The sequence below is a fragment of the Peribacillus sp. NPDC076916 genome, from assembly GCF_050269675.1.
GTDB lineage: Bacteria > Bacillota > Bacilli > Bacillales > DSM-1321 > Peribacillus > Peribacillus aracenensis.
This window is the reverse complement of record NZ_JBNNIU010000001.1, coordinates 460,639-575,981: the sequence shown is the minus strand read 5'-3', so window position 1 is coordinate 575,981 and position 115,343 is coordinate 460,639. Positions and strand designations below refer to the sequence as shown.

The following is a 115,343-nucleotide window of genomic DNA, read 5'->3' as shown; positions in this document are numbered from 1 at the left end:
CGCCATATGAATGGCTGCTGTATTTCTTCATTTTATTATTCGGTTTTTCAAAAGCATTTGAAAAGTCTTCAATGGCAGTCTCGAGGTGGAAAGCGGTCAGAACGGGCATCTACTTATTCTGGCTTTCCGTTATTTCTTACCTGGCACTGTTTCCGATCAGTTTCATTGGATACCGGATGAGCAGGAGTTACCATATAAGTACACAAAGTTTCACCTCGTGGATGAAGGATGGAGTCATCGAATTCTGGGTGAATTTCGGGATGATGTTCATCATCGTGTCCGTTTTGTATTGGTTAATGAAGAAAAGTGTGAAGAAGTGGTGGCTCTATGCTTGGATGTTGTCCATTCCATTTACCTTGTTCCTGATGTTTGTACAGCCTGTATTGATTGATCCGCTATATAATGAATTCTATCCGCTTAAAAATAAAGAGCTGGAAACGGAGATATTGGCACTTGCCTCACAGGCTGAAATTCCTGCTGAACACGTGTATGAAGTAAATATGGCGGAAAAGACAAATGCCTTGAATGCATACGTGACCGGAATAGGTTCCAACTCAAGAATAGTCCTTTGGGATACGACCCTGATTAAACTGAAGGAAGATGAAATCCTTTTTATCATGGCACATGAAATGGCTCATTATGTGGAAAAGCATATTTATATAGGGATTGCAGGTTATTTAGGACTGACTTTAATCGGTTTGTGGCTGACATCGAAAATCATGAATTTTATCATTAGACGCTGGGGCCACCTGTTAAGGGTTCGTTCTATTGACAGCATTTCTTCTCTTCCTTTATTTCTTTTAATAACGTCTGTGCTGCTCTTTGCTTCGAGTCCGCTGTCCAATTATGTTTCAAGATATCAAGAAACAAGGGCTGATCGTTATGCAATAGAAATGACCGGGGATAAAGAATCAGCAATCACGACGTTTCAGGAACTCACGAGGTCGGGTTTAAGTCAAGTCAACCCACCATTCCTGGTTAAATGGCTGCGGTATTCCCATCCAACCATGCTCGAGCGGATTTCAACGGTTGAAAATACAGATACAAAAGGTGATTGAAAGCCAGCTGAAAACCAGCTGGCTTTTTTCTTCTATATCGGAATAAATTAAGTTTGTATGTTGTTTTCAGAAAAAACTATTATTTTTTAAAATCTAAGGTTCTCTACTATAATAAATTAAATTCCCAGTTCGTTTTAAGGAGATCGGATATGTATAATGTACTTTTGATCACTATGGGCTCAGTCCTTGTTGCAGTAGCCTATAACTTATTTTTGATACCTCATTTAATTTTAAGCAGCGGACTTAGTGGACTTGCGATTATGTTCGGAATCATCACCCCGGTCAACACAGGGATATTGAATTTTCTGTTGAACTTGCCATTGCTGATTCTTGGATACTTGAAATTAGGGAGACGTTTTATCACTTATACGATATTATCAGTTGTCGTGATATCCGTCAGTTTATACCTCATTCCGGTTCACGGAATATCCACTGATCCGATTTTGTCTTCTTTATTTGGCGGAATCATATCGGGATTTGGTATAGGCATCATCTTTCGCGCTTCAGGTTCTTCAGGCGGTTTTGATATCATTGCCATGCTATTGGCAAAGAAGAGCGACTTTCCACTTGGTACATTGCTTTCGGTGATGAACGCAGTTGTGGTGGTTATCTCAGGCTTCATCTTTGGTTGGGATGCCGCATTATATACGCTGATTTCCATTTATGCAGCAGGAAAGGTGATCGATACGATCCATTCCAATCACATTAAATTAACTTTGATGATCGTTACCAAAAAGAGTGACGAAATGAAAACCAAGCTCCTGACCAACCTTTATCGTGGGATTACAGTCATGGATGGTGAAGGTGCATATTCAGGAGAAAAGAGTAAAGTAATGATGACAGTCATAACACGTTATCAGTTAACCGATGTAAAAACGATGATAAAAGAAGTGGATCCGAATGCTTTTGTCAATATAACCGAAACAGCCGAGGTCATGGGGATGTTTCATAAAGAGTGATGATAATTAAATTAGAAAAGCCTCCCGATATGGGAGGCTTTTTTGATCATTAGGCTTTTTTTATTCATGCATTTTAATTGCCAAACTGTTTTAGTAAAACGTTCATTTCAGAACTTAGTTTTAAGAATAAAGGTTTGTTTTTCGTATCCAAGGCTTCATCGATCTTTTTTGCAAGGATATTCTTTTTGGTAGTAAGGACGGCTTCCTGAATAATCATATCAATTAACATTTCCTGAACCACGGCATCGTTTTTCATTTCGCTCATTGATAAGGACTTTACTGACTCTGAATAAGATTTTTCATTTTTCAAAGTTACCACCCCTGACCCTTTTTATTATTATATGGATTTGAGTGGATAAAATCAACTGAAAATTTTAAAAATTTAAACATTAATAGAGAATGTGTCGTTTAGATGACGAAAAAGCCACTATATAAAAGAATTCTTAATTTTTTGTGAACTTCCTTTTTATGTTTAAAGGTTGTGCTATTATAGTGAGGAATTTAACATACATTTACTATCCCCCTTCACTCTTCTTGGACAATGGGGAATGGAAGGGTACAAGCAATCAAGGGTATAAGCTTCGAAAAAGTAAAAGCGGTGTTTAGCAATGAGGAAGAGGTGGATTAAAATGAAGGAAAATAATCAGGGAATTATTGAGGAATTTGAAATTACGCCACATACACTAATGGTTTCACCAATCAATTACGGCAGTAAAATATATTCCCGTATCATTGAAATGGAGGACGAGTTCATCTCCCCGTTTAAACCCATGGAAATAATAAAGAAAAGCTGTGAGTTCTTCGGTTCAAGTTATGAAGGACGCAAGAAAGGCACGAAACAGCTCATAAACATCACACATAAAGCACCGATCGCGATTGATCCGACCAGTTCGATTTTCTTCTTTCCGACTACATCTCCGTTGCGTCCTCAATGCATCTGGCTATCACATGAGCATGTGGCAACCTATGATCGCCTGGATTCCAAACATACAACCATCACATTCAGGAATAGACAAACCATCGATATAGCAGTATCATGCAGCTCTTTCGAAAACCAGCTGCACCGGACATCTTTTTTAAAAACGAAATTGATCCAGAGAATTGAGGAGACAAAGAGGAAATCCTTCTATCTGTTTTCCGATCCAAATGGGGCAAAGCCTTCAGAGGTTATGTCAAAGTATGTACCGCGTTAGAGGGGGGGGTTCATGCAAACGGGATTCATTCAAAATTAAAGCAAGCCCTTCTTATTAAAGAAGGGCCCCTGAATTAATCCTCAAATAATTCATCCATTAAATCGTCAATCTCTTTTCTTAACTGCTTAGTGCCTTCTTTGGAAATGGTGATCGTATTACCATCGATAATCAGCATATCTCCTACTTTTGCTCCTTTGGGAAGAGCGCTTTTAGGAAAATCCTTCATGTCGCCGCCATCGATTTCAACGACAGCGATCTTTCCCTCGAAGCGATCGATAATTCCTTGTATCATTTATTTCACCGTCTTTACAGTAATTTTCTGACCTGTAGAAGTAAAAATAATGTTACCTGATTTATCTGTGCGATAAGTTTTGGCTTTCACTGAATTCAACCGTTTTACAACAGTAGAAGTAGGGTGCCCATATCCATTTTTCCCTACACTGATTACAGCGTATTTCGGTTTTGATTTGTTAATGAAAGCTGAACTTGTTGATGTTTTTGCACCATGATGGCCGACTTTGAGTACATCCACACTTGGTACCAGTTTTTTAGCCAGCATATCTGACTCTGCTTTTACTTCAGCATCACCTGTAAACAAGAACGTTTTTTTGCCGTGTTTAAGTAAAAGGACTGCACTCCAATTATTTAAGTCAGACTTAGCATATTCTTTAACAGGTGCAATGAATTTAAGGGAATTATCCTTAGCTTTAGTGTTGATTTCCACGCCAGTCTGCGCCTTTTTTATTGTAAGCTTCTGCTGCTTAACAGCTGTTAAAAAGTCTTTGTATGCTTGGGTAGTATGAGAAACTTTAGGGGCATACACAGATTTAACATTAAGCGATTTAATCACATAAGCCAGACCGCCCACATGATCCGCATCTGGGTGAGTGGATACTACTGCATTAAGTGTTTTTACCTTTTGTTTTTTTAGGTAGGCTACAACTTCGTCGCCCTTTCCTTTACCGCCGCCATCGATTAAAACGTTTTCGTTACCTGTTTGAATAAGGATTGAATCCCCTTGTCCTACGTTGATGAAATGTACCTTCACATTTGAGGCTGCCTCGGTTGTTTTAAGTCCAGTGAATAAAGACAAAACAAGAACAGCGACCAGTAGAATATTTATTTTCTTCATTTTTTCCCCTCCAAATAATAATTTACCATGTTTAACCGGAAAAATGGGGATTTGGGCATAATTTTCTTGGTGATAAAAAAAGGGAGATGGGCGTCTGGATCATGGTTAGGTGAAATGGAACTAGGTATTTATATCTAAGTGATAAAGCTATTAATTCACAGGTGAAAATCATTGGAAAATCTATTACTCCCAGAATTTTATAAGAAGAATGTTGAAAGTAATATAGAAAGTTAGGATTACCAACAAAAAATTTTATTACAGAGAATGTTGCTGAGTTTGTCTACTGTTTTTTAAGGTTTGTACAATTTAAATGTTGATTTCCCCTCCAGGCACTCGCTTTCCACGGGCGGTCCGGGAGCCTCCTCTGCGTTTTTTGCGTTTGCGGGGTTTCCCTGGGACACGCTTTTCCCGCAGGAGTCTCGTACCTTTCGTTCCAATCAACTTTGTTTTAAAATTTAGATACAAACCCTTTTGGATACAAATTAAACCATGCAAATAAAACATTGCATGGTTTTTATGAGAAATAAGGGATTGGGGAAATTTTTTTACGATTAAACAATGGGGGTATAAGTTTGTGGATGATTATTTCTTAATACAAAATATAATAGACATCCACGATGCAACAACAATTTTGTTCAATATTTCACAAACTATTCGCGAAAGGTTCTTATTTTTTTCTGAAAGTTCTTTTTTGATTTATACGTTTTATATCAAGAGATCGTTACTAGTAGATATAGGTATGGATATGCAATTAACAATCTTTTGCAAAAAACGTTATACGGACTCTAAAATGATAGTGTTGGCGAATGGTTATAATAGGCGTATAGGTGATTAAAATGACTAATTATGAACAGACGAGCCCGACCGGCCTATTATTCGTTAAGGAATGTGACCTTAGAAATCGTTCAGTGCAAATCGTGAGTGATGTGATACACGGCGGGTAATGAAATTGGTTACTTTAGCATTGATTTTGTCCAAGCACCTCTTTCAATATAACTGTTTTCCTAACTTTCTCATCAATATGGGGAATGCTCTTGGTTTGATGAGGGTGGAAATACCACTCCTACCTTTGCCAAGGAACATGTAAATAACTTTGATTTAAAGGTTCTCAAAACTAAAATGTTAAGGATATATGCACTTTGATTACATAGGTTATGCCTTGATAGAAAAATGATATTTCAAGGCGCTAATGTTTGAACTAGCCAATTATATTTTGATTATGGAATATTCATACAGGTGAATGTTACTTACAACGAAGGGCATCTGTATCCTTCACGAAATGCTCCAAACACCCATATTTCACAAACATATAGTGGCGATGCCTGTAACTTGCTAATTCCTTGAACGGTGTTTTTTTTCGAAAAAGTAAGAACATAACAACTCTTCGGTTTTGTTGCGCAGGCGGGGATTGAAATAATTATGATGTTCCTCGTATCCTTTATATAAAAAACAATACATCGTGAAGGATTCATCGCGTTTGATTTCACTAACCTTAATATTCTCCTTGCGCAAATATCGCCTTACCTCGGCAAGTTCGTCTTGAACCACTTTTAAAATATGTTCGACTAGCTCCGAATAGGGCCTTTTTAATTTAAATGGACTAATTTCGATGACCTTGAGATCCCGGTTTAAGACTGTTATAACCATAGGGAGGTAGATGGCTCTTTCAATCATATTACGGTCATCTTCTGGAATGCGGGTCATCATGACCGCTCCTTTCTAATAGCACGGCTTTTAATATTAGTATGTATACCATGCAGAAAAAAGAACATTTGTTCTGTTTTTTTATCCTAATGTATTTTCAGTGTATATGCAAGTGGTTTTGATAAATCTAGAAATATTCGTTAACAAGATTATGTTTTCCGGAGTTAGGGAAAGTATGAAGGTATATGGGTAATAATTCTTGCAATTTCAGGGGAAAGTGATATATCTAAAATAAACAGTTTTTAATAAGTTTATGCTGCTTTGATAGCAGCATGTCGAGGGAGATAATTATGGATTTGGTTACTATACGCGAGTGGTTTACACTTGATCATATATCTGCACTTATTCAGCAATATCGCTCATTCGGTCCAATTCCTGGGATCTTACTGCCGATGCTGGAAGCTTTTTTGCCCTTTTTGCCTTTAGTGGTGTTCGTGCTAGCTAACGCAACGGCTTTTGGTCTCTGGTGGGGGTTTTTATTTTCTTGGATTGGGGCGGTAGCGGGCTCTTATTTGATCTTTTGGATTATTAGAAGATATGGTCAAATGAGATTTTTCCGATTTTTGCAAAAGCATAAACAGGTGCAGAGGTTGATGGTTTGGGTGGAAAGCCATGGATTCGGTCCTTTGTTCATATTGCTCTGCTTCCCTTTTACACCTTCAGCCATCGTTAATATCGTGGCAGGACTTTCAAAAGTCAGTCCCTTGCAATATGGACTTGCAGTAGTGGGAGGGAAAGCGGTGATGATCTTTACGATCAGCTTCGTAGGTTACGATCTAGTATCCTTAATTCATAAACCTGTGCGTACGATCATTATCGGGATCGTCATCTTTATCCTATGGTATGTGGGGAAAAGACTTGAAGTCCGATTAAATAAAAGCATGAAGAGGGAAGAAGGACAATAAATTAGTATATAAATGCAGTAGGGGTTGAACTAGATGGAAAAAACAAACAAGAATTCTTTATCCGATTGGATAAAACCAGCGATGATAGCTTTTGTTATTTACATCTTGATCCGTACATTTCTCTTTTCAAGCTATGATGTTGAAGGGAAGTCGATGCAGCCGACCCTAGAAGATGGAAATAAACTTGTCGTGAATAAAATCAATTACCATATTCATGATATCAACCGTTTTGACATTATTGTTTTTCATGCGAACTCACAAGAAGATTATGTTAAGCGAGTTATAGGGATTGCAGGTGACCAAATTCGTTATAAAGATGATTGGCTATACGTAAATGGTGAGAAAGTGGATGAGCCTTATCTTCAGAAATTCAAGGAAGGTTTCCCGGGACAGGATTTTACGGGTGATTTTACATTAAAAGAATTGACGGATGTTACCAAAGTTCCCGAGGGCAAGCTTTTTGTCATGGGTGATAATCGTCTTGAAAGTGCTGACAGCCGTCACTTTGGTTATATACCGGTTGAAAATGTTGTCGGTAAAGTGGATGTTCGATATTGGCCGGTGAAAGAATTCAATTATAAATTTACAGGTGAATGATCGTGGAAGCCCAAAAATTATGTGGGCTTTTTCTTTTGGGGAAAAACGCGAACGTACGATTGGTGTTTTTTCAGGGGAAACGTTAAAATAATAGAAAGTAAATCTAATTGGAAACAGAAACCTAGTCATGTTTACTAAAGTATTTCTGGTATGATGGATCTAGATATTATGTTGTAAGGGGGAAAAAGAGATGTCACTCCGTTTTTTACTGGGAAGATCGGGTGCAGGGAAAACTTCGAATATATTGGACGAAATTCGCTCCAAATTGGCAGAAGATCCCGAAGGAAATCCAATTATCTACCTCGTTCCTGATCAGATGACGTTTCTATCTGAATATAAATTAATTAAAACACCAGGCCTTGCCGGAATGATCCGGACACAGGTTTTTAGTTTTAGCAGGCTTGCTTGGCGCGTTCTTCAGGAGACCGGGGGGATGAGCCGGCTGCATTTGGACAGCGTTGGCGTTAATATGTTGATACGGAAGATCATGGATGATAAAAAGGAAGAATTAAAGATGTTTCGTCGTTCTGCTGATAAGCAGGGGTTCATTGCACAGATGGAGCTAATGCTGGCTGAGTTCAAGCAGTATTGCATCCAACCTGATGACATTCAAAACTATTTGGCCGAAACCTCACAGGCCGGCAGCGGCATTCAGGATAAACTGCATGATCTTGAATTGGTCTATCAGGCTTTTGAGGATGAAATGGTTAACAAATATTTAGATTCTGAAGACTACTTCACTTTGCTGATCGAGAAAATGGCGGATTCTTCCTATATAAGGGATGCGGATATATATATCGATGGTTTTTATAGTTTGACTCCCCAGGAATTATTGATTGTGGAAGAAATGATCAAGCTGTGCAGGAGTGTAACGATCTCGCTGACGTTAGATCAGCCCTATAGACATTACGCTCCGGATGATTTGCAGTTGTTCAGGCAAACGGGAAATCTATATCATCACCTTTATCAGGCTGGGTTGAGGAATGGCATACCGATTTCAGAAGATCGGATCTTAGAAGGAACTGAAAGATTTGGAAAGAGCCAGGGACTGAATCATCTGGAAACTTATTTTGCCATTAGACCTGCCAAAGCGTTAGATCAGCCGCCTGATGTAACGATCGCCCAGGCAGTTAACCGCAGAGCCGAGATTGAAGGAGTTGCCCGGGACATCTTGTCGCTGGTCAGACAGAAACAGCACCGTTTCAGTGATATTGCGATTTTAGTCCGGAATGGAGAAGCGTACGCAGATATTTTACAGACCGTTTTTCGGGATTATCAAATTCCCTTGTTCGTCGATTCCAAACGGACGATGCTGAATCATCCTCTGATTGAGCTGATTCGTTCCACTTTGGAGATCATCAATGGCTATTGGCGTTATGAGCCGGTATTTCGTGCGATCAAGACGGAGCTTCTATTTCCGCTGCAAAATAACCACGATAGAATGCGCGAACAGGTAGATAAGCTGGAAAACTATGTGCTGGCCCGTGGCATTAAAGGAAGCAGGTGGACGTCCAAAGAACGTTGGACCTACCGGCGCTTCCGCGGACTGGAACTCGAGGACCGGAATCAAACAGATAAGGAAATGCAGCTTGAACAAGAGTTGAATGAGCTGAAGCAATTATTTACCGAGCCCATCTTGAAGCTCTCTAAACGTGTTAAAAAGGCTGTTAATGGCAGGGAGTTGTGTGAAGCCCTTTATCTATATCTTGAAGAATTGCATGTATCGGAAAAATTGGAAAAGCTGAAACAAGAGGCAGAAGAAGCAGGTGATTTGGTATCGGCAAGAGAGCATGAGCAAACATGGAATGCAGTTGTCGACCTATTGGACCAATTCGTTGAACTGCTGAGCGGGGAAGAGCTTTCCCTGAAACAATTTGCAGTTATCATTGAAGCTGGTCTGGAGTCTCTTGAATTTTCTTTGGTACCGCCGGCAATTGACCAAGTATTGGTCGCTAATCTAGATTTATCCCGCCTGGATGATGTGAAGACAGCTTTTGTTATCGGCCTGAACGAAGGGGTTCTGCCAGGAAAAGCTGTATCTGATGGGATATTTTCAGATAGTGATCGTGAGGTGCTGCTGGCTGGTGGACTTGATGTTGCCCCAAGTTCAAAAGTGCGCCTGCTTGATGAGGAGTTTACAGCGTACAAAGCATTTACTACGCCTGCAGAGACCCTTTATTTATCATATCCGCTTGCCGATGAGGAAGGGAAGGCACTTTTACCCTCATCCTATTTGAAACGGGTAAGGGACGTATTGCCCAACGTGTCCGATGTGTATTATATGAACGATCCGTCCGATCTCCCTGCTGAGGAACAGGTGAAATATGCTGCAAATCATGATGTGGCCCTATCGTACCTGGCTGCCCAATTGCAGCTGAAAAAAAGGAACTATCCAATCCATTCACTATGGTGGGATGTATATAATGCCATTATGGATGATGAAACGGCCGGTCCTTCAGCAACTAAGGTTTTATCGAGCCTTTTTTATCAAAATAGAACAAAGAAATTATCTGGGGAAACAAGTAAGCAATTATACGGTGAGAGCATTCTTACAAGTGTATCCCGGATGGAAATGTTCAATAGCTGCCCGTTTTCCCATTATGCCGCTCATGGCTTGAAATTGCGGGAACGGCAAATTTTCCGTTTGGATGCTCCGGATATAGGCGAAATGTTCCATGGCGCGTTGAAAATGATTTCCGATTATTTAAAGGAACATGATATTCCTTGGTCTGCATTGACCCAGGAACAATGCTTGGAGCTGGCCAGAATTGCTGTGGAGAGACTTGCTCCTAAACTCCAAAATCAGATTTTGTTAAGTACGAACCGCCATCACTATCTACGCAGGAAACTGGAACATGTGATTGGACGGGCCTCTATCGTATTAAGTGAACATGCAAAGGTGAGCGGTTTTGCCCCAGTCGGATTAGAACTTGGATTCGGAAAAAATGGCGAGCTTCCCCCACTTTCTTTCACGTTGAAAAACGGTACGAAGATGGAATTGATCGGGCGGATCGACCGCGTGGATAAAGCGGAAGAAGATGAGGGTGTCTATTTGCGTGTGCTCGATTATAAGTCGAGTGAAAAGGAACTGAACATGAGTGAAGTGTATTATGGACTCGCACTGCAAATGTTGACATACCTAGATATCGTCGTCACCCATTCCAAGTCGCTAATAGGAAAAGAAGCGATTCCAGCCGGCGTTTTGTATTTTCATGTGCATAATCCCGTTGTTAAATCAAAGGGAATGCTCAGTTTGGATAAAATTGAAGAAGAAATTTATAAAAGTTTTAAAATGAATGGACTTGTACTAGATCATTCAAATGTCATTCAGATGATGGATACCTCGCTTGATATTGAAAATTCGGGTAAGTCGGATATCATTCCAGCCGGATTTAAAAAGGACGGATCCCTCCTTGCGGCTTCCAAAGTTGCCAGCAGGGAAGAGTTTTCGCTTCTGAATCATCATGTGCGCCGTATTTATCAGGAAGCCGGTGATCGAATGGTCGATGGTGATGTGGATATAACGCCATATAAATTAAAGGAAAAAACGCCGTGTACCTTCTGTTCCTTTAAATCTGTATGCCAATTCGACCAGTCACTGGAGGAAAACCAATTCAGGAATTTGGCACAGAAGAAACAAAATGACGTTCTTGAGCTATTAAGGGGGGAGGGAGAGAACGATGAGTAAAACGAAAATTCCTGCTCTGCCAGGAGATGTGACTTGGACGGAAGATCAATGGAAGGCGATATGGGCTAAAGATCAGGACATTCTGGTTGCGGCTGCTGCAGGTTCAGGGAAAACAGCGGTGCTGGTCAATCGGATTATTCAAAAAGTCATTTCCGAAGAAGATCCAATCGATGTTGATGAACTGCTCGTCGTTACATTCACCAATGCCTCGGCTGCCGAAATGCGCCATCGGGTAAGTGAGGCATTGGAAAAAGCGATCAATGATAATCCGCATTCACAGCATTTGCGTAAGCAGTTGAGCTTGATTAATCGTGCTTCGATTTCCACACTTCATTCCTTTTGTTTAGAGGTGATCAGGAAGTATTATTATCTGACTGATATCGACCCGGGCTTCCGGATTGCAGATTCTACTGAGATACAGCTGCTCCGTGATGAAGTGATGGAAGAGCTTTTCGAGGAGCAGTATGGCCAAAGTGACAATGAAGAGTTCTTTAATTTGGTTGATGCCTTCACAAGCGATCGAAACGATGATGCGCTTCAGAATATCGTTCGATCGCTGCATGATTTTTCGCAATCGAATCCAGATCCGGCCCGCTGGCTCGATGGTGCTGCTAGCATGTATGAGTTGGCAGATGATGATGGGATTGATGATCTTTCGTTTATCGATTCATTGAAGTTCGATATTGGCTTGCAATTGGACACTGCCAGGGACTTGTTGGAACGCTCGCTTGCGTTGACAAAAATCCCTGGAGGTCCGGCACCAAGGGCTGAGAACTATCTAGCTGATCTTGCCCTGGTTGCTAAACTTTCGGAAGTGAAGGACCAATCCTGGAACGCTCTTTATGAAGAAATCCAAAATGTGAAATTTGGTACGGCAAAACGCCTTACTGGTGGAGATTTTATCAAAGAAGTTACGGATGAGGCTACCAAGTATCGAGATAAGGCGAAGAAGATCATCAAATCGTTACAGGAAGAGTTATTTTCCCGTAAACCGGAAAGCTATCTGCGGGATATAAGGGAACTCAAGAGCTATGTCGATACACTTGTAATGCTTGTTAAACAGTTTGACGATCGTTTTTTTGCTGAAAAAGCAGAAAAGAACTTGGTGGATTTCGCCGATTTGGAACATTATTGTCTTCAAATTTTGACAGGGGAAACTGTGGATGGTGAACGAAAACCTTCAGCCGCAGCCGTAGAATACAGGAACCAGTTCAAAGAAGTACTCGTAGATGAGTATCAGGATACGAACCTTGTCCAGGAATCCATCTTAAAGCTGGTGACGGCTGATGGCGAATATAATGGGAATCTTTTCATGGTTGGCGATGTCAAGCAGTCCATTTACCGGTTCAGGCTTGCGGAACCGAATCTCTTCCTTGGAAAATACACACGTTTTACCCATGATGGTGTCGATTCCGGACTGAAAATTGATTTAAACCGCAATTTCCGGAGCCGTAAGGAAGTTCTCGATGGGACCAATTTTCTGTTTCAACAGTTGATGGGCATTACAGTCGGCGAGATTGATTATGATGAAGATGCCCAATTGAAAAAAGGTGCCCCATATCCCGAAGACGATCCAAATCCGATTGAACTTCATTTAATCGATGGAACAGCCGATCCGGAAGCTCATTCGGAAACGGAAGGATCGGATGGCGGGTTTGAAGCCGAGGAGCTTGAAAAAGCACAACTTGAAGCAAGGCAGATGGCCAAGCTCATCAAAAAGGCTATAAGCGAAAAGCATCGGATATATGATACGAAAACCAAAAGGTACCGATCTGCCACATATCGAGACATGGTCATTCTTCTTCGTTCGATGCCATGGGCACCGCAAATCATGGAGGAATTTAAAAAGCAGGGCATTCCGGTATATGCCAATTTATCGACAGGGTATTTTGAAGCGACCGAAGTGGCCATCATGATTTCCTTATTGAAGGTGATAGATAACCCGCAACAGGATATCCCATTGGCATCCGTTCTCCGTTCACCTATCGTCGGGCTGGATGAAGAAGAGATGTCACAGGTGCGTTTATTCCATACAGGAAGTTATTACGAAGCGCTAGCTGATTTTTACAGGAAGAGTGACCCGGAAGAACATCCGGGGCTTTATGAAAAAGCCTCTGCTTTTTATAAAAAACTAGTGAAGTGGAGGAAGCTTGCCAGGCAGGAAGCATTATCGGATTTGATCTGGCTACTATACCGCGAAACGCAGTTTTATGATTTTGCAGGTGGGATGCCGGGTGGCAAACAGCGTCAGGCCAATTTAAGAGCGCTCTATGACAGGGCAAGGCAATATGAAGCAAGTTCTTTCCGCGGTCTGTTCCGTTTCTTGCGTTTTATAGAAAGGATGCAAGAACGTGGGGATGATTTAGGCGCAGCTCGGGCTTTAGGGGAACAGGAAGATGTGGTCCGACTGATGACGATTCACTCCTCAAAGGGGCTTGAGTTCCCGATTGTGTTCATTGCCGGCCTTTCCAAGCAATTCAATATGATGGATTTACGCAAGGCCTATTTACTGGATAAGGATTATGGCTTTGCGGCAAAGTATGTGAATTCCGAATTACGGATCACTTTTCCATCCCTCCCTCAATTGGCTTTCAAGAAAAAAAAGCAGCTTGAATTAATTGCCGAGGAAATGCGTGTCCTCTACGTGGCGCTTACAAGGGCTAAGGAAAAGCTATATTTGATTGCCAGTATCAATGATGCTGAAAAAACGCAGCAGAACTGGGAAAGCAATGCGGCACATGGAGAGTGGCTATTGAAGGACTATGTCCGGGCAGGTGCAAAAAGTTATCTTGATTGGATTGGTCCATCCCTTGTCCGACATCGGGATTCTCTTGGTGCTGCAGGTCTTGGCTTGGAAATGGAGTCGCATCCATCGAATTGGTCCATTTCCGTCATACCAAGTGAAGAGCTTGCTGTTCTGGACGAGGAAGAGGCACTGGTTCAAGAGCAAATGCTTGATCATGTCCAGAAATCGGAGAAGGTCGGTATTACTTCCGAGTTTTATGATGATATCAAGGAACAGCTGGAATGGGAGTACCCCGGACATGATGCAACGGTGTATCGTTCCAAGCAATCCGTTTCAGAACTAAAACGGCAATATGAACTCAAGGACGAGCAAAGCTCCACAGAGTTGTTGCGTAAATTTAAACGACCTATCACGAAGCGGCCGACTTTCATGCAAGAAAAGTCACTGACCCCTGCTGAAAGGGGTACGATTACACATTTAGTCATGCAGCATATCGATCTATCTAAAGAGATTACCATTCATTCGATTCAGGAATTGATCGTTGATTTGATTCAACGTGAGTTGTTGACGGAGGAACAGAAAGAAGCTGTGGACCCTGAGACGATCGTCGATTTCTTTGACACTGAAATCGGGCAAAGAATGCAGAGGGCCGGGAACATTCGCCGTGAAGTGCCATTTACGATGTCGTTGCCTGCAAAGGAAGCTTACAGCGATTGGGCAGCTGGAGATGAAGAGATCCTTATTCAAGGTGTAATTGATTGTATCTTTGAGGATGAACAAGGTCTTGTGCTCCTCGATTATAAAACAGATACCATCACTGGCCGTTTTGCTAGCGGGTATGAAGGGGCTAAAGAGATTCTTGCCGATAGATACCGGATGCAGCTTCAGCTTTATACGCGGGCTGTTGAAGGGATAATGAATAAGAAGGTAACCGGCCGTTACTTGTTTTTCTTTGATGGCTCGCATATATTGGAAGTATAAGAGAGAAGGAGTGTCCCATTGATGTGGGACGCTTCTTTTTGGATGAATAAACAGAATAGTTTGAAAAGGCATAAATGCTTACTATATACTAGTGGAGAAAAATACCTTTTTAAAGGAGTAGAGATGAGTATGACGAGTGAGATCAAGAGCAAGGGATACTTTGGTGAGTTCGGTGGAAGCTTCGTACCGGGTGAGCTTCAGGAAGTTATGGATATTTTGGAAACGGAATTCCTGAACTATAAGGATGACCCGGAATTCATTGAAGAGTTTCAATATTATCTGAAAGAATATGTCGGACGTGAAAACCCGTTAACACTTGCAAAGAATTTAACGAAAAAGGTTGGCGGGGCAAAAATATATTTGAAGCGTGAGGATCTGAATCATACAGGTGCTCACAAAATTAATAATGCGATTGGACAAATCCTGCTCGCCAAACGGATGGGTGCTAAACGAATCATCGCAGAAACGGGCGCTGGTCAGCATGGTGTGGCGACTGCTACAGTATGTGCGATGTTTGGCATGGAGTGTGTGATCTATATGGGTAAGCTGGATACGGAGAGGCAGGCATTGAATGTTTTTCGGATGGAATTGCTGGGGGCAAAGGTAGTAGCGGTCGAAAAGGGACAGGGTCGATTGAAGGATGCCGTTGATGAGGCATTGAATGATTTGGTGCAAAACTATGAGAATACTTTTTACTTGCTTGGTTCAGCAGTGGGCCCACACCCATATCCAACGATCGTTAAGCACTTTCAATCAATCATAAGTGAAGAATCAAAGCGCCAGATCCTTGAAAAGGAAGGAAAGCTGCCAACTGCCATCATTGCTTGTGCAGGAGGGGGAAGTAATGCAATTGGTGCTTTTGCTCATTATATCGATGAAGAAAACGTCCGTTTAATTGGTGTAGAGCCAAGTGAAGCACCAAGTATTTCGCAAGGTGTCCCGGCAGTATTGCACGGATTCAAAAGTTTGACGTTAGTGGACGAACAAGGGGAACCAAAACCGACATTTTCCATTGCAGCCGGATTGGATTACCCAAGCGTAGGACCCGAGCACAGTTTTTTGAAAGATAGCGGACGGGCGGAGTATGTAACGGTTAAAGGGGAAGAAGCTCTTGAGGCTTTTCAGGTAGTATCCAAAGCAGAGGGAATCATTCCAGCTCTCGAAAGTTCACATGCTCTGGCCCACGCCATGAAGCTTTCAAAAGAGTTAACAAGAGATGATATACTGATAGTCAATTTATCAGGCAGGGGAGACAAAGATGTCGAGCAAGTATTTAACATGTTAGAAAAATAGGCCGAATTTAAAAGCCTCCCTGGAAAGGGGAGGCTTTTTCTTTGACTAATTATTCCCTGCAATGGGTTGGTCAACCCCATTGACATCAAGGACATTGCTTCCATTCAGCCCATTGGCCGTAAAGACGATTGCACCTGTGTTAGATGAACCAGATCCGGTGACAGTTTTGCTGGAAGATTTCGGCGAAATGACGGCTGCATCCCCGAATAACAGGTTTCCTTCCGCGATATTGAATATTTGCACTGGACCGACAATAGCTGGCATATGAATTCCTCCTTTTAAAATTTAAGTGGTGTTGGTTGAACCCTCAATTGGTGTCTCTTCGGGTTTTTTAGGAATCTCCCGAATGTGTTTCACTCTTGATTCCATACGTGCATGGCCTACGTTCCCCACACCAATTACAGATGAGGTTGATATCCCGATTATATTGATATTGCCGACCCGTATGAAGGGATTCGGATTTGAAAAACTTGATATGATGGGTTCATTCGATTTAGGGATATAAATTGGTTTCTTAAAAATGTCATAGTCTTCGAAATGAACATCCACTGAATCGAAAGTTTCGCTTTTCTTCTGGATTGCCAAGGCAAATGATTTTCCGTCAATATAAGAACAGTCTCCAATCTGCATGGTGGAGCTAAAAAGAATTGTCTTGGTAGATATAGACTTTACTTTGGACATTCTTGAAAACATCTCTTTTATCCTTTTGGAGCAAATGGGACGACTGGTCCGATGATAAGGGATTCCGGAGGTGTATCGAATGCGGAAGATAGTTGGACCGTTTGCACATCCCCTATTAGAAATAAAGCAGAGCTTGCTATCCCGATAATTTTAATATCACCCACGCAAAGCTGGTGATTGATTACATTAAACTCCATTTTGATTTCCTCCTGTCTCGGCTTGTGAATGGGTTATGAATTGAAATAGTGCGGTTTGAATATCGGATTTCACCTTTTCCCTGATCATTTCCTTGATATTATCCCTTTGCTCCGGTGCACGTTCTGCGTACGAAAGATTATCGAAATACATATTGATTCGTTGATGCAGCTGGCGTTCGACGTCCTGCTTAATAAAGTCATGATAAGAGGGTTCCAATGATATTTTCAGCTGGTTTTCCGCATCGTGAATCATATTTTCCAAGTCTGAAAGTATATCGTTGTGAATTTCCTCGACGACGATCTCCCTGCCTGGAAATAGGTTAGGGGCAGGTTGAACAGGTTGGTTGTTAACGGCAAATTCATCAATGTTGTTAAGATCAGTTGGATTTAAACCGATATTCAATGTTCCATCTAGAGATTCGACCTTTAACTGATCGAATTTATATTCAATTCTATCTACATGGATTGGCGGTTTATTTTTCACCTCTGCTAGTTCATCTTTCAGGAGTTTGAGTTCGTGTTCAAGTTTCATGATCCGTTTATCCTGGGCTTCAAGAAATCGCTGCATTTGTATGGAATATGAATATAGATCCTGATTCACGATTCAACACCCCACCTTCACAATAAGTTAATTTTATATAAGACAGTATATGAAAAAGTTGGATGTAGGTGAATGCCTATGAATTAGGACGATTAAATGGGACGAAACTAGTTACTGGGGTTACATCAGCTGCAACTCCGGGAGCAGGCTCAGTGAATCCACCGGTATTGGCTAATGTGGAATATGGTTTAATCACCCCGGCACTTCCTATTTGAAAAACGGATGAATTGGCGATGCTTTGAATTTTTATCATATTGATTTGTATGGTCTGGTGAATATTAAAGATCATGTTTACTCCTTTCTTAAAAACATTAGAGATTTAAGACCAGTGGCTGATCAATACCATCTGTATCATTTGTATTTGTGGTGCTATAGGCATTATATAGGGATATGGATTCACCTGTATTAAACGAGCCAGCACCCGAAAAAGTTTTTGCAATGGAATATGGACTAATTTTAAAGACGTCACCAATATGGACAATTCCACTGTTACTGGCATTGATGACTTGAACGACTCCTACGATGGCCGGCAAGAAAATCATCCTTTTTTTATTCTGGTTTTTCCCTTGAATCTCAGGCCATGAGCCTATCACTGAAGGGAGTTTCAATGTATTGTATGTTGACTCATGATTGATGTGATTCATCTGCCTATCAATATATTGTTATATAACAATGGTAAATGTTATTGAAATCCCGATAACAGATATGGTAATATAACACTAATTCAGAATATTCAAATAAAATTCGAGGTGAGGAAATGAATGTACCATTAGTTTTATCGCATTTCTTGGATCGAGCAGCCTTACTATATGGCGATAAGAAAGCCATCATTGGAGATGACAAGGTTTTAACATACTTAGAGCTGAACGGCCGTGTAAACCAGCTTTCTAATGGTTTAAGGGACCTTGGAGTCAAAAAGGGTGATAAGGTGGCATATTTGGCACCTAACTCAATTGAAATGCTTGAAGGCTTTTATGGTGTCTTTCAGCTTGGGGCAGTAATCGTTCCATTGAATATCCGTTTGAGGCCTGCCGATTATGTATTCATTTTGAACCATAGCGAGTCAAAGGTCCTTTTCGTAGATCAGGAATTGTATCATCTAATTTCCCCTGTCAAGGATGAACTTGAATCGGTGGAGCACATAATCGTTCATTATAAAAATGAAGAGATCAATGAAACCGATTACAACCATTGGCTGGAAGGTTATGATAACAAGTGCTTCAACCGGGAGTCCGTGGATGAAAATGATGTTTCGAGCCTCCTTTATACTAGCGGGACCACAGGAAATCCCAAAGGGGTGATGCTGACTCATCGCAATAACTATTTACATGCCCTGGGTGCGATGCATCATTTCAGGGTCAATGACCGCGATACATATTTGCATGTACTGCCGATGTTCCATGTGAATGGGTGGGGTGCCCCATTTTATTATACGGCAAATGGTGCCACTCAAGTTTGTTTGAGGAAAACCAGCCCCGAAATGATATTTGAGGCATTGCAAAAACATAAGGTTTCCATAATGCATATGGCACCAACTGTTCTGAATTCCCTGTTTCAATATTATGAACGGAATGTTCCGAATATCGAGCAGGATATCCGAATCGTCGTTGCGGGTTCCGCACCGCCTCCTGCATTTGTTACAAGGGTGGAAAAAGAGTTAGGCTGGGAATTCATTCAAATTTACGGAATGACTGAATCAACACCGGTTAGTCTGATATCGCTGATTCGTTCTGAATTCGATGATCTTTCGGAAAAAGAAAAATACAGAATGAAGGCGAAAGCCGGTTATCCCATCATAGGCAGTGAGGTAAAGGTCATTCGTGACAATGGTGAGGAAGTGGCCCATGATGGCGTGGATATCGGGGAGCTCATCGTCCGCAGTCATGGAGTGATGTTAGGTTATTGGAAAAATGAAGAAGCGACAAGACAGACACTGATAAATGGATGGCTGCATACAGGGGATATGGCCACAATCGATGAAAATGGCAATGTTGATATCGTTGACCGCAAAAAGGATATCATCATTAGTGGCGGAGAAAATATCTCTTCCATAGAGGTGGAAGGAATACTCTACGAACATCCTGACATTCTTGAGGCGGCAGTCATTGCCGTTCCGCATGAAAAGTGGGGAGAGACGCCGCATGCCTTCATTGTGCCAAAAACGGGCGTGAAATTAACGGAGGATGATATAAGGACCTTTACACGAGAAAAACTAGCTCATTTCAAATCAGTTACCAGTGTGTCGTTCGTCGATGAACTCCCAAAAACGGCATCAGGGAAAATACAAAAAATCCATCTCCGTAATGATTACTGGGAATCTAAGGGGAAAATTGGCAGATTCGTTAATTGAAGCTCGCTAACGCTGTTCAGAAATGATCAGCGTTTTTTTCTGTTGCCCTTTAACTTTCGTTTTTCATATTAAGCTAGGAAAAGTAACGCATGCCATTGTAGGATAAGGACGGCCAATTTAGGAGCACTGGAATTGGAATTTGTTTCGATAAAAAGCTTCCTGTTTAACGATAAAGTGTTACTATTATAAAATATTTCAAATTATTTTGATTTTTATTTTTCATCATGTTGATTTTAAGAGTTTTTGATTGTGGGGGAGAGCATTGAAACGTATTCATTATAGCTGGGTTATTTTAATCATAACCTTCTTCTCGATTATTGTAGCGGGAATCGTTAGGTCATCATCGGGAGTATTCATCGTACCATTTGAAAGTGAGTTCGGGTGGGACCGGTCCGTCATTTCTTTAGCTTTCGCCATAAGTCTTTTTCTTTATGGATTATCGGGTCCATTCATGGCCGCTCTAATTGAAGTGCTTGGATTGAAGAAAATGATGGTATTGGCCATGTCCACTTTATTGGCAGGGATTTTCCTCACTTTTTTCATGGAGCAAGAGTGGCAGCTCATTTTAATCTGGGGAATCATCATTGGCTTGGGTTCTGGAGTGTTTTTAACGGTCTTGAGCCCATATGTGGCAAATCGTTGGTTCGAGAAGAGGCGTGGGCTGGCGGTCGGGATACTGACGGCAAGTACAGCCACAGGCCAGCTCATTTTACTTCCGGTTTTAGCCATCATCATTGAGAATTATTCATGGAGGTGGGCGATCGGATTAATATTGATCCTTAGCTTGATCATGCTGGCAATCATCCTTTTATTCATGAAAAACAATCCGATGGAAGTTGGCACTCTTCCATATGGATTAGAAGAGGAAAGTCAGGAGGCAGTTATAGTCCGAAAGAAGAACCCCATTGCCATGGCTTTTCAGTCATTGATTGAAGCAGTGAGAGTGAAGGAATTCTGGTTATTGGCAGGGAGCTTTTTTATATGCGGACTTTCAACGAGCGGGTTGATCGGCACACATTTCATTTCTTACTGCATTAGTTTTGGTTTACCTGTTGTTACGGCAGCATCAATGCTATCTTTCATGGGAATTTTTGATTTAATTGGTACGACTGTATCCGGGTGGTTATCAGATCGTTTTGATAACCGTTGGCTGTTGTTTTGGTATTATGCTCTAAGGGGTGCTTCCCTCGTATTACTTCCATTTGCGCTAAATGAAGGCTCAATCGGTCTATTGATCATCTTCTCCGTTTTTTATGGCTTGGATTGGATCGCCACCGTTCCTCCGACCATAAGCATTTCACGACAAGTCTTTGGCGTGGAGAAAAGCGGGATTGTATACGGTTGGATATTCGCGGCCCATCAGGTGGGGGCAGCAGTGGCGGCGTACGGTGGAGGGCTTATCTTCAAAATATTCAATTCCTATACATGGGCATTCTTCCTTGCAGGAATCTTTTGCTTATTGGGCAGCTTGTTTGTCATACTGATAAAAAAGCAAAAAGCGGTCACGAAAGTTAAAGATAGTGCAATGGAGTTATAGAAAAGATGTTAAATCCGTATGGATGAAAGGGGATGTACCCTATGAGGGGCACAATGGTGCCATTGCAGGAAAATAAACGGATCGTAAGCATCGATGTTTTACGTGGATTAGCCATTTTAGGTATTTTTTTAGTGAATATGCCTTCTTTCCACTCTCCGCTTCTGTACATAGATGGTGAAGAGCGGTGGTCAGGGGGATGGGACAGGATTTTGTACAGATTCAGTGATATTGTCGCACAGGCCAGCTTTTATCCGTTATTCGCCTTTCTGTTCGGTTTCGGGGCAATCATACTAGCTGTAAGGACTGAAGAAAAGGGCATTTCATTTCCTTTACTATATATGAAAAGGCTAAGTTTCCTGCTGATACTTGGATGCATTCATGCCTTTTTCATTTGGCATGGGGACATCCTCATTAATTATGCTGTATTTGGGTTTGCCTTTTTATTTTTTTATAAAATGAAGGGCAGGAATTTAATTCTACTAGGCTCGGTTTGTTATGTCCTGCCTTTTGCGATATTGGGTTCACTATTTCTTATATTGGGCATTTTTGATAGGGAAGGGATGGCAATAACGACTGATTCGGCGATGATGAAACAGTCTTTGGAAGTTTATCAATCTGGTACATTTACGGACATAATGAGTCAAAGGGCACTGGATTGGTATATGGTGAACAACCCTTATAATGCCATTATCCTTTTTTTATCGATTTTTCCGTTTTTTTTAATTGGTGCAGGCGTTGCAAAACAAGGCATTCTCCAAAATCCAACCCAATATAAACGAAAATTGAAAATGATTTCGATTGTAAGCTTGCTATTGGGCATGTCAATTAAGATTCTGCCATATGTGACGGTTTACCATTTTGGTACGATATTCGTGCAAGATTATTTGGGAGGACCATTACTTACGATTTTTTATATCACGGCAATTGCGCTTTTGGCGGAACAGGCAGGGGCTTTCCGCCTCTTACACCCGCTTTCGTATATCGGAAGGATGTCGATGAGCAATTACTTGTTCCAATCGATGGTAAGTACGGCCATTTTTTATTCATATGGACTTGGTTTATATGGATCCGTCTCTTATACGACAGGATTTGTTTTCTTAATAGCCCTGTTTTGCCTGCAAATTCTGCTTTCCTTAATGTGGATGGGGCTGTTTAAATACGGACCGGTTGAATATATATGGCGTTTGGTTACATATGGTAAAAAACCGGTTATGCGCAGGTAGGGACCTATTAAGAATATAAGTAAATAATGTTCATTAAATTGTTGGTTTTTACCCATTCAAGTAGATCCTTAGTTTTGTTTTTTTGTAAAAGCCTATGATATGATGAAATGGAAACTGAACGAGGGGGCAAAACAATGACACATATGCATATTACGGCTTGGGTTATCGGAATCATTCTTTTCTTTGTCACATATTCGATGCTTAAAGGTGGAAATCCGAAAGCGAAAATGCTACATATGATAACACGGTTGTTCTATCTATTGATTTTCCTGACTGGCGGTATGCTGATCACTGATTTTGGTGCTTACGCAGTAAAAATGATTGTTGGAATCATCGTGATTGCGGCGATGGAGATGGTGCTGGTCCGTACGAAAAAAGGGAAAAGCACAAGCGCCATGTGGATATTGTTCATCGTAGCGTTTGTATTCGTCCTTTATTTAGGACTTTCGCTGCCACAAGGAATGGACTTTTTCTAATGTAGAATTGAAGACGGGTAAATGAGGATATCTCATTTACCCGTTTTCTTTTACCCATTATTGTGAATTCACTTTCTCAATGACGATCCTTTTTCCAGTGTTCAGGGTGAATTCAAAACGATCGTGATCCTTTTTCCCATAAGAAAAGTGGTGTTGGACGAGGCATATTTGACTCTCGTTATCAAAGGTGAAGAAATTAACGCCGGACTGGTTAGGGACTGCCCTTAAAAAGGTGAGCTGGTTATAACTATATATACAATCATAAATAGAAAAATCAAGTGAATTCAATGTCGTTACAAATTGGAAAAAGGAATCATCGTTCAATTCTTCCAATAAGCGTTCAAAAGAGTAGAGTAGTTTTTTGCGTATCCGAATGGGCTCATTTTCCCTTAAGAAGGTAATTTCCCGGTGAAGCAGGATTTTCCCCTCTTCTTCAACTACTCCTTGCTGCCAGCGCCCACCCCTGTACACTTCAATGATGCTATCAACGTGGTCTTCAATGGAGCAGGCCTCATCTGTTTCATCATCGAAAAAAATCCATTGTTGATTGATATTTTCCACTGTTCCTTCGGTAAAAGCTCTTGTTTGCCTGTTCATTAACTTGATTCGTTGTTGCTGACTCATACATATACCTCCAATAGTGGAATCCTCACCTACTTTTTAGTCAAAATCCAATGAAAATATAACTGTATATTTTAAAATATTATGGACAAATAACCATCTTTCCGTCTTTGCATAGGCTATGTTTAAACAAGGGATGCTTTGCTCAACAATTCATTAACAACGCCGGGCGATGTGGGCAGGGTAGTCCTACGGAATAGCTGATCGATACTTAGGGACTGTAAATCTTTTTTAAGACAGGGAGCCAATATATTTTTGTTGGTTCGGATAGAAAGGATGAAGTGTAAAATGTGTGGGATAACAGGCTGGGTGCATTTTCAAAAAGATTTACGGACAAAAACGAAAACACTGGAAAACATGACAAAAACGTTGGCAAAGCGGGGGCCAGACGAAGAAAATGTTTGGAGCGAAGCCCATGCAGCCTTTGGTCATAAACGGTTAACGGTTGTCGATGCGGAAGGCGGAAAACAGCCGATGACGAAAAATCACGAAAACGGCAGATATACACTTTGTTATAATGGTGAGCTATATAACACCGAGGATATTCGTAAACAGCTATTATTAAAAGGATATTCCTTTAACGGTCATTCTGATACAGAAGTTTTACTAACTTCTTATATGGAATGGAAAGAAAAATGCATTGACTTGTTCAATGGGATTTTTGCATTTGCGATTTGGGATGAAAAGGAACAGAAATTATTCGTTGGAAGAGATCGCATGGGGGTAAAACCATTCTTTTACGCGGAAAGGGACGGCGGGTTCATTTTCGGATCGGAGCTTAAGGCCATCCTGGCCCATCCGGATGTTAAAACGGAGATTGACCGCGAAGGGTTGTCAGAAGTTTTTGGTGTTGGCCCATCCCGAAAGCCAGGTTCAGGTGTATTTCATAATATCCAGGAATTAAGGCCTGCCCATGCGCTTACCTTATCAAGTAAAGGCCTCCGGATTTGGAGATATTGGAATGTGAAAAGCGAAGAACATCGGGATACTCTTGATGAGACGACCGATAAGGTTCGCTTCCTTGTCGAAGATGCAGTCACACGGCAACTTGTATCAGATGTTCCTCTTTGTACCTTCTTATCGGGAGGGCTTGACTCAAGCGCGATAACAGCCATTGCGGCTAACGCCTATCAAAAAGAAGGAAAAGGCCAGCTTCATACGTATTCCATCGATTATGAAGATAATGAGCGCTATTTTAAGGCAAATGATTTTCAGCCTAACTCTGATGGCTATTGGATTAAAAAGATGTCGGAGACCTTTAACACGGTTCACCATTCATCGATCATCACCCAAGAGCAGTTGACGGATTATTTAACGGAAGCTGTCCTTGTAAAGGACCTCCCGGGCATGGCGGATGTCGATTCTTCTTTACTTTGGTTTTGTAAGGAAATCAAACGGGATTTTGTCGTAGGCCTATCCGGCGAATGTGCGGACGAAATTTTTGGAGGTTATCCTTGGTTTCATCGTGAGGATGATTTGAATCGTGCTGGTTTTCCATGGATGAGATCGACCGGGGAGCGGGCATCTTTATTAAAAACGGAATGGCGTGAGAAATTGAAGCTGGAGGAATATGCGCAGGAAGCTTATTTGACCACCCTTGCCGAAACTCCTAAATTGGAAGGGGAAAGCGGTGTGGCAGCAAAACGGAGAGAGCTTTTCTATATGAACTTATTATGGTTCATGACTACGCTCCTTGACCGGAAGGACCGGATGAGTATGGGTGCAAGTTTAGAGGTGCGCGTGCCATTTGCCGACCATCGCCTTGTTGAATATGCATGGAACATTCCTTGGGAAATGAAAATGGAAGGCAACCGTGAAAAGGGTATTCTAAGGAAAGCGTTGGAGGGGCTGTTACCTGATGAGGTATTGTATCGTAAAAAAAGTCCATATCCAAAAACCCACAACCCTATATATACAGACCGTGTGCAGGCGTGGTTGAAAGACTTACTTACGGATAAAAATTCGGTCCTGCATGAGTTTTTCGATAAAAAGAAGCTAACCGATATAGTAGATTCCAAGGGTGCCGCTTTTAAAGTGCCGTGGTTCGGGCAATTGATGTCAGGTCCACAGTTGCTCGCTCACTTGGCACAAACCCATGTATGGTTCAAAGAATATGATATCCAAATAATCGATTGAAAAAAACGGGGCGGATGATTTTCATTTGCCCCGTTTTCATTGCCTCAATAATTGAATGAGAGAATTTTATATTGATAACAACCCAATTCAAATTTACCTTCCTGTGTGGTTTCTTTTGTTCTTAAATCGGTTAGTGTACGTCCTTTCAAATCAAAAGGAAGGGTAAAGGATTGCTGGACATCCGTCGGATTAATGAGGATCACGACAGAACGTTCTCCATTATACTTTTGGTAGGCCACGATATTTTCGTTGCCGGCTGTATTAAGGAATTGGAACTTTCCATCATTGGCAAGTAATCTTTCTTCTTTTCGCAAGAGAATCAATGTCTTAATTTCATTGAAAAGCTCGGTATTTTGTTTTTCTTCTTCCCAGACCATGCATTTTCGGCACCCTGGATCCATGCCTCCGGTTAAGCCGATTTCATCTCCATAGTATATACAAGGGCTGCCATTGAATGTCAAAAGAATTGCGTGGATGAGCTTGGCACGAGCTAGATTTTCACCGCAATCCGTGAAAATCCGCGGTGTATCATGGCTTCCAAGAAGATTGAATGTCACGTCAAAAACATTGGTAGGATAACTGTGATAGATGGCTGTCATTTCTTCCGTGAACTCCCGTGCATTGATGGTTTGTGAAGCGACCAAGCGAAAAACTTGGTTGGTAAACGGGTAATTCATGACAGCATCGAACTGATCGCCGCGAAGCCATGGCATCGAGTCATGCCAAATTTCCCCAAGAATATAAAGGTCAGGCTTTATATTTTTCACCGTTGTTCGAAATTCACGCCAGAATGGCTGATCGACTTCATTTGCCACATCGAGCCTCCAGGCGTCTATATCGAACTCCTTAATCCAATAAGCCGAGACTTCGAGCAGATATTCTTTCACCTCCGGATTCGCAGTATTCAATTTTGGCATCGATTCAAAAAAACCGAATGTTTCGTAATTGGGCCTTTCCCCTCCCTTAAGAGGAAAGCTGTGCGGGTGGAACCAATCCTTATATTTCGATTTCTCCCCTTTTTCGAGTAAATCCTGAAAAGGGGGGAAGTAGTAGCCGCTATGGTTAAAAACGGCATCAAGCATGACACGGATATTCCGTTTGTGGCATTCGGTTATTAGTGTTTTCAATGTTTCCTTCGTTCCAAATTGCGGATCGATACTCCGGTAATCAATTGTATCGTATTTATGATTGGAGTAGGCATGGAAGATTGGCGTGAAATAAATTCCGTTGATGCCGAGATTCTCAAGGTAATCCAAATGTTCAATGATTCCTTCGAAGTCCCCGCCAAAAAAATTATCCACGGCCGGTTCTTCACTTCCCCAAGGTATCACACCTTCCGGATCATTGTCGGGATTTCCGTTCGCGAATCGTTCAGGAAAAATTTGATACCAAATTGTATCTTTGACCCATTCCGGTGCCCCGAAAACTTCATTTTGATGTAGATAGGGAATCGCGAAATAGCTTCCCGGATCTCGGGGGGGTTCTTTAAAGAAACCTTTTTCCGTGTAAATGGCACTTTCATCTTCCGAGGATACTTTGAACCCATATCGAATTCTTCGGTAGGGAGGCTTCACATAGATATGCCAATAATCATAACGGTTATCGCTGCCTGATAAACTCATGGGAAGTTCTTGGTACTGCCACTGGCCATCATTATCTGAAATGTATGGATCCCCAAAAATCAATCCAGCTGAGGAGATATCTTGTTTTTTCGTACGTAGGCGGATATGTAGGGTTTCAATGTTGATGGTATAGCCGTAATTGTCATTAGGTCTATGGTGCATGGATGAGAATTCCATTACAAAACCACTCCAATTCTATATGTATTTGGGGATGTGAAAAAGGAAATTTTCCGGCTGTTTATGAGGGGGGGGGGCACCATGAAGTTGCACTGAGCCAGGCTAAGAGTTTTTCAATATGGTTATATACCCGATTTCAATTGAAAGAAGCACTTATTAACTAAAAAATAACAAAAAGTGTTCATCACTACAAGAAATAAATACAACGAGGAAAATGTTGTAAAAACCAAAGGCGTTCATATAATGATAATAATAGCTTTGGCACCGCTTTCATTAAGTGGCTTTGTTTGAATGAATGAACTGAAAAACAGTATTATTTGGTGCTTTTGGACATGATAGAATAAACATTTTAAAAAGGAGAATGAAAGTGAAGAAGCTGATTTTTCATTTGTTCATGTCCATGTTTTTGATCGTTAGTGTAAGTGCTTGTGGTACCAGTTCAGATTTGGAAAATGAAGTAGTGAAAGAAAATAAGAAAAAAGAAGACGAAGCAGCCAGCAATGAAGCGAAGCCGGAAAAATTGATCATTTGGGAGGAAAAAGGTAAAGCAGAGGCCCTAGTGCCGGTTATTGAAGCTTTTGAAAAGGAATATGGAATCAAAGTTGAGCATGAAGAGCTTGAAATAGATTCCGAGATGTATGAGCGGCTTCGAAGTGATGGGCCAATCGGAAACGGCAAGGCCCCGGATGTCGTAACTTTTTCTCATGAAAAAGTCGGGCAAATCGTGAAGGAAGGCTTAATTCAGGAAATGAAGGTGAAAGATGAGGTATTGAACGCCTTCATTGAACCTTCAATTAGTGGGGAGATGTACCAAGATAAGGTATTTGGATTGCCTAAATCGGTAAACACATCCGTATTCATTTATAACAAAAAATTGATGGCTAAGGCTCCTGAAACGATGAATGCCCTTTATAAAATGGCGAAGGAATTAAGAAAGGATAACGTGCATGGTTACTATGCCAAATGGAATGATTTCAATGATTCTTATGGAGTGATCGCTGGAATGGGAGGTTATATTTTTAAAGATAAGAATGGAAAACTGGACCCTTCCGACATTGGTTTGAATAATAAGGGTGCCATAAAAGGGGCTGCTTACATCCAAAAATGGTATAGGGCGGGTTTGATTCCTAAAGGCGACAAGGCAGCGAGCGAGAAGTTGTTCGTACAAGGGAATTTGGCTTCTATCATGAGTGACGGTGACTCATTTACCGGGCGAAAGGATACAGGGATTGCCCCCATGCCCAAATTGCCAAATGGCCAGCCAATGAAAACGTTGATGGGAATCAAAGGCTGGCATGTAACAGCATTCACAAAACATCCTTATTGGTCTACTAAGTTAGTTGAATATTTGACAAATGATGATAATGCAATGCAGCGTTATGACTTAACAGGAGAAATCCCTCCTAATAAATCAATCAAACACAATGCCGCCAACAATGAAAATGAAAGGGCACAAGCCATAAGCATACAATTACAATACGCTGAACCAGTGCCGAATATACCAGAAATGAATAGGGTATGGGGACCGATGAATGCCGCCATGGATGAAATAAGCACTCAAAAAGCAAAACCGAAAAGGGTCTTGGATAAAGCGGTTAAGACGATAAAAAAAGAACGTTGATCGTGTTCTGATTTTCCTGATTAGGTAACCATGACCAGTACCCGCAATTTGTCCCTTTAGTGTAAAGTTTTTTATAAATTGGATTTGACGTTAAGGGGTCAAAAGGCTAATCTTAAAGGCGTAAAGAGATAGCTAGGAGGAGAGCGGATATGAGAAAAAGAGTGTTATCACTCGCTTTAATTCCGTTGCTTCTTTTTTACGCCATTCCAGTAGGAGCAGCTGAAAAAGAACAACGAACTTGGAAGGATGAAATCGTATATTCATTATTGGTCGACAGATTTTTCGATGGGAATACTCAAAATAACGGAGACGCGAACGTGAATGACCCTTCCACGTTTAATGGTGGGGATTTCGAGGGTGTCACGAAGAAACTGAATTATTTAAAAGATATGGGTTATACCGCTATCATCCTTTCACCGATTTTCGCTAATGATAAAAATGGCTATCATGGCGATTGGGTGGCAGATTTCTATAAGACGGATAAACATTATGGGACATTGAAAGAGTTTAAAAAACTCGTGAATGAGGCACATAAACGCAATATGAAGGTGATCATTGATTTTCAAGCAAATAATGTGGGTCCTGACTCCACGTGGCTGACCGATCCAAAAAAACAAGATTGGTTCCATGAAGAAAAAAAGATTTCCCAGGACAGTAGCCAAAAGGATTTGGAAACAGGCTGGGTCGATGATCTTCCAGATTTGAATCAAGATAATGAGGAAACAAGGAAATATTTACTTGATGCTGCCAAATGGTGGATAACGGAAACTGATATTGATGGTTACCGTATAAATAAAGTCCAATACGTAGCAAAAGATTTTTGGAAGGAATTTGTGGATGCAGTCAAATCTGAAAAATCAAATTTCTATACAATCGGCGATGTACAAGGTGATGCCGATTTGATATTAAGCTACAAGAAGACGGGTATCGATGCTTTTATGGCTTATCCACAAAATGCTGAGCTACGGGAAGCATTTGCTGCACCCGATAAAGAATTGAAGCCTGTTTTTAATGCGTTTGAGAAAAGCGAAGATGAATTAGGGGGCAATGCCCAGCAGGCATTATTCATGGATACACAGGGAATGCCCCGTTTTACAAAGGATGCAGCGGACCATAACGAAAATCCAGGTTCCAGATGGAGAATGGCGCTGTCGTATCTATATACGATGCCAGGGGTGCCAATCGTATTTTATGGATCGGAAATTGCCTTGAATGGGGATATTGCCCCGGATAATCACAAGTTGATGAATTTTAAGACCGAACAGGAATTGGTGGAATATATAACAAAGCTTTCTGAGCTCAGAGACATGTACCCAGCGTTGGTCAAGGGGGATATGGAGCTTTTATATGAAAAAGGTGGAACTTCGGTATTCAAGCGTGTATATGGTGATGAAACGATTGTCGTTGCCATGAACAATACGACTGAAACTCAAATGATAAACCTTACTGATAAGGAACTTGAAAGAAATAAAGAGTTGAGAGGTATGCTGAATGGGGATCTGGTCCGCAGTAAGGACAACAGTTACTCTATCGTAATCGACCGGGAGACGACGGAAGTCTACACACTGTCACCTAAATCGATTATTAATATTCCTTACCTGTTAGTCATAGGATTGGTTCTTCTTATTTTTGGTATATTCATTGCATTGGTTATTAAGCGTTCAAAACGGAACCAACCAAAATAATCATATACCTCTCGATTGTCGGTAGCCGCCAAACATTGTCCCTAAGGCTTTGTGGAAAACAGGATCGGGAGGTTACAGCATGAATAAGACCTGGTGGAAAGAAGCGGTTTGCTATCAAATATACCCGCGCAGTTTCATGGATAGTAATGGTGATGGAGTCGGTGATATAAAAGGGCTGATTTCAAAGCTTGACTATTTGCAGGAATTAGGGATTGATGTTATTTGGATTTGTCCGTTTTATAAATCGCCCAATGCGGATAATGGCTATGATATTAGTGATTATCAAGCAGTTTCCAATGAATTCGGTTCAATCGAAGATATTGATCTGTTATTGAAAGATGTTCATGGACGTGGGATGAAGGTGATACTCGATCTTGTTTTGAATCATACAAGCGATGAGCACCCCTGGTTCGTAGAGTCACGTTCGTCCCGCGATAATCCGAAACGGGATTGGTATATATGGAGGGATGGGCAGGACGGTCGTGAGCCAAATAATTGGGAAAGCATCTTTTCCGGAAGTGCCTGGAAATTCGATGAAAGGACCAATCAATACTATTTACATTTATTTGCCGAAAAGCAGCCAGACTTAAACTGGAAAAATACTGATGTACGAAAGGCATTATATGAAATGGTCAATTGGTGGCTAGATAAGGGAATCGATGGCTTCCGGATTGATGCGATCACGCATATTCATAAGCGTGATGGCCTTCCCGATATGCACAATCCTTATTGGCATCAGTACGTACCAGCGTTTGAAATGCACACCAATCAGGACGGGATTCTGGATTACCTTCAGGAGTTGAAAGAAGAGACTTTCTCTAAGTATGATATCATGACGGTCGGTGAGGCCAATGGCGTCAGGATTGAGCAGGCGGAAGAATGGGTCGGGGAATCGAATGGGAAGTTCAATATGATCTTTCAATTTGAACATCTTGGGCTTTGGAATAGGGGTCAGAATCACGACGTTGATGTTCAGGGGTTAAAGCGCACACTGACCAAATGGCAAAAGGGGCTGAAAAACAAAGGATGGAATGCTTTGTTTTTTGAAAATCATGACCAGCCAAGAAGTGTATCAACTTGGGGAAATGATCATCAATACTGGTTGGAAAGCGCAAAGATGATTGGGGCTCTATACTTTTTCATGCAAGGCACACCTTTTATTTATCAAGGCCAGGAAATTGGCATGACGAATGTCCAATTTGATTCGATTGATGATTATGATGATGTAGGAATGAAAAATTTTTACCGGATAGAGACCTCCAAAGGTCGTCCGCATGATGAAATCATGAACATTATCTGGCATAGCGGCCGGGATAATTCACGAACACCGATGCAATGGAATGATATCGAAAATGGCGGTTTCACGAAAGGAACACCTTGGATGAGGGTTAATTCCAATTATCGAGCCATTAATGTAGAACAGCAGAAAAATGACCCCTCATCCATTTATCATTTTTATAAAAAGATGATTGATCTTCGAAAAAAACATCAGGTCCTTGTTTATGGCGAATATGAATTATTATGGGAAGACCACCCTGAACTTTATATTTATACAAGAAACATGAATGATAATTCAGTTATGGTAGTATGTAATTTTAGTATGAATCACCACCAAGTCGACCTCTCTTACTGGGGGGAAATGGAACTTTTGCTAGCTAATTATGAGGATTGTCCTGAGGTGCCCCTTATTGATTTACGTCCATATGAAACGAGGGTTTATCGTTATTAATTGGTAAATCACTTCTATGGTCTTGATTGGAAATCAGCTTAAAACCTATGTAGTTAGTCGTCTGACTTCTTGGTCTTCAATAGACACGCCATTTTTTTAGAAGCTGATCATACATCAGCTTCTTTTTGAATTTTAAAACAGAAATGAAAAAAACGTAAAAGTAAGTATTTTCTGAAAAATTAAACAAACATTTAAAAAAGTATGGATATAACTATCGAACTGAGTGTATTATGAATACATACAAAATGTATAAATATAAAACAAATATTAGCGAAGTGTTTATTGGTATTCACCTTGTATTAAATGAAGTCAAAAAGGGCTAAGAGGGGAGAGGGGAAATGCATGGCCATAACAATAAAAGATGTGGCACAGTTAGCGAATGTTGCACCTTCAACAGTTTCTCGAGTGATTGCAAACAATCCTCGGATAAGTGAAAAAACAAAGGTACGGGTACGTAAGGCGATGAGTAAATTAGGATACCATCCAAACTTCATTGCACGCAGTCTTGCCAATCAATCTACCAGGATCATTGGCTTGGTATTGCCAAGTTCGTCAAATGATTATTATCAAAATCCGTTTTTTCCGACGATCCTTCAGGGTCTAAGTGAAGGAGCTCAGGAAAATCATTATTCCCTGTTGCTAAACACGGGAAAAACAGAAGATGAAATCTACGAAGGAGTAGTGAATATGGTGCAGGGGGGGATGGTTGATGGAATTATCCTGATGTATTCAAGGATGAACGATCACATTCTGACCTATTTGAGAGCAAGGGCTTTTCCATTTGTGATCATTGGGAAACCCTATGATTTTCTCGAGGAGATAACATATGTTGATAATGATAATGTCTTGGCTGCCGAACAGGCAACGGATTACCTCATACAGCTAGGGCATGAGAGGATTGGATTCATCGGAGGTGACATAACCCTTGTGATGACCCTTGATCGTTTGTCAGGATATGAACGGGCATTGAAGAGGGCTGGAATCGATCGAAGGGGGGAATATACCCAGCATGAAGATTTTTTGCATGATGGGGGACAAACAGCTGCAAAAAGGTTACTATCCATCGATGAACCGCCAACCGCTTTGGTGGTCAGTGATGATCTTATGGCACTTGGCATCGTGCATTCACTTCGCGAGATGGGCGTGCGCACTCCTGAAGAAATTTCAATCGTCAGCTTCAATAACGTTCTTTTCTCTGAACTGTCATTACCAGCCCTGACTTCCGTAGATATCAATATTTTTGATTTGGGATATCAGGCCGCTAAGGGCATCATTCAAATGCTGCAGACTGGAGATGCTCCCGCTGGGACCATCATTCCACATCATTTCGTGGAAAGGCATTCCTGCAGATCGATTAAGCAAGGTGCAATGGCCATGACTTATTGAACGAAAAGGCATTGCATAAAAGCAATGCCTTTTTTCCCTAGAAATGCACACTGAAACTTTTGAATGCATGTACACCCGTTCCGTGTCTAACCAAATTATTCTCTTTAAGGTATTGAATGGCTTCAAGGACTTTCACAAAGATCCCTGGTTCGAGGCCGAGTTGGTTGTGTCCGCCATATATTTTGGATACTGCCTTGATTTTTGCGATTTTTTCTAATGAATTCACAAGGTCTTCAGGGCTTGTAGAGGGATAAAATGCATAAACTGGAGTATCTGAATAAAGCAGGTCGCCAGTAAATAAATAACCTGTTTCATTATCCAAAATTGAGATGTGGCCAGGTGAATGCCCAGGTGTGTGATAAATCCCTAAACTGCGGTTCCCAAGTTCAATCGTGTCCCCATCCGATAAGAGCCTATCAGGGGACCCCTGGTATGGCTTGTATGTAGAAGGATCGAATGATTCGGGTATGGGGACAGTGATATCCCGGGCCATGTTCTTTCTTATTTGTTCCAAGGACAAACCTTCAATGCCGTTGATCAGCCAGTTGGCATCATCACCATGAACATAAATTGTCTCATAATCCCCATGACTGCCAATATGATCCGCATGAACGTGTGTCGTCAGGACGATAATCGGAAGATCGGTTAGCTGGTCTGTAATCCGCTTAATCGAACATATGCCTAATCCTGTGTCGATTAACGCAGCTCGGGTCTCCCCAAGTAATAAAAAGGAATGAACCTTCTCCCAATGACCATATTCACTGATTGCAAACGTTCCTGAGTCCAATTCCTGAACGGTGAACCATGGATCTACAATATTTTTCAAAAATGAATCCACTCCTTCCCATTCATATATTCCGCATTAACCGGAAATATCCTGCTTGAAAGATAAAAGCAGTGGATTTGTGATATCCACTGCTTTTGAAAGGGGAAAACTTATCCGTTTACCACGCTCCCGCCGTTTACGTGGATGACTTGTCCGCTGACATAGGATGAATCATCACTTGCCAAATATACATAAGCTGGTGCTAATTCCTCTGGCTGCCCTGCACGGCCCATTGGAGTATCCTGGCCGAATTTGGCAACATCCTCTTCCCCGAATGAGGCAGGAATCAGCGGTGTCCAGATCGGTCCTGGCGCAACACCGTTCACTCTGATGCCATCTTTTGAAATGGAGTTCGACAGGGCCCTTGTAAATGCCAATATTGCACCTTTTGTTGAAGAGTAATCGATTAGTTTTGGGTTGCCTTGATAGGCTGTGATAGAGGTTGTATTAATGATGCTGCTTCCTTTTTTAAGATGCTTCAATGCAGCTTTAGTTAAGTGGAACATCGAGAAAATATTCGTGCGGAACGTTTTTTCCAATTGTTCAGCTGAAATGTCAAGGATACTTGTTTGCACATGCTGTTCACCGGCGTTATTGACTAAAATGTCCAAACCGCCAAATTCATCAACCGTTTTTTTGACGACATCCTGGCAGAAGGCTTCATCACCGATATCTCCGGAAATGAGTAAACATTTCTGACCTTCTTTTTCAATCAATTCTTTTGTCGCTTTGGCATCCTCGTGTTCATCCAAGTATGCAACTGTCACATTCGCTCCTTCCTTGGCGTAATAAATGGCAACCGATTTACCGATTCCGCTGTCTCCTCCTGTTATGATTGCCGTTTTACCTTTTAGTTTGCCGCTTCCTTTGTAGGCAGCTTTAACAGAATCAGGGTTCGGTTCCATTTTTGTTTCCAATCCAGGTTGATGCTGTTGATGTTGAGGTGGAAATCCTTGTTTGTTCTGATTTTGGTTTTGGTTAGTCAAGATTAAAACGCCTCCTGTTTAATTATCTATGCTTTTTCTATTCCTTTTTTAGAAAAAAGAAAACATGGGAAAAATGACCAAATGATTAGGGGTAATTATTTATATAACTAAGGGAACATGACTAGTCTTTCCATGTTACATGAAGGAGATTCATTTGAAGAATAAGGGGGAAGACGGCTATTGGGGCAATGCAAATAAAAAAAGACCCACCCAAAGGTGAGGCCTTCATACTTAGCGGTAATTTAAGAATTGTACATCAATGGACAGATCAGCGCCCCGGATTGCGGAAATGATTCCTTGCAAATCGTCCCGGTTCTTACCTGTAACACGGATTTGATCATCTTGGATTTGGCTTTTCACTTTCAGACCGCTGTTTTTAATGATGGTATTGATTTTTTTTGCTTGTTCCTTATCGATGCCTTGAATCAACTTAGCACGTTGGCGAACGGTTCCGCCAGAAGCTCCTTCTAATTTGCCATAGTCCAGGTTCTTGACTGGTACGTCACGTTTAATGAGTTTACTAATGAGAACATCCTTCAGCTGTTCAAGCTTATATTCATCGTCGGACACTAAAACAAGATCTTCTTTTTCAATGGTGATGCTGCTTATACTCCCTTTAAAATCATAGCGTGTTTGTATTTCCTTCATAGCCATGGTAACTGCATTCGTTACTTCTGAAAAGTCTACTTTCGAAACAATATCAAATGAATTTTCCTTTGCCATCACTTACCTCCAGCAGGTTTTATTTCCTTTATTATAGAGAAAGTGTGATAGGAAGACAACTATCTAAACCATATTAAAAAAGCGAGGGGACAAGCCCCTCGCGTCATTTATGGTCTGTTTTCTTCGAATAGGAGTGCTTACCCGCAACAAGATTTTCCTGATAGGCGACATTTTTTTCAGCATTTCTCGCCTGGTTATCTTTTGGCCTTTTGTTGTCATCGGTTGTTTTTGACATAGAGAAAACTCCCTTCCATTATCTGATCAATATATATTGTTCACAATAATGGAAGGGAGTATGTATGTTTATGATTTCTCAGGGGTATCGTTTAAGAAGAAGAGGGCAATTGTACCAGGACCGGCATGTGCACCGATGACGGAGCCGATTGTATGGATCATGAAATTGGTTGTCCCGAATTCATTTTGAATGGCTTCCTTCCATTCCATGGCCGTCGCTTCATCATCACCATGACTGATGGCAATCGTTTGGTTTTTTAAATTTTTTCCTCTTTCGTGCATTAATTCGATTACACGTTTAATCAATTTCTTTTTGCCGCGTAACTTTTCCAGCGGAACAAGCTTCCCATCTTCTACATGCAATAACGGTTTAATGTTTAATAAACCGCCAACAAGGGCAGATGTTTTGGAGATGCGGCCGCCACGGGCCAAATATTCAAGGTTATCTACAGTGAATAGATGCTCCATATGCCGGGTTTGGAATTCTATGTCAGCTAGGATTTCTTCTTTAGTGGCACCGTTTGCTGCTAGATCGGCTGCTTTCTTCACAATTAAACCGACGCCCATCGAAGCGCATTTTGTATTGACGATTTCAATGTCAAGGTCAGGGTACTCTTCCTTCACCTGATTAAGAATCATCACTGCCGTTTGATATGTTCCTGATAACTCAGAGGAAAAGGCTATATATATCCCTTGTTTTTTCTCTTTGGCAAACTGTGTGAAAAGTTCTATTAAGCATTCCGGGGAAGCTTGCGATGTTTTCGGGGATTTTCCCTCAATCATCGCCTGATAGACTTCGTGAGAATTAATGGTAAGTAAATCTTCATAATTTTTCCCGTCAAGATGGACTTGTAAAGGAATTAATGAAACATTGTTTTCCTTATAGAAAGACAACGGCAAATCACATGCACTATCTGCAAGAATTGTGATAGCCATAATACACCTGCTTTCCTTTTTACAATTTTTAGAAAATGAGTGGACACTCTACAATTTAGTGTAGCACGTAACGGTAAAAATTCAATCTCTACGTAAATAGAATAAATAATTAAGGGTAAAAAGATAATAGAATAAGGGTGAAATGGAGGTTTTTAGGATGTACAGTGGTGAAATGAAGAAAATTATCATAGTTGTGGTCGGAGCATTACTGAATGCCATCGCAATGAACTTTTTTCTAATACCGGCAAACGTATATGCAAGCGGCTTTACAGGAGTGGCCCAACTTCTATCGAGGATGATTGGTTCTTTTGCTCCTTTTAATTTATCGACAGGTATTCTATTGTTTTTATTAAACATTCCAGTAACGATCATTGCTTGGCGAAAGGTTGGAAAGTCTTTCACTTTTTATAGTTTCCTCAGCGTTGTCTTGATGTCCTTCTTTATGGAAATCATTCCGATTACACGCTGGTCACCTGACATATTATTAAATGCGGTATTTGGCGGCGTCATAGCTGCAGTAGGTGTGGGGATCACCTTAAAATACGGTGCATCGACTGGCGGAATGGATATTATCGCCATGCTTCTGTCACGGAAGAAAGACAAACCCGTGGGTACTTATTTATTTCTGCTGAATGGCGTGATCATTGTAACGGCAGGTGCTGTATATGGACCGGAAAAAGCTTTGTACACACTTGTTACCCTTTACACATCGACCCGGGTCGTTGACGCGATTCATACACGGCATGAAAAGCTTACTGCCATGATCATTACAAAGAAAAGTGAAGAACTTAAACAGGCAATCCATGCTAAATTAGTTCGCGGAATCACAAGAGTTCCTGCAAAAGGGGCGTTCACCAACGAAACTAAGGAAATGTTATTGATTGTCATTACAAGGTATGAATTGTATGACCTTGAAAAGATCATCAAGGAAGTGGATCCACACGCTTTCACAAACATCATAGAAACTTCAGGCATTGTTGGAACTTTCCGCAGGGAATGATATGAACAAAAAATTAAGGCCATTACACTTCTATTACAAAAGGCAATATTTAGGCGTTTTAAGTTTAATGCCTGTATCAAACGGCTAATTCTTATATTGTAGCGCCAATTTAAAGTCTTATGAAGGAGTGATAAAAATGGCTAACGACGAAAAAATGAGCAGACAGGAAGCAGGTCGTAAAGGCGGGGAAGCCACTTCTAAAAATCACGACAAGGATTTTTACCGGGAAATTGGACAAAAGGGTGGAGAAGCCACGTCGGATAATCATGAGAAGGAATTTTATCAAGAAATTGGACAAAAGGGCGGAGAAGCCACCGCAGATTCCCATGGTAAAGACTTTTATAAAGAAATTGGTGAAAAAGGCGGTAAAGCACGAAATAACAATTAACAAAGCGAAAGCCTCCAGGAATCCTGGAGGCTTTCACGTTATTTAGAGTGGTTTTCCAGCTCTTCCTGGAGTTCTCGCAGTTGTGCTTTTTCGGCCTCGCTCGTATTGGCAAAGGCTGATGAAAGAGCGTTTTTAGCGATTTCCTCTGTCTTGCGCTGGTCACCGTCATGCTCAGAATGGAGAGCATTTTTAGCGATTTCCTCTGTCTTATGCTGGTCACCGTCATGCTCAGAGTGGAGAGCTTCTTCAACAAATTCCCTTGCCTTCTGGAATAAATTGTTTCCCATTAGAAGCCACCATAGCTTTGTTCTGACATAATTCTTAACCTGTCTTTTTCAGCCTCTTCAAACGTAGTGTGATAAGGGATTTTTTCGGCATGCCTGGCAACACTTTCTTTGCCTTGCTGTACAAATCGTTTAGATTTACTGCTTTTACCCATTCTTATCTCCTCCGATTCTGAGCGTTGTCGACAACGGAATGGAAGCTGTTGTCCATTTTAGTTTGGCTTGAAAGAGAGATATTATGAAGGTAAAAAATGACGTATTAGGAATTAGGCTTTTATATTGAATTTTTCTTCGAGGAAGACCGCTATACCATCCTCTTCATTCGTTAATGTAGTCGTATTTGCTACCGTTTTTACAGGTGAAATCGCATTTCCCATGGCCACCCCGGTTCCCGCAAAATCAAGCATTTCCAAATCATTATCTTCATCACCGAAAGCGATTATCCTGTTTTGAGGAATTTCCAGATAGTTGGATACACGTTTTAAACCTACGGCTTTACTTAACCCGCTTTTTATTATTTCGATGATATGAAAAGGCTCTGCCCAGCGGCGGTGATCGACCAATTCTGCATGGACATCGGATAAATGCTGGCGAATCTGCCCAACGAATTCACTATCTGTGTGAATTAGCATCGAAGTTGGGGAATCCTGAAGGTAATTGCGCAAGTCACCTGTCTTCATGGTCGGATTTCCTACATTGAACATGTTCATCAACTTTTCATCATGATAATGAACATAAACATCATCTCGGACTTCTGCGATGATGTTGTGGTATTTAAACTGATCACACGCTTCAACAATATCTTTGGCAACACTTATATCCAATGGAGAGTGATATACCCCCCAGCTTGTATGCAATGGGTGATGGACGAAAGCGCCATTGAAATTAACGATGGGTGTAGTCAACCCCAATTCCCGGTAATAAAGTTCACTTGAGCGAAAAGGACGCCCGGTAGCGATCATAACTTCGTGTCCATCTTCTTTTAGTTTTAAGAGTGTTTTTTTAGTCCTTGAAGAAATGGTTTTGTTATCTGTAAGTAAAGTACCATCAAGATCCAATACGATTAAATGTTTCTCAGCCATGTACACACCTTCTGTTCTTTTTGATTTCATTATATGCAAATATTGTTAAGCCCATTTTAAAGTAAATGTAAATCTTTTTCATTCTTTATGCATTCCTGTATGATATTACTATATCCAAAATCATGATGATTAAAGCGAAGCTCAGGTTTAAGGAGCGGAATGATGAATGCCAATGCCATTTTGATAATGGTATTGAAAAGACCGGAACAAATTATTCGGAGGGGTTAATTTGATAATTATTGAAAAAGAACTAATTGGACATATTCCTGTATTGCACATAGGTGAAGGAACCACTTTCAATCAGGAATTGCCGGTTATTATTTTTATACATGGTTTCCAAAGTGCAAAAGAACACAATCTTCACTATGCTTATTTATTGGCCGAAAAGGGTTTTCGTGTGCTTCTTCCCGATGTGATCCATCATGGGGAAAGGGGAGCTGGTTTGAGTGATTCTCAAATGATGCCCCGTTTTTGGGAAATGGTATTACAGACAATCCAGGATTTATCTTTGTTGAAGGATGATTTATTATCCCGAAAATTAATTGATCCTGACAGAATCGGCGTAGCTGGTACCTCTATGGGGGGAATAGTGACTAATGGGGCCCTGGCTGCCTATGAGTGGATATCCGCCGGAGTCAGTTTAATGGGAAACCCATCATATGTCGCGTATGCAGAGCTCCAAATTACGGAGATTAAGAAAAGGAAAGTTAATTTCCCAGCTACTGATGAGGAAGTTTCCAAGGTGATTGAACAGCTCAAGCCATTTGATTTGAGTCTGAATCAGGATAAGCTTTCAAACCGTCCGCTTCTTTTTTGGCATGGTGCCAAAGATCCGATTGTGCCTTATCAACATGCATATCGTTTTTATGAAGCTGTCAAAGCAGGGTATAATGAGGCAGATGAAAAAATTGATTTCATCCTTGATTCTAAGGCTGGGCATAAAGTGAGTAGGGAAGGCGTACTTATGACTGCAGACTGGTTTGCGAAACATTTACTGTCAACTGTGCAAAATGCTTAAGTACTCACTCAAAATCTGTTATGATTCTAATACGGACATAAAATATAGTCTAAAATGGACATAATGATGAAAACAGACTATCTAAAACGAAGAGATTTTCCATAAAAGGAGTGATTGAAGTGGATCAAGATACAAAAGATATTATATTTGGAGCTTTGGAGCAGGTCATTGACCCTGAGCTTGGCATAGATATCGTTAATTTAGGCTTGGTATATGATGTGGATATGGATGAGGAAGGTCTGACTACCGTGACGATGACATTGACTGCCATGGGCTGTCCGCTAGCTGGCACGATCGTCGATCAAGTCAAATTGGTTCTGGAAGATATCCCAGAGGTAAAGGAAACGGATGTGAAGATTGTCTGGAGTCCGCCATGGACTAAAGACAAAATGTCCAGGTATGCTAAAATTGCATTAGGCATCAAATAATAATTCTATATAGAAATGAAAAGCCAGTCAAAAAACAGTGAATCCATTCAATTGAGTCACTTTTTATGGTCTGGTTTTTTCTAATACTTTCGGCTAGGAGTGGTTAATTGAACAGTCAAATTAAAGATTCATTGGACAGGCCACTAAGGGATTTAAGGATTTCAGTCATAGATCGCTGTAACTTTCGCTGCCAGTATTGCATGCCTGCTGAAATTTTTCATGAGAACTTTCAGTTCCTGCCTAAAAGTGAGCTATTATCTTATGAGGAAATTGTAAGGCTTTCTAAAATATTCGCAAGCTTAGGGGTAAAAAAACTAAGGTTGACAGGCGGGGAACCATTACTCCGGAGAGATCTCACCACTCTGATTACAAATCTCGTCAAAATCGAAGGTATTGAAGATATTGGACTGACTACGAATGGTGTCTTCTTGAAAAAATATGCCGTGAATTTGAGGGAAGCTGGTTTGCAAAGGGTGAATATCAGCTTAGACAGCCTCGATGATGAACTTTTCAAGAAGATGAACGGCAGGAATATCGGCATAAAGCCTGTTATTGAAGGCATCGCAGCTGCCAAAGAAGCTGGGCTTGGCGTTAAAGTGAATATGGTAGTGAAAAAAGAAACCAATGAATCTCAAATCCTGCCGATGGCCCGATTTTGTAAAGAAGAGGGCATTCAATTACGCTATATAGAATTCATGGATGTCGGACATACAAATGGCTGGCAGTTGAAGAATGTCATTACGAAAAAAGAACTTCTTGAAATGCTCCAAACCGAATTTGATTTAGAACCGGTTGAAGAAGATTATTTTGGAGAGGTGGCAAAACGCTACCGTTATAAAGGCACTACTGCAGAAGTGGGCTTCATAACCTCGGTATCCGAGTCTTTTTGTTCAAGTTGTACACGTGCACGTCTCTCTGCTAATGGAAGTTTATATACATGCCTGTTTAATGGAAAGGGACATGACTTGAAGTCATTGCTCCGTTCCGGCATGACAGATGAAGAATTAACCGGGTTCATCATTTCGCTTTGGAATCTTAGAGACGACCGCTATTCGGATGAGCGGGCAGCGGGAACGGCCAAGAAACAGGAAAAAATCGAAATGTCATTCATTGGCGGGTAATATACAAATACTCCTTCCGAATGAATAAAAAATGAAGGGATGGCAATTACGCCATCCCTTCATTTTTTTATAGTTAATTAGGAACTTCTGATGCCAGTCAATGGACGAAATCGATTTTTATGCTTTTTTTATGCATATTTATATTTTTTTATAGGAATCCATGGAAATGAAAATAATTAAATGGTCCTAGGGAAAATTCAGCCCTGAAATAAACGCCGATCATTTTCAGTCAGTACGGCATTATTTATTTATTTACTGCTTTTTATGTGGGATTTAATCGATGGTACAGATTTCTATTGGACAGTTTTCACAGTCGATTTCCTGTTTCAAAAAATCAAAGTCAAGAATCGTAATGCGCCCCTTTTTAATGGAGATGACATTGTTTTTCCTTAATTGAGATAGCATTCGATTGACTACCTCGCGGGATGTGCCGCAAAAATTGGCGAGTTCTTGGTTTGTAAAAGGAAGATTGATAACTTTTCCGTCTTCTGCTTCAGTGCCATAACTATTTGATAAACGGATAAGGGTGGAGTAAAAGGCACCTTTCTTGCCGTGCAGGAGCATATCGCGGAATTTAGCCTGATTTTTACGGTTCTGAGCCGATAACCATGTCATCATCTCGACTGCAAGATGGCTATCTGAGGCGATTTTCTTTTCTAATGCTTCTTTGGAGATTACCGCAACAGATCCATCTTCCATCATCTTTGCGTTCATCATATATTTAGGGTTTGGAGAAAATAAGACTGTTTCCCCAACCAAATCATTCTCCGAACTAATGCGTATAGTTAATTCCCGACCGTCAGGAACAACCTTACTCACTTCTACTGTACCTTTTAAAATGTAATACAAATCACTTGCTGGGGTGCTCTCGTGAAAAAGGTAGCTCCCTTTTTCCATATGTTTAACTTGCTGTTTATTATCTAAAATGGAATGCATCCGATTAGATAACGATAATTCATTCATGCAAATGACCACCTTTCCAAATGCCGTTAAAACTCACTCACTATTTGATTTAAACGGAAAAAACACTAACAGTCAACAACTTTGGATAATTCTAGGAATTTAGATGGATAAATTTTCATTTTAAATATTAGTTTATAATTTTATAAAAATACATTTGATTTTATTTTTATTCAGTCTTATAATAATAGAATCAAAGAATGACAGGGACCTGAAATTATAGGAGATGGTTTTATGAACGTATCAATAGTAGGTGCAACGGGTTATGGAGGAATGGAACTAATAAGATTCTTGAATAATCATCCGCAATTTAAAATAAAATCATTGCATACTTCTTCCCAATTTGGCCGAAGTTTATCTGAAGAAAATGCACATTTCATGCATATGAAAGACAAATTAGAAGTAATTGACCCGGAAGCGATTGCAAAAAAATCCGATATTGTATTTCTTGCAACTCCTTCTGGTGTTTCCTCGCAACTGATTTCGGAATTTTCTGACCTTGATATTAAAGTAATCGACCTATCAGGAGACCTCAGGCTTCAAGCTCCAGGTGAATATGAACACTGGTATAAAAAACCAGCAGCGCCTCAGCGCATTATTGAGGAAGCCGTATACGGATTGACTGAATGGAATGCCGAAGCAATAAAAAAAGCAACGATTATTGCAAATCCAGGGTGCTACCCAACCGCATCACTCTTAGGTCTTGCCCCTTTATTCATTGAAGGATTGGCCGGAGCAGCTACCGATGTGATTATTGATGCAAAATCCGGGGTTTCCGGGGCGGGTAAATCACCTTCGGCAGTCACCCATTATAGTGAAATGAATGAGAACTTTAAGATATATAAGGTAAATCAACATCAACACATACCGGAAATCGAACAACAGCTTGGGAGATGGTCAACAGGTCTACAGCCTATTACCTTCAATACCCATCTTGTTCCAATGACAAGAGGGATTATGGCGACGATGTATATAAAGGTAAATCGGGAAACCTCAAATGTTGAATTAAAGGATTTATACGAAACTGTTTACGAGAACCACCCATTTGTCCGAATACAGCCCCTTGATCGCTTTCCATCCACAAAACAAGTATATGGATCGAACTTTTGCGACATTGGCGTTGATTATGATGAAAGAACAGGTAAGGTAACGGTGGTTTCAGTTATTGATAATTTAGTGAAGGGTGCTGCAGGGCAGGCTATTCAAAATGCAAATATATTAATGGGACTAGAAGAAACGGCAGGACTATGGAGCAGTCCGCTGTATCCGTAAACTTTGGAGGAAAAAAAATGAAAACATTACAGCCAGTTGAAGAAATCAAACAAATTCAAGAAGGAAACATTTTAATGCCCCAAGGGTTCAAAGCGGCAGGTGTACATGCAGGATTACGCTATTCCAAAAAGGACGTTGGCATCATTTTTACTGATGTCCCAGCATCAGCCGCGGCGGTTTATACACAAAATGTTGTTCAAGCCGCTCCAATCAATGTAACGAAAGACAGCATAGCCGTTAATGGAAAACTTCACGGCATTGTAGTGAATAGTGCTTGTGCGAATGCTTGTACAGGTGAACAGGGGTTAAAAGATGCAAATGAAATGAGGAAGCTTGCGGCTCAAAAGTTCGGTTTGAAGGACCATTCATTTGCAGTGGCTTCAACGGGAGTCATAGGGGAATTCATGGAAATGGAAAAAGTAAAAAAAGGCATAGAGTCATTGCAGCCAGAAAATACACCTGAAGCTGCTGAAGCTTTTGGTACAGCCATTTTAACAACGGATATTGTAACGAAGAGCTGTGGCTATGAAACGATTATTGACGGAAAAACCGTGAAAATGGGCGGTGCTGCGAAGGGGTCGGGAATGATTCATCCAAACATGGCCACAATGCTTGGTTTCATTACGACGGATGCTGTAATTGAACCGGATGATCTACAGCAAGCACTTTCCTCCATTACAAATGATACATTCAATCAAATCACGGTTGATGGTGATTGTTCAACGAACGACATGGTGTTAGTGCTCGCGAATGGAGAAGCAAACAATGAACCTTTGACACCTGACCATCCTGAATGGTCCATTTTCCTGGAATTATTAAAACAAACTTCCGAAAATCTCGCCAAACAAATAGCGAAAGACGGAGAAGGTGCCACAAAACTGATAGAAGTGAATGTTCATGGCATGCCTGCGAAGCAAGATTCACAGATGATGGCGAAGACGATCGTTGGGTCAAATCTAGTGAAAACGGCAGCTTTTGGAGCGGATGCAAACTGGGGACGAATCATCGCTGCAATGGGTAGAAGCGGAGTGGAATTCAATCCGGATCAAACAACGATCGTTTTTGGGGATATCGTCGTACTTAATGATGGTGAGCCGGTAATGTTTTCTGAGGAAGAAGCCAAAGTATACTTGGAAAATGAAAGTATCATCATTAATGTTTATTTGAAAGATGGTAATGAATCAGGAACGGCTTGGGGCTGCGATTTAACCTATGATTATGTGAAAATAAACGGGAGCTATCGTTCGTAAGAGGTGAAAAGTATGGACATATTAGTTATAAAGTGCGGCGGAAGCATCATTAATGAGTTATCGGAGTCTTTTTTCAATAGTGTTAAAGAGTTACAAAACTGCGGGTACCATATTGTCTTTGTGCATGGAGGCGGCCCTGATATAAATTCAATGCTTGAAAAATTTGAAATTGAACCAGTATTTGAAGATGGTTTAAGAAAAACGACCACAGAAGTGCTGGAAATTGTGGAACTTATGCTGGCAGGCAAATCGAACCGCAGCCTTGTTCATAAATTGGAATCCCATGGCATCAAGGCAATCGGTTTAAATGGCTCTGACGGTGGAATTCTTACAGGTGATTATATCAATGAACAGAAACTTGGAGCTGTTGGTGAGATACAACAAGTCAATACGGAATTATTCGGACTATTATTCGAAAAAGGTTATTGTCCGGTATTGACGCCCATTTCAACAACCGAAGAAGGCACTATATTAAATGTGAATGCCGATATGGCTGCAGGGTCTGTAGCAAAGGCACTATCGGCTGATATGTGTTTATTTGTGACCGATGTTAAAGGGGTCTTGAAAAATGGGCAGATCATTGACAGATTGAATGAAACGGAAACGAATAATTTAATAAATGATGGTAGCATCCATGGGGGAATGATCCCGAAAGTCACTACAGCGCTGTCGGTGCTGAATAAAGGGATTGAAGAAGTGATGATCGTTAGTGGGAAAGATCATTTTTATCAAGACGGACAATTCATCGGTACGAAATTTCTTCAGGAAGAAGGGGTATTTCAATGAGTAATATATTTCCAACATATGCAAGGTGGAACATTGAGCCAACAACAGCGTCAGGATTGAAGATTACGAGTACAGCAGGTAAAGAGTATCTGGATTTCACATCCGGAATCGGGGTTTTGAATCTTGGACATTGTCATGAGTTGGTAAAATCGGCCATCACGGAACAGCTTAATAAATATTGGCATGTATCGAACATGTTTCAAAGTTCCCTACAGGAACGGACGGCAAAAATGCTGGCTGATGCCTCTGGTTTAAGTCAGGTGTTCTTTGCCAACAGCGGTGCCGAGGCGAATGAGGCAGCTATCAAACTAGCACGTAAAGCTACCGGGAAAAGCAAAATTGTCACATGTCAGCAGTCTTTCCATGGCCGTACGTTTGCAACGATGGCTGCAACGGGGCAGGAAAAAATCAAGACTGGTTTCGGACCGATGCTAGCTTCGTTCGACTATGTTCCATTTAATGATAATGATGCCATGACTGCAGCCATCGATGAAAATACGGCAGCTGTTATGATTGAAATTGTTCAAGGAGAAGGCGGCATCCATGTTGTACAGCAATCATATCTGGACACGATTCAAAAACAATGCCAAAAACACGGAGCTCTCCTTATCATAGATGAAATTCAGACTGGAATAGGACGTACAGGGAAACCATTTGCATTCCAGCATTTCAATATCCAACCGGACATCATCACTACAGCAAAGGGGCTGGGAAATGGCTTGCCAATCGGGGCGATGATTGGGAAGGAAGCACTGTCTGAGTACTTTAACCCTGGAAGTCATGGATCCACTTTTGGAGGTAATCCCGTTAGTGTCTCGGCTGCCGAAGCCGTGTTAAAGGAAATTTTCCAATCAGGGTTTTTAAAAGAAACCGTTAAAAAGGCTGAATACCTTGAGAGCGAATTGGCAAAAGCATTAGAGGACATGGAAGAAGTGAAAGAGATTCGGGGTCTGGGAATGATGGTCGGAATTGAATGTAAACAAGATGTTCAGGTGTTTTTAATGGAACTGCAAGAAGAGGGCTTACTTGTATTGAGTGCAGGTCCTAAAGTGCTTCGTTTACTCCCATCCCTGACAGTTACCGAATCGGAGATCGATATGGCGATAAATAAAATAAAAAAAGTATTGGCAATAAAACAAACTATCTAAATTTATTGAATTTTTATGGAACAAAATGAATAATTATGCTATCGTATATATAAATATACATCATCTAAAGAGGTGAAGATCATGAAAAGCTATCTATATTTAGAGAATGGTTCCGTCTTTGAAGGGGAACTGCTGACTAAATCGACTGAAAAAACAATCACTGGAGAGATTGTCTTTTTCACAGGAATGACCGGATATCAAGAAGTGTTGACAGATCCTTCATATAAGGACCAGATTGTCATCTTCACATACCCGCTAATCGGAAATTATGGAATCAATGAACATGATTTTGAAAGTAAGAAGCCGCATGTTGCCGGTGTGATTGTATATGAAGGGAATATGAGCCATTCCCATTATCAAGCTAAATATTCACTTGGTGAATATTTAGACAAGTGGAACATTCCTCTTTTAAGCCATGTTGACACAAGAGCGGTCGTTAAGAATATAAGACAGGAAGGTTCCATGCAGGCAGTCATCACAGCGGAAGAAGAATACACTGTCGTACCTGGCCTGGTTGGTTTATCAGCCCACGTTTCTGAGGTATCCACAAAGGTTGTCGAGAGTTTTGGGGAAGGCGACAAGCACGTGGTAATGATGGATTTCGGCTATAAAAAATCCATATTGGATTCATTGGTAGAGCAAGGCTGCCGAGTCTCTGTCGTACCATTCGATACTGAATTCGAACAAATCAAGGACTTGAAGCCAGATGGAATTTTGCTTTCAAATGGGCCTGGGGATCCAAAACAGCTTGAATACCTTTTAGGAAACATTAAAAAGATCATTACGAATTTTCCAACGATGGGCATTTGCCTAGGTCATCAATTAACGGCCCTTGCCTTAGGTGGAAATACAAAGAAAATGCTGTTTGGACATCGCGGTGCGAATCAGCCCGTGGTCGATTTGAAAACGAAAAAGGTGTATATGAGTTCGCAGAATCATAGTTATGAGGTTGATGAACCGAGCTTACAAGGAACATCGTTGCAAGTGAGATTCAGAAACGTGAATGATAACACGGTTGAGGGGCTCATGCATAAAGACTTGCCAATCTTCACTACCCAATACCACCCAGAGGCAAATCCAGGACCTATCGAGAGTTCATTACTATTCAATGACTTTTTACAAATGATAAATGATTATAGCGGGAGAGAAAAAGCTTATGCCTAAGGACGACACGATACAGACTATTTTAGTGATTGGTTCGGGGCCGATTGTCATCGGGCAGGCCGCCGAATTCGATTATGCAGGTACACAGGCCTGCCTTGCTTTAAAGGAAGAAGGATATAAAGTCATACTGGTCAACAACAATCCTGCAACGATCATGACTGATGATATGAATGCGGATGCTGTTTATTTCGAACCTTTAACAGTTGATGTACTGGAAAAGATCATTTCCAAAGAAAAGCCGGATGGCCTGCTCGCTACATTAGGCGGTCAAACAGGATTGAATCTTGCTTATCAATTGGATGATGCCGGGATACTTGAAAAATATAAAGTCAAATTACTGGGAACTCCGATCGACTCCATCAAAAAAGGGGAGGATCGTGAACTGTTCCGTGAGCTGATGTTTGAAATAGGTGAACCCGTTCCCGACAGTACAATTGTTCATACACTTGAAGAAGCGTTGGCATTTGCTGACAAAATCGGTTTCCCCATCATCGTTCGTCCCGCTTATACACTTGGCGGAACTGGCGGTGGGATTGCTGATTCACTGGATGCCTTTAAGGAACTTGTACGGGGCGGACTGCAAGAAAGCCCGATAACACAATGCTTGATTGAAAGAAGCATAGCTGGTTATAAGGAAGTAGAATATGAAGTTATGCGAGATGGCAACAATACGTGCATCACCATCTGTAATATGGAAAATATCGATCCGGTAGGGATTCATACAGGTGATTCGATCGTCGTGGCACCATCACAGACTTTATCGGACGATGAGTTTCAGATGCTGCGTGCCGCTTCCATTAAAATCATTTCTGCTTTAGGTATCATTGGTGGCTGTAACATTCAATTTGCACTTGATCCGAATAGCAAGCAATATTATTTAATAGAAGTAAACCCGCGTGTCAGCCGTTCATCGGCACTAGCTTCCAAAGCAACAGGTTATCCCATAGCCCGCATAGCTGCCAAGCTCGCTGTCGGCTACAATTTATCGGAGCTCATCAATCCAGTAACGAAAAGCACTTATTCAAGCTTCGAACCTGCTCTTGACTATGTAGCTGTGAAGTTCCCGAGGTGGCCATTCGATAAATTCACGAGCGCCAACCGCAAATTGGGAACACAGATGAAGGCGACTGGTGAGGTGATGGCTTTACACCGCAGCTTTGAGGGAGGAGTCCAAAAGGCCGTCGATTCTTTGGAATTGAAAACGATTGGGCTGCAGCTATCATCGCTAAGAAATAAAACGGTTCCTGAACTTTGGGGAAAGCTTGCCGAAAAATCTGATGAACGAATCTTTGTCATTTTTGAAATGCTTAGAAAAGGCGTGACGATTGAAGAAATCCATGAAGCGACAGCCATAGATTATTTCTTTCTTAAATCCTTTGCTTCATTGATCCAAAACGAAATGGAAATTGAAGCTAAGGAAATCGATCAGGTAACAAGGGAAGAACTTCAATCTTACAAGGAAAAGGGCTTTTCTGATCGCTATCTTGCATCCGTATGGAAAGTAAATGAAATGGAAGTGAGAGCGCACCGGAAATCACTGGGCGTAACTGCTGTCTACAAAACGGTTGATACATGTGCAGCCGAGTTCGAATCACATACGAACTATCATTATTCAACATATTTTGGTGAGAACGAACAGAAAAAAACGGCTAAAAAGAAAGTGTTGATGATTGGCAGCGGTCCGATCCGCATCGGACAGGGAATTGAATTTGATTACTGTTCGGTTCACGGTGTTTATGCACTCCAGGATGAAAATGTCGAAACGATCATGATCAATAATAATCCGGAAACGGTAAGCACGGATTTTGCGACGGCAGACCGCCTATATTTCGAACCTTTAACTCTTGAATATGTTCTGAATGTAATAGAAGCGGAAGATATTGAAGATGTTATCGTCCAATTCGGTGGGCAGACTGCGATAAACTTGGCAAAAGGCCTGGAAGAATACGGTGTCAATTTGTTGGGGACTACATTCGATACACTTGATCAATTGGAAGACCGTGATCGTTTTTATCAGCTCCTTCAAAAACTGGATATCCCCCATGTACCGGGTTCAATGGCTAATGGTGAAGAACAATTAATTGCCAGTGCAGAGGCAATCGGTTTTCCAGTGCTCTTACGCCCATCCTATGTAATTGGCGGCCAGGGAATGGAAATCATCCGCTCCAAGGAAAGCTTATTGAATAGAATCGCAAATGGATCGGCACTTGTATATCCCGTGTTGATCGATTCCTATATTCCAGGGAAGGAAGCCGAAATCGATTTGATTGCGGATGGAAACGATGTATTCATTCCCATCATTGCAGAACATATAGAGAAAGCAGGCGTCCATTCAGGGGATAGCATGGCGTTATTGCCAGCTCAATCCTTAACGGATGATATCAAAGATAAAATGACCCTTTATGCTAAAAAACTAGTTAGGGAACTTGGTTATAAAGGACTCATGAACATCCAATTCGTAATTGAGGGAAATAGTGTATATGTATTGGAAGTGAATCCTCGCGCCAGCCGGACAATTCCAATCATCAGTAAAGTGACTGATGTATCCTTGGTGCAAATAGCGACAAAAATATTGCTCGGGAAATATTCATTGTCGAATGTGTTCGAAAAAACGGGCTTAATGGAAGAAATTCCATATGCTGTCGTCAAATATCCGGTATTCTCTACATTTGCACTAAGCGGACTTGATTCGAAGGTAGGTCCGGAAATGAAATCAACAGGTGAAGGAATTGCCATCGGAGAAACGGTAAATGAAGCGTTGTCAAAAGTATTCCATGCTCAAAAAGCTAAACATACTTCAGGTGTTTATCAATCCGGATCAGTCCAATTAAATGAAGATTTGGTAATGCAAATCAAAGAAGCCGGTTTGACATTGGGGAATTCAGACTTTGATAAATGGTTAAATGAAGGAAACGGCGCAGTCGTTTTGGCATATGGAACAACGGTAGAAGATAAGAAGCTAAGGTTACTTGCAGCGAAATACAGACTGCTTGCATTTACGGAAGAAGAGACTTTCAAGGCCTATCTACAATCGTTAGAAAATGCTAATCCAGGGGTTACCTCGCTTCAGGAATGGCTTGTACCATATTCGAAAGGAGTGTCACACGTATGAGTTCAATGACGGCACCGACACAAGCGAAGATATTAAATGGAAAAGATTTTTTAACCATGAAGGAGTCTGCACCAACGGCAATTGCAGATTTGTTAAAGCTAGCGCAGACCATTAAAGCCAAATTGCATGCTGGTGAAGAATATACTCCTTTAAAAGGGAAAACGCTGGGGATGATCTTTGAAAAATCGTCTACCCGTACCCGTGTATCTTTTGAAGTAGGCATGATGCAGCTTGGCGGACACGCTTTGTTCTTAAGCGGCAATGACTTGCAAATTGGGCGTGGTGAAACTATTTCCGATACTGCAAAAGTCCTTTCTGAATATATTGATGGCATCATGATTCGTACCTTCGAGCATGAAAAAATCCTGGAATTGTCAGAAAATGCATCTATCCCAGTTATCAATGGGTTAACAGATCTTGCGCATCCTTGTCAGGTGCTTGCAGACTTCTTGACGATCATCGAGATAAAAGGGCAGCTAAAAGGCTTGAAGATGAGTTATATCGGTGATGGCAATAATGTTGCCAATTCATTGATGGTAGGCTGTGCAAAAATGGGAATGGATTTTTCCATCGGGTGTCCTGAGGCCTACAAACCTGATGAAAAGGTCGTAGCCTATGCCCAAAAAGTGGCAGAAGAGACTGGCAGTGAAATTGTGGTGACAACCTCAGCATCGGAAGCCATAAAAGATGCGGATATCGTCTATTCCGATGTATGGACCTCCATGGGGCAGGAAATCGAGAATAGTATCCGCTTAGAAGCTTTTAAAGATTACCAAATCAATGGTGAACTTGTAAAATTTGCCAAAGAAGATTATTTATTCATGCATTGCCTGCCTGCGCACAGGGAAGAAGAGGTAACGGCTGAAGTCATCGATGGACCTAATTCCGTCGTATTCCACCAAGCCGGAAATCGTCTGCATGCCCAAAAGGCGGTTCTGGTGGATTTAATGTCATAACAAAAAAACGTCTGCTCCCTGAGCAGGCGCTTTTTGATTCAAGCCGCTTTCCTGTATGTTCTTAATTTTTCTGACATGAATGTAAGGATACTGGTAATAATAACGGGGAAAGCATGTAAAAGGGGTGAAATCTATGGGGCAAAATCGCCAATTTAAGCCAGGTCAGAAGGCACCTAATAATGGGACCTACGTAGAAATCGGTGAAACGGGCAGCACGGTAGTGAATCCGAAAATGGTAAAGCTTGATGCAGGGGATTCTTTTCCTGAAACATCCAATCATAACCGGATTTGGACATATAAGCGGAAGCCATGAAACATCTAAAAGCAGGAAAAAGGAATGATCGCCATCCTTTTTCCTGCTTTTTCCTATTCAGGAATAACCGAATATTTTCGAGATTTCCAAACAGCTCTTTCTTAAATAATCGCTTAAGGGATCTTCATGATGATCTGGAATGCTTTCGGTGAACCCGACGGCAGTGATCGCTCCCAACAATTCTGAATTATAATTAAAAACCGGAATGGACATGGAGGAAACAGAAGGTACAAGAGGCTCTTTGGCAAAAGCTATTTTGTATTTCCGAATTTCATGATATTCATCCGTTTCTTTAAGGAACGAGCCTGTAACATTACGATCTTTTTCAATCCATTCGGCTGTCAAGGAAGGATCCTGAAAAACAGTGAATACCTTTCCGGATGAGGATGAAGGGGGAAGACGCGTACCTAACTGTGCCCCGATGTTTAAGTTTTGGTTTGAATTCCAAATTTTCGCCGTGATTGGTCCATCGTATGTCCAAACGGAAAAAAGGACTGTGCAAGAAGTATGGTGACTGATTTCCTGTAAGTAAGGAGTTATTCTGCTCGTGACATCCTCATTTCCTATTGCTGCCATGCCGTATTGAATCAGTTTGCTCCCAAGGTGATACATACCGGTTGTCTTATCGCGATATAGCAACTCAAGCTGAGTCAAAGTATTCAAATACTTATAGAGGTTACTTTTCGTTATTTCCGTTAATTCTTGAATATCAGAGAATCTTAAAGGAGTCCTTTGGGAAGCAAGTAAATCTATGATGCTCATCCCTATTTGTAATGATTGAATCGTCGAACCGGATTTTACGATTTCCATAAGTCAATCTCCCTAATCTGTTTTAATTTAGGTCTAGTATATCAGAATCTGTAAAATATAAATGGAATTTAGCACGAAAAACCGCCGTCTGCTTGAAGCTATCAATAACCTTTCCTGTTAAATAAAAAAATTCAGATGATCCCGAAGTACTCATAATGGTGTAGATGATAACATTTGCACAAAAATTCGCAATACTTTCTTGACAATATTCCGAAAATTAAGTTACTATTTATATAAATAGTGAACAAAGTTATCTATAAGTGAACGAGATGAGGTGTATAGCCATCCAAATGCTGGTTTGTAAAGTGAATCCAGCAGAATTAGGATAGTGGCATCAAAGATTGGTTTTTAAAAAAATCAAGATGAATAAAGGAGAATGAAATATGAAACTAGTAACTTTCAGCAGTCAAGGATTTAAACGTATTGGTGCAATTTACCCGAATAATGTAATAGTTGACTTGAACTATGCCTATCAAGCGCTACTTGAAAGCGAAGGGAAACTTCGCAGTGCACAAATCGCTGAAGCGTATGTCCCTGCAACAATGGAGGCGTTTTTACAGGGAGGGAATGAAAGCCTTTCCATCGCGAAAAAGGCTGCGGACTACGCTATTAACAATCGTGATTCCTTCAGACATAAATTGGTGCATGAAATTGAAAATATCAAGCTTGAGGCACCTGTCCAAAAGCCAGGCAAAATTATTTGTGTAGGACATAACTACCGTGAGCACATTGCTGAAATGGGTCGTGAACTGCCGCCATTCCCTGTGGTATTCGCAAAGTTCGCCAATACAGTAATCGGTCCCCAGGATGATATACCGTTTTTCCCAATCTCCGAACAACTAGATTATGAAGCGGAATTCGCTTTTGTAGTCGGACAAAGAGCACGTAATGTATCCAAAGAGGATGCTCTTGATTATGTGGCTGGTTATACAATTGCGAATGATGTAACGTACCGTGATATCCAACGGCGTACACTTGAGTGGCTTCAAGGGAAAACGGTTGAAGGAAGTGCTCCGATGGGGCCTTGGTTAGTCACTTCCGATGAACTATCCGATCCATCTGGCTTAAATGTCCGATTAACGGTAAATGGTGAAGAACGCCAAAAAACGAATACAGCCAACTTCGTATTCGATGTGAAGTATTTAGTTGAATTTTTATCGAATTTAATGACTCTTGAACCAGGTGACATCGTACTCACAGGAACACCTGGTGGGGTAGGAGTAGCCCGTGACCCACAAGTGTTCTTAAAAGATGGTGACGTTGTCAAAATCGAAATCGACAAAATAGGTTATCTTGAAAACCGTGTGCGACGTGTCGGGGAGGGAAAATAAAATGGCTTATCAGGAAATCGGGACATCAATCCAATCGGTTCAACAATCAATCGACCACATTCTTGAAACAGTGACAAACCTACCGGAAGAAACGATCAGATTTAAGCCGACAGATGATGAATGGTCAATCATGCAGATACTTTCCCATTTAGCTGAGGCCATTCCATATTGGTTAGGTGAAGTGGAAACTGTAATAGCGATGCCTGGAGCCAAATGGGGGCGTGGATTGCAAGATCCAGCCCGATTGGCAGCAGTTACCGATACTGACAAAATCGCTGTTGATGATGTCATGAAGCAAGTGGAGGAGCTTAAATATAAAGTGGAGAGCAGTCTCGGAAATCTTGATGAAGAAACACTATCCAAAGAATCGCCACACCGGAATTTCGCTAAATTCGGAAACAAACCAGTTTCTTATATTGTCGATCACTTCATCGATGAGCATGTTTCAGGACACTATGATCAAATTAAGCGAAATCTTTCTAAAATCCAGTGAGGAAAGATAAAAAAGAAAGCAGGGATAAATATGGCTGAAAAATCGGAATACATGGACAGTTCAATCGTAAAAGATTTTACAAAGGATATTCAGCAGTATAACCTTGGGCCACTGTGGGAAGCCATTCCCGCTTTGATGGACCATGAACCTAAACCTCATGCACATGCTTATTTATGGAAAGAAGAGCTTTTGACAAAAAAATTGATGGAAGCGGCTGAAATCTTCACACCTGACCGGGGAGGGGAGCGCAGGGCCATTTATTTTCAAAACCCTGGCCTCACTTATCGCCAGCCTTGGGGATGGGCTTCGACGACACAAACGCTTTATGCAGCAGTTCAGCTATTATTGCCAGGTGAAGTGGCCCCTTCTCACCGTCACTCCCAAAGTGCACTTCGTTTCATTACGAATGGTGAAGGTGCCTACTCCATCGTGCAAGGAGAAAGGATATTCATGGAAGAAGGAGATTTCTTGATCACGCCTAAAAACCTATGGCATGGTCATGGACATGTTGGCGAAAAACCAATGATTTGGATGGATGCCCTTGATATCCCGACCATCTATTCCATAGGTGGCACTTTCTTTGAACCATATCCAGATCGGATTGAAACGCCTAAACGTCCGGATAATTTTTCAGAGCTCCGTTATCAAGGCGGAATGGTTCGTCCAGTATCCGACCGTTATTCACAAGTGGCACCGCTTGCCAATTACAAATGGAATGGCACAAAAGCAGCGATAGAAGGATTAATGAATTTCGAGCCGGACCCATATGAAGGTTTTGCCGTGGAATATATCAATCCATCAAATGGCCAAACGGCCAATCCGACGATGGGGGCATGGATGCAGAAACTTCCTAAAGGTTTCCATACGAAAGCACATCGCCATACCCATTCCACAATTTATCAAGTGCACCAAGGATCAGGCTATACAGTTATTAATGGAGTGCGTTTTGACTGGTCCAAGGGAGATTATTTCGTCGTTCCGAATTGGGCATGGCATGAGCACGTTGCAGAAGCGGATTCTTACTTATTCTCGGTAAACGACCTACCAATAATGGAGAGATTCGATTTGGAACAGCAACAGTCATTAGACACAAACAATGGTTACCAAAAGATTGAAAGTGAATTCAAGCCTGTTTTGGTTTAAAAGTAATCTGTTTTGGACTTTCAGCTTGATCCTGATGAATATATGGAGGGCCAGCCGAATGAAAACGCTTACTGTGGCATTGGTCCGCAACTTTGGCTAAAAGCAACTAACAGGGGGAATTGATGATGAGCACAGAAAAAAAACCATTCATAGTTATCGGTGGGGGAATTGGCGGTTTGGCAACTGCTTTAGGAATTGCAGAAACTAAACAGTATGTAAAGGTCCTTGAACAAGCTCCTGAATTTGGGGAAATTGGTGCAGGGATTCAGCTTGCAGCAAATGCCACCAATGTATTGCAGCGTTTAGGCGTCATGGATAAAATCAATGAAATTGCAGTATTTCCAAAAAGGTTGGTGCTGATGGATGCCTTTTCCGGCAAGGAGCTTTCCGCTTTGGATTTAGGTGATGTTTATAAAGAAAGATATGGAGCGCCGTATGTTGTCTTGCATCGTTCCGATTTGCATAAAGTACTGGCTGAAGCCTGTGAAAATAACCCGTATATTGAACTGGTTACGAACCAAACCATTATTGAAACAGTAGAAAATGAAGGTGAAGTTACTGTTACTGCTGCTAACGGGTCTAAACATTCAGGAACTGCTGTCATTGGAGCCGATGGATTATGGTCCAAGGCACGAAAACTTTTTGTGGAAGATCAACCGATCTGCTCTCAATATGTTGCATACAGGGGAGCGATTCCGATGGAAGAGGTTACGAGCCATGGAGATTTAGATGATGTATATATGTGGATTGGGCCAAACCTTCATCTTGTTCAATACCCAGTTAGAAGGGGGGAACTTTACAACCAAGTAGTGGTGTTCAAAAGTTCTCAATACACGGAAGAAAATGAAAAAACTGATCAATGGGGAACCCCGGAAGAAATGGACAGTGTATTTGCCGGAACATGTGAGCTTGTTCAGAATGCGATTTCATTCATTCAAAGGCAACGCCGCTGGCCGATGTATGACCGGTTACCAATTGATAATTGGACTAAAGGAAGGGTTACGCTTACGGGCGATGCGGCACATCCAATGCTTCAATACTTGGCTCAAGGGGCTTGCCAGGCTTTAGAAGATGCAGCTTATTTGTCGGATATGCTTCATAAGCATGGAAATGACATTGAACAGGCATTTTTGGAATATCAAGAGGAACGCATTCCGCGTACAGCTAATGTTCAAACGAGTGCAAGAATGTGGGGGGAAATCATCCACAATACGACCGATGCAGGTATTCTGCTCAGGGATACGATCCTTGCAGGTCGCACGGATAAAGATTTCCAATTCGTCGATGAATTTCATGGTTATAATAAAACGGCCGTAAAAGCATAAGCCGTTTTGTTTCATCCAAATCAGGGATTTTATACATTTTACAAATGGGTCTGCCTTTCTTCTATCGCTTGTGTTTTATAAGCTGCATTTGCGGCTCGTGGAATGAATAGGCAAACTGTTTTGTACGATCTTGATTTATTTCAACTTGAAGGCGTCATTGATACGCTCGTGTTCCCTATGAACGATTTTCTTTTCAAATCTCTGCTTATTCGCACTGGCTTTCACATGTGTGGAAATGAAAGAGAAGTCAATGGCAGCCGCCATTAAACGAACCAAATGGTTTGCGGGCACAAGTTAATCTCGCTCATAGATTTATGTTTAGAAAACACCCTCATCACCTCAAGTTTTATTAATTCTAAGTTAAAAACAATGAAGACTTTTGGCAAAAGGGTTCTATATAAAAGTTAAAACAAAGTTAATTGGAACGGAAGGTACGAGACTCCTGCGGGAAAAGCGAGTCCTGGGGAGACCCCGCAGGCGCAAAGGCGCCGAGGAGGCTCCCGGACCGCCCGCGGAAAGCGAGTGCCTGGAGTGGAAATCAACGTTTAAATGTAAAAACCCTAAAACAAACTGTAGACAAACTCGATTTCCATCGAGTTTGTCTACAGTTTGTGCCTTTCTTCTATTTGAAGAAAGGTTTTTTTCCGTTTATCCTCCATACCTACTGCATTTTTTATAACTTTCCTTTACATGGGGAAAATTAGAAGTATAATGAAATTATAAAGGTCAAAGTTGGTCAAACCGGATGGTGATTCGTTCATGATGTAGATGAATGGGAGGTTTTAAGATGGATATTAATAAAATGACGGAGAGAACCCAACAGGCGTTCATTGGCGGCCAGGAACTAGCCAAAGATAGAGGGAATCCCGAGTTGACGGAGCTGCATTTATTAAAGGTCTTAATGGAACAGGATGAAAGTTTATTAATCAGGATTTTATCGGAATCTGGTAAACCGATGAATCTATTTGATATAGAGCTAAATAAGGAACTGGATCGATTACCGGAAGTGAGCGGGAGTGTTTCCCAGGTTTACATGTCAACCTCCTTACAGCAAATTTTGTCGGCTGCCGAAAAGGAAATGCAAATGTGGGAGGATGAATATTTATCTGTCGAACATATACTGCTTGCGTCGTTGCAGGTCAATAAAACAAATGTAAACAGGCTTTTTTCAACATATGGAATTGATTATGATAAAGCAAAACGGGTTATAAACGATATAAGGGGGAATCAGCGAGTGACTAGTCAAAATCCTGAAAGCACTTATGAAGTACTGAAAAAATACGGCAGAGATCTCGTTGCTGAGGTTAAGTCGGGGAAGGTCGATCCAGTAATTGGCCGAGATACGGAAATCCGTAACGTCATCCGAATCCTTTCACGTAAAACGAAAAATAATCCTGTATTAATTGGAGAACCTGGAGTAGGTAAAACAGCGATTGTAGAGGGGTTGGCACAAAGGATCGTCAGGAAGGATGTACCGGAAGGTTTAAAGGATAAGACCGTTTTTTCGCTAGATATGAGCGCACTTGTCGCAGGGGCCAAATTCCGCGGTGAATTTGAGGAACGCCTAAAAGCGGTGTTGAGTGAGATCAAGAAGAGTGACGGTAAAATTCTTTTATTCATTGATGAATTACACACAATTGTCGGTGCAGGAAGAACGGATGGCGCACTTGATGCCGGAAATATGTTAAAGCCGATGCTTGCGCGCGGTGAGCTGCATTGTATCGGTGCAACTACCCTTGATGAATATCGGCAATATATTGAAAAGGATCCGGCTCTTGAGCGCCGTTTCCAACAGGTTCTGGTTCCCGAACCGGATGTGGAAGATACGATTTCAATTCTGCGGGGATTAAAGGAACGGTTTGAAATTCACCATGGCGTCAGGATACATGATCGGGCAATCGTTGCGGCCTCCGTCCTTTCGAACCGTTATATAACGGAGCGGTTTTTACCGGATAAAGCGATAGATCTTGTGGATGAAGCATGTGCGATGATCCGTATGGAAATCGACTCAATGCCATCCGAGCTGGATGAAATCACGAGAAAAGTCATGCAACTTGAAATTGAAGAAGCGGCCTTGAAAAATGAGGAGGACCCACAAAGCAAGGCAAGGCTGGAAGTGCTTCAAAAAGAACTATCAGAACTTCAGGATCAAGCGAATAGCATGAAATCCAAGTGGCAAATGGAGAAATCAGCACTTCAAAAGGTGCAGGACAAACGTGAAGAGCTTGAGAAACTGCGTCATGAACTGGAACAGGCTGAGAATGACTATGACCTTAACCGGGCAGCCGAACTTCGGCATGGAAGGATTCCGCAGCTTCAAAAAGAATTGGAAACAATGGAAGACGAATTGGAAAAGGAAAAAAAGGAATCACGATTGCTTCGCCAGGAAGTGACGGAGGAGGAAATTGCCTCGATTGTTGCAAGGTGGACCGGAATACCGATAAGCAAGCTGGTGGAAAGTGAAAGGGAGAAACTGCTTCGCCTATCTGATATCCTGCATGAACGCGTAATAGGTCAAGGAGAAGCGGTGGAACTCGTATCCGATGCCGTTTTAAGAGCAAGGGCGGGAATTAAAGATCCAAATAGACCAATCGGTTCATTCATTTTTCTTGGGCCGACTGGTGTTGGTAAAACCGAATTGGTAAAAGCTTTGGCAGAAACGTTATTCGATAGTGAGGAACATATGATTCGAATCGATATGTCGGAATATATGGAGAAACATTCAGTGTCCCGTCTTGTTGGTGCACCTCCTGGATATGTTGGATTTGAGGAAGGAGGCCAACTTACGGAGGCTGTTAGGAGAAACCCATACTCAGTCATATTATTAGACGAAATTGAAAAGGCACATCCGGAAGTTTTCAATATTTTGCTGCAAATGCTAGATGATGGGAGGATAACGGACTCCCAAGGCAGAACAATCAACTGTAAAAATACGGTGATCATCATGACTTCCAATATCGGTTCCCATTTCTTATTGCAGTCGAACCGGGAGGATGGTGGCATTGAAGAAGAAATAAAAGATCAGGTCTTTAAGGAATTAAGAGGCCATTTCCGTCCCGAATTTTTAAATCGCGTTGATGACATTGTTTTATTCAAACCTCTGACGAAACAAGAAATCGTTGAAATCGTGGATAAAATGGTTCATCAATTACAGGTAAGGTTAACTGAACAAAATATAGTTTTGAACGTCACCGAAGCGGCTAAGGAATTCATTGCGGACCAGGGATATGACCCGGTATATGGAGCAAGACCGCTGAAGCGGTTCATCCAAAAGCATCTGGAAACGAAAATCGCCCGTAAAATCATAGCTGGGAATGTGGAGCTTAAAGAAGGAATCACGATTGATCATGCTCATGATGAATTGGTCCTCATATAAAAACGATGAAATGTAGTTTACACATAAGCAAAGTACGGTATAACAAAAAGGACATCCTAAAAAGGATGTCCTCTTTTGCTTCTTAATGTTGATGAGAGTCTTTAGCTGGCCCGGCAGGCAAGATAGCAGGGATGATACAAATCAGGATAGCAGCAGCTAATCCTAAAATCGTTCCCTGCGCAGCATCGTATGAAACTCCGATCATGGAAGAAACAACATATACAGTCATATGCACTAATAAGAATGTCCAAAAAATTGCCCAAGCATAACGCATCGAATTTCACCCCATTCCACTACATTCATTTTTATCTTACCATAATTAATATACAGTTAAAACGTGTTTTTAATAATAACCGTTAAATAATCCAATACATTAAATCATAAGAGAACTTTTTCCGGCAGACAAGTTGGTTCCAAACTTCAAAGGGGAACTCAAAGGGGAAAATAAAAACAAAAATCGTCCACGCTTGGTTAATTTAGGATGAAAAGTTAGGCATTTCCACTGACCCTTTCTATATTTCTTCATAAATTAATATAGTAGTAGTAATATTCCTTAAAGGAGTTTGAACGATGGAACAGCGAACTTTTCAAATTGATGACCAATGGAATATCATCTATTATCCAGAGCGGCCCAGTGGTTTTTCCGTAATGGTAATTGGAGACCGTAGTCATTTTGTCGAAAAAGACAGCAGCTTTTGGCTGCAGCATCCTGGCAGGCTGCAAATATTGGAATATTTAAAGGAATACGGATACACGCTATTTTCATCCAATTTTTACGGAGCCAACTGGGGCAGTCCTAAAGCACTGGACCTTTCCCTTAACCTATATATTCTTTTCATGAAAAAAGAAATAGTCAATCAAAGGGTTCATATATTGGCAGAGGGGACAGGCGCACTACTTGCCCTAAAGCTAATGAATGAACTTGGAAATAAAATTCGGTCTGTTGTATTGATTGATCCGGTTTTTTCTTTGAAAGCACAACTTGAGAAAGAAAAGGAAAACAAGTTCTTCTATAAAAAGTGGCTGTCAGAGGTTGCTGCTGCATATGAGCTCGATCCGGCAGAATGTGAACAGCATATCCTGGAGACTGAGGATTCAGTTATCGCAGAGAATATCCCCATGAAAGTGATTCAGGTTTTTGGAAGCTTACGGAAAGAGCAAGCCTCCCTTTATCGGCAAATCCAGCTGGCTAGGAAAGCAGATTTGCAACTGACGTATATATTGCCCGAAAAACGTTATAAAATCCCCTATCAAATACAAAAGTTTTTCAATGAGAATGAAGAGATTTTATGAGAAGTGATATATTTTTACAATAGTTTGCATACGATACAGCATCTAAAAAAACTAGACGTGCCGGGTAAAGTGGGTTTGATGGCATAAGAGGAGGCTGTATTTATGCAAACGAACATTGTCATTGGCACTTATCAATTTGTGGGATTCTATGTGACTCAATATTTTTTGAACCAAGGTAAAGAAGTAATCGGAATCGATTGGGCTGATTCCGAAGCAAGTCAGTATATTATGGAAGAAAAGGAACTTGAAATAGGCAGGAATTCAAATTATATATACTTCCCGATTAATAAACTTAAATTATTGGATATTTCACAGCAGGACACGGTGTTCATATCTCTTTACGATATTCAAAGCGGAAAATTGGACAAAATCGATTTTCTGATAGGCGAAATCGTTTCCTTCATTGAGAAATTCAAAAATGGCAAGGATGAAATGCCAAATTTCGTTCTTTTCATGCCCATTGAAAAAGATGACAGTATATTTCAGTCCATATTAAGCTCGATTCGTGAAATAGATTCTGCGAAAATCATATTCTTACCGACGATTTTTGGACCTTGGCAATCGGAAAACATGAGCTTTGAATCTGGAATCAATCAGCTTGGACAGTCAGATATCAATGCGGCAATTGCTGCCGAATATACCGGAGATGCTCTCTATATCACAGACTTTGTTAACGCTTTGGAAGCAGTGCTTACCTCCTCTTCCGATAGGGACATCCAATTGTGCAGCAGTATAGATGATCATTGGAATAAATGTGCCAAGTTGATATTTGGTGAAAGTATGGATTCATCCACTTCCCAATCAACAACTAAAATCAATAAAGGAACAATATTTGAAGTGCAATGCAAAATGGAACCAGCAGAAGGCATTGCTTTACAAAGAAAACATAATAAACGATTAAACTTACTTAAAAAGTGGAGAAAGCGAGACTGACCTGGAGAGCGATAACCAAACATGAAATCGATAGCTTTCGATATTAGGGAAGGGCAAAACTGTATATTTGCCTCTAATCTATATGTCTTGTACTATAATGTTCAAGGATAGGAATTTTCCTCAAAAGATATTCATGTTTTTATATGTGCGCCCTTTACGAAAGGGTGTTGTGGAATTATGATAATATTGAGCTTTATATGGCATCACAATGATCAATTGGATGAATATTCAAAAGATAGGGGGGAAACGCGAATGAGTTCAGATAAAACTCTTGAATTTATGGGAATCGCCATGAAATACTTCCCAGAGGCTAAAGCGAAGCTTGAAGCAAGCGGGATTCCATTCTCAATGGAGATGGCAGAGCCATTCATGGAGCTCTTTAAAAGCGTAATGCAAGAAGCTTATGAGCTTGGCAAACAAGATGCCCAGCGTTAATTAAAGGCAGGCTGTCCGGTTAAAGGGCAGCCTTGATTCTTTATTCTTTTTTCAAGAACTTGTCGATCAATGGGTTCAGATTGATTTTATCGATGGTCGGTTTGTATTGACTGTATAAGCCCATCAATGTTTCAACGCTCTCCATCAATTGCATGTAATCAACCTTTGATTCCTCTTCTTGTTCCGGTTCAGCTTTCCTGCCAAACATCAAATTCGAAAAATGATCATCCGGGTTTCTTTCGCGGTTGCGATTGAAGATGTCCACAATGAATACCTCCTATACTCCCTTTATTTATAATGTATGTCCTAAAATTCCCTTGGCATAGGCGCTCGTCCGACTTCTGAAAGAGATTTCTTTAGCTTTTCAAACTGTTAACTCTTGCAAGGAAGTCTTTTTTTATATAAAATTAGTACCAGGTAATAATAGATGATTATAATAACTCATTAAAATATAAGGGGATGGCAAGATGAATGCTGGAATACTAGGGCTTGGCCGCTACTTACCCGAAAAAATCGTTACAAATGCGGATTTAGAAAAAATTATGGACACTTCCGACGAGTGGATCCGGACTAGGACGGGTATTGAGGAAAGAAGAATTGCAAATGATGATATTGATACATCAGATATGGCCTATGAAGCCGCAAAAGCTGCATTGAAAAATGCGGAAATTTCTGCTGAAAAGATAGATTTAATTCTTGTAGCAACTGTTACACCTGATCAGCCGTTTCCTTCTGTCGCTTGCATGATTCAAGAGAAATTGGGAGCTATGAAGGCAGCTGCAATGGATGTAAGTGCTGCATGTGCTGGTTTTATGTATGGAATGATCACGGCACAGCAATTTATTAAGACAGGTGCATATAAGCATGTGTTGATTGTCGGTGTTGAAAAACTTTCGAAAGTAACCAATTGGGAAGACCGTAACACCGCTGTACTTTTTGGTGACGGAGCGGGTGCAGTTGTACTTGGACCTGTATCTGATGGCAAAGGAGTCCTTTCCTTTGAATTAGGCGCAGATGGAACAGGTGGGAAGCACTTATTACAGGAAGGAGATTTCATTCAAATGAATGGACGTGAAGTATTTAAATTTGCTGTCCGTCAGATGGGGGAATCCAGCCTGGGTGTATTGGACAAAGCTGGTTTGACAAAAGAAGATGTGGATCTGCTTGTCCCGCATCAAGCAAACATACGCATCATGGAAGCGTCAAGGGAACGATTGAATCTCCCGCTTGAAAAAATGACAAAAACGATTCATAAATATGGAAATACTTCATCAGCGTCCATTCCGATTGCCCTTGTGGAAGAAATGGAAGCGGGGAGAATCAAGGAAAATGACTTAATCGTCATGGTCGGTTTTGGTGGTGGCCTTACATGGGGAGCAATCGCTCTTAGGTGGGGTAAATAAAAGAAGAAGCAAAACGTAAGTGCTTTAAAAATAGGAAGGAGCCATTTTTAATGACTAAACGCCGTGTAGTTGTAACAGGTATTGGAGCAATCTCTCCAGTTGGTAATGATGCAGAAACTGGATGGAAGAATATAATCGAGGGGAAATCGGGAATAGGACCTTTAACTCGTTTGAATGCTGAAGAATTCCCCGTAAAAGTGGCTGCTGAAATCAAGGAATTTGATATAGAGACATATATAAATCGTAAAGAAGCGCGCAAAATGGACCGTTTTACCCACTATGCAATCGCCGCTTCCGTTATGGCATATAATGATAGCAAGCTGGAAATAACCGATGAAAATGCTGCACGTGTCGGGGTCTGGATCGGTTCGGGTATCGGCGGGCTGGAGACACTTGAAACACAGCATGAAAACTTTTTAAACAGAGGATATAAACGGGTGAGCCCATTTTTCGTTCCAATGATGATTCCGGACATGGCAGCCGGCCAGGTTTCTATTTTACTGGGTGCAAAAGGCATCAATTCATGTACGGTAACAGCCTGTGCAACAGGAACAAATTCAATTGGCGATGCGTTTAAAGCCATTCAACGGGGTGATGCCGATGTCATGATCACAGGCGGGGCAGAAGCGCCAATCACGAAAATGTCTGTTGCAGGTTTCTGTGCAAATACGGCTTTATCGACCAACCCTGATCCACAAACGGCTAGCCGTCCTTTTGATCTTAATCGTGATGGTTTCGTAATTGGGGAAGGATCGGGAATTATCGTTCTGGAAGATCTTGAACATGCATTGAATAGAGGAGCCAAGATTTATGCTGAAATAGCTGGTTATGGCTCAACTGGAGATGCCTTCCATATTACCGCTCCGGCACCAGGTGGAGAAGGCGGGGCAAGAGCAATGAAAATTGCAATTGAGGATGCAGGTTTGAATCCGGAAGACATCCAATATGTGAATGCCCACGGAACGAGTACGCCATACAATGACAAATACGAAACGATGGCAGTCAAAGAAGTCTTTGGCGACCATGCTAATAAACTTGCAATAAGTTCCACTAAATCGATGACAGGCCATATGTTAGGGGCAGCTGGCGGTGTGGAAGCAATATTCACGATTCAGGCAATAAGGGACAGCATTTTGCCTCCAACCATCAATATTGAAACACCAGACCCTGAGTGTGATTTGGACTATGTTCCGAATCAAGCAAGGAAGGGTGAAATCAATGTAGCCATAAGCAATTCACTTGGATTTGGTGGACATAACGCAACCATTCTTTTCAAGAAGTATAAATAAGTTATGAAGGAAGGGCAGATCTTTTGGGATCTGCTCTTTTTATTTTTAAGGGAAAATGAACATGCAAGGGATATAAAATGTGTCAACCGCCTTCTTGAAATCATACGATAGTCAAAAGAAGCGGAGGTGTATGGGAAATGGGAGTCATTTCAACCGATGAATGGATGATGAAGGATTTCAACCGCCCGGTCAAGATGATGGAAAGACTTAAAAGTACATTCAACAATATCCTTGATGCTGACATGATTTATCATCATTTATTAAAGCATGGCATGTATTCGCCGAATCAAAAAACAAAACTCATATGGGAAGATTTAAAAGAAAATAATGCATGGGAAAAAACAGAAAGCTTGTTTACAGCTTATAAGAAGCTTTGGGGAGGGCCTGATGTTCCCATATATATTTTTCCGCTTATGTCTTCAGGGATATGGAATAAAAAAGTTGAAACGAAGTCAGGGTTGGCATTTAGAGATAAACTATTCCTTTTTTACGGCAAGGGGATGGCCGAAAAGGAAATGGAGGCCCTGTTGATTCATGAATATCATCATGTTTGCCGTCTGCATCATTTGAAAAAGGACCAAAAAGACTACACTCTCCTGGATACGATGATCATGGAAGGACTGGCGGAAAGAACGGTGGAAAAATATTTAGGAGCAAAATTTTTAGCGAAATGGACTAAATTATATCAGGAAGATAAACTACGGGAATTTTGGGTCAGGCATTTAGAGGAAAAGCACAAGATAAAACGTACAGACCCTCTTCATGATGCACTTCTGCTTGGGACGAAAGGATATCCATATATGCTTGGATACTGTACTGGTTATTACCTGGTTAAAAATTTTGAACTCTCTGTGAAGAGATCATTCATTATCCAATCTGAAAAATTCTTATCAAAAAAGAGTTAATATATACGTTCTTTTTTTCTTAATCTGTTTTCTAGAATAGGAATAAATTGTATGGTTCCTGCCTATACTGATTGACAAACAGAAATTTGTTTAAGTGAGGGATGAATGATGCTATATCTTCATGATGTATGGGTTAACTGGTTTGAAGGAGAAGAAAACGGCTATAATATTTGTCATTTTCATGAATGGAGGAAGGATGACGGGATTGAACTATTAGATCAAGTTCCTTTGTTGAAAGTGTCTTCAACATTGTTCCACTACATAGAGAACGACTTGTCAGAATTACCTAAGCCATTGCTCAATGATGTTTATCAAAAAGCATATGCAAGGAAAAATCATGAAAGAATTCAGCTTGACTATTGTTTTATCGTGACTGATGGAAATGGAATTTTAGCTGTTGATACGATAGGTTATCATATTCCGATCAGGAAAAGCAGAATAATTCCCCGGCAGGAACAAATTGTTTATGACATGATAGAAAACCATGATGAGATGGATTACACCTTTACTGAAAAACCTACATCTGAGAAAGAATATCATATTTTGTCGCCGTCTCCCTTATTCATGAACGGTTTGACAAGAAAAGAAAGACAGCTTAAGCAATTGTTATTCATGGCCATGGACCAATTATTCACTGCGAAAAACACTGCTGAAATCCGTTATTGGTATACAGAATGGGCCCCTGAGAAATATGAAAACATTCAAGAAATGGATTTTCAGATAGCTTGGCTTGAGTTATATGAAGAAATGAAGGAAGGCTGGTCAGAGAAGCACCTTCAACTTTGTGAAAACCTTGTGAAGGGGCAGCCTTTTTTTGAAAAGCTTTGGCAAGTGGAGGCTGGCGATAGCCCATCGATATTATGAACAAAAAAGACGATCCGATGAGGATCGTCTTTTTTTAGGCTGTTTTCGCATATTTACCAAGAAAAAAGCGGTGTGGTTGATTTCCCCTCCAGATGCTCGCTTTCCGCGGGGCGGGCGGTGAGCCTCCTTGGCGTAAACGCCAGTGGGGTCTCACCTGTCTCGCTGCTCCCGCAGGAGTCTCGCACTTGCGCTACAATCAACCTTAAATCGTTTAGTTTTTAAAAACAACAATCTTTACGAAAAGAGCCTTTTTTTTATCTCTTTCTGCCTAGTCCCATGCCATTATACATTTTTCTGATCATTTTATTGGCTTCAATATTCGCCTTTTCTGCACCGCGGTCCAGAATTTCATCCAATTCAGGCGAATCGATCAATTCATTGAAGCGTTCCTGGATTGGTAGGATTTCCCCAAGAACCACCTCAGCCAAATCACTTTTAAAGTCACCATAACCTTTACCTTCATACATCTCTTCAATTTCTGAATAGGATTTTCCACTGAAGATGGAGTATATGGACATCAGGTTGGAAACACCCGCTTTGTTTTCCTTATCATAACGGACAATACCTTCCGAATCGGTAACTGCGCTTTTGATGTTTTTTTCGATTTGCTTCGGATCATCCAATAAGGCAATCGTTGCCTTTTTATTAGGATCAGATTTGCTCATTTTCTTGGTTGGTTCCTGAAGGGACATGATACGGGCCCCTTCTGTAGGGAGGCTGATTTCCGGAATTTTAAAAATGTCATTATGCTTTTTATTGAACCGTTCAGCCAAATCGCGTGTCAATTCAAGATGCTGTCTTTGATCTTCCCCGACAGGAACCACATCTGTACTATAAAGGAGAATATCGGCAGCCATTAGCGGCGGGTATGTAAGCAGTGCTGCGGATACCCCTTCTTTGCCAGCGGATTTGTCCTTAAATTGCGTCATTCTCTCAAGTTCCCCTATATAGGATATACTTTGTAAAATCCAGCCTGCCTGAGCATGCGCAGGTACTTCTGATTGAATGAAGATGGTATTCTTTTCAGGATCCAAACCAATGGCCAAATATAAAGCGGCCAATGTTTTAATGTTTTTCCTTAACTTAATGCGATCTTGTGGAACTGTAATTGCATGCTGGTCAACAATACAAAAGAAACATTCATATTCATTTTGTAAGTTAACGAATTGTTTCATGGCTCCAATGTAATTTCCTAAAGTAACGGAACCGGATGGCTGAATGCCGGAGAAAATCCTTTTCAACTGCTAGTCACTCCTCTAAATGCGTTTATTGATAAATGGATATTCGTTCTTCATTATTGTAAGGATAAATAGAAAATGAATCCACTTTCTTTGAAAGAAATGTACGTGCTCCCGTGATGGGGAAAAACGCTCATTTAAATCTTGTGGAGGGCCGTTTTGTCCTGTATCGATGCCATTCTGAGAATACGAAATGTCCACTATACTGTATTTTAGCATTTATTCATATTAAATGTATAATCGAAACGGCAATCAAGCCGTTAGATTGGATTTTCCGTTTCTTTTTTTTGACATGGAAGAAATGAAGGGTTCGAGGAAAATCAAACCGTTTAACATATAGCACAATGAGCAGAGCATTTTAGGGAAGGATACTAACAAGGGAATACAGGATTGTGAACGTATTCTTAACTTTATAAAGCAGTTTTTCAAATTATTTTTAATATATAGGAGTAAAGTTAATTGTTTGTGGTATTAAAGAAAGGGGTTTATTATATTTGTTGAATATTGATGACTGATGGCGAATGAGGTGGAGAAAATGAAACCAATGTGTAAATGGTTGATGACAGGTATGTGCATATTCCTGATTCAACAGCCAGTTCATGCGCAAGGCATGAATGAAACCAGGCAGGTGGCATTAGAAAATAAAGAATTGCCTGTGAGCGTACCGCGTTTTGTTTTTGATTCGGGGTTGAAATTCGACTACCCGGATGCTGTGCGCGGAATATATGTGACAGGGCCTGCAGCTGGCAGCAATAAATTGAATGAACTTATTAAATATGTAGATGAAACCGATTTGAATGCGATGGTCATTGACATTAAGGATGACAGGGGGAACGTGACGTATAAACCCGAAGATCCCGATTCTCCATATGCTGGGATCGGTAAAGACTACATAAAAAACCCAAGGTCAATGCTGAAAAAATTTGAGGATAAACAGATTTATCCAATTGCAAGGGTGGTCGTCTTTAAAGACTCCCATTTGGCCAAAGAGAAGCCTGAATTGTCTTTTTTAGATGGAGAAAAGGTATGGAAGAATGGTCGGGGGGAAGCCTTCGTTAACCCATTCTTAAAAGAGGTGTGGGATTATAATGTCGGTATTGCCATTGAAGCGGCAAAGTTGGGTTTTAAAGAAATTCAATTTGACTATGTCCGTTTTCCCGAAGGATTCGAAAATAAAGAAGATGATTTGAAATATGATGTAGGTGAATATGATGAAGCGAAAGTGAGTAATACAGCTAAAAGGGTTCAGGCAGTGACTGATTTCGTAAGTTATGCGAGGGAAAAACTGGAGCCATATGGTGTGGAAGTATCAGTGGATATTTTTGGATATGCAGCTACATTGCCTGAAGCTCCCGGGATTGGTCAAAACTTCACAAAAATCTCTGAGAATGTTGATGTAATTTCCTCGATGATCTATCCGAGTCACTGGACATCTTATTTTGGTATCGATAAGCCGGATTTGGAGCCTTATAATCTCGTTAAGGAATATGCAAAATTAGAGAACGGAAAGCTGAAGGAATTAAAAACACCACCTACCTCAAGACCTTGGTTACAAGATTTTACTGCCTCATATTTAGGAGAGGGGAATTACCAAAGGTATGGTAAGGAAGAAGTGGAAGCCCAAATAAAAGCATTGAAAGACAATGGTATTGATGAATACTTATTATGGAATGCAGCTAATCGATATACAAAGGGAGTAGACTATACCCCATGAAAAAAAGGATGACCTAGGAAGTTTCTTCAGGTCATCCATATTCTCTCTGAATTACCGCTTTTTATTCCCGCCAACTTGACTCCATCCTGACTGAATTCGTTTCGAATGATCGAAAATATGAGAGTGACGTTTCCCGCCAAACCATTTTTCGCCGATGCCATTCGTCACAACGCCATTCACGGCTGTAATGCCAATAACGCAAGCAGCGACTAAAAAAAAGTCCAAAAAGTAACTGATCATCAAAACCCTCCTAATATTTTCAAGCTATTCAAGTTCCATTGTAGTGGATAAGAAATAATCTGGAAAGTATAAACTAGCAAATGAGGAGATTAAATTATGAATTGGTACGAAAAGCTAAACCAGTATTTCCCTATTGAAGAGATGAAGTCCAAAGAACATATAGAAGTCCTTTTAGAAGATAAGCAGGAAATATATAAAAAAGATGAAGGTCCCGACCATGTTTTATTGTATGTGGAAGGGGACGAGTTTATATTCGTTGATTACCTTTTTGTATCAAAGAAATCAAGGGGGCAGGGACTAGGGAGGAAATTGATTCAAAAATTGCAAAAAAAGCAGAAAACGGTCTTGCTGGAAGTAGAACCAGTACAAGAAAATGATGATGACACATTTAAAAGGCTGAAATTTTATAAAAGGGAAGGATTCCGGCATGCCTCTTCGATCTCCTACAGCAGAAAATCGCTTGCCACCAAGGAGGATACGCCTATGGAAATCTTATATTGGCCCGCAAATCCATCTGTTGATGAAGAGGACGTATTTGATTTCATGAAAGAGATTTATTCTGAAATCCATACTTACAAAGATGATGATCTTTATGGGAAATCTTATCAAGATGTAGAGGATGTACTAAGCTTGAATGCAGGTCAGGAAACCGATATTTTTAAAGAGGTGCAAATTTGAGTAAAAGGGCCGGTTGTTTCACCGGCCCTTTTTAATTTGTCGAAAAGTGTCCCAGCAAAAAACAACCGGAACGTTTGCAAACTGTCTTTTCTTATTGTGCATATTTTGCATTAATTGAATATCTATAACTTCTTGGAACTAGCTGATTTTTGAATTGTTTTTACTTTTGGAAATATATGTGCTAAAAGAATGGTTTTTAATGTAAAAGGAGGAATTTGCATTTGATTAAAGAAAATATATTAACATGATCTTGTTTATTGACAAAGATTGGGGGTAAATAAAAGTAAAGAGTTATTTAAAGAATCATGAGGGCCGTATTGAGAGTTAAATGAGAATGGTAGGTAGGTATTTTCAATTAGAAAAAGCAGTAGTAATGTATTACATAAAAAACGGAAAAAGTTATAGTACAGGCTAAACTAGAAGTTTAAAAGGATTTTTCCAAATATCAAAAAGGGTATTCATTTTAAATAAATTAGTGTATAATAAAGAAAATGAAATACTTAATTAAAATTATTTCAAATTAGAGTGGTACTTATGAATACTAATAGTAGATTTCCCCTCATAGATCACCGATTCTATATTTAGGGAGTGTGAGTAAACATGGTAACATTATATACATCACCTAGTTGTACTTCATGCAGAAAAGCAAAAGCATGGTTAGAGGAACATGAGATTGGATATAAAGAAAGAAACATTTTTTCAGAACCGTTAACGATTGATGAGATTAAAGAAATTCTTCGCATGACAGAAGATGGAACCGATGAAATCATTTCAACACGGTCAAAAACTTTCCAAAAGTTAAACGTAAATTTAGAGAGCCTGCCTCTTCAAGAATTATATAAATTGATCAAGGAGAATCCAGGTCTGTTAAGACGTCCAATTATCCTTGACGAGAAACGGCTTCAAGTTGGTTATAATGAAGATGAGATAAGACGCTTTTTACCACGTAAAGTCCGTACCTTCCAGTTACGGGAAGCACAACGTATGGTCAACTAATAAGGTCTTTCAAGCTCTGCCAGGAAATGTGCAGGGCTTTTTCTTTATACATAACGTTCACTGATTTTTTTAACTTAATGAAGGGGAACATAAAAGAATCCTTAGGCGGCAGCAGACGTTTTGGATTTGCAGCAGGTCCCTTGAACCGGACATCATTTAAAGAAAAAATTAAGAATGCAGCTCATCATGCTGTGTATATAATAAGGCATTAATGGCAGTAAGATCAAAATTGAATAAAGCATTATGATAGTTGCATCAGGATGAATTATTTTATAGAATGAATGGAATATTAGGCAAACAATTGTTTTTTAGATAAGTAATGTTTTTTATTTCCCTTCTTCAAGGTTTTGTCATAAAATGATGTAAAATAGTCCGTTTTAATGACTATCATGATTTACAGTATTCACTTACGGGTAAAGAGCTTTTAAGAGCAATTTTCGCTTGGGGGTTATTATCCCTTCAAAATGAGAAAGGAAGGGAGAGGGGAATCATGGAAATCGAACGCATTAATGACGATACAGTAAAATTTTATATTTCCTATATAGATATTGAGGAAAGAGGCTTTGATCGCGAAGAAATTTGGTACAGCCGCGAGCGAAGTGAGGAGCTTTTTTGGGAAATGATGGATGAAGTGCATCAAGAAGAAGAATTCATGATTGAAGGACCCTTATGGATTCAAGTTCAAGCCCTTGAAAAAGGCTTGGAAGTTTTGGTCACAAAAGCCCAGCTTGCCAAAGATGGTCAGAAACTCGAGCTGCCTCTTTCAGATGATAAGTTAAGGGATTTGAATGTATCAGACAAGATGGATACGCTTCTTGATCAACATTTTCATGGTAAAGATGAAGAAAGCGGTATGACATTCGAAGATGGTATGATTGAATTCATCACGACTTTCGAGGATTTTGAAGATGTCATTTCATTAAGCAAGCGTCATGGCTTGGATGAATGGACGACAAAACTTTATGTTTATCAGAATAAATATTATCTTTATATCGAATTTTCCGAGGCGGAGATTGATGAGGAAGAAATCGATAATGTTTTAAGTCTTTTATTGGAATATAGTCAGGAGTCACCTATAACGGTGCACATGCTTGAAGAGTACGGGAAGATAGTTATCGAAAATGATGTATTCACAACGGTCGATAAATATTTCGCATAGACTGTTGAGGCCGATTTCAGTAGAAATCGGCCTTTTCGTCCAAGAATAAATGTTTTTGCCTTAGCATGGAGGTTTTATAAATATGCCTGTGTTTGTTAATTGGAGGTAGTCTAGGTGAAGAATATAGTTGGCGTCGGTCTGCTTATTCTCTTGTTGGTCAGTACATGGCATTTTCTAATAAATGGCGTCGATGGCGGGCTGATTTTTTATTCTAGTCTTATATTGACCCTTTTCTTGGTGATAATTGGATTCAACATTTTCATGGAAAACCGAGATCCCATCCAGACCATAACATGGCTTGTTATTTTTTGCGCTTTCCCATTCATCGGTTTCATTTTTTACTTTTTGTTTGGCCGTAATTTTCGGAAAGAGAGGATATTTCGCAAGAAGTACTTTTTGGACAAACAGAGTTTCGTGAAAATAAGCGGCGAAGCGGATTATAATGAACGAATTAAGGAAATGGGCGAGAACCCTCAGCAGTTAATCACTCTTGCAAATAGGCTGGGGAATAGCCCTATTTCATTTCAGACTGAAACCCGGGTTCTAAGGAATGGTGATGAAACATTTTCCAATATCATCGAAGAATTAAAAAAAGCCAGACATCATATTCATTTAGAATATTATATTGTTAGGGATGACCGCATTGGCAGACTGTTAAAAGACATCTTGATACAAAAAGCAAAAGAGGGGGTAGTGGTCCGATTTCTATATGATGCGGTTGGTTCTTGGAAGTTAGCACGTTCTTATATCGATGAACTGAAGAATGCAGGAGCTGAAATGGTGGCCTTTGGTCCGCTGCATCTCCCTTTATTAAATAATAAATTCAACTTTCGTAACCATCGTAAAATAATTGTGATAGATGGTTCTGTCGGTTTCATCGGCGGTCTCAATATTGGGGATGAATATTTGGGACAAGATCGGAAATTCGGTTCTTGGCGGGATACGCACCTTATCATAAAGGGGGAAGCTGTCAGGACTTTACAGCTCATATTTCTCCAGGATTGGTATTATAGCACCAATAATAGTTTTTTAAGTGATGAATATCTCATGGCCGGACTGCCGAACCATCACGGACATGGCGGAATTCAATTGATTGGCGGCGGGCCTGATAGTGAGTGGACAATCATAAAAAGCATTTTCTTTAAAATGATCACTTCAGCAGAAAAGTCCGTCTGGATAGCTTCCCCGTATTTCGTTCCTGATGACGATATCTTACAAGCATTGAAGGTGGCCGCTTTAAGTGGCTTGGATGTCAGGCTGCTCGTCCCGAAGAACCCCGATAAACGTATCGTATTTCATGCTTCGAGAACTTATTTTCCCGAATTGCTTGCTTCCGGAGCTCGTATATTCCAATATAATGAAGGCTTCATGCATAGTAAAATCATCATCGTGGATGATCAACTGGCATCAATTGGGACAACCAATATGGATATGAGGAGCTTTCACCTGAATTTCGAAGTCAATGCTTTTCTCTACCGGACGGAAAGTACTCAGCAACTGGTGAATGATTTTTTGGAAGATATAAAGGTATCCCAAGAAGTGGAGATTGGTGCGTTTTCCAAACGGAATTTCGGTTTGAAGGTTTTGGAGTCCACTTGCCGATTGCTTTCACCCCTTCTTTAGATACTTTCGCTTATGCCGATAAGGCATTTTTTTTTTGCGGATTAAAAGGAATCCTAAGCAAAGCAGGCGAATGTAGTGGATGAGGAGGAGATGTATGCTAACTGCGATAAAGAAAGATGGGACATGGGTTACCCTTCCTGAAAAGATACCGGCAAACGTGATTGATGAATGGAGAAAGTCAGCAGATTATTACTGTCCATGCTGTAAGATGGAAATGACCATCAAAGCGGGAAAAGTCAGGATCCCGCATTTCGCCCATAAAAATAGTTCGTCATGCCGCGCTTCTTCAGAACCGGAATCCGCCTATCATTTATTGGGAAAAAGAAAATTATTTCAGTGGTTCTTATCACATGGTTATCAAGTGGTTTTAGAAGCCTACCTTCCCGAAATTAAGAAAAGGGCTGATATGTTGGTTGTGATAGGAGGTAATCGCTATGCAATAGAATTTCAATGCTCAGTTATCCCCGAGGTTGAATTCATTGAAAGGACAAAAGCCTATCAAAGCATAGGCATCAAGCCAATTTGGATCCTTGCTGCAAAACGCTTAAAAAGGAAAAGCTTGTATGAATTCAGTTTATCCCGCTTCCACTGGCTCTTCGTCACCGGCAGCTTCCATCACCCTTTTCTTTGGATGTATTGCCCGGAAACGGATCATTTATCAGTATTGAAGAACCTCACTCCTTTTACCCCCAGAACCGTCTTTGCCGAATTGACAACAGCTTCATTAAGGTTCCTTCCCCCAAGTCGTGCATTGCCCCAAAACTGCTTTAGATTCCCTTTTCTGCCCGCATGGAGATATAAACGAAATCGCTGGTCCCTCCATCGAGTGAAAACAGCACGGAGATGCGATCCTTTTTTCGAAGGGCTATATTTACATCATATTTCACCTGCGACACTTCCAATTGAAGTGGGCGTTCCGGTCAGAGGGATGCTGTTGATCGAAACTGCCTCGATCGAATGGCAGGCATGGTTATACATGGATGTGTTTCATGAGAAAAGAACAGGGGAAAAGATTTCTATGGCTGATATTATCCATAATTTTAGAAAGCGTTCAAAAAAAGGTGGAATAAAGTTCAGACCGTTGCCTTTGCTTCATGAAAAACCCATCGAGTATCCTGTAGGTCAATATATCATGCTTTTGATGAAATTTGGTTATTTATCAAAACTGAATGAAGGGGTTTTTAAAGTTGAAAAGGAAATTACCCCTCCCTTTACCAGTGATCAAGCTCAAATTTTGGAAAAAAATTTCTATGATAAGCATAAATTGATGATGGAAAAGGGGAATATCCAGTATAATCAGTGATAACATCTCTATTTATCTTGAATTCAGATGAATGGGCAGGATTATTTTTGTTAATGGAGAAATAGTAATAAGAACTGGGAATTAAGAAAACTTTAAGAAAGAATGAACGCTGAATGAAGTATGGCAGCGTTCGATCCGGTTTAACGATTTAGCCCAATGGCAAGTTTCTATAGAATGGGGAGGAATTTTTTTATGGCACAGGAAACAAAAGCAAATACATTACCTTCAAGAAGTGAAATAGCTCCTGAAGATACTTGGAGACTGGAAGATATCTTCGCAACCGAGGAAGATTGGGAAGCAGCCTTCAAAGCGGTAAAAGAAGACCTCAAGAAGGCGGAAGCACATAAAGGGACGTTGGGAGAAAGCGCAGAAAAATTATTTGCGGCCCTTCAACTCCAAGATGAGGTATTCGAGAAGCTAGGGAAAGTTTATTCTTATTCACATATGCGCAATGATCAAGATACAACCAATCCTTTTTATCAAGGGATGGAGGATAGGGCAAAAGCTTTATACGCCCAGGCAGCTGCTGCGTTTTCATATATGGTTCCTGAACTATTGAGTATTGATGAAAACAAAGTGGAAGGGTTTTTGGAAGAAAAAGAAGATCTGAAATTATACAAACATTCTTTAGAGGAAATCAATCTTCAGAGGCCCCATATCTTATCTGCTGAGCAGGAAGAATTATTGGCGCAAGCATCAGAAGTACTTGATGCATCGGGCAACACTTTCGGTATGCTAAACAATGCCGATTTGAAATTCCCGACCATTAAGGATGAAGAGGGAAATGAAGTGGAAATCACTCACGGAAGGTATATCAGTTTTCTTGAGAGTGAAGATCGCCGTGTACGTGAGGAGGCATTTAAAGGGGTATACAGCAAGTATGGAGAGTTCCGTAATACATTTGCTTCAACCCTGTCAGGTGAAGTGAAAAACCACAACTTCAATGCCACAGTTCGAAAATATGATTCAGCACGCCAAGCGGCGTTAAGTAATAATAACATTCCGGAGACCGTATACGATAATCTCGTTAAAACGGTCAATGACAACTTGCCATTACTGCACCGTTATCTTGATTTACGTAAAAAAGTACTGCAATTAGACGAACTTCATATGTATGATCTATTCACCCCTCTTGTTAAAGAAGTGAAGATGGAAGTGACATATGATGAGGCCAAAGATTATGTCCTTAAAGGTCTTGCTCCGCTTGGGGAGGACTATTTGAACGTTTTGAAAGAGGGATTTGAAAATCGTTGGGTCGATGTGCATGAAAACAAAGGGAAACGAAGCGGTGCCTATTCTTCTGGTACATATGGGACGAATCCTTATATTTTAATGAACTGGCAAAATAACGTCAATAACTTATTCACGCTCGTTCATGAGTTTGGACATTCGGTCCATAGCTACTATACACGTAAATATCAGCCATATCCATATGGGAATTATTCCATATTTGTAGCGGAAGTTGCATCGACCTGTAATGAAAACCTGTTGAACGATTATTTACTGAATTCAATCGAAGATGAAAAGAAACGCATCTATTTATTGAATCATTACCTGGAAGGTTTCCGCGGCACACTGTTCCGGCAAACGATGTTTGCAGAGTTTGAACATACGATTCATTTAAAAGCTCAAAATGGGGAAGCGTTGACAGCGGATATGCTTACTAAGGAATATTATGAGCTGAACAAGAAATACTTTGGAGAGAACGTGACCATTGATGACGAAATCGGTTTGGAATGGGCGCGTATTCCACATTTCTACTATAATTACTACGTTTATCAATATGCAACAGGAATCAGTGCAGCAACAGCATTGAGCAAGCAAATACTTGAAGAAGGAGAGCCTGCCGTCAAAAGGTATCTGGAGTTCTTGAAGTCAGGAAGTTCCGATTATCCGATTGAAGTGCTCAAAAAGGCTGGCGTCGATATGACAAAAGCTGAACCTGTACAAGAAGCCATGAATGTATTCGAAGAAAAATTAAATGAGTTGGAAGAGCTTTTGAATAAATAAGATGTGAAAAGGACCCGAGCACCTCGGGTCCTTTTCAACTTATATGCATGTCCGTCATAATCCTTTAAATCGATTTCTCTGATTTAAGCTATGAAGAATTATGAAGAAAACAAAAAATAGAATAGGGGAGGTAAAATACAGAGGAATGAGGTTCATGATACCGAGCAGCTGGACAAATAGCGACCCTATCAAGAGTATGAGTAGAATAAAGCCTTTCAATTTGGTCACCTCCAACAGGCCGCAGTAAAAGCTCATCTGCGCTTTATTAGATAGTATGTTTTAAAATAAGCAGTATTCTAAAAATATGACAATAATGTGAAGCTACGCACAAAGTTCTTGCTTTTAAGGTGCATAATCTGCTATAGTACAGATATAGAAGTTATCACATCCCAAACATATACCCCTTTGTTTGTTCGTCGTGAAATTTCTCCTATCCCCTTATTCGCATAAATAAATGAAAAACCCCAGCAAATTTCGTGATTTGCCGGGGTTTTTCATTTGCAGAAAAGTAAAAGTACAAAATGACGCCGGTTGTAACAAAAGTTGTACGAAAGATTAGGAAATAAAAACAAATGATTTAATATTTTTGTGATTTATTTCACAATTAAATTCATTCCCTTGCTTATCAGATATCAAAAACACTTATGGCTTTAAACTTAAAGGGGCTCTTATTTAGCTATATATAAGAAACAATGATTATAAAATGAAATTTATATATTGTGAACAAATTGTGAAATGTTACACAAACAGTTGAAACATAACTGAGTTATCTGTTATATTGTTTATTGTGAAGCGAATCACAAACAAACTTATACCCCTTTGTTTGATCGTGAAAAATTTCTCCCATCCCCTTATTTTCTTATAAAAAAAACCATGCAATCTTTTGATTTGCGTGGTTTTAAACAAAAAAGCAGTCAAATTCATGACTGCTTCTTTGTATATCTCCAAAACGTTCCGTATTTAGCAGGAATCTTTTCTGCCAACTGTTTTAAAACAAGCTTTTTCATTTCCAACTCGACGTTACTCTTATTCATATTATAAACAGTTTCAATTTCCTTTGTGGCCACTAGATTGAAACAGCTTAAAAATTCTTCGAGAGAGGGGGGTTTTGCAGGGGCTGGCAGACCATTGAGCATATCTTCTAAAATTTGAACATATACCTCGTAAGAATAGACACCTGAAACTTTTATTCCCTCTTCTTCAATATTTTGATTGAAAAAGACAAGGGAAGGTATTTCCGTCACTTCCATTTCGTTAGTGATTTTCATGTCACATTGAAAGCCTTTGGCTGCACTGGAAGAATTGATGTCATAAAGGAATTCCTCTACATCCAGACCAACCATTTTGGCACATTCGGTCAAGACTTCGATATTGGATATATCCTTTTTCCCTATGAATACATATTCTTGAAGCTGCCTTAAAAAGCGAATGGCTAATTTACGCCCCTGCAATTCCGCTGCTTTTATTGCGATGGAAGCTGTATATGGAGAAGAGATTGGGTTTTCAGACCAAAGGCTCCCGTCGCAGGACATTCCCGAGCGGCTGGCTGTCTTTTCCCAAACCTGAGCAATGTTTTCATAATTTTTATTTTTCCCCATATTAAGAGAATCGATTTTACCGCTTAAAACATGGCGTAAGCTGAACAATTGGCCATATTCTATCTGTAATTTCCTAATAATTGGTTCTAAGCCCCAGCATTCGGGACAAAGCGGATCAACAAAAACATAAATTTCAATTGGCTTTTTTCCTATATCATAGCAATGCTGCGTCTTGATCCAATCGGAAATATTGAAAACTGGTTTTTGTGCGCTCAACTGTCTTCTCCTTTCCCGTCAGTTCCGGATGTATTGATCATATGCTGTGCCGTCAAATAGAGGCGGTGATAGAAAAACTCTCTAATCTCACCCTCAAGGCCAACTTCGTCCATAGCTTGATACATGCATGAGAGCCATGCTTTCGCACGTTCTGGCGTAATTTCAAAAGGTATATGTCGAGCCCGCAACATAGGATGGCCATGCTCTTCGGTATATAAAGAGGGACCGCCTAAATATTGAGTCATAAATTGTTTTTGCTTACGGACCGTTTCAGTTAAATCGCCAGGGAATATTGGCTGCAGATCCGGGTGCTGACTAACGTTGGAGTAAAACACATCAATTAATTTGTGTAATTGCCCTTCTCCAATTAATTCATATGGTGTAGGGTTCCCTTGCATCATGTTGATTACTCCTTTTAAAGAAAGATGGTTGATATTTATTCATATTTTATCAATGACGTACTGATATAACAAATATATAGCTTAAAGAAAATTTTACATCTGTAGTATGACACAGGGGAATGATCGGAAATTACACTTTTGGAGGGGCTTTCCCATTTGTTCTGGGGAAGCATATATAGACATAAAAAAACTGACCCGTCACAAATAAACAGGGTCAGCTTGTTTTAACTTAAAAATGTGCCATAAACTTTTTGAACATAATTCTGAGTTTCTTTAAAGGGCGGGATGCCGTTATATTTATCGACATTTCCTGGCCCTGCATTATAAGCAGCAAGGGCAACCTGTATGTCCCCGTCATATCGTTCCATCATTTGACTTAAATATTTACTCCCGCCCATGATGTTTTGTTCTGGATCGGTTGCATCATCCACCCCAAGGCTTCTTGCAGTTGCTGGCATTAACTGCATAAGGCCAGCGGCACCCGCATAACTGGTGGCTTCAGGGTTGAAGTTCGATTCTTGTTTAATGACAGACTTAATCAGTTTTTCCGGGAGATTATATAAACTGGCTGCCTGGCTGATGATATGATCATAGTTTTTTGCGGTTTCGCTGCTGCTCTGTTTGTTAGCATTGGCAGCGGATATCGGGTTGATGTTCAGGGACGTTAGGCTGCTGGGTTGAAGAAATGATTTCGTTTCAGCTTCAACATTGGATAATAAGGAACCCAATTTCTGCGAAGAGCTTTCAAGAGCATCACCCGAAACCAGTTCCGAGAGCATGTCCTGGAAAACGGATCGAGATGAACTTTTGCTTGTGATGCTGCTATTTGTGAATTGCTGGATTGCCTGCAATTCCATAAACGTTTTGAAATCTTGGATTTTCAAACTCTCCACCTCCGAATGGGTTCAAACAGGATTATTCCTGGAATTTGGCGCGATAAAACCTCTTAACCTTATTTTCGGTTTCCCTTACCGGAATTTGAAGGGTTTCAAGGAGATTCAGGAAGTTTTTTTCCCCTGCTTTTGCATCCGTCACTTCATATTCAAGCTCAAAGTCTTCCTGATTCAAATACGAACTATGATCTAAAACAAGTAAACCCTCTTTGTAAGGAAATTCAAGGCGGTCTGTCTTTAGTGTCCCAAAGCAGGTAATATCTTTTGGATCAATTCCGCATTCGAGGATTAGATGTTGGATCTCGCCCTCAGGGAATGTGTTATGATTCAGAAATGCATATGCGGTTCCTTCAGGAATATCTTGATTCGTTTCCAATAGTCCCTCTGTTGCGGGCTGTTTTAAAGTCAGCTCGTAACGCCCGTTTTTCTCCCGGATCCTAAGCGCGGAATCTAGGTTTTTCAAAGTGAATCCAAGTGTATCGAAGTAATGATTTTTCTGGGTTTTAAAGTTCGATGCCCCAAGATGAAAGTATTCGATCAGTTGACGAAATTCTTTTTCGCTTAAAAGGTTTTTAAATTCAATTTCAATATGCTGGTTCATGTGCTCCATCCTTTCTGGCTGATTCTTAGGTTAATCATATAAGAACCATTCCAGCTGTCAAATTGAATTCAATAATTTTTTGCTATTGTACTTGAATATTTAGGAATCAATTGCAGGATATGATAAAATATAAACGTTGAGCACGAAAAATGGATTATCGTATATATAGGAATTTAATACATACTTTTTGCTAGAAAAAGAAATAGGATCCAGCGGTGAATTGACATAAAGTCATGTGACTGCTGGATTTAGGAGAGCGTTCTGCCCATACCAGAGTTGAACAGGCGCTTTTTAGATAGATATAGGTGGTGTGGCAATGGAGAGTTGGGACGATTTCTTGGCGCCTTATACTCAGGCTGTCGAAGAATTAAAGGTTAAGCTAAAGGGATTAAGGAAACAGTTTGAGAGAGAGAATATTCACTCGCCGATCGAATTTGTAACAGGAAGGGTAAAGCCGATTGTCAGCATTTTGGATAAGGCGAGCCTGAAGGATATTCCCATTGATAAATTGGGAACTGAAATCCAGGATATTGCAGGGCTTCGCATGATGTGCCAGTTCGTGGATGATATCGAACAGGTAGTTGAACTATTACGAGGTCGCAATGACTTCGAGATAGTTGAGGAGAGGAATTATATTTCCCATAAAAAAGCAAGCGGCTATCGTTCTTATCATGTTGTAATCCGCTATCCGGTCCAGACGATCCATGGCGAAAAAAATATCCTTGCCGAAATACAAATCAGGACTCTTGCGATGAATTTTTGGGCGACGATCGAACATTCTTTAAATTATAAATATAAAGGCATTTTCCCGGAAGATATTCAATTGCGACTCAAACGTGCAGCGGAAGCGGCCTTCCTGCTTGATGCAGAGATGTCGCAAATCCGTACGGAAATCCAGGAAGCACAGCGTCTTTTTTCCAGGAAGAAAGATTCTTGAACGCATAAATGGGTAAACGAGAAGAAATCTAATTTGTGAGGTGGTATTACATGAAATTTGCGATAACGTCAAAAGGAGATGCGAAATCGAATACTTTAATGCAAAGGATGCGTACGTATCTTCAGGACTTTCATTTGGAATATGACGAAGATCAGCCGGATATTGTCATTTCTGTCGGTGGTGATGGCACTTTATTATATGCTTTTCACCGTTATAAGAATCGATTGGATAAAACTGCCTTTGTCGGTGTACATACAGGACATCTTGGTTTTTATGCAGATTGGACCCCTGATGAAATTGAAAAATTGGTGATAGCTTTAGCGAAAACCCCATTTCAAATAGTGGAATATCCACTGCTCGAAACGATTGTCCGTTATCAGCATGGAGGACGGGAAGCAAGATTTTTGGCTTTGAATGAATCGACGGTCAAAAGTGTGGAAGGGACGCTCGTCATGGACGTTGAAATACGCGGCCAGCATTTCGAGACGTTCCGTGGAGATGGTTTATGCATTGCGACGCCATCTGGAAGCACGGCATATAATAAGGCGCTTGGCGGGGCCATCGTCCATCCATCTATCGATGCCATCCAGATTACCGAATTGGCATCTATTAATAACCGGGTGTTTAGGACCGTAGGATCTCCGCTTCTGCTGCCGGCACATCATACGTGTATGTTCAGGCCGGTCAATGCGGTCAATTTTCAAATTACGGTCGACCATTTGTCCTTGCTTCAGGAAAATGTAAAGTCAATACAGTGCCGAGTGGCAGATGAAAAGATCCGATTTGCCAGATTCCGCCCTTTTCCTTTCTGGAAAAGAGTGCATGATTCATTTATTGCTAATTAAGGAGATAGATTCACCTCATGTCAAATCAAAACTTTTCTTTGACCTGGTCGGTTTTCGAAGAGGACTCTGGCTCTTTATTGCGAGAGTTTCTCCGCAAATGCGATATTTCAAAACGAGCATTAACGGATATTAAGTTTAAAGGTGGATATATCCAGTTGAACGGCGAAGAAGTAACCGTAAGGGAACGGATTGAAACGGGCGACATCGTCACCGTCATATTTCCGCCGGAGCAGGCAAGCGAAGGCCTTTTGCCGGAACCCATCCCCCTGAATGTCAGATATGAAGATGAGTTTGTATTGGTGGTGGCCAAGCCCCCTTCCATGAATACCATTCCTTCCCGCGAGCATCCCAACGGCAGTTTGGCGAATGGCTTGGCGGGTTATTATAGGAAGACGGGAATACAGGCGACGATTCATATAGTTACACGTCTTGACCGGGATACATCAGGTTTGGTTTTAATTGCCAAGCACCGGCATATCCATCACCTTTTAAGTGAGCAGCAAAAATCAGGACAGGTTAAACGGAGATACCAAGCCGTAGCTGAAGGAATCGTTGAAGGACCTGTAGGAGAGATCGTGGCGCCAATCGGACGAAAATCGACCAGCATCATTGAACGGGAAGTCAGGGAGGATGGCCGGTATGCCTGTACTCTATTTAAGGTATTGGCATATACAGGGTCCCACACATTCCTTAATTTGGAACTCGGGACAGGGCGTACACATCAAATCAGGGTCCATATGGCGCATATTGGTCACCCGCTGGCTGGTGATGATTTATATGGAGGGAACAGGAGAGGTATCCCTCGCCAAGCCCTTCATTGTTTTGAATTGAAATTTTTACATCCTTTCACGAAGAAGATGATGTTATTTCAAGAAGAGTTACCAGAAGATATGACCCGCTTGCTCGAGGGAAGTAAAGGATGGGATTCCTGACTTTATATCCGGGTTGCATTAAACGAAACCACTTCATAGACGCAAAAAAAACTCACCAAGATGGCGAGTTTTTTTGGTTAATCAAAAGATGTCCTGAACTTTTCCGCTATATATGGCATGGAAGAAGGCACCTCTTGAAGATCCATTTCGGGATAACGGACAGCTGTCAGTTTTCCACCGAAGACGCAGCCTGTATCAATATTATAAGTATGATTGACTCTTCTAGCTTCAGGGACTGGTGTATGTCCATATACGATCCATGTTTCCCCTTTGTATGATTGTGCCCAGTCTTTTCTGACCGGTGACCCATCGGGGTGTTTGGAGCCATTGATATCACCATAGAGGACAAAGGTCTTTACCTTATTACTATATTGGCCAATATAGTCACTGCGAATTCCTGCATGGGCAATGATCAATTGCCCTTCATCAATGAGTTGATAAAGTGGGGAACGTTCATACAGATCCATGAACTTTTTTCGGATCTTCTTCTGATCCCGAATGTTCAGTGATTCATATTCAGCTACGGTAGTCTCTAAACCGTGTGATATTTGAACTTTATTGCCTGAAAAATAACGATACAATTTATTGCAGTGGTTACCTGGGGCATACCTTGCTATATTTTGGTTAATGACTAATTCATGGACAACCTCTATTACTTGAAGGGAATTTGGGCCGCGATCGGTTAAATCCCCTACAAAGCCGAGAATTCTTCCGGAGGGATGTACAGGAAACCCAGTCTTCCATGTATAGCCCATTTTTTCGGTCAGCTGCCTGAATTCAGCGAAACATCCATGAATGTCCCCTATGATATCGATGTTCATTTGACACACCCTTTGTTTGTTTTGTATATGTTTATGGTATTAGTATAGTATTATTTAAAAAAATAAAATATAAACGAGGAAATGAAAAAATATGTTTTAGGAGGTGTATGGTTATGGAGGAGATGAAGGACCGAGAACGGGAGAATAGTCAAATGAATAACGAGCTTTTGCTTGAAGCGCTTAAAACGGAAAGTCTAGATCAGTTCCGTACGGAGTTCCTTGAAATGCATCCATATGATCAGGCTCAATTTTATACAAGCTTGTCAGATGAATTCAGATCCGTCGTTTACACATATTTGTCACCGGAAGAAATGGCGGACCTTTTTGAAAATATAGAAATTGATGAAGAGGATTACGAAAGCCTGTTGGCTGAAATGAATCCTTCTTATGCAGCCGATATGCTTTCCAATATGTACGCGGATGATGCGGCTGACGTCCTGAATGAAATCAATGATGAGCAGGCCGTCAGCTATTTGACCATCATGGATGATGAAGCGGCAAGTGAAATCCAGGAGCTTCTGAACTATGAGGAATCTACGGCAGGAAGTATCATGACGACAGAATTCATTGCCATTGAAGCAAATGAAACCGCTCGATCAGCCATGCAGATCTTAAAAAGGGAAGCTCCGGAAGCGGAAACGATTTATTATGTGTTCGTTACCGATCAGGATAAGAAGCTGCTTGGTGTTTTATCGCTCAGGACATTGATCATTGCTGATGAAGATGCTTTAATCGGTGATTTAATGGATGACAGGGTAGTTTCCGTCCCTGTTTCTGAAGACCAGGAAGAGGTGGCACGAAAAATAAGGGACTATAACTTCCTTGCCGTGCCGGTTGTCGATTTCCAAAACCATTTATTGGGGATTATAACCGTTGATGATATCATTGACGTCATGGATGAAGAGGCATCCGATGACTATTCTAAATTGGCAGGTATTTCTGATCTTGATCATGTTGATAAGAGTCCATTTTCCGCTGCAAAAAAACGGCTGCCATGGTTGGTCATCCTTTTGTTTTTAGGCTTGCTGACTGCAAGCTTGATCGGCCGATTCGAAGAGATACTAAGCCAAAAAGCGATTCTTGCTGTATTTATTCCATTGATAGGCGGCATGGCTGGAAATACAGGAACACAAGCATTGGCAGTAGCAGTCAGAGGAATCGCAACAGGTGAATTAGAACAGGAAAGCAAGTGGAAACTGGTCCTTCGAGAGGCTGGAACTGGCCTTATTATTGGCCTGACATGCGGAATTGCCATCATTTTCATTGTCTATTTTTGGCAAGGTGATTTAATGTTAGGATTATTGGTCGGAATTTCCATTTTCATAACTCTGATCGTTGCCACACTTGCCGGTTCAATCGTCCCTCTTCTCATGCATAAAATGAAAATCGACCCAGCGGTAGCTTCAGGTCCTTTCATTACAACAATCAACGACCTCATCAGTATTCTTATTTATTTCGGATTAGCAACCTTATTAATGGGCTATCTACTATAAGTCCAAGGAGGCCCTCTTTGGAGGGCCATTCCCACAGGACTTTAGAAAACGGTGTTTTTATCAAAGGAATTTTGATATACTATCATTAGTAGCAGGTACTAATAACTTGTAGTAAAAATAGGAGGTCACATACGATGGCTTTTTCATTAGAAGGAAAAACGTTTGTCATAATGGGTGTTGCGAATAAAAGAAGTATTGCATGGGGAGTTGCCCGTTCCTTACATAAAGCAGGTGCAAAGCTGATCTTCACTTACGGAAAAGACCGTACGGAAAAAAGCGTTAGGGAACTATCTTCTACATTGGAAGGGGAGCCTTCCACCATTTTACAATGTGATGTAACGAAGGATGAAAGCATTGATGAATGTTTTGCGGCGATTAAGGAAGAAGCAGGTATCATTCATGGCTTGGTACACAGTGTCGCATTTGCTAACAAGGAAGAGCTGGACGGTGAGTTCGTCAACACGAGCCGTGAAGGGTTCTTGCTTGCCCATAATATCAGTTCATTCTCATTGACGGCTGTAGCTAAAGCGGCGAAGGAAATCATGACTGAAGGCGGCAGTATTGTCACAATGACGTATCTTGGCGGTGAACGGGTCATGCCAAATTATAATGTAATGGGAGTGGCCAAGGCCTCACTAGAAGCCAATGTCCGTTACCTGTCAAGTGATCTTGGCAAAGATAACATCCGAGTGAATGCAATTTCAGCCGGTCCAATCCGTACCTTATCCGCTAAAGGTGTCCGTGACTTCAATACAATTTTAAAGAAGATTGAGGAAGAAGCACCGCTTCGTCGTACAACGACTCCGGAAGAAGTAGGGGATACGGCAGTATTTTTATTAAGTGACATGTCCCGCGGAATTACCGGGGAAAATATCCATGTGGATTCCGGTTATCATATAATTGGATGATAAAAAGGGGACTCTTTAAGGTCCCCTTTTTAATTTTTTGAACTTTTATCATCCTGTTCATCAAAGATTGGTGTTAATGTTTGTTTTCCAGTATCTTGAAGAATTACTTCAATCTTAATCGACTTAATCGAATCTTCATCTAAAGGAATCCTTCCTCCTGTTTCGATTTTTTTCCAAGTTTTAATATCCTCTCGATAAAGTGTTTTCGATAACCTAAACAGGTCCAGCCCTCTTTTTTGTGTATATTGATATGTGTATTTTATTTCTTTCTTGATAGAGCGTATTAATTCCTTTTCATATTCTTTGCGTGTTATGCCACTTTTCAACATGTCAACACTTGCTTTAATCTTCATTTTTATATGAAAACGAACTTTTCCGTTTTTTTCTACTATAGGTGTTATCTTAGTCTTCTTATCGTACACAATAATTGATGTGTTCCTTTCCGTTCCAGGGAAAAGGGTAACGTTATCACGAACAAATTGTTTGTTCACTAATCTTGCACCATTCATCACCTTTTTAGGCAGAATGGCATTTATTTTATTTTCTGAAATAACAGCGATGTTTTCCATTAATAAATCCTTCTTTTTTTCTTTCTGCCCGGTCCATTGCTCCGTAATCTTTAGTTGGGGAATTGAAACGTAATAAGCAGGTTCGTCCAGCTCAATGATAATCTCTCTTAAATTTATCGGTGGGATGAAAGAGCTTTGATTATAGTTCCCCTTTGGATCGCTTAATTTTGAAAAAGCCATGGAAATGTTTTCGATAGGGGAAATAAGCATGGCATCTTTAACCGCACCCTTAGTCATAAAAAAGTAAATTCTGTAGCGTGTTTCGCGATAACGGTCCAATAAATCAAGCGTATTTTTGAAGTTACCAGTTTTAATGGCTTCTTCCGATAAAATAACAAAGGAAAGATGTCCCCAATAAATACGTCGATCTGACGTATGATATAAATTAAACAAGGCTTCATCGAGAGTCTTTCCAGTAGCACTTCCGACATCTGCAGCGTTTAGGGAGCTGGGATCTCCACCTGATTCGGATTTTGCCAGCCCTTGCATATTAATGATTTGAAGGTGAACGACGACCTGCCCGTCCTTATAATCGATCCCTATTCCATTTGCATAAACAAGTCGTTCAGGTTCATTTGAATCCCAGCAACCAGAGAGAACGGAAACACATAATAGAATTAGAATGAATCTGTTCCTCATTTTTTTCCATCATCGCCTTTCTTCGTGGGGTCTTTAGAAGAAAAGATAGAAGGGCGTTTTTTATCCAAAGAGGGAGGAACCCGAAAAAGGGTTTTTACAACATTGGACCAACTTAAGTTAGCGGATACTTCCATATAAGGAACACCTAATATTCGTATATTACTCACATACGCACAGAGAAATAGCGCTAAAAGGATGAATGCGAAAAGACCTAAAAAAGAGGCGGAAATAATAGCAACCAGCCTAATTAAGCTAATGACCCCAATGATCGATTGATTGACGAGTGTAAAAGTAGCCACAGCTGAGCCTGCAATCACAACAAGCATGGCAGGACTTGTTAAACCGGAACGGATCGCAGCATCCCCAATAATTAAAGCGCCCAATACACTTAATGTTGGACCAATTGATGTAGGTAACCGCATCCCGGCTTCTTTGAATATTTCAAAGACGATGACCATCGTAATGGCTTCAAGTGCGGTAGGAAGTGGCAATCCTCTTCTGGACTCGACAACGGTAGCCAACAAGATCAAAGGGAGCTGATCTTGATGAAAGGTGGTTAAAGCCACCCAAAAACCTGGTAAAAGAGCGGCGATGAAAATGCCAAAAAGTCGAAGAGCCCTTTCAAAGGAAGCATAGATAGACGTGTATTCATTGTCTTCCGATGTTTTTAATACAATAAAAAGGTTGATTGGGGTGATCATCGCATAGGCAACTCCGTCAATTAAAATTAAGATCCTGCCTTTTAATAGGCATTGGACGGCAAAGTCAGGCTTACCTGTATAGTCATGCCTTGGGAAGAGGATGGAGGGCTGTTCTTCAATTAACACCATGAACTGATTTCCTCCAAATATTCCATCTATATCAATTGCTTCAATCTTTTTAGAGATTTGCTGAACCATATCTGGCTCAGTGATATCATCCATATATAAAACAGCGACTTTAGTCAAAGTTCGTCTGCCCACTTCGAAATATTTTACACTTAAAGAATTTGTACGCATTCTCTTCCTGATTAAAGCCACATTGATGGACAAATCTTCAATAAAATTATCTCTAGGTCCTTTTATCGTTACTTCTGACGATGTTTCCTCTGGATTACGTTGAGGGCGATTTGCTATGTTTACAGATAACAGAAAACCGAATTCATCTAAGTAAAGTAACAATCTTCCAGAGTAGATATCTGCGAACAACTCTTCCTTGGTATTCACTTCAGTAAGCTGTGGAAGATGGAGTGAAACTTTTATTTCGTCAATTGTTATTTTCCCTCTTGGATATTTTTCGAAAAATAATGTTAGCCTTTCAAATACGAGATTATTTAATAATTCAGTATCGACAAGTCCTTCACATCCAATTACTGTAATTTTTATCGGTGACTCATCACGATATACACTGGTTTGAAAAAAAACATCTCCTGAGTTTTGAAAGATTTCTTTTAAATCTGATTCATTATTTATCACGAGTTTATCAGGTTTTTCTGGTTTCCTATTCGGACTGGATGGTTGTCGGTTCTTTTTTTTGAACATCGGATGTGGACCTCCTTTTTCTTCGATTACTAAAGAAAACAAATAAACATAAAAGGATGGAAACGGCTAATAAGAAATATAAGGTAATCGGCAAAACAAATGTTTTTATAAAGGAATATAGAATAATATCGCTGAAGTTAAATGAATTAGAAATGATAAGGAACATAGAATAGGTTAGGAGCAATATGATTTTGTTTCGCTTCTTTTTAATGGATAGCACTTCGAGTGATAAAAATAGGAAAAAGGAAACACGGATAAAGGCTCCTGTTAACCATTGATAAATCGACAAGAAATCAAGATGCTCAATGAATCTTCCTAATGTGACTAATCCCCATTGCTCAAAGGCAGGATACTTTTGCCTTGCAGCTTCGACTGGGCCGAATTCTACAATGGAGCCAATAAGTGGCCCAAGAATAAGCCATGTAAGGATGATAGTATTTTAAGCAAAAACCTTGAATCTTAGTTTTCCATGAACTTTTTGCTGCATAAAAAGTATGACAATCAATTCGATAAGGCCAGACAAGGGATAAATAATACCTGCAAAGACAGGGGACCATCCATTTTCAAGCATGGGTTTCAAAAGTGAATAATCTTTAAATTGTATGTTCGTGATTGCAACAAAAAAGCCAAACGCAATGACGGCCGTCAGTACAAATGTATTTACAATAGCGATCGTTTGTATGTTTGTTGAGGCAAGGAAAAAGCATAAACCAGTAAATAAGATGATTTCAAATATCGAAGGAGTTATGGGCAAATAGGAAATCTTTGTCCATACAACCATCTCTTTTAATGAAACCGCAGCCAAAAAAGCGAAAAAGAGACTCAGTGTAAAGGATAAAATCCTGCCTGTTACCTTCCCAATATTTTTTTCCACCCAGACAAAAATATTTGTCTGGCCTGTGGCTTTATGGATATAGAATAAGAGAAAACACCAAATCAAAATTAGGCCTAAAGCAAGTAGAACAGAAATCCAGGCATCCCTTTTGGCCACCCGTAACAAATGAGGAAGAATCGTTACATGATTTTTCAAGCCGACAGCCGTCATCATGATTAAAGATAGTTGTACGGTTGAAATCTTTCCACTTTTTTTCATCTTCATATACTCCTTTAATAACTCGATAGCTTTAGTTTTCTCCATTAATCCCCAACATATCCAAGATAAGTTGATGTCCTTTTTTTAGGGAGCGGCACATCTCCAGCATAAAGAAGGGCGAATCTCATATAAATGATACATAGAGCTGATATTCATTATTTGCGAGAATCGGCAAAAACCGCTTTCAACCCTATTCGTGAAAAAGAAGGAGGGGAATCATGGACGTGAAGAAAGTTGGTATGCCTAGTGCCGTTGGAAAACAAACCATACACAATCCGCTGAAGAGACATATTGATTGTACTGAAAGAAATATCAGCACTTCATATACTGCAGAGGAATTGGTGGAGCTGTTGTCCCGGCTTCCAGCCTTTGCACCTAAACCTGTTTGTAAGTTCATCATCAATGACCGTACACTGTTTGGGAAATTGGAACAAAAAAAAGAGTCCAGTTTGTTTATAAGGCATAAATTCGGGAAAAAAGTTGTCCAATACAATATGGAGCAGCTGCAGTCTGTGGATATCCTGAAATATTAAGGAGGGTTTTCATGTCAGAGAAAAATGGCGATAAGGAATCCAAACCACTTTTATATGTCAATCAAGCAAAAATATCAGATCAGCGTGGGAATATGCAAAGTGATTTTCGAACGAAAAAGGCTACACCTCAAGACAGCGTTGAGCCTGAACCCGAACTACAGGAAGCCGAGCAAAATGAAGAAAAAATCGAAAAAGTCAAACGGGAATTCGGTGTTTATGATGCCATGATGGAAATTGAAAAAGAGATTACAGGATTAAGGAAAATCACCGAACAATATGCACCTGAGCAAACTCCGGTTGAACAAATGGAACATCCTGAACAAATAGAACCAGAAAACGAAAAACCAGTTAAGAGAAAAAGGAAAAAGGTGGAGAAGAAAGAATCTTCCCGCGAAATCATTTCCCGACTATCCAATCATCAAGGTTTTCCAAAGCCATTATGTGAGGCTATTGTAAAGGGAAAAATGATTCAGTTTCATGTGTTGGGAATGAAAGGGGAATCAGTGAAGATTAAAAGAGGGAAGCATATTCGTTTCGTGGAACTGCCGGATTTCATCGATGCCAAAATAATTGAAGAACCTAAGTGAAGGAGCAATATTAAATGTTTCCCCCACAAAATGAATTTACCTTATTTATAATATTAGGATTGGCTTCCTTCAGGCTGACACGTTTGATCGTTTTCGATAAAATCACGGAGCCGCTGCGCCGCCCCTTTTTTAAAGAGATAGAGGAAAAAAGTGAAGAAGGGGATGTGGAAATATTTTTAGTGCCCAAGGAGAAGGGCCTGCTTGGCTGGATTGGACAATTGCTAAGCTGTTTTTGGTGCGTGAGTGTCTGGGTTAGCCTTTTTCTGGTTTTCCTTTATATCCAACATTGGTTTATTGGCGACGTATTGACATTTATCCTTGCCGTAGCAGCAGTAGGCGCAATCATTGAGGTCATAATCAGCAAATTTATGGACATTTGATTGGAAACAACTTGTCTCTTCGTTCATATAGTATGGTATAGATCTTAAAGGAGGAGTCATAAATTGAATCAGAAACAGAATCCATGGACATATGCAAAACCGATTAAAAAAGATCAACCGGTCAAAATCAAGAAAGACTGTGGCTGTAATAACAACTATAAAAATAAAGGCTATTGATTGAAAAAACCTTTCCATTTAGGAAAGGTTTTTTTTTATTTCCTAATCCTACCATTCATAAAAAAACAGTTAAACAAGAAAATAACAATAGAACGAAAAATTAGGATGTGAATCTATGTTCAGACAAGGAAGATATTTTAAGGGCAGCTTACTGGTTTTTATGGTTGTTTTGTATGTGCTTACTGGATGCAGCAATCAGAATGATGGAAAAACGGAGAATTTAGCAATGATTAAGCGTACGAATCCTGAACCGATGGATATCATTAATGGAATGGATGGGAAGGATGAAAAGGGACTGATCTCAAAGGTCAAGGAAACAGTTGCTAATGAAGACTCCATCTATGACGTAATCGTCGTGAAAAACGAAAAAAAGATTATCGTCGCTTATAAAGTTAAGCATCTGCAACGTTTTCATATGAAGAAGATTGAAAAGAATGTGACTAAAAATCTGGAAGAGAAGTTTCCCGAAAATGATTTTATCGTATCGAGCGATTATAAAATCTTTTTGGAATCTGTGAGATTGAACGAGTTACTCAAAGAAAAAGATGTACCCGAGAAAAAGGCAAGGAAGAAGTTCAACGAAATTGAAGAACTTCAAAAAGAATTAATTTAGAAGAGAGGTTCAGCTATGAGCGGCAAAGAGAAAACGACCCCACAGCAGAATGCATATCAAGAACTTCAAGGGAAGCATGAAATTAAAAGACCAATAGTGAAGAATTGTTTGAAAGCCTTTTTAGTAGGTGGCATTTTCTGCATGGTCGGACAAGCCATTTCGTACTTCTATATTTACTTTTTCAACTTTACGGAACAGACTGCTGGTGGTCCTACAACTGCCACCATGGTGTTCCTGGCCCTTTTGATGACCGGTTTCGGATTTTATGACCGCATTGGCCAGTTTGCTGGAGCAGGAAGTGCCGTCCCTGTTACAGGATTCGGTAACGCAGTCATTTCGGCTGCAATCGAACATCGGACGGAAGGTTTTGTACTTGGTGTTGGATCCAATATGTTTAAATTGGCCGGATCTGTCATTTTATTTGGAGTATTTTCAGCCTTTGTCGTGGCGTTGATAAAAACAATTTATCAAATGAGTGGGGGCTAAGCGGTGTTAAAGGGAGAACAAACATGGATGTTTACCAATAAACCGGTCATCTTGGAAACAGGGGTAACAGGCGGGCCATTTGAAGCAAATGGAGAAATCGCGGGTGATTTCGATATCCTATACGACGATTTGTGGATGGAGCAGGAATCATATGAGAAGGCACATCGACATTTGATGGAAAAAGCGGTTGAGCTTGCATTGGAAAAAGGTAAGATCAACAAGGAACAGGTACAATTTTTTTTGGCGGGTGATTTAATCAATCAGGTTACACCTACAAGCTTTGCAGCCAGAACTAATGGGATTCCATACTTCGGCTTGTTTGGAGCCTGTTCCACTTCAATGGAAGGGCTTGCTCTAGCTGCCTTCATCACTAATTATGGCGGGGCTAACTATGTGTTGACAGGTGCCTCGAGCCACAATGCAGCTGTAGAAAAACAATTTCGCTATCCGACTGAATATGGAGGGCAAAAACCACCTACAGCTCAATGGACGATAACCGGAGCGGGGGTGGCGCTGGTTGCTCCTGATGGAAGCGAGCAAGGGGAATTTCCCCACATTGTCTCGGCCACTATCGGGAAGGTCATTGACATGGGATTGAAAGATCCTTTCAATATGGGGGGAGCGATGGCCCCGGCGGCCGTCGATACGATAATTGCCCATTTCAAAGATACTGGTTTGACCCCGGATGATTATGATTTCATCATTACTGGTGATTTAGGTCAAATAGGGTGGAAGACAGCGATTGACTTATTAAAGCAAAAGGGATGTGACATCAATCAGGAAAAATTCAAGGATTGCGGATTGATGATTTTTAAAAAGGATCAGCCTGTTTTGGCTGGCGGGAGCGGCGCGGGATGTTCAGCAGTGGTTCTATACGGTCATATATTAAATGAGATGATTTCTGGCAAATATAAAAAAATCCTGCTTGTCGCAACAGGAGCATTATTGTCACCACTTTCCGTCCAGCAAAAAGATACGATTCCGTGCATTGCCCATGCGGTGGCCATTGAATATGGGATGAATTCATGAAAAAGGAGAGATTTCGATGTTAGCAATGTTTTTTTGGGCCTTTGTCATCGGTGGCTTGATCTGTGTCGTCGGCCAGCTTCTTTTCGATGTTGCTAAGCTGACACCGGCACATACGTTAAGCTTGTTCGTTGTAATAGGAGCTGTTCTTGGCGGATTTGATTTATATGCGCCGCTAGTTGACTTTGCCGGTGCTGGAGCAACCGTACCGATCGTTTCGTTTGGGAACTCGCTGGTGAACGGGGCGATGATGGAATCGGAAAAACATGGGCTCGTTGGCGTACTGACAGGTATGTTTGAAATTACGAGTTCCGGTATCTCTGCTGCAATCGTCTTTGGATTCATCGGAGCTTTGGTTTTCAGGCCAAAAGGATGAATTAGCGGAAATAGGCAGCCTGGACTAGGACATGGCCTATACATATTTGTCCAGACCTACATATGTTATCAGTAAGCTTTAGCGAGAGCGAGGTGATATGTATGTTTGGTTATGGTGGCTACGGTTGTTGTGGCGGCAGCGGTTATGGCTACGGCGGCGGTTATGGCTACGGTGGCGGTTCCACTTTTGCGATAATCGTTGTATTGTTTATCCTATTGATCATTGTAGGGGCTTCTTTCTGCTGCTAAGGTAAAAGGAATAGGCAGAAGAAGCCTATTCTTTTTTTTTTTGGGCCTAGCACCATTTTTCTGATAATGCCATAGGATAGGTACAGAAAAGGGAGGGGCTTAGGTATGGATAATAACTTTTTTAAGAACATAGAAGGTAAAACGGGCGTAAATATGAAAGATGTATTAGAATTGGCAAACTCGCTGCAAGGAGCCAATTTCAAAGATGAAACAACTGTTAGAAATGTCATTAAGCGTGTTTCAAAAATTGCGAACAAACCGGTCAATAAGGAAACGGAAGATAAAATCGTCCATTCCATCGTGGCTGAAGGGAATAAACTGGATTTCGGTACTATTTCTAATATGATAAATAAAAAGTGAAAAAAGGCCTGCTATCATGCAGGCCTTCAGTTTTTTTAAAAAAGTTGCAGTTGCTTCCAGAAATTTGCCGACTGCCTGCCAAGCCTCCTCGCCATAAGCATCTAGCGATGTCCCGGCAAGTTCGTTTTTCGGCAGGAGTGTCGCAAATTTCTTATTTTAAGTAAGGGTTTTATAAAACAGTAAAAATCTAAAGTATAAACTGTTCTTATACATGGTTCGGGAAGAGACCATGTATAAGAACATCTTGTATTTCCTAAGATGGAGAGCATCAGCTTTTGGTCAAAGCTTCAGAAAACGTGATGGATGGGCGGTCCGTCCGCGTCTAGTTTGCAGGATGGAAAGGTAAAGATCCTTTTTTGCCCTGGTTGCCGCTACATAGAGCAATCGTCTTTCCTCTTCAAGGGGTGATAGTTCCCCTTTCCGGTAAGATTCAAGTGCGAAATCATGAGGAATGCTGCCATCGACAGCAGCAAGAACATAAACCGTGTTATATTCTAGCCCTTTGGAACGGTGTATGGTGGTAAGTTGTATGGCATCCTTAAAATGTTTCGATAGCTGTTTAATCTCTTGTACCATCGCAGTCATATGATCGACATGTTCAAGGAAAGCGGCGACGGTGGGGAAACGATTTGCTGCCACCTTTAAGTCACGGATGTCATCGGATCCTTTTTCCAGGTTCGCATCATTCCCGCGTTTTTTTACATATTCCTGGTATCCTAAATCTTTCTCGATGATTTCTAAAGCTACGAGTGGCGACATAATTTTTAAAGAGCGGATCTGTCCTGGAATCGTTTTTAATTTTCGTTCTTGAAAAGCATGTCCTGTCTTAACAAAAGCAAATGCATCGATAAAATCACAATCCTGCAATATTGTCATTGCTTTTAACTCCTGTAATATACTTTGCTTTAAGAATAAGGAGGATAGGACATCAGATGCTGCCTTGCTGTCATGAGGATGCAAACTCAGCCGCATAAAGGCAAGCATGCCGCGGATGACCTTGCGCTGATAAAACGAATCCGCATCCTTTTCAATGACGAATGGCAGGTTGGAAGCGGCTAGCCGTTCAAAAATGGCCCTGGACATCGTATGTGTCCTGTACAATACTGCAAAGTCCCCAGGGTTTGCTCCCTTGGATATTTTTTCTTGGATATCGGATACGATCATCGTTGCTTCCAATTCCTCATCATAAGGATAAAATAAAACAGGAGGGTTTCCTGAATCATGTTGTGCCCTCATCTTTTTCTCCATCCGGTTCTGGTTGCGCTTGATCAATCGGTTCGCTGTAGCGACAATTTCATGGGAAGAGCGGTAATTCTCCGTCAGCTTCACAACTTGGGATTGAGGGAAATCATGATTGAAATTCAAAATATACTTCGGATCGCTTCCTCGGAATGAATAGATGGATTGATCATCATCTCCAACTGCACATACATTTTTTGATTCAGCAGAGAGGAGTTTTATCAATTCATATTGAACTTTATTGATATCCTGAAATTCATCTACCAAAAAGTAGTTAAATCTTTGCTGATATTTCTTTAAAAAATCCGGGTGATTTTTTAAAAATACATAACAGCCTACAAGCATATCATCAAAATCATACTTCCCTGTTTGCTGTTTATATTCTTCATATTTCTTATATAAAAATAAACACGATTTCTCCCAATCGTCCTTAGGGTGAATATCTTCTGGAAAGGCCAAAGAGTTTTTCCAAAGTCCGATTTGCTGAAGGGCTTGATCATATGCAAATTCCTTATCATCAAGTTCCAGTTCCCTGCCAGCCTGTTTTAATACCTTTTCTTTTTCCCATTCCCACTTCAATAGGAAATCGCGCTGCCATTTGGCTGGTTCATGGAAAATGAGGATTTTATAAAAGATGCTATGAAAGGTCCCGCTAACGATTTGAGAAACAAGGGAAGGCGTCATATAGGGATAGCCGAGCAGACGCTGCTGCATTTCCTTAGCGGATTTTGCCGTAAATGTTACAAGCATGATACTTTTTGGATCAACTTTTTTCACTGTAAGCATATAGGCAGTGCGTACTGTCAATACGCGGGTTTTCCCGCTGCCTGCTCCTGAAAGGACGAGAATTGGACCATCGATTGTCATTACGGCCTTGAGTTGCTCTGCATCGAGTACAACCCCTGATGAGGATAATTCTTGAAAGTATGGTTCCTCTGATTGTGAAAGACCAAATGGTTTATCTGAATATTTCGGATTGCCGGTTATGGGCCGGCTTTTAAGGAAAGGTTCTGTAATGGTTTTCGTTTCCGTAATGGTTCGTGATGTTGGAATCCTAAATCCGTTCTGTTCCACATATTCTAATGGCTTGTCCTCGTTCATCGGTTCTGAAAGGGGTATTTCACAGGGTACCTGCGACGGGTCACTATGATAAAAATAAGGTGTCTCATGGATTCCAATAAATAATTTCACTGGTTTATGACAAATGATACAAGAAAGCTGATCACGTTTTCCTTTTTCAAAAAGTGTCTGCAGCTCACCAGCTGAAACGGTATGTAAATGTACGATTTCATTGCCAGATTTTGCTTGATTCATATAAATGGATACCTCTAATCTATTAAAAATATCGGCAATACTCATCATACCAGAAGATCAGGAAAAAAGAATGCGGAAATCATGTTTAAATTATGGTTCCGGATGGGTAATTGAATGACAACATAACTATTTAAATACAAGGAGGGGTTACTATGGGATACATAGCATCTGTTACACAATTTGATTATATTCAATATGCTAACCGGACGATCGAAGCTGCAGAGAAAGTAAGAATTGTTAAAGGAACGGCACCCATTCAACCTATCCGTTTTGATCAGATGTTGGAAAGGGAAAGCATTGGAGGATTACTACAAATTCAAGATAATAATCGGGTAAGTACATATGGAGCACGCACATATAAAGGTCAAATGGGCATGAAGGCAAGTGAAGATTTTACGGCTGGAATGACAGGAAAAGGAAGGTTTATCAACAAAAGTGTCTAGTTTCTCCATAAAAGACAAAAGAGGACACGTGAAGTGTCCTTTTTGTGTTGATTTTTTTTAAAGAATGTCAATTTCCACGATTAGAGCTAACAATAGTTGCAGTAATAGTTGGATGTTTAAAGCGACTTGTGCATCAGTGGTTGTAATGTCGATATCACGGCTGTTTTCAACAATTGTTTTTTGGCGCGTGATTTGTTTAACATTAGAAGATTGGATTAATTCTTGAGTGATCCTATCAGCATTATCAGAATCTGAAATGGAAATGCTTACGATGACCGCGATAGCAGCTTGTAGGGCAGTTTGTAGAGAAAGGGCCGCTTTAACATCCGTTGAAGTGACATTTACATTACAAGAATCTTTAATGTAAATAAGTTCTTCAGAAAGCTGCACTTGATTATTATCCTGTTTTGCCTCTTGGTCAATCTGTGTTTCCTCCTCGTTACAGAATCCTGTCAGGGGATGTCTGGAAGCGGAATCTAGAGCTGACCATGATCTTTCAGAATCATCATGAGTGTTACAATTGCTACGATATACATTTTGGTTCATGTTGTTTTTTCCTCCTTAGGTTTTATTCCCTATTAAAATATGCTTTGATGATTAATCGGGTTGGACGAATAAATCAGTTAATTCGTCTATTTTTTAAATACTTAGAGAAAGTATTAGTGTGTGGGGGATGATTAATAAAGAAGCTGGAGCTTTAGGAATGAAATGTATGTGCTGCTATGTCTCGGTTTACTTATTTCTCGCCAGCAAGTAGGGTGATATGGTGCGTCATTTATTTTTGGAATCCGTGAATTTATTGTGAATGGAATTTGTAACTGGATTAACATCATGTTCCGTGATGTTCTTTTCTTGGTTAATGATTTTTTGTGATTGCTCTTGTAAATGACGAATGGTTTCTTTAAGGTTGTTTTTCTCTCTCTCAGTTAGATCGACTTTTTCCCTTTTGAAACCATATTTTCTCATAGTCCTCGAAACCAGCAGTTCCATCAGTCTTTTTTGAGACTCCTCCAGATTAAAATCATTGTTACCCATAAAATTTTCCCTCCTTCTTGCTTTCTATATATAGACTATGCATTTTTGAGGAGATTGCCATTGGACGCAAATGGTTTTTTTTTATAAAACGATATATAAGTCCATGAACGAACAAAAAAAGCTGTCCAATCAGAAGACTGAAAGGACAGCTTTTTTTATCGTAAAATGGTTTTCTTCATCGTTTTATGAGCAATGCCAGCATCCATGAATTCGTCGGATACGATCTCATACCCTAATTTTGAATAGAAAGGGATAGCATGCACCTGGGAATCAAGCTTCAATTGAGGCACTTCCTGCTCGATGGCGTATTCCTCGATGGCATTCATGATCATGGCGCCGGCACCATTCCTACGGCCCGAGGATAGTACACAAATGCGCTGTACTTTACCGATGTTGTCAATGACCCTGAAGCGGCCGGCACCAATTGGCTGATGCTGCTCATCATATAAAACGAAATGAGTGGACTCTTGTTCATATTCATCGATCTCTTCTTCAAGAGGGACGTTTTGTTCTTGGACGAACACTTTTTTTCGAATCATATATGCATTTTCAAGCTCTTGGCTGTTCTCTGCGATTTTTACAAACACGAAATCATTCAGCTCCTAATCTAAATGTTTCGTAAACGGTCCATGCCCCGTCTTCAAGTTGATACAGCAAGTGGACTCGTTTAACCTCTTCTTCATGGCTGATGTCAAGCATGCTTAATTGGCCTAAAACATCAGAATGCTCATTATCCGATAAATCTTGAGCGATGGTAATATGCGGGACAAATGCATATTCACTTTCACTTTTTATGAAGTCCTCATTGTTAAGTGCATCATGAAGCTCTTGAAGCCCTTCGGATAATTCCACTTTGAAATAAATAGTATTGCTTACGGGTTGGAAAGACTTCGTTTTCGTAACGCTCATCGTAAAAGGGCTGCACTTTTGAGCGATGCCTTTTAATTGTTCCGCGATTGTTGAAATTTCCATGTCAGTCGCTTCGAACGTTGGTTTAAGCGTCAGATGCGGTGGTATGAACGCATATTTCGTATCATACCGTTTGCGATAGGAGTTAGCTAAATCTTGAAGTTTTTTTGAAGGGAAAATTGCAACACCATATTTCATAAATAAAACCTCCTGATATTTTTTTATTGTTGTATTATAGTTGGACATGTTTTTACTTGAAACCATCTCAAAGAGATGGTTTCGAGTAAATTAGAACATTTCCAATAGTGCTCGTTTTAAATCTGCCTGCCAGTATTTCCAGGTATGATTACCTTCAAATTCTTCATAGAAGCAAGGAAATCCTTTTTGGTTTATTAATTTATGCAATTCCCTATTTGGTTCTATGAAGTTTGCCTTGTTGCCCTCCGTCGTCGGAACAGCTGTTTCATCAGTCCCGATCACATGATAAAGTTCGAGGAGATGCGGATCCTCAAAATTACGTACAGCGTCCATTACTGCTTCATTGGCAAGTGGCGACTGCATGATGCATTTCCCGAATGTATGAGGGTACTGCAATGCGGCCAATAAAGAAACTGTACCGCCAAGAGAGTCACCGATCAAAGTTCGACCATGTCCCATTTGATAGGTTGGGAATTCATCATCTAAAAACGGGACAAGTTCATGGGCAAGAAAACGTATGTATGCAATGTGCTGTTCCCCGTCGGGATGATATTTGCGCCTGCGGTCAAAGCGGTCTTTATAGGGAATTCCGACAATGATGATATTCTCGATCTCATCGTTCCCTAACAGTTCATCTGCTACCCGACCAATTCGGCCCATTTGAAAATAATCACTGCCATCCTGAGCAATCACAAGCGAATATTTATACAATGGCGAAAAATTAGCAGGCAAGTAAACAAGCAGTTCCAATTCTTCTGCTAAAGCTTCGCTTTTAAACATGTACTCTTTAATTGTGCCTTTGCGTAAACTCATTTTCCCGCACCTCAATGATAAATAATAATGAAAAACAACTTACTTGATTATTTTAGCATAGCCTTGCGACTTTTTCCCGTGACAAGAATTTAGAATATAAAATTTTCGTTATATTTTCTAAAAATTTAAATTATAAGGTGCTATAATACAAGGATATAGAAAAATAATAAAAAAAAGGTGGCGAATAAAATGGCAGAAGTACATGTACACAGCAGGGAAGTAACAAAGGCGGCTAAACGAACATTATTGGAGCGCGGTGTCAGTGTAGAGGCAATTGCAAAAATCGTTTATGAATTGCAGATCCCATACAAAGCTGATCTTAAGCTGGAGGAATGCATCCACAGCGTTGAGCGTGTCCTGTTGAAAAGGGAAATTCAACATGCCATTTTAGTCGGTGTGGAGCTGGATAAACTGGCAGAGCAAAAAAAGCTATCAGAACCCCTGCAATCGATTGTTGAGTCTGATGAAGGGCTATTCGGAGTGGATGAAACGATTGCCTTTGGTGCAGTACTCGGATACGGAAGCATTGCTGTAACGACCTTTGGCCATTTGGATAAAAATAAAATAGGCGTCATACACGAACTTGATAAGAAGCAAGAAGGAATCGTGCATACCTTCCTGGATGATATCGTTGCAAGCATTGCCGCGAGTGCCGCCTCAAGGTTAGCTCATCGTCTGAGGGATGAAGAAGAATCGTTAACTGAACAGGAAAAGGACATCCAGGAAGAAGAAGAGTTAATAGGTTGAACCTTGATTAACAATCTTCATCCAGACCTGTCAAACCTGGCCTTAATGAAGCGGGCAGAAAGGATATTGTCTACTTTAAATGTCCGTTTTGTCTGCCTTAGAAAACAGAATGCGTGAATATGGCCTGGATAAACCTCAAGCACCTGAATTTTCCGCTGCGTAATCTTACCTTGTTCGGAGAGATAAATTATCTCCAATGGAGCATTTTCTTCCATATGTTTACGAAGTATATATTTCATTCCCTGTCACTCCTTTGCTGACTTGCTTGCTATCATTATATGCGAACGTACGTTTTGTATGCAAGTGGAAAGGGAACGTTAGTTCTTTTTTTGTTGAGATAAAATATGTCCTTACCAATTAGTCATTATATACGTCAAGTTAACTCAGTGGGAGAACACTTTCTTGACGGGGAAGGCTGGTCGTTTTTCACTCTACATACAATTAACGATTTCAAGTCAATAATGCTTACGTGATGAGAAGTTGTCGTGTATCGATACTATTAGTTCAACCTTAACGACTTTACCAATAATAAACTTCTGAATCACTTTTCTTTCTATTTCAAGAAGGGGGAGGTGATTTTTTGTTGCTTGATTGGCTTTCAAAAAGAATTATTAAGGGAGACAACTCTCAGTGGTTGCAAAAAAGCCTTTTAATGGACCGGGTGAAAAGGTCTTACCCCAAGGGTGCTCAAGGGTTATCCATAAGGGTACTCCGTCAACGTCTATTCATCCCGTTTTGTTCGCGATTGTGCAGGGTTGGCTAATGCTTTATGACTTCTTCTAACGGTCCTCGCAGAAGTACAATAGCCGCTTCTTCATCATGCCAAACTGAAGTGCATTATGCTTCAGCCCATTGTCAGATGGAGAAGGGAGAAACTGTTTCCACGATTAACATCCACAAGAATCCCTTCCTTATTATTAGTCTCTTAAAGTGAATTTTTGCTAAATGGAATTTTGCATACATTTGGATATCCATTTTATAAATCATTGAGCGTCGAGTATAGTACTCAGGGTAACGTTGTTTACGTCAGGTAGATGAAACTGAAAACGGCAGGTGCTAATAAGGGGAGCTTGGTGTTAGTTTTACCAACTAACGGGAATCAAAGGCGAGATGGAGCCAATTATGGTCAGCAATCCTTTTTTTTGATTTGTTCACTTTCATTGTTGATATTGAACAAATAAAAAAGACCATTTATTGTGTTCTTCTTTAGTGTTTCTTAATGAACTAGCGTCCTGATAGTTAGTGTTTGAAAAAAGTAAGAAGTTAACTTTTTACTATTACTTCACCCCTTTTGGTTAACAACCAACCTTCTTGAAAACGTATACTACCCAGTAGATTTTTGCTGTTTTAATTAGATATATTTTTACTTTTGTACCATATTGTACAAACCCCTTTTCTTTTAATGAATAAAATAACCAGAAAATAAAAAAAGGAAAAGGTGATTATAATTAAAAATCATTATACTATTTCACATTGTAATTCCTTTGTAGACACCACATATCTTAATAAGAAATGTGATCAAAAGAAGCCGGATGATTGTCATAGTTGTCATAAGAAGCACAATGATTGTATTTGTATTCAAAAGAAACCGGATGATTGTCATAGTTGTCATAAGAAACACAATGACTGTATTTGTATTCAGAAGAAACCGGATGATTGCCATTGCTGTCATAAGAAGCACAATGACTGTATATGCAATCAAAAGAAACCGGATGATTGCCATTGCTGTCATAAGAAGCACAATGACTGTATATGCAATCAAAAGAAACCGGATGATTGCCATTGCTGTCATAAAAAGCACAATGATTGTATATGCGATCAAAAGAAACCGGATGATTGTCATTGTTGTCATAAGAAGCACAATGACTGTGTATGCATTGAAAAGAAAACCGATGAATGTCATTTGTGCCATAAGAAACATAATGACTGTCACTGTGACCATAAGAAACATAATCTAGTGAGAGCATCTGCGTTTAGGGCTAATAAGAACACACCACAACTTTACAAAGCAGCGGTTACGCCCTCCGTAAAAGTTTTATACCAAACTGAACAATTTGATTTAGCAAATGAATATAATCCGCATATATCAACATTTATTCCAACCGAGAATGGAATTTATGAGATAACCGCAAAAGTCTCATTTTGTCCGTCAAAAAGAAAAAGTGATAATTCCTCAAAAAACAAAAAAGATAGTTGCAAATGCGATTATTGCAAAAAAAATAGTTGCAACTGTGAGTATTGCAAAAAAAGTCATTCTTCAAAAGACAAAAAAATACCTTCTTCAAAAGAAGGATATGCCGCCTCCATTTCCATTAACGTAAACGGAGATGATATGGATATTGTTAATGACTTCTTTGGAAAATCAAGACCTATTGGACTATCGGTTACTACAATCCTTCAGTTACAAGCAGGAGATCGGGTACAAGTAATATTTAGCGCAGGCGCAAACGGAGAAATTTTAGCAGAGGCACCTTTAACCAACTTTCAAGCTGCTAGATTCCCCTCTCCTATGTAAAGATCTTTTCCTGTCTTTTCTTTGCTTAAATCTTAGATTGAGCACATAGACATCATATTTGTTAATTAAAGTTGAGAAAATCTTATATGTAGGAGCCTAGGATTCTCCTCATAAATGGTTAGTTGGACTCTATTCTTAGAAATTTTTGGGTCAAATCCTGCTGGCTTCTTTTCTTCTTTGACTTTGTTCAAAAAAAGGTTATCGGGAAAAATAGTAAATTCTATTGAACAAGGCCTAAAAAACAATGACCATACTCAGTGTCAGCTCCCAGTGTTATGACTAAAAGACAACAACAGTATCGGACTACAAAGAAAAGATTCTTTCTCAATTGGGCTTCTTTACGAAAATCTGGAGATAACGGATATAGGGAACTCATTAAGATGTAATAGTTTAAATATTGAACGCATTCTTACAAGCTTTCAAGGATTAGCTTACCAGGCCACTTTACGATAAAAATTTTTTTAGCAAAACTACTTGTTTTATTTTGAATACCACTATATAATAAATCTTGTCCAGTAAAGAAGTCAGCAACTAATTAAGGTTTAAAAGCAAGCTCTAAAGAGCTTGATTTACATATTGACTTGTTAGCTCAGTGGGAGAGCACTTCCTTGACAGGGAAGGGGTCGTGGGTTCGAATCCCTCACAGGTCATCAACTAACTTGGCGCTATAAGCGTCGCAAAAGCCTTCTAACACGCAGAATGAAACGGTCAATGAAGCGGTCAACATCCGTATATTTGACGAAAATCATTCGCGAGTTAGGAGGTTTTTTGTTTTGACTAAAAAGAAGGAATCATTAACGGTAGACGTTGACTTATCCGATTTATTTATTGAAGATTCGTTGAAAAAGAAGTCGGTTGAAGGTTTTCCAGTTAATCAAGCGCTCGCCACTGTTACGCGTCAAATGGAGGTAACTGGCTTTAGAGAACGCACAATAAGCGATTATAACTTACACGTCACTCATTTCACGAGAATTACGGGCGTACAGGTGCTTGACGAGATAACACCCGAACACATTTACGAATGGTTATCGAGTATGAATGTAAGCAATCAGACTAAACTTACACGCTTAAAATGTTTAAAGGCTTTCTTGGGTCGTTGCTTCGACATCGGTTGGATAAGTACAAAGTTTTGGAAATCGATAACAATAAAAGTGGATAGTCCCGTTAAGATAGGCGCCTCCGAAAAGGATATACGTTTATTATTAACGTTACTTGATTTATCGGATTTTGTGCACTTGCGGGATGCTACTGCGGTTTTATTAATGTATCAAACGGGAATCCGAGTTGGAACGTTAGCGCTTCTTGAAAATAAGCACGTTGATCTTAACGCGAAACTACTTAAAATAGACGGCGGAATTATTAAGAATCATCAACAGATTCTTTTGCCTATTGACGGCGATTTAATACGTTTATTGACCGTTTTAATGAGCCAAAATGACCTAGTACGACGCGATCATAGGATTCGGAATAACTTTGTATTCATAACGAAAAACGGGGGTCCTGTTACGACTAGTCCATCGAATAATAATATTCAGAAACGGCTGAGCAAGTATGCGAAAGAATATGGCTTAAAGAATATCAATCCGCACGCCCTTCGGCGTGGTTTTGCGAAGAAACTACTAGATAGAGGTGCAAATGTGGCGGTAATTTCGAGAGCACTGGGTCACAGCGATATTGCTGTAACAAGCCGGTATCTACATTTAGATAAAGAGGAAGTTGCGGAAAGTTTACGCAAATATTTGTAAGAAAATAGAAAAGGACGCTGGATGCTGGTAACATCCAAACGCCCGACCGCAATTAAGCAGAAAATTTGAGGTCTTAAGTGTACCATGAAAAAAACGTAAAATCAATACGTTTATTTGAGTATGTCTAAGCGCGGGCTGCGTCTCTTTTACGAAAAGGGAGCCGGAATCATGTCTAAAATAAGTACAGAAGCTATGTCCATGTCCACAAACCAAATAATCGAAGCGGAACACGCAGGCAATATCGCCTATTACAGATCACTATCAAAATTCGAATCTCTCGAAGCATTCAACGCACATTATCGCAGCTTAACTTATACATATGCGGAACTACTCGACCAAAAGCCGTCTTTCAAGGCGATACTAAAGGCTTTATTTGATAGCGCCCCTAGTACATTCGGAGTCCCGTTCATGAAGCGTGAGACACTAGCGGAGAAGGCAGGCGTATCCCTACGATCCGTCGGTAACTTCCTAAAGGTTTCTGCCGACACTTTCGGGATTACAACACTTAAGCAGCTCGGTAAAAAGGACAAGCGTTACGGTGGATATGCGTATCTAGTTTACGTGTTTTCTCCCTTATCAAATTTACGAACGCATCCATCGAATGAGGTTATCGAAGCACCTTCTGAAAATGAAGATTGCACAGCGTCTTGCACGGCGTCTTTGCACAGCGTTAAGATGCCGAAAGCCCTGAAGCCTCAAGCGTTAGAGGCTCCTATTTCGTCTCCGAATCAAGATTCTTTTAATCAAGCTTCTCCTTCGGAAATAAAAGATATTAAATACAAAGTACAAGACACCGTCGGTAAGCAAATAACAACTATCGAATATATTTCTCTTTTCGATAAGGACATCGATATACTACTAACCGGATACGAAATACTAGAAAAAATCCAAATTCAAAAAACAATCGAAAAGACTTTAAAGAAACGTAATCTATTATTTGCTAATACGAAAATGTCCGTATTGAAAGCGCTAGAAACTTTAGTGTATTTCCAACGACAGGCTAATCGCGGTCTATTCGCATTCAGAAAAGGCATTTTTGCATTTCTAACTTATAATCTTAATCTAGCAATTGATGAAGACGACGAAATAAAGGCAAACGAAGAGTACGACCTAGCTATGAGACACTTATACTCTACCTACAACGACGAAGATAACGAAAAGTGTCTCGAAGACTTCTTTAATCAGGTGAAAAGCTCAACAGTAGCAGGAAGTAGCTATGTCGATTACATAGGTAGTTACGGTGAAGAAGACTTTTTTGCTACCTCTTATACGTCAATACCAAATTAAAGGGTGTTTATGTATTTTATTATAATTTCTCATATAGCGAAAAAATGGGGAAAGACTTATATAACTCTTTCTTTTCATCATTAAATTCTTCAAATGCAAAGTCTGCCTCTTTTTTACTTTGAAGTAAAACATTTATACAAAAGATTAGTTCCATGTTATCTGCCGAAGGAGCAACTTTATTTTTTAAGATCATAAGTTCTTTGTATTCTTTATTTGTCAATTCTCCATTTTGTCTATAATTAGTCTGTAAAAGGTTTATCAATAAAATATGTTTTATTAATGAGTCCGAGATATGTTCTTGTAATTTGTTAAGTAAAAATAAAGGGAGTCTCAAGATTTCCTTATTATTTGTTTGATCAAAAGCATCTAAACAAACCAAACAAAAGTTATTTACAGTCCCAAAAAGCTGATCAGACTTTTCGAAATCCATTGAATTAAAAGATTGTATCATGAAATTCAAGTCTAAATTCTTAGCATGTATAAGAGTCTCTTTTTCTAAAAGGATATATGGACTTATTGGTATTTCATCCTTTGTATCATTCATAACCATTGTTATTTGCATATCTAATAATTGCTGAGAAAAAGCATTAATAAATTTAATTTCTGACGTTGGTGAATAAAATAATATTAAATATATATCACCTATTTTATATTTAAAAAAACTAGGGTTATCAGGATTTTCCACTTTAAACCCACTATACTTTTTATATACCATAACATCAATTATTCGTTCAATTTCTCTATCAATATTGTCATTATTTCCAAACTGAACATTTTCATCTACATTTAATTCAGAGAATAATTTTTGGAGGACAAGGAACAACGAATACGCATTCTCTAAGTCAGTTAAATATTTTTTTGCTTCTACAGTTGAAATTTTCCCGACAAAGTCAGCAAACTTTATCTCACCTGATTTTAGAAATTCTATTAATAAAGGAAGTATTTTTAATTGGGCCGCAAGAGATTTAATTTCTTTAATGGTGAAGTTAAGTTTATTGCCATTTTCATTGAAGGTTAATTCTAAACAACCCTCCACCAGTTTAGTTATATTGGGTGGGGAAAATTTTGTTTTAACCATAACTTCAAATACATTACCGTTTATTTCAATCTTCTCTATATTCGCGACAGCAAGTGAATCTATTCTCATATTTCGAATTGGATACTCGATATTGTTTTTTAAGCCAAACTGAACGAAATCGTGATTAAAAATATCTTGAAACCCGCCTTTATTGGGGTCAAATGTCAAACTAGTAAATATTAATTTTTCATATTCCTCATCCGTATATTGATTATTTTCTATTAGTATGCGAGGCTGCTTGTCCATCTGATCGATAAACTTTCTACAAACAGAGTATAATGTAGTTTCCTCAAGCGGTCTAAGCTCAATACTTAGGGTTCTCTGATGTCCCCACTGTTTAATAATTTGGTTCAATTCTGTAGGTAAAAGTTGTTTGTAAAATATTTTAGTATGGGTATTTTCTAGAATTTCAACGACTAAAAGTAAACAACCTCCTCTTTTATAATAATTTTGATAGTGAATTATATCTAAAGGGAATTTTCGGTTTCCTACAGTAAATGTTTTAACACCTGTCCCTTTTACTTGAGTAGGGACATCATTTAGGTAACTTTCTTTTCGCTCTGAATCGTCTTTAAAAACCGTTATTTGCCCATCAAATGACGGTGCCTTGTCTCCAGTAGGTATTTCAGCCACTAAATATGATCCCTCTTTATACGTTTCTTGCACAATAGCAGTTACTGCAATAGTCTCTTTTTTTCGATTTGATATTTTAGCCATTTCTTTTCATCACCTGACTTGATGTAGTGTTTAACCTTTGTTATAAATTATATCATTTCGACTCTGTCTTTTTACCCACATAGATACAAAAATTTGTAAAACTATTAGATTGTCAAATGGTGAGGTTAATATTGGCTTTTTATGTGTAATATTCTAGCATCATGTAAAACCAAAAAAAGAAAAAAGAACGGTTTCCCGTCCTAGTTCCGAAGTTCCTTATTTTGATCCCGTTCAGATGCGATGTATCTTCGAATACGTCTTAGTTCCGCATTACCGAATCGATATTGCTTTCCGCATAGTTTTCCGTCTATAAAGTACTCGGCCATTATACGGATACGATCCGAGTATGAGCGCTTAATACTTTGCATTATCTTTTGGTTTTCGGTATAAAAAGCGAAGCTGCGTGTTTCTAATTGCCAGTATTCGGACATTATTTCGACCTCCTTTCGCTATCTTGAGCATTTTTCTTTTGCTCTCGGAAAAGTTAGCGTTTAGGAGGTCGTATTTGTTACATATACGGTAATGTTTTAAGAAATAAGGGCCATTCTAGCTATTCGTTTAACGATGCGAATGTATTAGTATTCTAAAGGGGTAAAAGAGCTCTATCATGCTTCTACGAGGAAATCTATTACTAGTTACAAGTGCTAAGGGTATGAATATGTAAAAAATAAATCAGTGTAAAGTTGCTTGTATTCGACTTAAGAACGATAATATAGGCGAAAAAGCCTTATCGCTCAAGGATTAAAGGCTTTGATGTATAAAAAGGAATGTTAATTAAACTTTACATTAGTAGACAAAATAAGAAAAATCGGGGTTTTGTAACCTGGAGGCTCGGGAGAGAAGGAGCTCCCGTCCTCGAGGGGTTATTTGAATATCTTCAGTTTTGTGAAAATTTCATACAATGCTACTATTGTTGTCGCAATCTGTATTAAAGCTACAGGGATTTTAATAGCTGCTTCCCTTTTTGATTTACTAGAGAGGACATTCACAAAAAGAATGGTAATTCCTGTAGCTGTTCCGAATAATCCAATTCCTAGAACGATTAGGAGAGCCCAGTTTAACCAAATGTATTGAGAGAAATAGTAAACTATTCCCCAGATTATTAGCATTGCAACACCTAGACCTAGCCTATCGATACCTATACTTTCTCCGTTATTCAATTCAGTTAACGACATTCCTAACCCACTAATTCCAAAGCTCACTAGGATAGAACTAATGATAATAGTAACTATTTCAGAACCAAGATAACTAGGTGTAAGGTAAAGGAATACTGCTGCAATAATCATAGCAATGGATAAACCTATTCCATCAATTATAATTTTTTTACTAGGTTTATCCTTTTTTTTACTACTCACTATTATCACTCCTATAAATAAATTCCATAATTGATTATACGATATATATGAGCTAAGGTTTCACCCCTTTTTTGTGTACCAAAAACTATTGATTGTGGGATGCTAATTCTCGTCTCCTATTTATGCGGTTATTGGTGTACCAAAACTATGTACCGAAAACTATTGATTGTGGTATATGATTTTGGTACACTCTATTTATCGACATAAAACGGATAAGGGAGATACTACATAATGAAATTTGGATACGCAAGGACATCGACTAAAAAACAAAGCTTAGACTCACAGTTAGACGCATTGGAGCGATATGGTTGCGATGAGATTATTATGGAACAACAGTCGGGAGCAAAAACAGAACGTAAGGAGCTCAATACTTTACTAGGAAAGCTCCGTAAAGGTGACACTCTAGTCGTCTATAAATTAGATCGACTCGGACGTACGATGAAGCAGCTTGTCGACCTTGTTTCAATTTTTAATGAAAAAGACATCGAGTTTGTAAGCATAAAGGACTCAATTGATACGAGTACAACAACGGGGCGGTTTATGTTTCATGTATTCGGAGCAGTCGCAGAAATGGAACGAGAGGTTATTAATGAACGTGTTAAGAGTGGGGTCGAGTCGGCAAAAGCCAGAGGACGGAGTGGAGGCCGTAAAAAGGCTCACACGAAGGAGCAAATCGAGGGCATGATCGAAATGCTCGAGAACGGACACACGAAGAAAGCTGTACAAGATATGTTTGAAGTTTCTCGAACCACGTTATATAGATACATCGATGAGTATGCTAAGAGGGATACAGCTAGATAGTAAGGTCCATACAATATGGCTGCATATAAAAAGTTATTTATGGCTATGC

Annotated in this window: 112 protein-coding genes, 1 tRNA gene and 3 pseudogenes (1 of these 116 running past the window's edge); 71 read left to right on the top strand and 45 right to left on the bottom strand. The window is 40.2% G+C overall.

Annotated features, from left to right (window positions below; genetic code table 11):
- Positions 1 to 1,058, top strand: the 3' portion of a protein-coding gene (locus tag ACQKFG_RS02885) for a M48 family metallopeptidase (RefSeq protein WP_427556060.1). It extends 208 nt beyond the left edge of the window; the window shows 1,058 of its 1,266 coding nt (coding positions 209-1,266); its start codon lies off the left edge, out of view; its stop codon occupies positions 1,056 to 1,058.
- Positions 1,059 to 1,207: 149 nt separating this feature from the next.
- Positions 1,208 to 2,017: a YitT family protein gene (locus tag ACQKFG_RS02880; protein ID WP_098371346.1), complete on the top strand. Its 810-nt coding sequence runs from the start codon at positions 1,208 to 1,210 to the stop codon at positions 2,015 to 2,017.
- A gap of 73 nt (positions 2,018 to 2,090) precedes the next feature.
- On the opposite strand, the gene ACQKFG_RS02875 is transcribed toward ACQKFG_RS02880, so the two are convergent.
- Entirely contained in the window at positions 2,091 to 2,327 is a 237-nt protein-coding gene (locus ACQKFG_RS02875; RefSeq protein WP_192203655.1) for an IDEAL domain-containing protein, read from the bottom strand.
- A gap of 319 nt (positions 2,328 to 2,646) precedes the next feature.
- Here ACQKFG_RS02875 and ACQKFG_RS02870 point away from each other — a divergent pair, with 319 nt between their 5' ends.
- Positions 2,647 to 3,210 (top strand): competence protein ComK, encoded by a 564-nt coding sequence (locus ACQKFG_RS02870; RefSeq protein WP_192203656.1) that lies wholly within the window; start codon positions 2,647 to 2,649, stop codon positions 3,208 to 3,210.
- 73 nt (positions 3,211 to 3,283) lie between these two features.
- Here the strand turns inward: ACQKFG_RS02870 and ACQKFG_RS02865 are convergent, their stop codons facing one another.
- The 3 genes from ACQKFG_RS02865 to ACQKFG_RS02855 all read right to left on the bottom strand — a co-directional run bounded on the left by ACQKFG_RS02865 (position 3,284) and on the right by ACQKFG_RS02855 (position 6,046).
- Complete coding sequence (locus tag ACQKFG_RS02865) at positions 3,284 to 3,502, bottom strand: DUF3006 domain-containing protein (protein ID WP_192203657.1); 219 nt, start codon at positions 3,500 to 3,502, stop codon at positions 3,284 to 3,286.
- Positions 3,503 to 4,342 carry a ComEC/Rec2 family competence protein gene (locus ACQKFG_RS02860; RefSeq protein WP_427556055.1) on the bottom strand — a complete coding sequence of 280 codons (840 nt, stop codon included), beginning with the start codon at positions 4,340 to 4,342 and terminating at the stop codon, positions 3,503 to 3,505.
- Positions 4,343 to 5,674: 1,332 nt separating this feature from the next.
- Positions 5,675 to 6,046, bottom strand: coding sequence for a hypothetical protein (locus tag ACQKFG_RS02855; protein WP_427556052.1), 372 nt, complete (start codon positions 6,044 to 6,046; stop codon positions 5,675 to 5,677).
- Between the two features lie 290 nt (positions 6,047 to 6,336).
- Here ACQKFG_RS02855 and ACQKFG_RS02850 point away from each other — a divergent pair, with 290 nt between their 5' ends.
- The 5 genes from ACQKFG_RS02850 (at position 6,337) to trpB (ending at position 16,256) form a co-directional block, all read left to right on the top strand.
- On the top strand, positions 6,337 to 6,951 hold the full coding sequence (locus ACQKFG_RS02850) for a TVP38/TMEM64 family protein (protein WP_192203660.1): 615 nt from the start codon (positions 6,337 to 6,339) through the stop codon (positions 6,949 to 6,951).
- A gap of 33 nt (positions 6,952 to 6,984) precedes the next feature.
- Entirely contained in the window at positions 6,985 to 7,548 is a 564-nt protein-coding gene (gene lepB / locus ACQKFG_RS02845; RefSeq protein ID WP_427556049.1) for a signal peptidase I, read from the top strand.
- A gap of 190 nt (positions 7,549 to 7,738) precedes the next feature.
- Positions 7,739 to 11,236 (top strand): helicase-exonuclease AddAB subunit AddB, encoded by a 3,498-nt coding sequence (gene addB / locus ACQKFG_RS02840; protein ID WP_427556046.1) that lies wholly within the window; start codon positions 7,739 to 7,741, stop codon positions 11,234 to 11,236.
- Positions 11,229 to 14,963, top strand: a complete 3,735-nt coding sequence (addA, locus tag ACQKFG_RS02835; protein WP_427556043.1) for a helicase-exonuclease AddAB subunit AddA — start codon at positions 11,229 to 11,231, stop codon at positions 14,961 to 14,963. Before addB ends, addA begins: the two co-directional genes overlap by 8 nt.
- A 123-nt stretch (positions 14,964 to 15,086) precedes the next feature.
- Positions 15,087 to 16,256: a tryptophan synthase subunit beta gene (trpB, locus tag ACQKFG_RS02830; RefSeq protein WP_427556040.1), complete on the top strand. Its 1,170-nt coding sequence runs from the start codon at positions 15,087 to 15,089 to the stop codon at positions 16,254 to 16,256.
- Positions 16,257 to 16,301: 45 nt separating this feature from the next.
- Here the strand turns inward: trpB and ACQKFG_RS02825 are convergent, their stop codons facing one another.
- The 6 genes from ACQKFG_RS02825 to ACQKFG_RS02800 all read right to left on the bottom strand — a co-directional run bounded on the left by ACQKFG_RS02825 (position 16,302) and on the right by ACQKFG_RS02800 (position 18,268).
- Positions 16,302 to 16,520 (bottom strand): spore germination protein, encoded by a 219-nt coding sequence (locus tag ACQKFG_RS02825; protein WP_349729007.1) that lies wholly within the window; start codon positions 16,518 to 16,520, stop codon positions 16,302 to 16,304.
- Positions 16,521 to 16,541: 21 nt separating this feature from the next.
- Positions 16,542 to 16,937: a spore germination protein GerPE gene (locus ACQKFG_RS02820; RefSeq protein ID WP_427556037.1), complete on the bottom strand. Its 396-nt coding sequence runs from the start codon at positions 16,935 to 16,937 to the stop codon at positions 16,542 to 16,544.
- A gap of 17 nt (positions 16,938 to 16,954) precedes the next feature.
- The gene (locus ACQKFG_RS02815) at positions 16,955 to 17,134 is read right to left on the bottom strand and encodes a spore gernimation protein GerPD (RefSeq protein WP_349729005.1); all 180 of its coding nucleotides are present in this window, start codon (positions 17,132 to 17,134) and stop codon (positions 16,955 to 16,957) included.
- Entirely contained in the window at positions 17,124 to 17,735 is a 612-nt protein-coding gene (gene gerPC / locus ACQKFG_RS02810; protein ID WP_427556034.1) for a spore germination protein GerPC, read from the bottom strand. The genes ACQKFG_RS02815 and gerPC overlap by 11 nt, the downstream gene beginning before the upstream one ends.
- Positions 17,736 to 17,811: 76 nt before the next feature.
- Positions 17,812 to 18,024, bottom strand: a complete 213-nt coding sequence (locus ACQKFG_RS02805; RefSeq protein ID WP_387596359.1) for a spore germination protein GerPB — start codon at positions 18,022 to 18,024, stop codon at positions 17,812 to 17,814.
- 22 nt (positions 18,025 to 18,046) lie between these two features.
- On the bottom strand, positions 18,047 to 18,268 hold the full coding sequence (locus ACQKFG_RS02800) for a spore germination protein (RefSeq protein ID WP_192203670.1): 222 nt from the start codon (positions 18,266 to 18,268) through the stop codon (positions 18,047 to 18,049).
- Between the two features lie 224 nt (positions 18,269 to 18,492).
- Between ACQKFG_RS02800 and ACQKFG_RS02795 the strand changes: the two genes are divergently transcribed.
- The 4 genes from ACQKFG_RS02795 (at position 18,493) to ACQKFG_RS02780 (ending at position 23,321) form a co-directional block, all read left to right on the top strand.
- Complete coding sequence (locus ACQKFG_RS02795; RefSeq protein WP_192203671.1) at positions 18,493 to 20,085, top strand: long-chain-fatty-acid--CoA ligase; 1,593 nt, start codon at positions 18,493 to 18,495, stop codon at positions 20,083 to 20,085.
- Between the two features lie 262 nt (positions 20,086 to 20,347).
- A complete protein-coding gene (locus tag ACQKFG_RS02790; RefSeq protein ID WP_427556029.1) occupies positions 20,348 to 21,622 on the top strand; it encodes an MFS transporter in 1,275 nt (424 codons plus the stop codon).
- Positions 21,623 to 21,663: 41 nt separating this feature from the next.
- Positions 21,664 to 22,845 (top strand): DUF418 domain-containing protein, encoded by a 1,182-nt coding sequence (locus ACQKFG_RS02785; RefSeq protein WP_427556026.1) that lies wholly within the window; start codon positions 21,664 to 21,666, stop codon positions 22,843 to 22,845.
- A gap of 134 nt (positions 22,846 to 22,979) precedes the next feature.
- Entirely contained in the window at positions 22,980 to 23,321 is a 342-nt protein-coding gene (locus ACQKFG_RS02780; RefSeq protein WP_192203674.1) for a YisL family protein, read from the top strand.
- A gap of 57 nt (positions 23,322 to 23,378) precedes the next feature.
- Here ACQKFG_RS02780 and ACQKFG_RS02775 read toward each other — a convergent pair whose 3' ends face one another.
- Complete coding sequence (locus ACQKFG_RS02775) at positions 23,379 to 23,945, bottom strand: DUF2777 domain-containing protein (protein WP_076367203.1); 567 nt, start codon at positions 23,943 to 23,945, stop codon at positions 23,379 to 23,381.
- 285 nt (positions 23,946 to 24,230) lie between these two features.
- Between ACQKFG_RS02775 and asnB the strand changes: the two genes are divergently transcribed.
- Positions 24,231 to 26,078 (top strand): asparagine synthase (glutamine-hydrolyzing), encoded by a 1,848-nt coding sequence (asnB, locus tag ACQKFG_RS02770; protein ID WP_427556021.1) that lies wholly within the window; start codon positions 24,231 to 24,233, stop codon positions 26,076 to 26,078.
- A 44-nt stretch (positions 26,079 to 26,122) separates the two neighbouring features.
- Here the strand turns inward: asnB and ACQKFG_RS02765 are convergent, their stop codons facing one another.
- Positions 26,123 to 27,877, bottom strand: a complete 1,755-nt coding sequence (locus ACQKFG_RS02765) for a glycoside hydrolase family 13 protein (protein ID WP_427556018.1) — start codon at positions 27,875 to 27,877, stop codon at positions 26,123 to 26,125.
- Between the two features lie 367 nt (positions 27,878 to 28,244).
- Here ACQKFG_RS02765 and ACQKFG_RS02760 point away from each other — a divergent pair, with 367 nt between their 5' ends.
- The 4 genes from ACQKFG_RS02760 (at position 28,245) to ACQKFG_RS02745 (ending at position 34,298) form a co-directional block, all read left to right on the top strand.
- Positions 28,245 to 29,498, top strand: a complete 1,254-nt coding sequence (locus ACQKFG_RS02760; RefSeq protein WP_427556015.1) for an extracellular solute-binding protein — start codon at positions 28,245 to 28,247, stop codon at positions 29,496 to 29,498.
- Positions 29,499 to 29,647: 149 nt separating this feature from the next.
- Positions 29,648 to 31,183 (top strand): alpha-amylase family glycosyl hydrolase, encoded by a 1,536-nt coding sequence (locus ACQKFG_RS02755; protein WP_427556012.1) that lies wholly within the window; start codon positions 29,648 to 29,650, stop codon positions 31,181 to 31,183.
- 79 nt (positions 31,184 to 31,262) lie between these two features.
- Positions 31,263 to 32,912 carry a glycoside hydrolase family 13 protein gene (locus ACQKFG_RS02750; RefSeq protein WP_427556009.1) on the top strand — a complete coding sequence of 550 codons (1,650 nt, stop codon included), beginning with the start codon at positions 31,263 to 31,265 and terminating at the stop codon, positions 32,910 to 32,912.
- Between the two features lie 342 nt (positions 32,913 to 33,254).
- Positions 33,255 to 34,298 (top strand): LacI family DNA-binding transcriptional regulator, encoded by a 1,044-nt coding sequence (locus ACQKFG_RS02745; RefSeq protein WP_353871637.1) that lies wholly within the window; start codon positions 33,255 to 33,257, stop codon positions 34,296 to 34,298.
- A 37-nt stretch (positions 34,299 to 34,335) separates the two neighbouring features.
- Here the strand turns inward: ACQKFG_RS02745 and ACQKFG_RS02740 are convergent, their stop codons facing one another.
- The 5 genes from ACQKFG_RS02740 to ACQKFG_RS02720 form a co-directional block, all read right to left on the bottom strand.
- Entirely contained in the window at positions 34,336 to 35,115 is a 780-nt protein-coding gene (locus ACQKFG_RS02740; protein WP_427556741.1) for an MBL fold metallo-hydrolase, read from the bottom strand.
- A 119-nt stretch (positions 35,116 to 35,234) separates the two neighbouring features.
- Positions 35,235 to 36,110: an SDR family oxidoreductase gene (locus ACQKFG_RS02735; protein WP_427556005.1), complete on the bottom strand. Its 876-nt coding sequence runs from the start codon at positions 36,108 to 36,110 to the stop codon at positions 35,235 to 35,237.
- Positions 36,111 to 36,341: 231 nt separating this feature from the next.
- A complete protein-coding gene (locus ACQKFG_RS02730) occupies positions 36,342 to 36,833 on the bottom strand; it encodes a YajQ family cyclic di-GMP-binding protein (protein WP_063232211.1) in 492 nt (163 codons plus the stop codon).
- A 103-nt stretch (positions 36,834 to 36,936) separates the two neighbouring features.
- A complete protein-coding gene (locus tag ACQKFG_RS02725) occupies positions 36,937 to 37,068 on the bottom strand; it encodes a DUF3941 domain-containing protein (protein ID WP_192203682.1) in 132 nt (43 codons plus the stop codon).
- 68 nt (positions 37,069 to 37,136) lie between these two features.
- Positions 37,137 to 38,003 carry a DegV family protein gene (locus ACQKFG_RS02720; RefSeq protein ID WP_192203683.1) on the bottom strand — a complete coding sequence of 289 codons (867 nt, stop codon included), beginning with the start codon at positions 38,001 to 38,003 and terminating at the stop codon, positions 37,137 to 37,139.
- Positions 38,004 to 38,160: 157 nt separating this feature from the next.
- Here ACQKFG_RS02720 and ACQKFG_RS02715 point away from each other — a divergent pair, with 157 nt between their 5' ends.
- Entirely contained in the window at positions 38,161 to 39,003 is an 843-nt protein-coding gene (locus ACQKFG_RS02715) for a YitT family protein (protein WP_192203684.1), read from the top strand.
- A 136-nt stretch (positions 39,004 to 39,139) separates the two neighbouring features.
- Positions 39,140 to 39,388 (top strand): annotated as a pseudogene (locus ACQKFG_RS02710) (KGG domain-containing protein); the annotation flags it as partial.
- Between the two features lie 41 nt (positions 39,389 to 39,429).
- On the opposite strand, the gene ACQKFG_RS02705 reads toward ACQKFG_RS02710, so the two are convergent.
- The 3 genes from ACQKFG_RS02705 to ACQKFG_RS02695 form a co-directional block, all read right to left on the bottom strand.
- Positions 39,430 to 39,678: a DUF3813 domain-containing protein gene (locus tag ACQKFG_RS02705; protein ID WP_192203685.1), complete on the bottom strand. Its 249-nt coding sequence runs from the start codon at positions 39,676 to 39,678 to the stop codon at positions 39,430 to 39,432.
- Positions 39,678 to 39,830 carry a hypothetical protein gene (locus ACQKFG_RS02700; protein ID WP_164468789.1) on the bottom strand — a complete coding sequence of 51 codons (153 nt, stop codon included), beginning with the start codon at positions 39,828 to 39,830 and terminating at the stop codon, positions 39,678 to 39,680. The genes ACQKFG_RS02705 and ACQKFG_RS02700 overlap by 1 nt, the downstream gene beginning before the upstream one ends.
- 111 nt (positions 39,831 to 39,941) lie before the next feature.
- The gene (locus ACQKFG_RS02695; protein WP_427555999.1) at positions 39,942 to 40,757 is read right to left on the bottom strand and encodes a Cof-type HAD-IIB family hydrolase; all 816 of its coding nucleotides are present in this window, start codon (positions 40,755 to 40,757) and stop codon (positions 39,942 to 39,944) included.
- A 229-nt stretch (positions 40,758 to 40,986) separates the two neighbouring features.
- Here ACQKFG_RS02695 and ACQKFG_RS02690 point away from each other — a divergent pair, with 229 nt between their 5' ends.
- From ACQKFG_RS02690 to moaA, 3 genes are all read left to right on the top strand, one after another.
- Positions 40,987 to 41,775, top strand: coding sequence for an alpha/beta fold hydrolase (locus ACQKFG_RS02690; protein ID WP_349728990.1), 789 nt, complete (start codon positions 40,987 to 40,989; stop codon positions 41,773 to 41,775).
- A 119-nt stretch (positions 41,776 to 41,894) separates the two neighbouring features.
- A complete protein-coding gene (locus ACQKFG_RS02685) occupies positions 41,895 to 42,203 on the top strand; it encodes a metal-sulfur cluster assembly factor (protein ID WP_192203688.1) in 309 nt (102 codons plus the stop codon).
- Between the two features lie 107 nt (positions 42,204 to 42,310).
- The gene (gene moaA, locus ACQKFG_RS02680) at positions 42,311 to 43,324 is read left to right on the top strand and encodes a GTP 3',8-cyclase MoaA (protein ID WP_192203689.1); all 1,014 of its coding nucleotides are present in this window, start codon (positions 42,311 to 42,313) and stop codon (positions 43,322 to 43,324) included.
- Between the two features lie 273 nt (positions 43,325 to 43,597).
- Here moaA and ACQKFG_RS02675 read toward each other — a convergent pair whose 3' ends face one another.
- Positions 43,598 to 44,287 carry a Crp/Fnr family transcriptional regulator gene (locus ACQKFG_RS02675; protein ID WP_192203690.1) on the bottom strand — a complete coding sequence of 230 codons (690 nt, stop codon included), beginning with the start codon at positions 44,285 to 44,287 and terminating at the stop codon, positions 43,598 to 43,600.
- Positions 44,288 to 44,518: 231 nt separating this feature from the next.
- On the opposite strand from ACQKFG_RS02675, the gene argC reads away from it, so the two are divergent.
- The 8 genes from argC to ACQKFG_RS02635 all read left to right on the top strand — a co-directional run bounded on the left by argC (position 44,519) and on the right by ACQKFG_RS02635 (position 54,285).
- Positions 44,519 to 45,556, top strand: coding sequence for an N-acetyl-gamma-glutamyl-phosphate reductase (gene argC, locus ACQKFG_RS02670; RefSeq protein WP_427555993.1), 1,038 nt, complete (start codon positions 44,519 to 44,521; stop codon positions 45,554 to 45,556).
- A gap of 17 nt (positions 45,557 to 45,573) precedes the next feature.
- Complete coding sequence (gene argJ, locus ACQKFG_RS02665) at positions 45,574 to 46,806, top strand: bifunctional ornithine acetyltransferase/N-acetylglutamate synthase (protein WP_342615262.1); 1,233 nt, start codon at positions 45,574 to 45,576, stop codon at positions 46,804 to 46,806.
- A gap of 12 nt (positions 46,807 to 46,818) precedes the next feature.
- Positions 46,819 to 47,592 (top strand): acetylglutamate kinase, encoded by a 774-nt coding sequence (gene argB, locus ACQKFG_RS02660; RefSeq protein ID WP_192203693.1) that lies wholly within the window; start codon positions 46,819 to 46,821, stop codon positions 47,590 to 47,592.
- Complete coding sequence (locus tag ACQKFG_RS02655; protein ID WP_427555989.1) at positions 47,589 to 48,740, top strand: acetylornithine transaminase; 1,152 nt, start codon at positions 47,589 to 47,591, stop codon at positions 48,738 to 48,740. The genes argB and ACQKFG_RS02655 overlap by 4 nt, the downstream gene beginning before the upstream one ends.
- Before the next feature lie 81 nt (positions 48,741 to 48,821).
- Positions 48,822 to 49,904: a carbamoyl phosphate synthase small subunit gene (locus tag ACQKFG_RS02650; RefSeq protein WP_192203695.1), complete on the top strand. Its 1,083-nt coding sequence runs from the start codon at positions 48,822 to 48,824 to the stop codon at positions 49,902 to 49,904.
- Positions 49,897 to 53,016 (top strand): carbamoyl phosphate synthase large subunit, encoded by a 3,120-nt coding sequence (locus tag ACQKFG_RS02645; protein WP_427555986.1) that lies wholly within the window; start codon positions 49,897 to 49,899, stop codon positions 53,014 to 53,016. Before ACQKFG_RS02650 ends, ACQKFG_RS02645 begins: the two co-directional genes overlap by 8 nt.
- Complete coding sequence (gene argF / locus ACQKFG_RS02640) at positions 53,013 to 53,972, top strand: ornithine carbamoyltransferase (RefSeq protein WP_192203697.1); 960 nt, start codon at positions 53,013 to 53,015, stop codon at positions 53,970 to 53,972. Before ACQKFG_RS02645 ends, argF begins: the two co-directional genes overlap by 4 nt.
- Before the next feature lie 133 nt (positions 53,973 to 54,105).
- Entirely contained in the window at positions 54,106 to 54,285 is a 180-nt protein-coding gene (locus ACQKFG_RS02635) for a YjzC family protein (protein ID WP_034314546.1), read from the top strand.
- A gap of 57 nt (positions 54,286 to 54,342) precedes the next feature.
- Here ACQKFG_RS02635 and ACQKFG_RS02630 read toward each other — a convergent pair whose 3' ends face one another.
- On the bottom strand, positions 54,343 to 55,095 hold the full coding sequence (locus ACQKFG_RS02630) for an IclR family transcriptional regulator (protein WP_192203698.1): 753 nt from the start codon (positions 55,093 to 55,095) through the stop codon (positions 54,343 to 54,345).
- Positions 55,096 to 55,478: 383 nt separating this feature from the next.
- Between ACQKFG_RS02630 and ACQKFG_RS02625 the strand changes: the two genes are divergently transcribed.
- The 4 genes from ACQKFG_RS02625 (at position 55,479) to ACQKFG_RS02610 (ending at position 59,387) form a co-directional block, all read left to right on the top strand.
- Positions 55,479 to 56,426: a fumarylacetoacetate hydrolase family protein gene (locus ACQKFG_RS02625; RefSeq protein ID WP_427555981.1), complete on the top strand. Its 948-nt coding sequence runs from the start codon at positions 55,479 to 55,481 to the stop codon at positions 56,424 to 56,426.
- Between the two features lies 1 nt (position 56,427).
- On the top strand, positions 56,428 to 56,919 hold the full coding sequence (locus ACQKFG_RS02620) for a DinB family protein (RefSeq protein ID WP_192203700.1): 492 nt from the start codon (positions 56,428 to 56,430) through the stop codon (positions 56,917 to 56,919).
- A gap of 30 nt (positions 56,920 to 56,949) precedes the next feature.
- Positions 56,950 to 58,062, top strand: a complete 1,113-nt coding sequence (locus ACQKFG_RS02615; RefSeq protein WP_427555978.1) for a cupin domain-containing protein — start codon at positions 56,950 to 56,952, stop codon at positions 58,060 to 58,062.
- A gap of 125 nt (positions 58,063 to 58,187) precedes the next feature.
- Complete coding sequence (locus ACQKFG_RS02610; RefSeq protein WP_076367144.1) at positions 58,188 to 59,387, top strand: FAD-dependent monooxygenase; 1,200 nt, start codon at positions 58,188 to 58,190, stop codon at positions 59,385 to 59,387.
- Positions 59,388 to 59,484: 97 nt separating this feature from the next.
- Here the strand turns inward: ACQKFG_RS02610 and ACQKFG_RS02605 are convergent.
- Positions 59,485 to 59,636 (bottom strand): annotated as a pseudogene (locus ACQKFG_RS02605) (IS5/IS1182 family transposase); the annotation flags it as partial.
- Between the two features lie 538 nt (positions 59,637 to 60,174).
- Here ACQKFG_RS02605 and clpB point away from each other — a divergent pair.
- Entirely contained in the window at positions 60,175 to 62,763 is a 2,589-nt protein-coding gene (gene clpB, locus ACQKFG_RS02600) for an ATP-dependent chaperone ClpB (RefSeq protein ID WP_349728979.1), read from the top strand.
- 82 nt (positions 62,764 to 62,845) lie between these two features.
- On the opposite strand, the gene ACQKFG_RS02595 is transcribed toward clpB, so the two are convergent.
- Positions 62,846 to 63,037: a YjzD family protein gene (locus tag ACQKFG_RS02595; RefSeq protein ID WP_076367140.1), complete on the bottom strand. Its 192-nt coding sequence runs from the start codon at positions 63,035 to 63,037 to the stop codon at positions 62,846 to 62,848.
- A 296-nt stretch (positions 63,038 to 63,333) separates the two neighbouring features.
- Here ACQKFG_RS02595 and ACQKFG_RS02590 point away from each other — a divergent pair, with 296 nt between their 5' ends.
- The 3 genes from ACQKFG_RS02590 (at position 63,334) to ACQKFG_RS02580 (ending at position 65,424) form a co-directional block, all read left to right on the top strand.
- A complete protein-coding gene (locus tag ACQKFG_RS02590) occupies positions 63,334 to 64,056 on the top strand; it encodes a hydrolase (protein WP_353871643.1) in 723 nt (240 codons plus the stop codon).
- A 102-nt stretch (positions 64,057 to 64,158) separates the two neighbouring features.
- Entirely contained in the window at positions 64,159 to 64,989 is an 831-nt protein-coding gene (locus ACQKFG_RS02585) for a hypothetical protein (RefSeq protein ID WP_192203705.1), read from the top strand.
- Between the two features lie 252 nt (positions 64,990 to 65,241).
- Positions 65,242 to 65,424 (top strand): ComZ family protein, encoded by a 183-nt coding sequence (locus tag ACQKFG_RS02580; RefSeq protein ID WP_034314525.1) that lies wholly within the window; start codon positions 65,242 to 65,244, stop codon positions 65,422 to 65,424.
- 40 nt (positions 65,425 to 65,464) lie between these two features.
- On the opposite strand, the gene ACQKFG_RS02575 is transcribed toward ACQKFG_RS02580, so the two are convergent.
- Positions 65,465 to 65,689 (bottom strand): hypothetical protein, encoded by a 225-nt coding sequence (locus ACQKFG_RS02575; RefSeq protein ID WP_342615271.1) that lies wholly within the window; start codon positions 65,687 to 65,689, stop codon positions 65,465 to 65,467.
- A 202-nt stretch (positions 65,690 to 65,891) separates the two neighbouring features.
- Here ACQKFG_RS02575 and ACQKFG_RS02570 point away from each other — a divergent pair, with 202 nt between their 5' ends.
- The 4 genes from ACQKFG_RS02570 (at position 65,892) to ACQKFG_RS02555 (ending at position 69,885) form a co-directional block, all read left to right on the top strand.
- On the top strand, positions 65,892 to 66,827 hold the full coding sequence (locus ACQKFG_RS02570; RefSeq protein WP_192203707.1) for a beta-ketoacyl-ACP synthase III: 936 nt from the start codon (positions 65,892 to 65,894) through the stop codon (positions 66,825 to 66,827).
- 50 nt (positions 66,828 to 66,877) lie between these two features.
- On the top strand, positions 66,878 to 68,116 hold the full coding sequence (gene fabF, locus ACQKFG_RS02565) for a beta-ketoacyl-ACP synthase II (RefSeq protein WP_192203708.1): 1,239 nt from the start codon (positions 66,878 to 66,880) through the stop codon (positions 68,114 to 68,116).
- A gap of 137 nt (positions 68,117 to 68,253) precedes the next feature.
- The gene (locus ACQKFG_RS02560) at positions 68,254 to 69,021 is read left to right on the top strand and encodes a DUF2268 domain-containing protein (protein WP_427555971.1); all 768 of its coding nucleotides are present in this window, start codon (positions 68,254 to 68,256) and stop codon (positions 69,019 to 69,021) included.
- Between the two features lie 108 nt (positions 69,022 to 69,129).
- Positions 69,130 to 69,885, top strand: coding sequence for a YjbA family protein (locus ACQKFG_RS02555; protein ID WP_192208171.1), 756 nt, complete (start codon positions 69,130 to 69,132; stop codon positions 69,883 to 69,885).
- Between the two features lie 254 nt (positions 69,886 to 70,139).
- Here the strand turns inward: ACQKFG_RS02555 and trpS are convergent, their stop codons facing one another.
- Positions 70,140 to 71,126, bottom strand: coding sequence for a tryptophan--tRNA ligase (gene trpS, locus ACQKFG_RS02550; RefSeq protein WP_098371292.1), 987 nt, complete (start codon positions 71,124 to 71,126; stop codon positions 70,140 to 70,142).
- Positions 71,127 to 71,691: 565 nt separating this feature from the next.
- On the opposite strand from trpS, the gene ACQKFG_RS02545 reads away from it, so the two are divergent.
- Complete coding sequence (locus tag ACQKFG_RS02545; RefSeq protein ID WP_342615796.1) at positions 71,692 to 72,837, top strand: putative glycoside hydrolase; 1,146 nt, start codon at positions 71,692 to 71,694, stop codon at positions 72,835 to 72,837.
- A 51-nt stretch (positions 72,838 to 72,888) separates the two neighbouring features.
- On the opposite strand, the gene ACQKFG_RS02540 is transcribed toward ACQKFG_RS02545, so the two are convergent.
- A complete protein-coding gene (locus ACQKFG_RS02540; RefSeq protein ID WP_192203711.1) occupies positions 72,889 to 73,077 on the bottom strand; it encodes a hypothetical protein in 189 nt (62 codons plus the stop codon).
- Between the two features lie 96 nt (positions 73,078 to 73,173).
- On the opposite strand from ACQKFG_RS02540, the gene ACQKFG_RS02535 reads away from it, so the two are divergent.
- The 6 genes from ACQKFG_RS02535 to pepF all read left to right on the top strand — a co-directional run bounded on the left by ACQKFG_RS02535 (position 73,174) and on the right by pepF (position 80,846).
- A complete protein-coding gene (locus ACQKFG_RS02535; protein WP_353871647.1) occupies positions 73,174 to 73,755 on the top strand; it encodes a GNAT family N-acetyltransferase in 582 nt (193 codons plus the stop codon).
- A gap of 600 nt (positions 73,756 to 74,355) precedes the next feature.
- Positions 74,356 to 74,751: a transcriptional regulator SpxA gene (gene spxA / locus ACQKFG_RS02530; RefSeq protein ID WP_034314502.1), complete on the top strand. Its 396-nt coding sequence runs from the start codon at positions 74,356 to 74,358 to the stop codon at positions 74,749 to 74,751.
- Between the two features lie 490 nt (positions 74,752 to 75,241).
- A complete protein-coding gene (gene mecA / locus ACQKFG_RS02525; RefSeq protein ID WP_192203713.1) occupies positions 75,242 to 75,910 on the top strand; it encodes an adaptor protein MecA in 669 nt (222 codons plus the stop codon).
- Positions 75,911 to 76,024: 114 nt separating this feature from the next.
- Positions 76,025 to 77,533 (top strand): cardiolipin synthase, encoded by a 1,509-nt coding sequence (gene cls, locus ACQKFG_RS02520; protein WP_427555965.1) that lies wholly within the window; start codon positions 76,025 to 76,027, stop codon positions 77,531 to 77,533.
- A gap of 94 nt (positions 77,534 to 77,627) precedes the next feature.
- Positions 77,628 to 78,836: a competence protein CoiA gene (locus tag ACQKFG_RS02515; protein WP_427555962.1), complete on the top strand. Its 1,209-nt coding sequence runs from the start codon at positions 77,628 to 77,630 to the stop codon at positions 78,834 to 78,836.
- Positions 78,837 to 79,028: 192 nt separating this feature from the next.
- Complete coding sequence (gene pepF, locus ACQKFG_RS02510) at positions 79,029 to 80,846, top strand: oligoendopeptidase F (protein ID WP_192203716.1); 1,818 nt, start codon at positions 79,029 to 79,031, stop codon at positions 80,844 to 80,846.
- A 920-nt stretch (positions 80,847 to 81,766) separates the two neighbouring features.
- On the opposite strand, the gene ACQKFG_RS02505 is transcribed toward pepF, so the two are convergent.
- The 4 genes from ACQKFG_RS02505 to ACQKFG_RS02490 all read right to left on the bottom strand — a co-directional run bounded on the left by ACQKFG_RS02505 (position 81,767) and on the right by ACQKFG_RS02490 (position 84,555).
- Positions 81,767 to 82,660 (bottom strand): ClpXP adapter SpxH family protein, encoded by an 894-nt coding sequence (locus ACQKFG_RS02505; protein WP_370662520.1) that lies wholly within the window; start codon positions 82,658 to 82,660, stop codon positions 81,767 to 81,769.
- A complete protein-coding gene (locus ACQKFG_RS02500; RefSeq protein WP_349728969.1) occupies positions 82,657 to 83,061 on the bottom strand; it encodes a globin in 405 nt (134 codons plus the stop codon). The genes ACQKFG_RS02505 and ACQKFG_RS02500 overlap by 4 nt, the downstream gene beginning before the upstream one ends.
- A gap of 224 nt (positions 83,062 to 83,285) precedes the next feature.
- A complete protein-coding gene (locus ACQKFG_RS02495) occupies positions 83,286 to 83,954 on the bottom strand; it encodes a lytic transglycosylase domain-containing protein (protein WP_349728968.1) in 669 nt (222 codons plus the stop codon).
- A gap of 22 nt (positions 83,955 to 83,976) precedes the next feature.
- Entirely contained in the window at positions 83,977 to 84,555 is a 579-nt protein-coding gene (locus tag ACQKFG_RS02490; protein ID WP_349728967.1) for a CYTH domain-containing protein, read from the bottom strand.
- Positions 84,556 to 84,871: 316 nt separating this feature from the next.
- Between ACQKFG_RS02490 and ACQKFG_RS02485 the strand changes: the two genes are divergently transcribed.
- The 3 genes from ACQKFG_RS02485 to ACQKFG_RS02475 are packed head-to-tail and all read left to right on the top strand — an operon-like array spanning position 84,872 to position 87,269.
- Positions 84,872 to 85,492, top strand: a complete 621-nt coding sequence (locus tag ACQKFG_RS02485) for a GTP pyrophosphokinase (protein WP_034314484.1) — start codon at positions 84,872 to 84,874, stop codon at positions 85,490 to 85,492.
- Positions 85,493 to 85,542: 50 nt separating this feature from the next.
- Positions 85,543 to 86,337: an NAD kinase gene (locus ACQKFG_RS02480; RefSeq protein WP_053534153.1), complete on the top strand. Its 795-nt coding sequence runs from the start codon at positions 85,543 to 85,545 to the stop codon at positions 86,335 to 86,337.
- 17 nt (positions 86,338 to 86,354) lie between these two features.
- A complete protein-coding gene (locus ACQKFG_RS02475; protein WP_427555955.1) occupies positions 86,355 to 87,269 on the top strand; it encodes an RluA family pseudouridine synthase in 915 nt (304 codons plus the stop codon).
- 77 nt (positions 87,270 to 87,346) lie between these two features.
- Here the strand turns inward: ACQKFG_RS02475 and prpE are convergent, their stop codons facing one another.
- Positions 87,347 to 88,090 carry a bis(5'-nucleosyl)-tetraphosphatase PrpE gene (gene prpE, locus ACQKFG_RS02470; RefSeq protein WP_349728965.1) on the bottom strand — a complete coding sequence of 248 codons (744 nt, stop codon included), beginning with the start codon at positions 88,088 to 88,090 and terminating at the stop codon, positions 87,347 to 87,349.
- A gap of 122 nt (positions 88,091 to 88,212) precedes the next feature.
- Between prpE and mgtE the strand changes: the two genes are divergently transcribed.
- A complete protein-coding gene (gene mgtE, locus ACQKFG_RS02465) occupies positions 88,213 to 89,583 on the top strand; it encodes a magnesium transporter (protein ID WP_369619713.1) in 1,371 nt (456 codons plus the stop codon).
- 134 nt (positions 89,584 to 89,717) lie between these two features.
- The gene (gene fabI, locus ACQKFG_RS02460) at positions 89,718 to 90,491 is read left to right on the top strand and encodes an enoyl-ACP reductase FabI (RefSeq protein WP_427555952.1); all 774 of its coding nucleotides are present in this window, start codon (positions 89,718 to 89,720) and stop codon (positions 90,489 to 90,491) included.
- A 29-nt stretch (positions 90,492 to 90,520) separates the two neighbouring features.
- Here the strand turns inward: fabI and ACQKFG_RS02455 are convergent, their stop codons facing one another.
- The 3 genes and pseudogenes from ACQKFG_RS02455 to ACQKFG_RS02445 form a co-directional block, all read right to left on the bottom strand.
- Positions 90,521 to 91,699 (bottom strand): Ger(x)C family spore germination protein, encoded by a 1,179-nt coding sequence (locus ACQKFG_RS02455; protein ID WP_427555949.1) that lies wholly within the window; start codon positions 91,697 to 91,699, stop codon positions 90,521 to 90,523.
- Positions 91,696 to 93,219 carry a spore germination protein gene (locus tag ACQKFG_RS02450; RefSeq protein ID WP_427555946.1) on the bottom strand — a complete coding sequence of 508 codons (1,524 nt, stop codon included), beginning with the start codon at positions 93,217 to 93,219 and terminating at the stop codon, positions 91,696 to 91,698. The genes ACQKFG_RS02455 and ACQKFG_RS02450 overlap by 4 nt, the downstream gene beginning before the upstream one ends.
- A pseudogene (locus tag ACQKFG_RS02445) lies at positions 93,179 to 94,312 on the bottom strand (GerAB/ArcD/ProY family transporter). Before ACQKFG_RS02445 ends, ACQKFG_RS02450 begins: the two are co-directional and overlap by 41 nt.
- A 218-nt stretch (positions 94,313 to 94,530) precedes the next feature.
- On the opposite strand from ACQKFG_RS02445, the gene ACQKFG_RS02440 reads away from it, so the two are divergent.
- From ACQKFG_RS02440 to ACQKFG_RS02400, 9 genes are all read left to right on the top strand, one after another.
- Complete coding sequence (locus ACQKFG_RS02440) at positions 94,531 to 94,845, top strand: hypothetical protein (RefSeq protein WP_342615278.1); 315 nt, start codon at positions 94,531 to 94,533, stop codon at positions 94,843 to 94,845.
- 11 nt (positions 94,846 to 94,856) lie between these two features.
- On the top strand, positions 94,857 to 95,432 hold the full coding sequence (locus ACQKFG_RS02435; protein WP_427555943.1) for a hypothetical protein: 576 nt from the start codon (positions 94,857 to 94,859) through the stop codon (positions 95,430 to 95,432).
- A 14-nt stretch (positions 95,433 to 95,446) separates the two neighbouring features.
- Positions 95,447 to 95,812 (top strand): DUF1360 domain-containing protein, encoded by a 366-nt coding sequence (locus ACQKFG_RS02430; RefSeq protein WP_427555940.1) that lies wholly within the window; start codon positions 95,447 to 95,449, stop codon positions 95,810 to 95,812.
- A 292-nt stretch (positions 95,813 to 96,104) separates the two neighbouring features.
- A complete protein-coding gene (locus ACQKFG_RS02425) occupies positions 96,105 to 96,602 on the top strand; it encodes a YhcN/YlaJ family sporulation lipoprotein (RefSeq protein ID WP_192203728.1) in 498 nt (165 codons plus the stop codon).
- 15 nt (positions 96,603 to 96,617) lie between these two features.
- Positions 96,618 to 97,088, top strand: coding sequence for a stage V sporulation protein AC (spoVAC, locus tag ACQKFG_RS02420; protein ID WP_192203729.1), 471 nt, complete (start codon positions 96,618 to 96,620; stop codon positions 97,086 to 97,088).
- 3 nt (positions 97,089 to 97,091) lie between these two features.
- On the top strand, positions 97,092 to 98,117 hold the full coding sequence (gene spoVAD, locus ACQKFG_RS02415; RefSeq protein ID WP_427555936.1) for a stage V sporulation protein AD: 1,026 nt from the start codon (positions 97,092 to 97,094) through the stop codon (positions 98,115 to 98,117).
- A 16-nt stretch (positions 98,118 to 98,133) separates the two neighbouring features.
- Positions 98,134 to 98,490 carry a stage V sporulation protein AE gene (gene spoVAE, locus ACQKFG_RS02410; protein WP_192203731.1) on the top strand — a complete coding sequence of 119 codons (357 nt, stop codon included), beginning with the start codon at positions 98,134 to 98,136 and terminating at the stop codon, positions 98,488 to 98,490.
- 101 nt (positions 98,491 to 98,591) lie between these two features.
- Positions 98,592 to 98,738, top strand: a complete 147-nt coding sequence (locus tag ACQKFG_RS02405; RefSeq protein WP_192203732.1) for a YjcZ family sporulation protein — start codon at positions 98,592 to 98,594, stop codon at positions 98,736 to 98,738.
- A 105-nt stretch (positions 98,739 to 98,843) separates the two neighbouring features.
- Positions 98,844 to 99,098 (top strand): stage VI sporulation protein F, encoded by a 255-nt coding sequence (locus ACQKFG_RS02400; RefSeq protein WP_034314458.1) that lies wholly within the window; start codon positions 98,844 to 98,846, stop codon positions 99,096 to 99,098.
- Between the two features lie 279 nt (positions 99,099 to 99,377).
- On the opposite strand, the gene ACQKFG_RS02395 is transcribed toward ACQKFG_RS02400, so the two are convergent.
- Entirely contained in the window at positions 99,378 to 101,651 is a 2,274-nt protein-coding gene (locus ACQKFG_RS02395; RefSeq protein WP_427555932.1) for an ATP-dependent helicase, read from the bottom strand.
- A gap of 152 nt (positions 101,652 to 101,803) precedes the next feature.
- Between ACQKFG_RS02395 and ACQKFG_RS02390 the strand changes: the two genes are divergently transcribed.
- Complete coding sequence (locus tag ACQKFG_RS02390; RefSeq protein ID WP_427555929.1) at positions 101,804 to 102,094, top strand: hypothetical protein; 291 nt, start codon at positions 101,804 to 101,806, stop codon at positions 102,092 to 102,094.
- Positions 102,095 to 102,151: 57 nt separating this feature from the next.
- Here the strand turns inward: ACQKFG_RS02390 and ACQKFG_RS02385 are convergent, their stop codons facing one another.
- The 5 genes from ACQKFG_RS02385 to ACQKFG_RS02365 form a co-directional block, all read right to left on the bottom strand.
- The gene (locus tag ACQKFG_RS02385; protein ID WP_192203736.1) at positions 102,152 to 102,640 is read right to left on the bottom strand and encodes a spore coat protein; all 489 of its coding nucleotides are present in this window, start codon (positions 102,638 to 102,640) and stop codon (positions 102,152 to 102,154) included.
- Between the two features lie 225 nt (positions 102,641 to 102,865).
- A complete protein-coding gene (locus tag ACQKFG_RS02380) occupies positions 102,866 to 103,129 on the bottom strand; it encodes a hypothetical protein (RefSeq protein ID WP_192203737.1) in 264 nt (87 codons plus the stop codon).
- Between the two features lie 155 nt (positions 103,130 to 103,284).
- Entirely contained in the window at positions 103,285 to 103,716 is a 432-nt protein-coding gene (locus ACQKFG_RS02375; RefSeq protein WP_342615282.1) for a GNAT family N-acetyltransferase, read from the bottom strand.
- 4 nt (positions 103,717 to 103,720) lie between these two features.
- Positions 103,721 to 104,236, bottom strand: coding sequence for a YjcG family protein (locus ACQKFG_RS02370; protein ID WP_192203739.1), 516 nt, complete (start codon positions 104,234 to 104,236; stop codon positions 103,721 to 103,723).
- A gap of 90 nt (positions 104,237 to 104,326) precedes the next feature.
- On the bottom strand, positions 104,327 to 105,049 hold the full coding sequence (locus tag ACQKFG_RS02365; protein ID WP_427555924.1) for an alpha/beta hydrolase: 723 nt from the start codon (positions 105,047 to 105,049) through the stop codon (positions 104,327 to 104,329).
- Between the two features lie 189 nt (positions 105,050 to 105,238).
- Here ACQKFG_RS02365 and ACQKFG_RS02360 point away from each other — a divergent pair, with 189 nt between their 5' ends.
- Positions 105,239 to 105,796 (top strand): phosphatidylglycerophosphatase A family protein, encoded by a 558-nt coding sequence (locus ACQKFG_RS02360; protein WP_427555923.1) that lies wholly within the window; start codon positions 105,239 to 105,241, stop codon positions 105,794 to 105,796.
- 17 nt (positions 105,797 to 105,813) lie between these two features.
- Here ACQKFG_RS02360 and ACQKFG_RS02355 read toward each other — a convergent pair whose 3' ends face one another.
- Positions 105,814 to 106,035 (bottom strand): hypothetical protein, encoded by a 222-nt coding sequence (locus tag ACQKFG_RS02355; RefSeq protein ID WP_192203742.1) that lies wholly within the window; start codon positions 106,033 to 106,035, stop codon positions 105,814 to 105,816.
- A gap of 1,293 nt (positions 106,036 to 107,328) precedes the next feature.
- Here ACQKFG_RS02355 and ACQKFG_RS02350 point away from each other — a divergent pair.
- The 5 genes from ACQKFG_RS02350 to ACQKFG_RS02330 all read left to right on the top strand — a co-directional run bounded on the left by ACQKFG_RS02350 (position 107,329) and on the right by ACQKFG_RS02330 (position 111,343).
- A complete protein-coding gene (locus tag ACQKFG_RS02350; protein ID WP_353872845.1) occupies positions 107,329 to 107,754 on the top strand; it encodes a hypothetical protein in 426 nt (141 codons plus the stop codon).
- Positions 107,754 to 108,311 (top strand): hypothetical protein, encoded by a 558-nt coding sequence (locus ACQKFG_RS02345; protein WP_192203743.1) that lies wholly within the window; start codon positions 107,754 to 107,756, stop codon positions 108,309 to 108,311. The genes ACQKFG_RS02350 and ACQKFG_RS02345 overlap by 1 nt, the downstream gene beginning before the upstream one ends.
- Positions 108,312 to 108,889: 578 nt before the next feature.
- Positions 108,890 to 108,961: transfer RNA gene (locus ACQKFG_RS02340), tRNA-Val, on the top strand.
- 123 nt (positions 108,962 to 109,084) lie between these two features.
- Complete coding sequence (locus tag ACQKFG_RS02335) at positions 109,085 to 110,056, top strand: tyrosine-type recombinase/integrase (protein ID WP_427555918.1); 972 nt, start codon at positions 109,085 to 109,087, stop codon at positions 110,054 to 110,056.
- 120 nt (positions 110,057 to 110,176) lie between these two features.
- On the top strand, positions 110,177 to 111,343 hold the full coding sequence (locus tag ACQKFG_RS02330; protein ID WP_427555915.1) for a hypothetical protein: 1,167 nt from the start codon (positions 110,177 to 110,179) through the stop codon (positions 111,341 to 111,343).
- Between the two features lie 19 nt (positions 111,344 to 111,362).
- Here the strand turns inward: ACQKFG_RS02330 and ACQKFG_RS02325 are convergent, their stop codons facing one another.
- The 3 genes from ACQKFG_RS02325 to ACQKFG_RS02315 all read right to left on the bottom strand — a co-directional run bounded on the left by ACQKFG_RS02325 (position 111,363) and on the right by ACQKFG_RS02315 (position 114,493).
- Positions 111,363 to 113,138, bottom strand: a complete 1,776-nt coding sequence (locus ACQKFG_RS02325) for a DUF4365 domain-containing protein (protein ID WP_427555912.1) — start codon at positions 113,136 to 113,138, stop codon at positions 111,363 to 111,365.
- A 200-nt stretch (positions 113,139 to 113,338) separates the two neighbouring features.
- Positions 113,339 to 113,569 (bottom strand): hypothetical protein, encoded by a 231-nt coding sequence (locus tag ACQKFG_RS02320; protein WP_427555909.1) that lies wholly within the window; start codon positions 113,567 to 113,569, stop codon positions 113,339 to 113,341.
- Between the two features lie 432 nt (positions 113,570 to 114,001).
- On the bottom strand, positions 114,002 to 114,493 hold the full coding sequence (locus tag ACQKFG_RS02315) for a hypothetical protein (RefSeq protein WP_427555906.1): 492 nt from the start codon (positions 114,491 to 114,493) through the stop codon (positions 114,002 to 114,004).
- Positions 114,494 to 114,724: 231 nt separating this feature from the next.
- On the opposite strand from ACQKFG_RS02315, the gene ACQKFG_RS02310 reads away from it, so the two are divergent.
- On the top strand, positions 114,725 to 115,294 hold the full coding sequence (locus tag ACQKFG_RS02310; RefSeq protein ID WP_427555903.1) for a recombinase family protein: 570 nt from the start codon (positions 114,725 to 114,727) through the stop codon (positions 115,292 to 115,294).
- The last annotated feature ends 49 nt before the right edge of the window (positions 115,295 to 115,343 follow it).

Excerpts from the sequence above, each read along its gene's own strand:
- ACQKFG_RS02880 (WP_098371346.1), top strand. The coding sequence starts at position 1,208 with ATGTATAATGTACTTTTGATCACTATGGGCTCAGTCCTTGTTGCAGTA.
- ACQKFG_RS02870 (WP_192203656.1), top strand. The coding sequence starts at position 2,647 with ATGAAGGAAAATAATCAGGGAATTATTGAGGAATTTGAAATTACGCCA.
- ACQKFG_RS02865 (WP_192203657.1), bottom strand. The coding sequence starts at position 3,502 with ATGATACAAGGAATTATCGATCGCTTCGAGGGAAAGATCGCTGTCGTT.
- ACQKFG_RS02860 (WP_427556055.1), bottom strand. The coding sequence starts at position 4,342 with ATGAAGAAAATAAATATTCTACTGGTCGCTGTTCTTGTTTTGTCTTTA.
- ACQKFG_RS02855 (WP_427556052.1), bottom strand. The coding sequence starts at position 6,046 with ATGACCCGCATTCCAGAAGATGACCGTAATATGATTGAAAGAGCCATC.
- ACQKFG_RS02850 (WP_192203660.1), top strand. The coding sequence starts at position 6,337 with ATGGATTTGGTTACTATACGCGAGTGGTTTACACTTGATCATATATCT.
- lepB (WP_427556049.1), top strand. The coding sequence starts at position 6,985 with ATGGAAAAAACAAACAAGAATTCTTTATCCGATTGGATAAAACCAGCG.
- addB (WP_427556046.1), top strand. The coding sequence starts at position 7,739 with ATGTCACTCCGTTTTTTACTGGGAAGATCGGGTGCAGGGAAAACTTCG.
- addA (WP_427556043.1), top strand. The coding sequence starts at position 11,229 with ATGAGTAAAACGAAAATTCCTGCTCTGCCAGGAGATGTGACTTGGACG.
- trpB (WP_427556040.1), top strand. The coding sequence starts at position 15,087 with ATGAGTATGACGAGTGAGATCAAGAGCAAGGGATACTTTGGTGAGTTC.
- ACQKFG_RS02825 (WP_349729007.1), bottom strand. The coding sequence starts at position 16,520 with ATGCCAGCTATTGTCGGTCCAGTGCAAATATTCAATATCGCGGAAGGA.
- ACQKFG_RS02820 (WP_427556037.1), bottom strand. The coding sequence starts at position 16,937 with ATGTCCAAAGTAAAGTCTATATCTACCAAGACAATTCTTTTTAGCTCC.
- ACQKFG_RS02815 (WP_349729005.1), bottom strand. The coding sequence starts at position 17,134 with ATGGAGTTTAATGTAATCAATCACCAGCTTTGCGTGGGTGATATTAAA.
- ACQKFG_RS02805 (WP_387596359.1), bottom strand. The coding sequence starts at position 18,024 with ATGATCTTTAATATTCACCAGACCATACAAATCAATATGATAAAAATT.
- ACQKFG_RS02795 (WP_192203671.1), top strand. The coding sequence starts at position 18,493 with ATGAATGTACCATTAGTTTTATCGCATTTCTTGGATCGAGCAGCCTTA.
- ACQKFG_RS02785 (WP_427556026.1), top strand. The coding sequence starts at position 21,664 with ATGAGGGGCACAATGGTGCCATTGCAGGAAAATAAACGGATCGTAAGC.
- ACQKFG_RS02780 (WP_192203674.1), top strand. The coding sequence starts at position 22,980 with ATGACACATATGCATATTACGGCTTGGGTTATCGGAATCATTCTTTTC.
- ACQKFG_RS02775 (WP_076367203.1), bottom strand. The coding sequence starts at position 23,945 with ATGAGTCAGCAACAACGAATCAAGTTAATGAACAGGCAAACAAGAGCT.
- asnB (WP_427556021.1), top strand. The coding sequence starts at position 24,231 with ATGTGTGGGATAACAGGCTGGGTGCATTTTCAAAAAGATTTACGGACA.
- ACQKFG_RS02765 (WP_427556018.1), bottom strand. The coding sequence starts at position 27,877 with ATGGAATTCTCATCCATGCACCATAGACCTAATGACAATTACGGCTAT.
- ACQKFG_RS02755 (WP_427556012.1), top strand. The coding sequence starts at position 29,648 with ATGAGAAAAAGAGTGTTATCACTCGCTTTAATTCCGTTGCTTCTTTTT.
- ACQKFG_RS02750 (WP_427556009.1), top strand. The coding sequence starts at position 31,263 with ATGAATAAGACCTGGTGGAAAGAAGCGGTTTGCTATCAAATATACCCG.
- ACQKFG_RS02745 (WP_353871637.1), top strand. The coding sequence starts at position 33,255 with ATGGCCATAACAATAAAAGATGTGGCACAGTTAGCGAATGTTGCACCT.
- ACQKFG_RS02730 (WP_063232211.1), bottom strand. The coding sequence starts at position 36,833 with ATGGCAAAGGAAAATTCATTTGATATTGTTTCGAAAGTAGACTTTTCA.
- ACQKFG_RS02725 (WP_192203682.1), bottom strand. The coding sequence starts at position 37,068 with ATGTCAAAAACAACCGATGACAACAAAAGGCCAAAAGATAACCAGGCG.
- ACQKFG_RS02720 (WP_192203683.1), bottom strand. The coding sequence starts at position 38,003 with ATGGCTATCACAATTCTTGCAGATAGTGCATGTGATTTGCCGTTGTCT.
- ACQKFG_RS02715 (WP_192203684.1), top strand. The coding sequence starts at position 38,161 with ATGTACAGTGGTGAAATGAAGAAAATTATCATAGTTGTGGTCGGAGCA.
- ACQKFG_RS02705 (WP_192203685.1), bottom strand. The coding sequence starts at position 39,678 with ATGGGAAACAATTTATTCCAGAAGGCAAGGGAATTTGTTGAAGAAGCT.
- ACQKFG_RS02700 (WP_164468789.1), bottom strand. The coding sequence starts at position 39,830 with ATGGGTAAAAGCAGTAAATCTAAACGATTTGTACAGCAAGGCAAAGAA.
- ACQKFG_RS02695 (WP_427555999.1), bottom strand. The coding sequence starts at position 40,757 with ATGGCTGAGAAACATTTAATCGTATTGGATCTTGATGGTACTTTACTT.
- ACQKFG_RS02675 (WP_192203690.1), bottom strand. The coding sequence starts at position 44,287 with ATGAATGAATTATCGTTATCTAATCGGATGCATTCCATTTTAGATAAT.
- argC (WP_427555993.1), top strand. The coding sequence starts at position 44,519 with ATGAACGTATCAATAGTAGGTGCAACGGGTTATGGAGGAATGGAACTA.
- argJ (WP_342615262.1), top strand. The coding sequence starts at position 45,574 with ATGAAAACATTACAGCCAGTTGAAGAAATCAAACAAATTCAAGAAGGA.
- argB (WP_192203693.1), top strand. The coding sequence starts at position 46,819 with ATGGACATATTAGTTATAAAGTGCGGCGGAAGCATCATTAATGAGTTA.
- ACQKFG_RS02655 (WP_427555989.1), top strand. The coding sequence starts at position 47,589 with ATGAGTAATATATTTCCAACATATGCAAGGTGGAACATTGAGCCAACA.
- ACQKFG_RS02650 (WP_192203695.1), top strand. The coding sequence starts at position 48,822 with ATGAAAAGCTATCTATATTTAGAGAATGGTTCCGTCTTTGAAGGGGAA.
- ACQKFG_RS02645 (WP_427555986.1), top strand. The coding sequence starts at position 49,897 with ATGCCTAAGGACGACACGATACAGACTATTTTAGTGATTGGTTCGGGG.
- argF (WP_192203697.1), top strand. The coding sequence starts at position 53,013 with ATGAGTTCAATGACGGCACCGACACAAGCGAAGATATTAAATGGAAAA.
- ACQKFG_RS02635 (WP_034314546.1), top strand. The coding sequence starts at position 54,106 with ATGGGGCAAAATCGCCAATTTAAGCCAGGTCAGAAGGCACCTAATAAT.
- ACQKFG_RS02630 (WP_192203698.1), bottom strand. The coding sequence starts at position 55,095 with ATGGAAATCGTAAAATCCGGTTCGACGATTCAATCATTACAAATAGGG.
- ACQKFG_RS02625 (WP_427555981.1), top strand. The coding sequence starts at position 55,479 with ATGAAACTAGTAACTTTCAGCAGTCAAGGATTTAAACGTATTGGTGCA.
- ACQKFG_RS02620 (WP_192203700.1), top strand. The coding sequence starts at position 56,428 with ATGGCTTATCAGGAAATCGGGACATCAATCCAATCGGTTCAACAATCA.
- ACQKFG_RS02615 (WP_427555978.1), top strand. The coding sequence starts at position 56,950 with ATGGCTGAAAAATCGGAATACATGGACAGTTCAATCGTAAAAGATTTT.
- ACQKFG_RS02610 (WP_076367144.1), top strand. The coding sequence starts at position 58,188 with ATGAGCACAGAAAAAAAACCATTCATAGTTATCGGTGGGGGAATTGGC.
- clpB (WP_349728979.1), top strand. The coding sequence starts at position 60,175 with ATGGATATTAATAAAATGACGGAGAGAACCCAACAGGCGTTCATTGGC.
- ACQKFG_RS02595 (WP_076367140.1), bottom strand. The coding sequence starts at position 63,037 with ATGCGTTATGCTTGGGCAATTTTTTGGACATTCTTATTAGTGCATATG.
- ACQKFG_RS02590 (WP_353871643.1), top strand. The coding sequence starts at position 63,334 with ATGGAACAGCGAACTTTTCAAATTGATGACCAATGGAATATCATCTAT.
- ACQKFG_RS02585 (WP_192203705.1), top strand. The coding sequence starts at position 64,159 with ATGCAAACGAACATTGTCATTGGCACTTATCAATTTGTGGGATTCTAT.
- ACQKFG_RS02580 (WP_034314525.1), top strand. The coding sequence starts at position 65,242 with ATGAGTTCAGATAAAACTCTTGAATTTATGGGAATCGCCATGAAATAC.
- ACQKFG_RS02570 (WP_192203707.1), top strand. The coding sequence starts at position 65,892 with ATGAATGCTGGAATACTAGGGCTTGGCCGCTACTTACCCGAAAAAATC.
- fabF (WP_192203708.1), top strand. The coding sequence starts at position 66,878 with ATGACTAAACGCCGTGTAGTTGTAACAGGTATTGGAGCAATCTCTCCA.
- ACQKFG_RS02560 (WP_427555971.1), top strand. The coding sequence starts at position 68,254 with ATGGGAGTCATTTCAACCGATGAATGGATGATGAAGGATTTCAACCGC.
- ACQKFG_RS02555 (WP_192208171.1), top strand. The coding sequence starts at position 69,130 with ATGCTATATCTTCATGATGTATGGGTTAACTGGTTTGAAGGAGAAGAA.
- ACQKFG_RS02545 (WP_342615796.1), top strand. The coding sequence starts at position 71,692 with ATGTGCATATTCCTGATTCAACAGCCAGTTCATGCGCAAGGCATGAAT.
- ACQKFG_RS02540 (WP_192203711.1), bottom strand. The coding sequence starts at position 73,077 with ATGATCAGTTACTTTTTGGACTTTTTTTTAGTCGCTGCTTGCGTTATT.
- ACQKFG_RS02535 (WP_353871647.1), top strand. The coding sequence starts at position 73,174 with ATGAATTGGTACGAAAAGCTAAACCAGTATTTCCCTATTGAAGAGATG.
- spxA (WP_034314502.1), top strand. The coding sequence starts at position 74,356 with ATGGTAACATTATATACATCACCTAGTTGTACTTCATGCAGAAAAGCA.
- mecA (WP_192203713.1), top strand. The coding sequence starts at position 75,242 with ATGGAAATCGAACGCATTAATGACGATACAGTAAAATTTTATATTTCC.
- ACQKFG_RS02515 (WP_427555962.1), top strand. The coding sequence starts at position 77,628 with ATGCTAACTGCGATAAAGAAAGATGGGACATGGGTTACCCTTCCTGAA.
- pepF (WP_192203716.1), top strand. The coding sequence starts at position 79,029 with ATGGCACAGGAAACAAAAGCAAATACATTACCTTCAAGAAGTGAAATA.
- ACQKFG_RS02500 (WP_349728969.1), bottom strand. The coding sequence starts at position 83,061 with ATGATGCAAGGGAACCCTACACCATATGAATTAATTGGAGAAGGGCAA.
- ACQKFG_RS02490 (WP_349728967.1), bottom strand. The coding sequence starts at position 84,555 with ATGAACCAGCATATTGAAATTGAATTTAAAAACCTTTTAAGCGAAAAA.
- ACQKFG_RS02485 (WP_034314484.1), top strand. The coding sequence starts at position 84,872 with ATGGAGAGTTGGGACGATTTCTTGGCGCCTTATACTCAGGCTGTCGAA.
- ACQKFG_RS02480 (WP_053534153.1), top strand. The coding sequence starts at position 85,543 with ATGAAATTTGCGATAACGTCAAAAGGAGATGCGAAATCGAATACTTTA.
- ACQKFG_RS02475 (WP_427555955.1), top strand. The coding sequence starts at position 86,355 with ATGTCAAATCAAAACTTTTCTTTGACCTGGTCGGTTTTCGAAGAGGAC.
- prpE (WP_349728965.1), bottom strand. The coding sequence starts at position 88,090 with ATGAACATCGATATCATAGGGGACATTCATGGATGTTTCGCTGAATTC.
- mgtE (WP_369619713.1), top strand. The coding sequence starts at position 88,213 with ATGAAGGACCGAGAACGGGAGAATAGTCAAATGAATAACGAGCTTTTG.
- fabI (WP_427555952.1), top strand. The coding sequence starts at position 89,718 with ATGGCTTTTTCATTAGAAGGAAAAACGTTTGTCATAATGGGTGTTGCG.
- ACQKFG_RS02455 (WP_427555949.1), bottom strand. The coding sequence starts at position 91,699 with ATGAGGAACAGATTCATTCTAATTCTATTATGTGTTTCCGTTCTCTCT.
- ACQKFG_RS02450 (WP_427555946.1), bottom strand. The coding sequence starts at position 93,219 with ATGTTCAAAAAAAAGAACCGACAACCATCCAGTCCGAATAGGAAACCA.
- ACQKFG_RS02440 (WP_342615278.1), top strand. The coding sequence starts at position 94,531 with ATGGACGTGAAGAAAGTTGGTATGCCTAGTGCCGTTGGAAAACAAACC.
- ACQKFG_RS02435 (WP_427555943.1), top strand. The coding sequence starts at position 94,857 with ATGTCAGAGAAAAATGGCGATAAGGAATCCAAACCACTTTTATATGTC.
- ACQKFG_RS02430 (WP_427555940.1), top strand. The coding sequence starts at position 95,447 with ATGTTTCCCCCACAAAATGAATTTACCTTATTTATAATATTAGGATTG.
- ACQKFG_RS02425 (WP_192203728.1), top strand. The coding sequence starts at position 96,105 with ATGTTCAGACAAGGAAGATATTTTAAGGGCAGCTTACTGGTTTTTATG.
- spoVAC (WP_192203729.1), top strand. The coding sequence starts at position 96,618 with ATGAGCGGCAAAGAGAAAACGACCCCACAGCAGAATGCATATCAAGAA.
- spoVAE (WP_192203731.1), top strand. The coding sequence starts at position 98,134 with ATGTTAGCAATGTTTTTTTGGGCCTTTGTCATCGGTGGCTTGATCTGT.
- ACQKFG_RS02405 (WP_192203732.1), top strand. The coding sequence starts at position 98,592 with ATGTTTGGTTATGGTGGCTACGGTTGTTGTGGCGGCAGCGGTTATGGC.
- ACQKFG_RS02400 (WP_034314458.1), top strand. The coding sequence starts at position 98,844 with ATGGATAATAACTTTTTTAAGAACATAGAAGGTAAAACGGGCGTAAAT.
- ACQKFG_RS02395 (WP_427555932.1), bottom strand. The coding sequence starts at position 101,651 with ATGAATCAAGCAAAATCTGGCAATGAAATCGTACATTTACATACCGTT.
- ACQKFG_RS02390 (WP_427555929.1), top strand. The coding sequence starts at position 101,804 with ATGGGATACATAGCATCTGTTACACAATTTGATTATATTCAATATGCT.
- ACQKFG_RS02385 (WP_192203736.1), bottom strand. The coding sequence starts at position 102,640 with ATGAACCAAAATGTATATCGTAGCAATTGTAACACTCATGATGATTCT.
- ACQKFG_RS02380 (WP_192203737.1), bottom strand. The coding sequence starts at position 103,129 with ATGGGTAACAATGATTTTAATCTGGAGGAGTCTCAAAAAAGACTGATG.
- ACQKFG_RS02370 (WP_192203739.1), bottom strand. The coding sequence starts at position 104,236 with ATGAAATATGGTGTTGCAATTTTCCCTTCAAAAAAACTTCAAGATTTA.
- ACQKFG_RS02365 (WP_427555924.1), bottom strand. The coding sequence starts at position 105,049 with ATGAGTTTACGCAAAGGCACAATTAAAGAGTACATGTTTAAAAGCGAA.
- ACQKFG_RS02360 (WP_427555923.1), top strand. The coding sequence starts at position 105,239 with ATGGCAGAAGTACATGTACACAGCAGGGAAGTAACAAAGGCGGCTAAA.
- ACQKFG_RS02355 (WP_192203742.1), bottom strand. The coding sequence starts at position 106,035 with ATGAAATATATACTTCGTAAACATATGGAAGAAAATGCTCCATTGGAG.
- ACQKFG_RS02350 (WP_353872845.1), top strand. The coding sequence starts at position 107,329 with ATGATTGTCATAGTTGTCATAAGAAGCACAATGATTGTATTTGTATTC.
- ACQKFG_RS02330 (WP_427555915.1), top strand. The coding sequence starts at position 110,177 with ATGTCTAAGCGCGGGCTGCGTCTCTTTTACGAAAAGGGAGCCGGAATC.
- ACQKFG_RS02325 (WP_427555912.1), bottom strand. The coding sequence starts at position 113,138 with ATGGCTAAAATATCAAATCGAAAAAAAGAGACTATTGCAGTAACTGCT.
- ACQKFG_RS02320 (WP_427555909.1), bottom strand. The coding sequence starts at position 113,569 with ATGTCCGAATACTGGCAATTAGAAACACGCAGCTTCGCTTTTTATACC.
- ACQKFG_RS02310 (WP_427555903.1), top strand. The coding sequence starts at position 114,725 with ATGAAATTTGGATACGCAAGGACATCGACTAAAAAACAAAGCTTAGAC.